Annotated in this window: 98 protein-coding genes and 1 tRNA gene (2 of these 99 only partly in view); 42 read left to right on the plus strand and 57 right to left on the minus strand. The window is 71.6% G+C overall.

What is annotated here, in order from left to right; translation table 11 throughout:
• A protein-coding gene (creD, locus tag KB893_RS11555) for a cell envelope integrity protein CreD (RefSeq protein ID WP_213173727.1) crosses the window boundary here: on the minus strand, nt 1–780 show its 5' portion. It extends 558 nt beyond the left edge of the window; the window shows 780 of its 1,338 coding nt (coding positions 1–780); it begins with the start codon at nt 778–780; its stop codon lies off the left edge, out of view.
• Nucleotides 781–1,003: 223 nt separating this feature from the next.
• On the opposite strand from creD, the gene ettA reads away from it, so the two are divergent.
• On the plus strand, nt 1,004–2,665 hold the full coding sequence (gene ettA / locus KB893_RS11560) for an energy-dependent translational throttle protein EttA (protein WP_211925921.1): 1,662 nt from the start codon (nt 1,004–1,006) through the stop codon (nt 2,663–2,665).
• Between the two features lie 79 nt (nt 2,666–2,744).
• On the opposite strand, the gene pncB is transcribed toward ettA, so the two are convergent.
• Nucleotides 2,745–3,914 carry a nicotinate phosphoribosyltransferase gene (gene pncB, locus KB893_RS11565; protein WP_211925920.1) on the minus strand — a complete coding sequence of 390 codons (1,170 nt, stop codon included), beginning with the start codon at nt 3,912–3,914 and terminating at the stop codon, nt 2,745–2,747.
• Between the two features lie 183 nt (nt 3,915–4,097).
• Between pncB and pyrF the strand changes: the two genes are divergently transcribed.
• Nucleotides 4,098–4,916, plus strand: a complete 819-nt coding sequence (pyrF, locus tag KB893_RS11570; protein WP_211925919.1) for an orotidine-5'-phosphate decarboxylase — start codon at nt 4,098–4,100, stop codon at nt 4,914–4,916.
• A gap of 80 nt (nt 4,917–4,996) precedes the next feature.
• Complete coding sequence (locus tag KB893_RS11575; RefSeq protein ID WP_211925918.1) at nt 4,997–6,010, plus strand: LacI family DNA-binding transcriptional regulator; 1,014 nt, start codon at nt 4,997–4,999, stop codon at nt 6,008–6,010.
• 43 nt (nt 6,011–6,053) lie between these two features.
• Here the strand turns inward: KB893_RS11575 and KB893_RS11580 are convergent, their stop codons facing one another.
• The 19 genes from KB893_RS11580 to xerD form a co-directional block, all read right to left on the minus strand.
• Nucleotides 6,054–6,914, minus strand: a complete 861-nt coding sequence (locus KB893_RS11580) for a glycosyltransferase family 2 protein (protein WP_211925917.1) — start codon at nt 6,912–6,914, stop codon at nt 6,054–6,056.
• A complete protein-coding gene (locus tag KB893_RS11585) occupies nt 6,898–7,755 on the minus strand; it encodes a glycosyltransferase family 2 protein (protein ID WP_338026938.1) in 858 nt (285 codons plus the stop codon). The genes KB893_RS11580 and KB893_RS11585 overlap by 17 nt, the downstream gene beginning before the upstream one ends.
• Nucleotides 7,756–7,797: 42 nt before the next feature.
• Entirely contained in the window at nt 7,798–9,978 is a 2,181-nt protein-coding gene (gspD, locus tag KB893_RS11590; RefSeq protein WP_211925916.1) for a type II secretion system secretin GspD, read from the minus strand.
• Nucleotides 9,979–9,982: 4 nt separating this feature from the next.
• Nucleotides 9,983–10,780: a hypothetical protein gene (locus tag KB893_RS11595; RefSeq protein WP_211925915.1), complete on the minus strand. Its 798-nt coding sequence runs from the start codon at nt 10,778–10,780 to the stop codon at nt 9,983–9,985.
• Nucleotides 10,770–11,387, minus strand: a complete 618-nt coding sequence (gene gspM / locus KB893_RS11600) for a type II secretion system protein GspM (protein ID WP_211925914.1) — start codon at nt 11,385–11,387, stop codon at nt 10,770–10,772. The genes KB893_RS11595 and gspM overlap by 11 nt, the downstream gene beginning before the upstream one ends.
• Nucleotides 11,374–12,525: a PilN domain-containing protein gene (locus KB893_RS11605; protein ID WP_211925913.1), complete on the minus strand. Its 1,152-nt coding sequence runs from the start codon at nt 12,523–12,525 to the stop codon at nt 11,374–11,376. The genes gspM and KB893_RS11605 overlap by 14 nt, the downstream gene beginning before the upstream one ends.
• 70 nt (nt 12,526–12,595) lie before the next feature.
• Entirely contained in the window at nt 12,596–13,471 is an 876-nt protein-coding gene (locus KB893_RS11610) for a type II secretion system minor pseudopilin (RefSeq protein WP_211925912.1), read from the minus strand.
• Nucleotides 13,468–14,115: a prepilin-type N-terminal cleavage/methylation domain-containing protein gene (locus tag KB893_RS11615; protein ID WP_211925911.1), complete on the minus strand. Its 648-nt coding sequence runs from the start codon at nt 14,113–14,115 to the stop codon at nt 13,468–13,470. Before KB893_RS11615 ends, KB893_RS11610 begins: the two co-directional genes overlap by 4 nt.
• An 8-nt stretch (nt 14,116–14,123) precedes the next feature.
• A complete protein-coding gene (locus tag KB893_RS11620) occupies nt 14,124–14,594 on the minus strand; it encodes a type II secretion system protein (RefSeq protein WP_211925910.1) in 471 nt (156 codons plus the stop codon).
• Complete coding sequence (gene xpsH / locus KB893_RS11625; protein WP_211925909.1) at nt 14,591–15,085, minus strand: type II secretion system protein XpsH; 495 nt, start codon at nt 15,083–15,085, stop codon at nt 14,591–14,593. The genes KB893_RS11620 and xpsH overlap by 4 nt, the downstream gene beginning before the upstream one ends.
• Nucleotides 15,086–15,103: 18 nt before the next feature.
• Entirely contained in the window at nt 15,104–15,526 is a 423-nt protein-coding gene (gene gspG, locus KB893_RS11630; protein ID WP_246505615.1) for a type II secretion system major pseudopilin GspG, read from the minus strand.
• Between the two features lie 5 nt (nt 15,527–15,531).
• Entirely contained in the window at nt 15,532–16,749 is a 1,218-nt protein-coding gene (locus tag KB893_RS11635; RefSeq protein WP_211925907.1) for a type II secretion system F family protein, read from the minus strand.
• A 160-nt stretch (nt 16,750–16,909) separates the two neighbouring features.
• Nucleotides 16,910–18,622, minus strand: coding sequence for a type II secretion system ATPase GspE (gspE, locus tag KB893_RS11640; RefSeq protein WP_377731263.1), 1,713 nt, complete (start codon nt 18,620–18,622; stop codon nt 16,910–16,912).
• Between the two features lie 154 nt (nt 18,623–18,776).
• Nucleotides 18,777–20,633: a S8 family peptidase gene (locus KB893_RS11645; RefSeq protein ID WP_211925905.1), complete on the minus strand. Its 1,857-nt coding sequence runs from the start codon at nt 20,631–20,633 to the stop codon at nt 18,777–18,779.
• A 112-nt stretch (nt 20,634–20,745) separates the two neighbouring features.
• Nucleotides 20,746–28,479, minus strand: coding sequence for an ESPR-type extended signal peptide-containing protein (locus KB893_RS18570; protein WP_213173728.1), 7,734 nt, complete (start codon nt 28,477–28,479; stop codon nt 20,746–20,748).
• A 341-nt stretch (nt 28,480–28,820) separates the two neighbouring features.
• Complete coding sequence (locus KB893_RS18715) at nt 28,821–29,825, minus strand: helix-turn-helix domain-containing protein (protein WP_211927223.1); 1,005 nt, start codon at nt 29,823–29,825, stop codon at nt 28,821–28,823.
• 378 nt (nt 29,826–30,203) lie between these two features.
• The gene (purL, locus tag KB893_RS11660) at nt 30,204–34,070 is read right to left on the minus strand and encodes a phosphoribosylformylglycinamidine synthase (protein WP_213173729.1); all 3,867 of its coding nucleotides are present in this window, start codon (nt 34,068–34,070) and stop codon (nt 30,204–30,206) included.
• A gap of 174 nt (nt 34,071–34,244) precedes the next feature.
• Nucleotides 34,245–35,063 carry a DsbC family protein gene (locus KB893_RS11665; protein ID WP_211927221.1) on the minus strand — a complete coding sequence of 273 codons (819 nt, stop codon included), beginning with the start codon at nt 35,061–35,063 and terminating at the stop codon, nt 34,245–34,247.
• A 106-nt stretch (nt 35,064–35,169) separates the two neighbouring features.
• A complete protein-coding gene (xerD, locus tag KB893_RS11670) occupies nt 35,170–36,147 on the minus strand; it encodes a site-specific tyrosine recombinase XerD (protein ID WP_211927220.1) in 978 nt (325 codons plus the stop codon).
• Between the two features lie 48 nt (nt 36,148–36,195).
• Here xerD and KB893_RS11675 point away from each other — a divergent pair, with 48 nt between their 5' ends.
• Entirely contained in the window at nt 36,196–36,669 is a 474-nt protein-coding gene (locus KB893_RS11675; protein ID WP_211927219.1) for an RDD family protein, read from the plus strand.
• Nucleotides 36,670–36,676: 7 nt separating this feature from the next.
• Here KB893_RS11675 and lptG read toward each other — a convergent pair whose 3' ends face one another.
• Both lptG and lptF read right to left on the minus strand, forming a co-directional pair.
• Nucleotides 36,677–37,798: an LPS export ABC transporter permease LptG gene (lptG, locus tag KB893_RS11680; RefSeq protein ID WP_211927218.1), complete on the minus strand. Its 1,122-nt coding sequence runs from the start codon at nt 37,796–37,798 to the stop codon at nt 36,677–36,679.
• A complete protein-coding gene (gene lptF / locus KB893_RS11685; protein WP_211927217.1) occupies nt 37,795–38,874 on the minus strand; it encodes an LPS export ABC transporter permease LptF in 1,080 nt (359 codons plus the stop codon). Before lptF ends, lptG begins: the two co-directional genes overlap by 4 nt.
• Before the next feature lie 154 nt (nt 38,875–39,028).
• Between lptF and KB893_RS11690 the strand changes: the two genes are divergently transcribed.
• From KB893_RS11690 to KB893_RS11700, 3 genes are all read left to right on the plus strand, one after another.
• Nucleotides 39,029–40,492 (plus strand): leucyl aminopeptidase, encoded by a 1,464-nt coding sequence (locus KB893_RS11690; RefSeq protein WP_213173730.1) that lies wholly within the window; start codon nt 39,029–39,031, stop codon nt 40,490–40,492.
• A gap of 162 nt (nt 40,493–40,654) precedes the next feature.
• Nucleotides 40,655–41,086, plus strand: coding sequence for a DNA polymerase III subunit chi (locus tag KB893_RS11695; protein ID WP_211927908.1), 432 nt, complete (start codon nt 40,655–40,657; stop codon nt 41,084–41,086).
• A 178-nt stretch (nt 41,087–41,264) separates the two neighbouring features.
• Nucleotides 41,265–44,033 carry a valine--tRNA ligase gene (locus tag KB893_RS11700; protein WP_211927907.1) on the plus strand — a complete coding sequence of 923 codons (2,769 nt, stop codon included), beginning with the start codon at nt 41,265–41,267 and terminating at the stop codon, nt 44,031–44,033.
• A gap of 244 nt (nt 44,034–44,277) precedes the next feature.
• On the opposite strand, the gene rimI is transcribed toward KB893_RS11700, so the two are convergent.
• Genes rimI through KB893_RS11715 form a run of 3 tightly spaced genes read right to left on the minus strand, consistent with a single transcriptional unit; the run spans nt 44,278 to nt 45,907 of the window.
• Nucleotides 44,278–44,760: a ribosomal protein S18-alanine N-acetyltransferase gene (gene rimI, locus KB893_RS11705; protein WP_211927124.1), complete on the minus strand. Its 483-nt coding sequence runs from the start codon at nt 44,758–44,760 to the stop codon at nt 44,278–44,280.
• Complete coding sequence (locus tag KB893_RS11710) at nt 44,757–45,110, minus strand: hypothetical protein (protein WP_338026939.1); 354 nt, start codon at nt 45,108–45,110, stop codon at nt 44,757–44,759. Before KB893_RS11710 ends, rimI begins: the two co-directional genes overlap by 4 nt.
• Nucleotides 45,107–45,907 carry a CDP-alcohol phosphatidyltransferase family protein gene (locus KB893_RS11715; protein WP_211927125.1) on the minus strand — a complete coding sequence of 267 codons (801 nt, stop codon included), beginning with the start codon at nt 45,905–45,907 and terminating at the stop codon, nt 45,107–45,109. The genes KB893_RS11710 and KB893_RS11715 overlap by 4 nt, the downstream gene beginning before the upstream one ends.
• A gap of 198 nt (nt 45,908–46,105) precedes the next feature.
• Between KB893_RS11715 and KB893_RS11720 the strand changes: the two genes are divergently transcribed.
• The 4 genes from KB893_RS11720 (at nt 46,106) to KB893_RS11735 (ending at nt 49,081) form a co-directional block, all read left to right on the plus strand.
• Nucleotides 46,106–46,516 carry a DUF4124 domain-containing protein gene (locus KB893_RS11720; protein WP_211927126.1) on the plus strand — a complete coding sequence of 137 codons (411 nt, stop codon included), beginning with the start codon at nt 46,106–46,108 and terminating at the stop codon, nt 46,514–46,516.
• A gap of 16 nt (nt 46,517–46,532) precedes the next feature.
• The gene (locus KB893_RS11725; RefSeq protein ID WP_211927127.1) at nt 46,533–46,802 is read left to right on the plus strand and encodes a DUF4124 domain-containing protein; all 270 of its coding nucleotides are present in this window, start codon (nt 46,533–46,535) and stop codon (nt 46,800–46,802) included.
• 66 nt (nt 46,803–46,868) lie between these two features.
• Nucleotides 46,869–48,578 carry a proline--tRNA ligase gene (locus KB893_RS11730; RefSeq protein WP_211927128.1) on the plus strand — a complete coding sequence of 570 codons (1,710 nt, stop codon included), beginning with the start codon at nt 46,869–46,871 and terminating at the stop codon, nt 48,576–48,578.
• 131 nt (nt 48,579–48,709) lie between these two features.
• On the plus strand, nt 48,710–49,081 hold the full coding sequence (locus KB893_RS11735) for an H-NS histone family protein (protein ID WP_211927129.1): 372 nt from the start codon (nt 48,710–48,712) through the stop codon (nt 49,079–49,081).
• A gap of 94 nt (nt 49,082–49,175) precedes the next feature.
• On the opposite strand, the gene KB893_RS11740 is transcribed toward KB893_RS11735, so the two are convergent.
• Complete coding sequence (locus KB893_RS11740; protein ID WP_211927130.1) at nt 49,176–50,453, minus strand: threonine/serine exporter family protein; 1,278 nt, start codon at nt 50,451–50,453, stop codon at nt 49,176–49,178.
• A gap of 61 nt (nt 50,454–50,514) precedes the next feature.
• On the opposite strand from KB893_RS11740, the gene KB893_RS11745 reads away from it, so the two are divergent.
• The 5 genes from KB893_RS11745 to KB893_RS11765 are packed head-to-tail and all read left to right on the plus strand — an operon-like array spanning nt 50,515 to nt 55,017.
• Nucleotides 50,515–51,477 (plus strand): DMT family transporter, encoded by a 963-nt coding sequence (locus tag KB893_RS11745; RefSeq protein ID WP_211927131.1) that lies wholly within the window; start codon nt 50,515–50,517, stop codon nt 51,475–51,477.
• A 13-nt stretch (nt 51,478–51,490) separates the two neighbouring features.
• Entirely contained in the window at nt 51,491–52,591 is a 1,101-nt protein-coding gene (locus KB893_RS11750; protein ID WP_211927132.1) for an MlaE family ABC transporter permease, read from the plus strand.
• Nucleotides 52,588–53,424, plus strand: coding sequence for an ABC transporter ATP-binding protein (locus KB893_RS11755; protein ID WP_211927133.1), 837 nt, complete (start codon nt 52,588–52,590; stop codon nt 53,422–53,424). The genes KB893_RS11750 and KB893_RS11755 overlap by 4 nt, the downstream gene beginning before the upstream one ends.
• Before the next feature lie 4 nt (nt 53,425–53,428).
• Nucleotides 53,429–54,331, plus strand: coding sequence for an MlaD family protein (locus KB893_RS11760; protein WP_211927134.1), 903 nt, complete (start codon nt 53,429–53,431; stop codon nt 54,329–54,331).
• Nucleotides 54,328–55,017, plus strand: a complete 690-nt coding sequence (locus tag KB893_RS11765; RefSeq protein ID WP_211927135.1) for an ABC-type transport auxiliary lipoprotein family protein — start codon at nt 54,328–54,330, stop codon at nt 55,015–55,017. The genes KB893_RS11760 and KB893_RS11765 overlap by 4 nt, the downstream gene beginning before the upstream one ends.
• A gap of 310 nt (nt 55,018–55,327) precedes the next feature.
• Here KB893_RS11765 and KB893_RS11770 read toward each other — a convergent pair whose 3' ends face one another.
• Together KB893_RS11770 and KB893_RS11775 are read right to left on the minus strand one after the other, a co-directional pair.
• Nucleotides 55,328–55,981, minus strand: a complete 654-nt coding sequence (locus tag KB893_RS11770) for an alpha-ketoglutarate-dependent dioxygenase AlkB family protein (protein WP_211927136.1) — start codon at nt 55,979–55,981, stop codon at nt 55,328–55,330.
• Between the two features lie 8 nt (nt 55,982–55,989).
• Nucleotides 55,990–57,342, minus strand: a complete 1,353-nt coding sequence (locus tag KB893_RS11775; RefSeq protein ID WP_246505617.1) for an amidase — start codon at nt 57,340–57,342, stop codon at nt 55,990–55,992.
• Between the two features lie 161 nt (nt 57,343–57,503).
• Between KB893_RS11775 and KB893_RS11780 the strand changes: the two genes are divergently transcribed.
• The 4 genes from KB893_RS11780 (at nt 57,504) to KB893_RS11795 (ending at nt 62,133) form a co-directional block, all read left to right on the plus strand.
• A complete protein-coding gene (locus tag KB893_RS11780) occupies nt 57,504–59,105 on the plus strand; it encodes an electron transfer flavoprotein-ubiquinone oxidoreductase (protein WP_211927004.1) in 1,602 nt (533 codons plus the stop codon).
• 148 nt (nt 59,106–59,253) lie between these two features.
• The gene (locus KB893_RS11785; protein WP_211927005.1) at nt 59,254–60,000 is read left to right on the plus strand and encodes an electron transfer flavoprotein subunit beta/FixA family protein; all 747 of its coding nucleotides are present in this window, start codon (nt 59,254–59,256) and stop codon (nt 59,998–60,000) included.
• Nucleotides 60,001–60,078: 78 nt separating this feature from the next.
• The gene (locus KB893_RS11790; RefSeq protein WP_213173732.1) at nt 60,079–61,020 is read left to right on the plus strand and encodes an electron transfer flavoprotein subunit alpha/FixB family protein; all 942 of its coding nucleotides are present in this window, start codon (nt 60,079–60,081) and stop codon (nt 61,018–61,020) included.
• Between the two features lie 15 nt (nt 61,021–61,035).
• Complete coding sequence (locus KB893_RS11795; protein WP_211927007.1) at nt 61,036–62,133, plus strand: nitroreductase family protein; 1,098 nt, start codon at nt 61,036–61,038, stop codon at nt 62,131–62,133.
• A gap of 35 nt (nt 62,134–62,168) precedes the next feature.
• On the opposite strand, the gene KB893_RS11800 is transcribed toward KB893_RS11795, so the two are convergent.
• The 4 genes from KB893_RS11800 to KB893_RS11815 all read right to left on the minus strand — a co-directional run bounded on the left by KB893_RS11800 (nt 62,169) and on the right by KB893_RS11815 (nt 65,838).
• Nucleotides 62,169–63,077: a lysylphosphatidylglycerol synthase domain-containing protein gene (locus tag KB893_RS11800; protein WP_211927008.1), complete on the minus strand. Its 909-nt coding sequence runs from the start codon at nt 63,075–63,077 to the stop codon at nt 62,169–62,171.
• Nucleotides 63,070–64,359 (minus strand): polysaccharide pyruvyl transferase family protein, encoded by a 1,290-nt coding sequence (locus KB893_RS11805; protein WP_211927009.1) that lies wholly within the window; start codon nt 64,357–64,359, stop codon nt 63,070–63,072. Before KB893_RS11805 ends, KB893_RS11800 begins: the two co-directional genes overlap by 8 nt.
• Nucleotides 64,360–64,448: 89 nt before the next feature.
• Entirely contained in the window at nt 64,449–65,075 is a 627-nt protein-coding gene (locus tag KB893_RS11810) for a CoA transferase subunit B (protein ID WP_211927010.1), read from the minus strand.
• Between the two features lie 25 nt (nt 65,076–65,100).
• A complete protein-coding gene (locus tag KB893_RS11815) occupies nt 65,101–65,838 on the minus strand; it encodes a CoA transferase subunit A (RefSeq protein WP_211927011.1) in 738 nt (245 codons plus the stop codon).
• Nucleotides 65,839–66,037: 199 nt separating this feature from the next.
• On the opposite strand from KB893_RS11815, the gene rfbB reads away from it, so the two are divergent.
• From rfbB to KB893_RS11860, 9 genes are all read left to right on the plus strand, one after another.
• Complete coding sequence (gene rfbB, locus KB893_RS11820; protein WP_211927012.1) at nt 66,038–67,099, plus strand: dTDP-glucose 4,6-dehydratase; 1,062 nt, start codon at nt 66,038–66,040, stop codon at nt 67,097–67,099.
• Nucleotides 67,100–67,101: 2 nt separating this feature from the next.
• Entirely contained in the window at nt 67,102–67,986 is an 885-nt protein-coding gene (gene rfbA / locus KB893_RS11825; RefSeq protein WP_211927013.1) for a glucose-1-phosphate thymidylyltransferase RfbA, read from the plus strand.
• The gene (gene rfbC, locus KB893_RS11830; RefSeq protein WP_211927014.1) at nt 67,983–68,543 is read left to right on the plus strand and encodes a dTDP-4-dehydrorhamnose 3,5-epimerase; all 561 of its coding nucleotides are present in this window, start codon (nt 67,983–67,985) and stop codon (nt 68,541–68,543) included. Before rfbA ends, rfbC begins: the two co-directional genes overlap by 4 nt.
• Nucleotides 68,544–68,546: 3 nt before the next feature.
• Nucleotides 68,547–69,452 (plus strand): dTDP-4-dehydrorhamnose reductase, encoded by a 906-nt coding sequence (gene rfbD / locus KB893_RS11835; protein WP_211927015.1) that lies wholly within the window; start codon nt 68,547–68,549, stop codon nt 69,450–69,452.
• Nucleotides 69,453–69,515: 63 nt separating this feature from the next.
• The gene (locus KB893_RS11840; protein WP_213173733.1) at nt 69,516–70,865 is read left to right on the plus strand and encodes a UDP-glucose dehydrogenase family protein; all 1,350 of its coding nucleotides are present in this window, start codon (nt 69,516–69,518) and stop codon (nt 70,863–70,865) included.
• Between the two features lie 21 nt (nt 70,866–70,886).
• Entirely contained in the window at nt 70,887–71,846 is a 960-nt protein-coding gene (locus KB893_RS11845; RefSeq protein ID WP_211928222.1) for a glycosyltransferase family 2 protein, read from the plus strand.
• A gap of 72 nt (nt 71,847–71,918) precedes the next feature.
• Nucleotides 71,919–73,418 carry an ArnT family glycosyltransferase gene (locus KB893_RS11850; RefSeq protein ID WP_213173734.1) on the plus strand — a complete coding sequence of 500 codons (1,500 nt, stop codon included), beginning with the start codon at nt 71,919–71,921 and terminating at the stop codon, nt 73,416–73,418.
• 31 nt (nt 73,419–73,449) lie between these two features.
• Entirely contained in the window at nt 73,450–74,097 is a 648-nt protein-coding gene (locus KB893_RS11855; RefSeq protein WP_211928117.1) for a hypothetical protein, read from the plus strand.
• Nucleotides 74,072–75,436, plus strand: coding sequence for an ArnT family glycosyltransferase (locus KB893_RS11860; RefSeq protein WP_211928116.1), 1,365 nt, complete (start codon nt 74,072–74,074; stop codon nt 75,434–75,436). The genes KB893_RS11855 and KB893_RS11860 overlap by 26 nt, the downstream gene beginning before the upstream one ends.
• Nucleotides 75,437–75,460: 24 nt before the next feature.
• Here KB893_RS11860 and KB893_RS18410 read toward each other — a convergent pair whose 3' ends face one another.
• The 6 genes from KB893_RS18410 to KB893_RS11890 form a co-directional block, all read right to left on the minus strand.
• On the minus strand, nt 75,461–79,660 hold the full coding sequence (locus KB893_RS18410; protein ID WP_246505618.1) for a glycosyltransferase: 4,200 nt from the start codon (nt 79,658–79,660) through the stop codon (nt 75,461–75,463).
• A 198-nt stretch (nt 79,661–79,858) separates the two neighbouring features.
• Nucleotides 79,859–80,638 (minus strand): sulfotransferase family protein, encoded by a 780-nt coding sequence (locus KB893_RS11870; RefSeq protein WP_211926851.1) that lies wholly within the window; start codon nt 80,636–80,638, stop codon nt 79,859–79,861.
• On the minus strand, nt 80,635–81,486 hold the full coding sequence (locus tag KB893_RS11875) for a hypothetical protein (RefSeq protein WP_211926850.1): 852 nt from the start codon (nt 81,484–81,486) through the stop codon (nt 80,635–80,637). Before KB893_RS11875 ends, KB893_RS11870 begins: the two co-directional genes overlap by 4 nt.
• Entirely contained in the window at nt 81,483–82,424 is a 942-nt protein-coding gene (locus KB893_RS11880; protein ID WP_211926849.1) for a glycosyltransferase family protein, read from the minus strand. Before KB893_RS11880 ends, KB893_RS11875 begins: the two co-directional genes overlap by 4 nt.
• Entirely contained in the window at nt 82,421–83,683 is a 1,263-nt protein-coding gene (locus KB893_RS11885; protein WP_211926848.1) for an ABC transporter ATP-binding protein, read from the minus strand. The genes KB893_RS11880 and KB893_RS11885 overlap by 4 nt, the downstream gene beginning before the upstream one ends.
• Nucleotides 83,684–83,843: 160 nt before the next feature.
• A complete protein-coding gene (locus KB893_RS11890; RefSeq protein ID WP_211926847.1) occupies nt 83,844–85,337 on the minus strand; it encodes a hypothetical protein in 1,494 nt (497 codons plus the stop codon).
• A 270-nt stretch (nt 85,338–85,607) separates the two neighbouring features.
• Here KB893_RS11890 and KB893_RS11895 point away from each other — a divergent pair, with 270 nt between their 5' ends.
• From KB893_RS11895 to KB893_RS11915, 5 genes are all read left to right on the plus strand, one after another.
• Nucleotides 85,608–86,402, plus strand: coding sequence for an ABC transporter permease (locus KB893_RS11895; protein ID WP_211926846.1), 795 nt, complete (start codon nt 85,608–85,610; stop codon nt 86,400–86,402).
• 61 nt (nt 86,403–86,463) lie between these two features.
• Nucleotides 86,464–86,826, plus strand: a complete 363-nt coding sequence (locus KB893_RS11900; RefSeq protein ID WP_211926845.1) for a cyclic di-GMP-binding domain-containing protein, MshE-related — start codon at nt 86,464–86,466, stop codon at nt 86,824–86,826.
• A 58-nt stretch (nt 86,827–86,884) separates the two neighbouring features.
• Nucleotides 86,885–87,175, plus strand: a complete 291-nt coding sequence (locus KB893_RS11905; RefSeq protein WP_211926844.1) for a hypothetical protein — start codon at nt 86,885–86,887, stop codon at nt 87,173–87,175.
• Nucleotides 87,172–87,654 (plus strand): hypothetical protein, encoded by a 483-nt coding sequence (locus tag KB893_RS11910; RefSeq protein WP_211926843.1) that lies wholly within the window; start codon nt 87,172–87,174, stop codon nt 87,652–87,654. The genes KB893_RS11905 and KB893_RS11910 overlap by 4 nt, the downstream gene beginning before the upstream one ends.
• 8 nt (nt 87,655–87,662) lie before the next feature.
• Complete coding sequence (locus KB893_RS11915; protein WP_211926842.1) at nt 87,663–89,837, plus strand: secretin N-terminal domain-containing protein; 2,175 nt, start codon at nt 87,663–87,665, stop codon at nt 89,835–89,837.
• 27 nt (nt 89,838–89,864) lie between these two features.
• On the opposite strand, the gene KB893_RS11920 is transcribed toward KB893_RS11915, so the two are convergent.
• The 5 genes from KB893_RS11920 to KB893_RS11940 all read right to left on the minus strand — a co-directional run bounded on the left by KB893_RS11920 (nt 89,865) and on the right by KB893_RS11940 (nt 94,411).
• On the minus strand, nt 89,865–91,028 hold the full coding sequence (locus tag KB893_RS11920) for a trans-sulfuration enzyme family protein (protein ID WP_213173735.1): 1,164 nt from the start codon (nt 91,026–91,028) through the stop codon (nt 89,865–89,867).
• Between the two features lie 236 nt (nt 91,029–91,264).
• Complete coding sequence (locus KB893_RS11925; RefSeq protein WP_213173736.1) at nt 91,265–92,635, minus strand: pyridoxal-phosphate dependent enzyme; 1,371 nt, start codon at nt 92,633–92,635, stop codon at nt 91,265–91,267.
• Nucleotides 92,636–92,799: 164 nt separating this feature from the next.
• Complete coding sequence (locus tag KB893_RS11930) at nt 92,800–93,018, minus strand: HP1242/YdcH family protein (protein ID WP_211928021.1); 219 nt, start codon at nt 93,016–93,018, stop codon at nt 92,800–92,802.
• Between the two features lie 341 nt (nt 93,019–93,359).
• Entirely contained in the window at nt 93,360–94,025 is a 666-nt protein-coding gene (locus KB893_RS11935; protein WP_211928020.1) for a hypothetical protein, read from the minus strand.
• Nucleotides 94,026–94,027: 2 nt separating this feature from the next.
• A complete protein-coding gene (locus KB893_RS11940; RefSeq protein ID WP_213173737.1) occupies nt 94,028–94,411 on the minus strand; it encodes a DUF4398 domain-containing protein in 384 nt (127 codons plus the stop codon).
• A 99-nt stretch (nt 94,412–94,510) separates the two neighbouring features.
• Between KB893_RS11940 and KB893_RS11945 the strand changes: the two genes are divergently transcribed.
• Nucleotides 94,511–95,635, plus strand: coding sequence for a PilT/PilU family type 4a pilus ATPase (locus tag KB893_RS11945; protein WP_211927809.1), 1,125 nt, complete (start codon nt 94,511–94,513; stop codon nt 95,633–95,635).
• Between the two features lie 21 nt (nt 95,636–95,656).
• Here the strand turns inward: KB893_RS11945 and maiA are convergent, their stop codons facing one another.
• The 6 genes from maiA to rplM form a co-directional block, all read right to left on the minus strand.
• The gene (gene maiA / locus KB893_RS11950) at nt 95,657–96,328 is read right to left on the minus strand and encodes a maleylacetoacetate isomerase (protein ID WP_338026940.1); all 672 of its coding nucleotides are present in this window, start codon (nt 96,326–96,328) and stop codon (nt 95,657–95,659) included.
• A 94-nt stretch (nt 96,329–96,422) separates the two neighbouring features.
• Nucleotides 96,423–97,403, minus strand: a complete 981-nt coding sequence (locus KB893_RS11955; protein WP_211927808.1) for a fumarylacetoacetate hydrolase family protein — start codon at nt 97,401–97,403, stop codon at nt 96,423–96,425.
• A gap of 107 nt (nt 97,404–97,510) precedes the next feature.
• A complete protein-coding gene (locus KB893_RS11960) occupies nt 97,511–100,255 on the minus strand; it encodes a tetratricopeptide repeat protein (protein WP_213173738.1) in 2,745 nt (914 codons plus the stop codon).
• A 199-nt stretch (nt 100,256–100,454) separates the two neighbouring features.
• Nucleotides 100,455–100,528: transfer RNA gene (locus KB893_RS11965), tRNA-Gln, on the minus strand.
• Between the two features lie 51 nt (nt 100,529–100,579).
• On the minus strand, nt 100,580–100,975 hold the full coding sequence (gene rpsI / locus KB893_RS11970) for a 30S ribosomal protein S9 (protein ID WP_213173739.1): 396 nt from the start codon (nt 100,973–100,975) through the stop codon (nt 100,580–100,582).
• A gap of 26 nt (nt 100,976–101,001) precedes the next feature.
• On the minus strand, nt 101,002–101,430 hold the full coding sequence (rplM, locus tag KB893_RS11975; protein ID WP_213173740.1) for a 50S ribosomal protein L13: 429 nt from the start codon (nt 101,428–101,430) through the stop codon (nt 101,002–101,004).
• 139 nt (nt 101,431–101,569) lie between these two features.
• Here rplM and KB893_RS11980 point away from each other — a divergent pair, with 139 nt between their 5' ends.
• Together KB893_RS11980 and coq7 are read left to right on the plus strand one after the other, a co-directional pair.
• Nucleotides 101,570–102,673: a (Fe-S)-binding protein gene (locus KB893_RS11980; protein WP_211928127.1), complete on the plus strand. Its 1,104-nt coding sequence runs from the start codon at nt 101,570–101,572 to the stop codon at nt 102,671–102,673.
• Nucleotides 102,670–103,314, plus strand: coding sequence for a 2-polyprenyl-3-methyl-6-methoxy-1,4-benzoquinone monooxygenase (gene coq7, locus KB893_RS11985; protein WP_211928126.1), 645 nt, complete (start codon nt 102,670–102,672; stop codon nt 103,312–103,314). The genes KB893_RS11980 and coq7 overlap by 4 nt, the downstream gene beginning before the upstream one ends.
• A gap of 13 nt (nt 103,315–103,327) precedes the next feature.
• Here coq7 and sugE read toward each other — a convergent pair whose 3' ends face one another.
• The gene (gene sugE, locus KB893_RS11990) at nt 103,328–103,645 is read right to left on the minus strand and encodes a quaternary ammonium compound efflux SMR transporter SugE (RefSeq protein ID WP_211928125.1); all 318 of its coding nucleotides are present in this window, start codon (nt 103,643–103,645) and stop codon (nt 103,328–103,330) included.
• Between the two features lie 133 nt (nt 103,646–103,778).
• The gene (gene speD / locus KB893_RS11995; protein ID WP_213173741.1) at nt 103,779–104,573 is read right to left on the minus strand and encodes an adenosylmethionine decarboxylase; all 795 of its coding nucleotides are present in this window, start codon (nt 104,571–104,573) and stop codon (nt 103,779–103,781) included.
• A 191-nt stretch (nt 104,574–104,764) separates the two neighbouring features.
• On the opposite strand from speD, the gene crp reads away from it, so the two are divergent.
• Both crp and KB893_RS12005 read left to right on the plus strand, forming a co-directional pair.
• Nucleotides 104,765–105,451: a cAMP-activated global transcriptional regulator CRP gene (gene crp / locus KB893_RS12000; protein WP_213173742.1), complete on the plus strand. Its 687-nt coding sequence runs from the start codon at nt 104,765–104,767 to the stop codon at nt 105,449–105,451.
• A 110-nt stretch (nt 105,452–105,561) separates the two neighbouring features.
• Entirely contained in the window at nt 105,562–106,308 is a 747-nt protein-coding gene (locus KB893_RS12005; protein WP_211928170.1) for a sulfite exporter TauE/SafE family protein, read from the plus strand.
• A gap of 4 nt (nt 106,309–106,312) precedes the next feature.
• Here the strand turns inward: KB893_RS12005 and KB893_RS12010 are convergent, their stop codons facing one another.
• From KB893_RS12010 to KB893_RS12025, 4 genes are read right to left on the minus strand one after another with little or no spacing between them, the layout of a single operon-like run.
• A complete protein-coding gene (locus KB893_RS12010; protein ID WP_211928169.1) occupies nt 106,313–107,038 on the minus strand; it encodes a haloacid dehalogenase-like hydrolase in 726 nt (241 codons plus the stop codon).
• A complete protein-coding gene (gene trpC / locus KB893_RS12015; protein WP_213173743.1) occupies nt 107,035–107,844 on the minus strand; it encodes an indole-3-glycerol phosphate synthase TrpC in 810 nt (269 codons plus the stop codon). The genes KB893_RS12010 and trpC overlap by 4 nt, the downstream gene beginning before the upstream one ends.
• Nucleotides 107,845–107,854: 10 nt before the next feature.
• The gene (gene trpD / locus KB893_RS12020) at nt 107,855–108,904 is read right to left on the minus strand and encodes an anthranilate phosphoribosyltransferase (RefSeq protein WP_211925999.1); all 1,050 of its coding nucleotides are present in this window, start codon (nt 108,902–108,904) and stop codon (nt 107,855–107,857) included.
• 14 nt (nt 108,905–108,918) lie between these two features.
• On the minus strand, nt 108,919–109,497 hold the full coding sequence (locus KB893_RS12025; protein ID WP_211926000.1) for an anthranilate synthase component II: 579 nt from the start codon (nt 109,495–109,497) through the stop codon (nt 108,919–108,921).
• 140 nt (nt 109,498–109,637) lie between these two features.
• On the opposite strand from KB893_RS12025, the gene KB893_RS12030 reads away from it, so the two are divergent.
• The 3 genes from KB893_RS12030 (at nt 109,638) to KB893_RS12040 (ending at nt 115,015) form a co-directional block, all read left to right on the plus strand.
• A complete protein-coding gene (locus tag KB893_RS12030; protein ID WP_211926001.1) occupies nt 109,638–110,633 on the plus strand; it encodes an alpha/beta fold hydrolase in 996 nt (331 codons plus the stop codon).
• 164 nt (nt 110,634–110,797) lie between these two features.
• A complete protein-coding gene (locus tag KB893_RS12035; RefSeq protein WP_211926002.1) occupies nt 110,798–112,741 on the plus strand; it encodes a sigma-54-dependent Fis family transcriptional regulator in 1,944 nt (647 codons plus the stop codon).
• Nucleotides 112,742–112,825: 84 nt separating this feature from the next.
• A complete protein-coding gene (locus KB893_RS12040; RefSeq protein ID WP_211926003.1) occupies nt 112,826–115,015 on the plus strand; it encodes a TonB-dependent receptor family protein in 2,190 nt (729 codons plus the stop codon).
• Nucleotides 115,016–115,239: 224 nt separating this feature from the next.
• Here the strand turns inward: KB893_RS12040 and KB893_RS12045 are convergent, their stop codons facing one another.
• Nucleotides 115,240–115,343: the 3' portion of an ATP-binding protein gene (locus KB893_RS12045; protein ID WP_211926004.1), read on the minus strand. Its footprint extends 1,933 nt past the window's final position; only the last 104 of its 2,037 coding nucleotides appear in the window; its start codon lies beyond the right edge, outside the window — the gene reads right to left on this strand; it ends in the stop codon at nt 115,240–115,242.

Here is a 115,343-nt window from a genome sequence, read left to right on the forward strand (position 1 = left end):
CCGCGAGATGCGCCATTCGGCCTCGAAGCCGGCATCGCCCACCCGCCGCGTGTCGGGCAGGTAGTTGCCGTCGAAGCTCGGGTGCGGCCAGTCGCCGCGCACGGTGACGCGGGTGTCGCTGCCGGCCGGGACGAAGCGCAGCGACTCGGTGCCGATCAGATCGGCGCTCAGCGCCATCTGCAGCCGGCCGCCGGCCAGCGCCGCCGCGGGAAGGCGCGCGTGCACGCCCTCGGCGAGCCAGGCCTGGCCGCTGCCGGGCTCGACCTGCAGGGCGCGGCCGTCGACCTCCAGGTCGATGCCGCGGATGCCGCGCGCGTCGCCCAGACCCAGCCCGAGGCGCGCGCCGGTGCGGCGGTAGCTCAGCACCTCGCCCTCGGGCGCCGGGTCGGGCGGCACCGCGAAGACCGCCTCGAGCGTCAGCGCATCGCGGTACAGCGGCACCGTGAACAGGCCGCGCCGGCGCGTCTCGGTGGTGAGCGTGCTGTCGGCGACGAGCGTCTCCGGCAGGACCAGCTCGTACACCGTCTCGCGCAGGGTGCCGCCCTCTCCAGCGTCGCGGCCGCGTCCCTCGGCATGCCTCGCACGCACCACCCGCTCGGCCTCGATCAGCAGGTAGGGACCGACCAGGCGCTGCGGCCGGCTCGAGGCGCGCGCGATCTCCGCGGCGGCCTCGGCGCCGCGCGCCTGGCGCTCGTGGACCAGGCCCCGCATCAGCAGGAGCGGAATGGCCAGGACCAGGACCAGGGCCCCGATCATCAGCAGTTTGAGCATCACGCGCATGGCGACCTCCTCGGATGGAGGGCGGCATTGCAGCGCAGCTGGCGGCCGCGTCCCGGGCGCAGGCGGGGCGCGATCCGGGCGGAATGTGGCCGATCGCGGGCGGACGCCGCGCCGCGCGGTGTCGCCACGCGGCACGATGCGCGATAATGGCCGGCCCTTCACGTCCATGGACGCCGCGCCCTGCGCGCCGGCGCTCCCTCCCTGCGCCCCGGCCGGAGACCCCATGTCGCAATACATCTACACCATGAACGGCGTGTCCAAGACGGTCCCGCCGAAGCGCCAGATCATCAAGGACATCTCGCTGTCGTTCTTCCCCGGCGCCAAGATCGGCCTGCTCGGCCTGAACGGCGCGGGCAAGTCCACCGTCCTCAAGATCATGGCCGGCGTCGACACCGACTTCTCCGGCGAGGCGCGGCCGCAGCCGGGCATCAAGGTCGGCTACCTGGAGCAGGAGCCGGCGCTGAACCCGGAGCACACCGTGCGCCAGGCGGTCGAGGAAGGCGTCGGCGAGGTGCTGAGCGCCCAGGCCGAGCTCGACAAGGTCTACGCCGCCTACGCGGAAGAGGACGCCGACTTCGACAAGCTCGCCGCCGAGCAGGCGCGCCTGGAGGCGATCCTCGCCGCCGGCGACGCGCACCTGGTCGAGCAGCAGCTCGAGGTCGCCGCCGATGCCCTGCGCCTGCCGCCCTGGGATGCGGTCGTCGGCAACCTCTCCGGCGGCGAGAAGCGTCGCGTCGCGCTGTGCCGCCTGCTGCTGTCCAAGCCGGACATGCTGCTGCTCGACGAACCGACCAACCACCTCGACGCCGAATCGGTGGAGTGGCTGGAGCAGTTCCTCGCCCGCTACACCGGCACCGTGGTGGCCGTCACCCATGACCGCTACTTCCTCGACAACGCCGCCGAGTGGATCCTTGAGCTCGACCGCGGCCGCGGCATCCCGTGGAAGGGCAACTACACCGAGTGGCTGGTGCAGAAGGAGGACCGCCTCAAGCGCGAGGAATCGCAGGAGAAGGCGCGCCAGAAGGCGATCCAGAAGGAGCTCGAGTGGGCCCGCTCCAATGCCAAGGGCGGCCGCTCCAAGGGCAAGGCGCGCCTGGCGCGCATCGAGGAGCTGCAGTCGGTCGACTACCAGCGCCGCAACGAGACCAACGAGATCTTCATCCCGCCGGGCGAGCGCCTGGGCAGCAAGGTGATGGAGTTCAAGAACGTCAGCAAGAGCTTCGGCGACCGCCTGCTGATCGACGACCTGAGCTTCGTCGCCCCGCCCGGCGCCATCGTCGGCATCATCGGCCCCAACGGCGCCGGCAAGTCGACCCTGTTCAAGATGATCACCGGCCAGGAGAAGCCCGATTCCGGCAGCATCGAGACCGGGCCGACCGTCAACATCGCCTACGTCGACCAGAGCCGTGACGCGCTCACGGGCAACCACAACGTCTTCCAGGAGGTGTCGGGCGGCTCGGACATCCTCAACATCAACGGCATCGAGATCCAGTCGCGCGCCTACATCGGCCGCTTCAACTTCAAGGGCCAGGACCAGCAGAAGCTGGTCGGCACCCTCTCCGGCGGCGAGCGCGGTCGCCTGCACCTGGCCAAGACCCTGCTGCAGGGCGGCAACGTGCTGCTGCTCGACGAGCCGTCCAACGACCTCGACATCGAGACCCTGCGCGCGCTCGAGGACGCACTGCTCGAGTTCCCCGGCAACGCCTTCGTGATCTCGCACGACCGCTGGTTCCTCGACCGCATCGCCACCCACATCCTCGCCTTCGAGGGCGACTCGCACGTGGAGTTCTTCCAGGGCAACTACCGCGAGTACGAGGAGGACAAGAAGCGCCGCCTCGGCGACGAGGCCGGTCCGCGCCGCATCCGCTACAAGGCGCTGAAGTAGGCCACGACGCGCCGTTGGTAAAACTAAGGGCGGGCGCAGCGATGCGTCCGCCCTTTTTCGTCACGGCCGCAGACGTCGATCAGCCGGCGATCCCGAACACCTGCCGCAGGTAGGCGACGTAGCCGGCGTCCTCGCACATGCTCTTGCCGGGCGAGTCGCTGAGCTTGGCCACCGGCTGGCCGTTGCAGCGGGTCATCTTGATCACCAGCGAGGGCGCCGGCACGCCGAGGTCGTTGGTGAGGTGGGTGCCGATGCCGAAGGCCACGCGGCAGCGGCCGCGGAAGTGCGCGTGCAGGCGCAGCACCTTGTCGATGTCGAGCGCATCGCTGAACACCAGGGTCTTGGTGCGCGGGTCGACGCGGTTGACCTCGAGGTGGGCGAGGATGCGCTCGCCCCAGGCGAAGGGGTCGCCCGAGTCGTGACGCATGCCGTCGAACAGCTTGCAGAAGTACATGTCGAAGTCGGCGAGGAAGGCATCGAGGCCGACCACGTCCGACAGCGCGATGCCGAGGTCGCCGCGATACTCCTGCGCCCAGTTCTCCAGGGCGACCTTCTGCGAATCGCGCAGCCGCGGTCCCAGCGCCTGGTGCGCCTGCAGCCATTCGTGCGCCATCGTGCCCAGCGGGGTCATGCCGAGCTCGCGCGCGAACATCACGTTGCTGGTGCCGACCAGGCGCGGGCCCAGCCCCTCGCGCAGCGCGCCCAGCACCTCGCGCTGCCAGTCGCCGGCATGGCGGCGGCGCGTGCCGTAGTCGGCGATCGCGATCTCGGCGGCGGGATCGGCCTCGACCAGCCGCCCGATCTTGCTCCGCAGCCGCCGCCGCCCCTCCTCCCGGTCGGCGCGGCCGCCATGGCGCGACCAGACCTCGCTGACGATCGCCAGCAGCGGCACCTCGAAGAGGATGGTGTGCAGCCACGGCCCGCGGATCACCAGGTCCAGCCCGCCGCCGTCGCCGCGCGCCAGGTGCACGTACTTGCGGTCGAGGTGGAACAGGCCGAGGAAGTCGACGAAGTCCGGACGGATGAAGCGCAGGCCGCGCAGGTAATCGAGTTCCTCGGCGCCGAAACGCAGCGCGCACAGCGCGTCGATCTCGGCGGAGATCCCGTCGATGCAGGCGCCGAGGTCGAGGCCCGGCGTGCGGCAGCGGAACCGGTACTCGACCTGCGCCGCAGGATGCTGGTGCAGCACCGCCTGCATCATCGTGAACTTGTAGAGGTCGGTGTCGAGGAGGGTCGGGATCAGGGGCATGGCCGATGGAGCGAGGGGGGTTCGGAAACGGGGACCGGGAGGGAGTCGGGTCCGATGCGAGCGACACGCGTGGTCGACGCGAGTATCGGCCATCGTGCCGCCGAGGACCGGCGTCCCGGCTCCGATTCCCGATTCCCGCCTCCGTCCCCCACACTACCCGCCTCCGACACCGCCCCACCTCCCATGTCCTTCATCGACCGCCTCCGCGCCCGCTGGCGCGATCACGACACCCTGCTCTGCGTGGGCCTCGACCCCGAGCCGGCGCGCTTTCCCGCGCACCTGCGCGACGCGCCGGACGCGGTGTTCGAGTTCTGCCGTGCGATCGTCGATGCCACCGCGGAGCTGGCCTGCGCGTTCAAGCCGCAGATCGGCCACTTCGCGGCGCTGGGTGCGGAGGAGGCGCTCGCGCGGCTGGTCGCACATATTCACCACACGCATCCTGGCGTGCCGGTGATCCTCGATTCCAAGCGCGGCGACATCGGTTCGACCGCGCGGCACTACGCCGCCGAAGCCTTCGACCGCTACGGCGCCGACGCGGTGACGGTCAACCCCTACCTCGGCCGCGACAGCGTCGAGCCGTTCCTGGAGCGCGCCGACCGCGGCGTCATCGTGCTGTGCCGCACCTCCAACCCCGGCTCCGGCGAATTCCAGGACCTCGTCGTCGAAGGCCGCCCGCTCTACCAGCACGTGGCCGACCGCGTCGCCCGCGACTGGAACGGCAACGGCAACTGCATGCTGGTGATGGGCGCGACCTGGCCCGAGGAACTGGCGCAGGTGCGCGCGCGGGTCGGCGAGCTGCCGTTCCTGGTGCCGGGCATCGGCGCCCAGGGCGGCGACGTCGACGCGGTGCTGCGCAACGCCGCCACCGCCGACGGCAGCGGGCTGGCGATCAGCTCCTCGCGCGCCATCCTCTACGCCGGCGGCGGCGCCGATTTCGCCGCGGCCGCGCGCACCGCGGCGCTGGCCCAGCGCGATCAGATCAACCGCGCCCGCGGCCGCTGAGGCCGCGCCGGCCGCGGGGATAGGACGCGCGGCGTGATCGCGGCAGAATTGCGCACCGTCAGGACTCCCGCGGATACGCCATGAGGGCACGGATCGAGGACGTGGCGGCGGCCGCGGGCGTATCCATGAAGACCGTCTCGCGCGTGCTCAACAACGAGCCGAACGTGCGCGAGGAGACCCGGCGCCGCGTGCAGGAAGTGGTCGAGCGGCTGCACTACGCGCCCAACCTGTCGGCGCGCAGCCTCGCCGCGCAGCGGTCCTACGTGGTGGCGCTGATGTACGACAACCCCTCACGCAACTACCTGATGGAGATCCAGGTCGGCGTCCTCGACGCCTGCCGCGCGCAGCACTACAACCTGGTGCTGGGGCCCACGCACTGGGGCACGGAGGGCTTCCTCGGCGAGGTGACCGGCCTGATCCGGCAGTCGCGGGTCGAGGGACTGGTGCTGACGCCGCCGCTGACCGACGACGCCGCCCTGCTGGCCACGCTCGACGGACTGGGCGTGCCGTTCGCGAGCATCTCGCCGCAGGTGCAGACCGGGCGCATCGGCGTGACCCTGGACGAGCACGCCGCCGCCGCCGAGATGGTCACCTACCTGATCTCGCTCGGGCACCGCCGCATCGGCCACATCACCGGCCACCGCAGCCACGGCGGCTGCGCCTGGCGCCACGCCGGCTACCGCGAGGCGCTGGCGCGCGCCGGGATCGAGTACGACCCGGAGCTGGTGATCGCGGGCGAGTTCGACTACGAGTCCGGCGTGCGCACCGGCGGCCGGCTCCTGGACCTGCCGGAGCGGCCGACCGCGATCTTCGCCGCCAACGACGACACCGCCGCCGGCGTGCTGCGGGCGGCGAGCCTGCGCGGGCTCGAGGTACCGCGCGACCTGTCGCTGTGCGGCTTCGACGACACGCCGATGTCGCAGCAGATCAACCCGCCGCTGACCACGGTGCGCCAGCCCAGCCGCGCGATGGGGCGGCTGGCGACGCTGGAGCTCATCAAGGCCATCCGCGGACCCGAGGCCGGGCGCATGCTGCGCGTGGACTACGCCCTGCAGCTGCGCGAATCGGCTGCGCCCTACCGCGCCCCGCGCTGACTGCCCCGCCGCCGCGGCAGCGGCAGCGGCAGCGGCCGCGAGCTCAGCCGCGCACGGCGCGCAGCAGTTGGCGGGGCAGGATCAGGCCGAAATGCCCCCAGATTGCGACGAACGCGAACGCGCGCCGCAGCGCCCCCACGCCGCGCCCCTCGAACTTCACGAAGTAGCGCCACAGCCCGCGGTGCTTGTGCCACTCCACGAACAGCGGCCGGCTGCGGCTCGACACCCCCCGCACGTGCAGCACGCGCACGTCATTGGCGACGGCGACGCGGCGGCCGGCGTCGCGCACGCGGCGGCAGAGATCGAGGTCCTCGGCGTGCAGGCGGTAGCCCTCGTCGAAGCCGCCGAGCGCCGCGTACAGCGCGCGCGGCATCAGCATCAGCGCGCCCGAGGCCGCGTCGACCGCCTGCAGCGCCGCGTCGGTGGGCGCGAGCGCCAGGGCGCGGGCGCCGCCGAGCATGGCGGCGAGCGTCGGCTCGCGCCGGCGCGCGGCGCCGTCGCGCACGCCGACCTCGTCGACCAGGTCGGCGCCGACCAGGCCCAGCCCGGGATCGGCTTCCATGTGCGCGCGCAGTCGCGACAGGGTGTCGGGCTCGAGCATGAGGTCCGGGTTGACCAGCGCGATCCACGGCGAATCGCCCATCGCCGCGCCCTGGTTGCAGGCGCTGCCGAAGCCGACGTTGGCGGTGTTGGCCCACGGCCGCAGCCGCGCGTCGTCCATGCCGACCGCGGCGACCCGGTCGCGGGTGCCGTCGTCGGAAGCGTTGTCGACCACGATCGCCGCGGCGACGTCCTCGGCGGCGAGCACGCGCCGCAGGCAGGCCTCGATGGTCGAGGCGCTGCGGTAGGTCACCACCACCACGTCGATCGCGCCGCCGGCGGCGGGGTCAGGCGAAGAGGTCACGCTGTCCTCCGGACGGCGGCCGCCGCGCCAGCGCCGCCTCCAGCGCCGCACGCGGTGCACGCAGCGGGTCGTCCATCAGGAAGCGCGCGACCGCCGCGGTCAGTCCCGGCCAGCGCGCCGCGAGGGCGGCCTGGTCGCCAGGGGCCGGGACGGCCTCGCGCGACCGCGCGACGAAGGCGTCGTCGGCGAGCACGTTGCGCCAGCCGAGGCCGGCGAGGCGCGCGCAGAGGTCGGCCAGGGCCGCCTGCAGCGAGCCGTAGCTATCGGCATCCAGACCGCCCGCCGCGGCGCAGGCCGACTGCCGCAGCAGCACCGCATGGGCGACCGCCACCGGCAGTGCGGGCCGCACCGGCGCCGTCCCGGCGGCCGCCGCGGCGAGAGCCTCGAGGTCGGCCGGCGGCGGATTGATCTCGCCGATCCGGGGCCAGGCGGCGAGTTCGCCCACGTTGCACCAGGGCGTGACCGTGGCGACCGCAGGGTCGGCGGCCAGCGCCGCGACCATCCGCGGCAGCCAGGTCCCGGCCGGACGCGCATCGGCGGCCAGCAGCAGCACGTCCTCGCCGGCGCAGGCGCGCATCGCCTCGGCGAGCAGCCGCACCGGACCGCAGGGCCGGCTGCGGCGGGTGCAGTCGGCCGCGAGTCGCGTGCGCGCCAGCCAGCGCTCGACCAGGGCCATCACGCGCGGTTCGGCGGCGGCATCGTCTACCAGCCACACCCGCGCGCCCGCCGGGAGCGTGCGTTCGAGCGCAGCCAGGCAGTCGTCGAGCGCGTCCAGGGCGTTGTCCAGCGGGATCACGACGACCGGCAGGCCGCCGCCGTCCTCGCCGCGCGCCGCGCCCACCGGCCCGTCCCGCCTGACCGCTCCCCTGCCCACGCCGCGTCCTCAGGGCTGTCGCGGCGCCGCGTCCTGCGTACGCAGCGGCTCGAGCGCGCGGAAGCGTGCGCCGTACTGGTCGGTGAAGTCGCGTGCCTCCTCGGCATTGCGCAGGACCCGGGGGGTGATGAGGATCACCACCTCCTGGCGGTCGGTGTTGCGCGTCTGCTGGCCGAACAGCGCCCCGATCACCGGGATCCGGCTCAAGCCGGGGATGCCGGAGCGCCCGCTCGCCGAGCTGTCGGAGATGAGGCCGGCGAGCATGATCGTCTCGCCGCTGCGCACCGCCGCCTCGGTCTGCAGCTGGCGGGTGTTGATCGACGGGTTGGGGTTGTCCGCGGTGACCGTGCTGTAGTCGGGCGTGGAGATCTCCTGGATGATCTCCATGAACACGGTGCCGTCGCCGCTGACGCGCGGACGCACCTTGAGGATCGTGCCGGTGTCGATGTAGTTGGTCGTGCCGAGCGCGGTGTCGCTGCCGGTGATGGTGTTGATCGAGGTGGTGATGATCGGCACCTGGTCGCCGACGTTGAGCGAGGCCTCGGCATTGTTGCGCACCGTCACCGAGGGCGTGGACAGCACCTGCACGTCGCTGACCTCGTCCAGCGCGCTGAGGATCGCCACCGAGTCGTCGCCGGCGAAGATCCAGCCGAGCCCGGAGCCGGGCGTGATGCTGCCGGCGTAGCTGCCGAGGCTGCGCCGCGAGGCGGCGAGCTGGGCCAGGCCGGGATAGTCGCTGGCGTCGAGGTTGTTGCCGACGGCGTTGTCGAAGAACCAGCTCACGCCGTAGCGCAGGTCGCCGCTCAGCGAGACCTCCACGATCTGCGCCTCGATGTGCACCTGCGCCGGCATCACGTCCAGCTGCTCGATCACCCGGCGGATCGATTCCCAGCGCGAACGGTTGGCGCGCACGATCAGCGCGTTGCTCTCCTCGACCGCGGCCACGCCCACTTCCTGGCCCTCGATCTCGAACTGCACCGATCCGCTCTGCACCCCGGCCTCGCCGCCGAAGTCCAGCGCACCGAGTTCGCTGCCTCCGCTGGACAGGCCGTCGGAGCGTCCGCTGCGGGAGCTGGTCGTGCCGGTGTCGCGCATGCTGCCGACGGTGGAGCGGGTCAGGCCCGGCGCCAGCGAGCCGCCGCCCCCGCCGGAGCCGCCGTAGACCTCGCTCAGCCGCTGGGCGAGGTCGTAGGCCTTCACGTACTTGAGCTGGTAGGTGAACAGCTCCGCGCCGCTGCCCGCGTCCATCTCGCGCAGCCAGCGCTCGATGTGGCCGAGGTAGCGCGGCTGCGGGGTGATGACCATGATCGAGTTGGTGCCCGCCAGCGGCATGAAGCGGAACATGCCGGCCACCGGCGTCTCGCTCTGCGGGCCGAAGGCCTGGTCGAGCTGCTCGACCGTCTCCTCCGCATTGGCCGAGTCGAGCGGGAAGATGCCGACCGACATGCCGGCCAGCCAGTCGACGTCGAAGATCTCGACGGTGCGCAGGTAGTTGGCCAGCTCGCTGCCGGTGCCGGCCAGGGTGATCACGTTGCGGCCGTTGTCGACGTTGATGATGGATCCGGGGCGGGTGTAGGGGGTGAGCACCTTCTCCATCTCGATCGCCGAGATGTAGCGCAGCGGCACCGCGCGCACCTCGTAGCCGCGGGCGGAGGCCGCGCTGCCGGCGCTCGGCGCGAGATTGCCGGCCACCGCCTGGTCGGCCGGCACCACGCTGTAGCGACCGTCGCTCCAGACCAGGCGCGCGTTGTTCCAGGCCAGCGCGGTCTCCAGCAGGCTGAGCGCCTGGTCGGCACCGACCGGCCGCGGCGTGGCCAGCGTCACCGTGCCCTGCACGCCCGGCGCGATCACGTAGTTCTGCTGCAGCAGGTCGCCGAGGATGGCCTTGACCACCGCGTGCACCGACTCGCCCTCGAAGTTGAAGGTCGCCTCGCCGCCGCCGCCGAAGCGCGGCGGCGGGGCCATCGCCGCGTCCCGGTCGATCAGCTGCCCGCTGCCGGGCAGCAGGCGCGCGCGCGAGGCCTCGGCCTCGCGCCGCGCCACCGGGTCGGCGTCGGTCTGGACGACGGGCGTGGGCGTGCGCTGGATGGTCGGCACCGGCGGCGTCGCGCAGCCGGCCAGCAGCGCGGCGATCGCGACGGCGGCGGTGGCGCGCGCGCGGCGCGGACGGCGAAGGGGGGGCTGGATCATTCCGTCACTCTACATTCGCGTTCGGATCGGACGCCTGCGCCTCGCGCTGCCTGCGCAGCTGCTCGCGACGTTCCTGGATGCGCCGGCGGATGCGCTCGGCCTGTTCTTCGGGCGAGGGGCCTGCATCGGCCTCGTCATTGTCTTCCTCGGACTCCGGCGCGCCGCGCCGGCCCTCCTCGGCCTCGCGCCGCGCACGTTCGAGTTCGGCGGCGCGCGCGGCGAGTTCGTCGGGGGTCAGCCCGCGCGCGCGGTCCAGGCGGTCCTCGCGCGGCGCCGCAGGTGCCTGCAGCGCCGTCGGCGGCTCCCCGCCCTGCCCGTCGTAGACCTCCAGGCGCAGCCGGCTCTCGCCCTCCGGCCCCGCCAGCACCGCCTCGCGCGGCGCGAGTTCGAGCAGGCTCCAGTCGGGCGCGCCCTCGAGCGGCTGCCCGACCGGCACCCGGAACACGCGCTTGCGGTCCTGGCGATCGCTCAGGATCGCCATGCGCAACCGCGGGGTGAGGATCACGCCGGTCAGCACCAGGTCGAGCGGCGGCGCGGCATCGCGCGGCTCGGCCGGCCCGTCCTGCGGGCGCCGGTCCGGCGAGAACAGCGGGCGCGCGGCAATCTCGGCGCGATCGACCGGCAGCGCGGTCGCCGCCGCGCCGGCCGCCGCGCGCGGCAGCGGCGGCAACAGGGCGGCGTCGTCGGGCAGCGGCGCGACCCGCGTGCCGAGCCCCGCCGCCGCCAGCAGCGCGGCCAGCAATGCCCAGGCAGCCAGCGCGGCGGCGATCCACATGCCCGGCGTCTGCAGGTCACTGCGCATCCAGCGCCTCCGTCTGGCTGCGCAGGTAGCCGTAGAGATCGAAGCTGATGTCGAGCCCGCGCGGGATCGCCTCGTTGCGCGCGGTGCGATAGGCACGCCGCGCCTGGATGGTCATGTCGTCGACGAACAGCTGCGGGCGGCCGCTCTCGAGCGCGGCGAGGATCGCGGCGAAGTCGTCGATGCCGCAGTTGAGCCGGACCTGGATCGCGACGCGCACGTAGCGCTCGTCGCCGCGCTGGGTGGCCGGGCTCGGGGTGCGGTTGATGATGTCGCAGCCCGACGGCGCCTCGTCGCGCACGATCGTGTCCAGGCGCTGCATCAGGCCGGCGGCGGCGAGCTGGCTGCTGGCCTCGGGCAGGAAGCCGGGATCGGCCTGCTCGGTGTCGCGCAGCCCCGCCAGCCGCGCCTCGATCTCCGGACGCTGGCGCACGTGCATCCGCATGCGCAGCTCCTGCTCGCGCAGGTCGGCGATCTCGCCCTCCACCGCCAGCAGCGGCGCGGTCCACCACCAGTGGACCAGCACCAGGTAGGCAAGCGCCACGGCCGCCAGCAGCAGGCCGAGCGCGAGGGCGCGCGAGCGCAGGCGGCTGCGGTCAACGCGCGGCATCGGCGGCCTCCTTCGGTGCCGCGGCGGCGGGCGTGGCCAGGCCGGCGGTGAGGGTGAAGCGCTCGCGGCCGCTGCGGGCGTCGGCCTGCACCGAGCCCGACAGCGCCGGCGCCACCAGCAGCGGCGAGTCCTGCAGTGCCGCGACCAGGGCCGAAGCCTGGTCGCTGAGCCCGATCATGCTGACCCGGTCGGCGCTGACCGTCAGCCGCTCCAGCGAGGTGCCGTCGGGGATCCGGCGGGTCAGCTCGTCGAGCAGGGCGACCATGCCAGGCCGGGTGGCGCGGCGTTCGGCGAGAAAGCTGGCGCCGCCGGAGGCGTCGTCCAGGCGCATGCGCAGCGCCTGCACCGCCTGCGCCTCGCGGCGGCGCTCGGCCACCTCCGCACGCAGTTCGTCGGCAACGGCGAGGCGGTTGTCCAGGGTCTGCCACAGGGCGAACCCGCAGGCCGCCACGGCCACGGTCGCGAGCGCCAGGCGCAGCATGCGCGCGCCGTCGCGCCGCGCGATGCGCCGCTCCGGCGGCAGCAGGTTGAGTCCGAGCGTCGCCCCGGGGCGCGCCGGGTCCTCGACGTCGACGCCGTCCAGCGTGTCCGCCAGTGGGCCCAGCGCGGCGAGTGCCGCTTCGAGGGCGTCCTGCGGCAGGACCACGAGCTCCACCTCGATCTGGCGCGCCTCCGCATCGCGGCGCAGCAGGCGGTGGTCGAACACCACCTGTTCCGCGCGGAACGGGGTCTGCCGATCGAGTTCGAACCGGAGCACGTCGTGCAGGCGTTCGGCAGCCGCCAGTGGCAGCGTCATCCGTCGCCGCAGCACCCGCGCCGCCGGCAGCGCCAGCCAGCGGCTGCGAGCACCCTGGGCCAGCGCGGCCTCCAGCGGGTCCGCGGCCGCGGCGAACTCGCCGGCAGGCACCGCGATGCAGTCGCGCGCGCCGGGCCCGCCGTCGATGCAGACCTCGACCGCATCGCCCAGCGGACGGATCCATACGCGCCCGCGGCCGCGACGCAGCAGGGTGCGCAGGCGCGCCGGCAGCAGTGCCTCGAGTTCGCCCCGCCACCACGAGAGCAAGCCCGGCAGCGCGCTCGCGCCGTAGCGTCCGCGGAGCCGCGACAGCGGCCGCGACAGGCGTTCCGGAGCCGCCATCGTCAGCAAGCGCGTCCGCGGCAGCCGCCACGTGCAGGCGCGGAACAGGAACGTCGGCAGGCGGCAAGCATCACTCGATCTCTCCCAGCCGCCAGCTCAGCGGAACGTAGACCCTGTCCCCCGGTCCACCGCCCGCGCGCACGACGGCGGCGATCACCGCCGCGGTGCCGTCGGGCATGGTGACGGAGGCATCAATACTATACGTTCCGGTCCCCAGCGCGACCGCGGCGGGATCGAGTTCCGGGTCGATCCCGGCGCCCTCTCCGCGCAGGGCCAGCTGCGCCAGGATCTGTTCCTCGTCGAGGCCCAGGGCGACGAGCACCGGGGCCTGGGCGAAGGTCGGATTCGGCACCGCCAGCCCCGAGAACACGGTGAACGCCGCGGCGCTGTCGCGGTAGAGCGCGGGCGTCATGCCGAGCACCTGCTGCAGTTCGGCGACGGTGTCGAAGGGTGCGTTCTTGGCGCCGTAGGGCCGGCCGGCGTCGGCGTAATCGGCGCTCTCCGCACCGCCGCCCGGCGGCGACAGCTCGTCGGGATCGCGCCAGTCGACGACCGCGCCGGCCAGCCGCGCGGCCGCGTCCTCGTCCAGCCCGCGCGTGGCGAAGAACTGCGCCAGCAGGGCCGGATCGGCGGCATTGAGGTCGATCTTGCCGGACTCGTCGACGATCGCCAGCTCCACCTCGACGCCGTCGAAGGGCATCCGGTAGCCGCGCCCGTCCGGATGCCAGCGCCGCAGCGGGTCGGGATCCTGCAGCCGCAGCATGGCGTAGTCGATCCCCGCCTGCGCCGCCAGCCGCGCCTGCGTGCCGCTGCGCATCGCCCGGCCCTGCAGCGCCTCGGTGCGCGAGGCCAGGCCGAAGCCGCCGACCAGCACGGTCAGCAGCGCAAGCAGCCACAGCACCAGCAGCAGCGCCGCACCGCGGACGGCCGGGCGGCGGGCGTTCACGGCTGCCCCTGCATCGAGGCCGACATCGGCAGCGCGCCGTCGCCGCGCAGCAGCATGGGGATCTCGAGATCGGGCCAGCGCTGCGCGCCGGCGAACTCCAGCCGCAGGCGCAACATCACCGGCAACTGCGCGCGCAGCTCCCAGTCGTCGTCGCTCCAGTCGGTCAGTGCGCCCTCGTCGTCGAGCCCGCGGAACTCGAAGCGCGCGTCCGCGATGCCGGCGAGCAGCACCTCGGGCGGACGCGCGTCCGGGTCCTCGACGATGCGGTCGCCCAGCAGCATGCGATGGTCGAATTCCAGCCGCAGCGCGTCGCCGTCGCGCACGATCCGCAGCCGCTGCAGCTGCGGACCGCCGCGGGCGAGGAAGCCGGGCATCGGCGCGACGAACTCCACCTCGTCGCGACTGCCGCGGAAGACCGTCGCCACGCCGGTGTCGGCATCGCGTTCGAACGGCATCGGCATCGCGCTCTGCAGCTGGCGCCGCAGGAAGCCCTGCGCCGCGCGCACGCGATCGGTGCGCGCGGCGATGTCCTCGGCGCGCTGCACCGAGCCGGTGGCGGTGCGCAGCGTGGCGTAGGCCAGCACCAGGCCCGCCGCGAGCAGGGCGGTGGCCAGCACCACCTCCAGCAGGGTGAAGCCGCGCATGCCGCGCCTCACGGCCGCAGCCCCCGCGCGGCGGCCGCCGGCGGCGGGAGTGCGTCGGCGTCGATGCCGGCGTGCAGCGTCGACAGCCGCAGGCGCTGGGCCGGGCCGCCCTCGTCCCAGTCCACCTCGAGCACGACGTGGCGCAGGCGCCCGGGCGGCGGCGCCGGCGCGTCCAGCCCGGCATCCGCCTCGGCGAGCAGCGGGTCGGCGTAGTCCTCGACGGTCAGCGTCCAGCGGTAGCGGCCGTCGCCGAACTCGCCCTGCTCGCGTCCCGGCTCGACCAGCCCTGCGGCCATGCGCGTGGCGATGAGCGATTCGCCGTACAGCGCCGCCTCGCTGGCCGCCTGCGCGGCCCGTACCTGGCGCACGCCGCCGGACAGGATCCCGATCACGATGCCGATGCCGACCGCGAGCAGGGCGAAGGCCACGATCACCTCGAGCAGCGAGTAGCCGCGCTGCCGGCGCGCGCGCGCGCTCATGCGTCGTCCCCGGCCGCGGCCGCCAGCCGGACTTCGCCGGTGAGCCAGGCGATGTCGATCCGCCAGCGCGCCTCGCCGCGCACCAGCTCGATGCGGCCGCCGGTGGCCGAGCCGTCGGGGAAGAAGCGGATCGCGGCCACGCCCTCGGTCGGCTGCACCTCGCGCGCACCGGTGGCGACGATATCGAAGCCGTCGGGAAGCTCGCCGCTGCGGCCTTCCGCGCCCTGCCAGCGGCGCGCCTGCGGATCCACGACGAAATCCTGCGCCTGGCCGCTGACGATCGCCCGCGCGCGGGCGAAGCGCAGCTGCGCGGCCACCTCCTTCACCGCCGTGCGCACGCGCATGCCGTCCAGGCCACCGGTGAGCGACACCGCGAGCGTGGTGGTGATGACCGCGACCAGCGCGATCACCACCACGATCTCGAGCAGGGTGAAGCCGCGTACGCGTTCAGCGCCGCGCGCGGGATCGGAGCTGCACAGGCGGCGCGGCATGCGTGGTGCCCGGGCCGGTCACTCGTTGCGGATGTCGGCGGCCGTGCTCTCGCCACCGGGCTTGCGGTCGGCGCCGAGACTGACGATGTCGAAGCGTCCGTTCTCGCCGGGCGTACGATATTCGAAGGGCGTGTTCCAAGGGTCCTTGAACTCGGCAGGCTTGGCGTACGGCCCGAGCCAGCCGCTGGCGTCGGACGGTGCCTCGGCGAGTTCGTCCAGCGACTGCGGCAGCCGCCCGGTGTCCATCTCGAACTGGTCGACCTTCGATGCCAGCGTGGTGATCTGGCTCTGCGCCAGGCGCACGTTGGCGCGGTCCGACCCGCCCAGGATGCGGCTGCCGGCGAAGGCGACGATGCCGCCGATCAGCACCACCACCACGATGATCTCGATCAGGCTGAAGCCCTGCTGGGCGCGGGGGGATGCGGCGTAGTGGGTTCTCATGCAACTCATCCTATCGATTGCGTCATGTCGTACAGCGGGACCAGGATCGCGAACACGACCAGCCCGACCACCAGTGCCATCACCACCGTCAGCGCCGGGACCAGCGCGGCGAGCACGCGGTTGATCGCCTGCGCGGTCTCGCGGTCGAAGGTGGTGGCGACCTTCTCCAGCATGGGCTCGAGCTCGCCGGTTTCCTCGCCGACCTGGATCATCTGGACCGCCAGGCGCGGCAGGAGTTTCGGGCGCGCCAGCGCATGCGCCAGGCCGCTGCCGGTCTTGACCTCTTCCGCGGCGGCATCCAGCGCCTGCGCCAGCGCGCGGTTGCCGACCACGTTGCGGGCGACGTTGAGCGCGGTCAGCAGCGGCACGCCGTTGCCGACCAGGGTCGCCAGCGTGTGCGCCAGGCGCGCGGTCTCCATCTTCGCCAGCAGCGGACCGACGCCGCGCAGGCCGAGCAGCCAGGTGTCGAAACGCAGGCGCCAGGCCGGGTCGCGGCGCCGGCGGTCGAACCACAGCAACGCGCCGACGATCGCCAGCAGCCCCAGCCACCACCAGCCGCGCGCGGCGTCGCCGAGCGCCAGGGTGATGCGGGTCAGCAGCGGCAGCTCGGCGCCCATGCCCTCGAACATGCCCTCGAACTGCGGCACCACGTAGGCCAGCAGCATCACCACCGACAGGCCGACCATCAGCATCAGGATGGCGGGGTAGATCAGCGCGTTGACCACGCTGCCCTTCAGCGCCTTGGTGCGCTCGAGATAGTCGGCCAGTCGCGCCAGCGTCTCGTGCAGGCTGCCGCCGGCCTCGCCGGCGCGGACCATGTTGATGTAGAGCCGCGAGAACAGGCCGTGCTGCTGCTCCAGCGCGGCCGAGAGCGTGGTGCCGCCGCGCACGCTGTCGCGCACGCGCTCGATCACCCGCCGGGCCTGCGCCGATTCGGGCAGGTCGAGAAGGATCGCCAGGGCGCGGTCGAGCGGCTGGCCGGCGCCGAGCAGGGTCGCCAGCTGCTGGGTGAACTGCAGGATCTGGTCGCCGTCGAGGGCGCGCCGGCGCAGCAGCGACGCGAGTCCGGCACCGCCCTCGAAGGCCTCCGCGCTGCGCGCCTCCATCGGGATGTGGCCGGCCTCCTGCAGGCGCGCGACCACCTCCTCGGCGCTCGCCGCCTCCATCTGCCCCTCCAGCGGCTCGCCGCCGCCGCTCAGCGCCTTGTAGCGGAACTGGGGCATGGGTCAGGAGCCGGGAATCGGGAAGCGGGAATCGGAAATGGCGGGCGCCTCGAGGCATTCGCCGCCGCGCCTCGGGCGGGCGAACGCGGGGCGCGGGCGACACCGGCCCTCGCCACCCGCCCCTTCCCGATTCCCGCTTCCCGATCCCCGCAGCTTCAAGCTAACCCTCCTGCGTCACCCGCAGGACCTCCTCGATCGTGGTGACGCCGGCCATGGCCTTGAGCAGGCCGTCCTCGTACATCGTGCGCATGCCGGCCCTGCGTGCGGCGGCCTCGATCTCGCCCATGCCGGCGTGTTGCATCACCAGCCGGCGCAGGTCGTCGTTCATGACCAGGAATTCCATGATCGTGGTCCGGCCGAGGTAGCCGGTCGGGGTCAGCGGCGAGGGCTTCGGGCGGTACAGGTGGATCGGGCCCTCCGGCTGCAGGGCGCGCAGGCCGAACTCGGCCACGACCTCCGGCGACGGCTCGTAGCGTTCGGCGTGGGCCGGCTCGATCCGGCGCACCAGGCGCTGGGCGAGGATGCCGTTCACGGTCGAGGTCAGCAGGTAGTCCTCGACACCCATGTCGAGCATGCGGGTGATGCCGCCGGCGGCGTTGTTGGTGTGCAGGGTCGAGAGCACCAGGTGGCCGGTCAGCGCCGACTGGATCGCGATGCGCGCGGTCTCCAGGTCGCGCATCTCGCCGATCATGATGACGTCCGGGTCCTGGCGCACGATCGAGCGCAGCGCATGGGCGAAGTCCAGACCGATCTGCGGCTTGGCCTGGATCTGGTTGACGCCCTCGAGCTGGTACTCGACCGGGTCCTCGACGGTGATGATCTTGACGTCGGGCGTGTTGAGCTGGGACAGCGCGGTGTAGAGCGTGGTGGTCTTGCCCGAGCCGGTCGGCCCGGTGACGAGCAGGATGCCGTGCGGCAGCTCCAGCACGCGCAGGAACTGGGCCAGGAAGGCGTCGGTGAAGCCCAGCGACTGGAAGTCGAACACGATCGATTCGCGGTCGAGCAGGCGCATGACCACGCTCTCGCCGTGCGCGGTCGGCACCGTCGACACGCGCAGGTCCAGCTCCTTGCCCTGCACGCGCACCATGATGCGACCGTCCTGCGGCAGCCGGCGCTCGGCGATGTTGAGCTTGGCCATGATCTTGATGCGCGAGATCACCGCCGCGGTCAGGTTGGCCGGCGGCGACTCGACCTCCTCGAGCACGCCGTCGATACGGTAGCGCACCTTCAGCCTGTTCTCGAAGGGCTCGATGTGGATGTCCGAGGCCCGGTTCTCCACCGCGCGCTGGATCACCAGGTTCACCAGGCGGATGACCGGCGCCTCCGAGGCGAGGTCGCGCAGGTGCTCGACGTCGTCCTCGTCGCCGCCACCCTCGTCGCCGAGATTCTCGACGATGGTGCCCATCGCCGAGCGGCCCTGGCCGTAGTAGCGCTCGGTCAGGTCGGCGATCTCGGCGCGCAGGCCGATGTGGATGCGCACCGCGCGCCCCGTGGCCAGCGCCACCGCCTCGGCCGGATACGGATCGTAGGCGTCGGCGACCAGCAGGTCGACGTGGCCCGCGTCCTCGCCGATCGGGCACACCGCATGCTGCTTGAGGAAGCGCAGCGACAGCGTCACGCCCTCGGGCGGCGCCTCCGGACAGTCGCGCGCGGCCACCATCGGCAGCTGCAGGACGCTGCTGCTGATCTCGGCGAGGTCGCGCTCGGAGATCAGTCCCAGCCGTGCGAGCAGGGACACCAGCGGCGTGCCGGCCGGCGATTCCTCGTGCAGGCGGCGCGCACGCTGCAGGTCGCCCTCCTTGAGGCGCCCACGCGCGAGCAGCTCGGCGACGATACGGGCGTCCAGGTCGGGCTCGACGGCCTCGGCGGCCACGTGCGGAACGGCGTTCAAGACGATACGCGGATGCGGCGGGGGGACGCCCGACTGTACAGGATCACCGCGACCGGCCGACGCCGCCGGCGTCGCGGAATCCGGATGCGGACGCGACCCCGGGCGGGCCGGGGTCGCGTCCTGTCCTGCACCGGCTTCAGTTGTAGCGGGCCTGCAGGTTCACGCGGGCGTACAGCGATTCGCCGACCACCTTCACGTAGTAGACGCCGGCCTCCGGATTCGCCACGCGCACCGTCTCGTTGGTGCCGGGGCGGGTCGAGGCCCAGTCGTGCTCGTCCGCGCCCGGTTCGCTGCCGCGGCTGACGTAGACCGAGACGTCGCCGGTGCCGCCGTAGGTCAGCACGTTGAGGTTGCGCATGCCGGCCGGGACCTCGATGCGGTAGAGGCCCTCGGTGCCGGCCACGCCGCTGAGGCCGGTGACGACCTGGCCGCTGGTGATCGGGGTCGAGTCGATCGGCGGCTCCTCCTCGCAGCCCGGCTCGCCCGGTTCGCAGGGCTCCTCGCCACCGCCATCCAGCGCCAGCGCCAGCGCGGCGGGGGCATCGACGATGCCGGCGCCCATGGGCTGCGACGGCGCGCTCGCGAACGCCCGCGCCGACTCCTTCAGGATCGCCTCGATCTCCGCCGGCGTCTTCGGCACCTCCACCGCGCTCTGGATCAGCGCGACGATACCGGCCACGTGCGGCGCCGCCATCGAGGTGCCGGCCATGCCGCCGTAGGTGGGATCCTCGGGCACCGTCGCGCCGCTGTTGATCGCCTGCCAGACGTAGCCGTCCGGATTGCCGTCGGTCACGCCGCCGCCCGGCGCGGAGAGATCGACCAGGTTGCCGTAGTTGGAGTAGTAGGCCTTGATCCCGGTGATGCCGGTGGCGCCGACGTTGATGACGTTGGCGCAGCTCGCCGGCGAGTGGTTCGCCGCGTCCTGGCCCTGGTTGCCGGCGGCGACGACGACCACGGTGCCGCGCGAGACGGCCCCGTTGATGGCGTCCTGGGTCAGGGTGTCGCAGGCGCCGCCGCCGCCGAGGCTCATGTTGATGACCTCGGCCGGGCTGGCGTTGGTGGGTACGCCGTCGACCTCTCCGCCCGAGGCCCAGACGATGGCGTCGGCGATGTCCGAGGTATAGCCGCCGCAGCGGCCCAGCACGCGCACCGGCAGGACCTTCGCATCGTGCGCCACGCCGGCCATGCCGGTGGCGTTGTCGGTGAGCTCGGCGACGGTGCCGGCGGTGTGCGTGCCGTGCCAGCTGCTGTCGGTGACGGGCGAGCCGGCGTAGCACTCGTTGGCGACCGGGTTCCAGTCGCCGAGGTCGGCCGCGCCCGGGACCCGCTCGTCGGAATCGCGGCGGGAGACGAAGGCATCGGTGATGAAGTCGTAGCCCTCGAGCATGTTGGCGTCCATGTCCGGATGCGCGGTGATGCCGGTGTCGAGCACGGCGACCACCACGCCCTCGCCGGTGGACGTCTCCCAGGCGGACTCGGCGCCGATGCCGCCGATCGCGTCGTGCAGGTGCCACTGGTACTGCTGGTAGTAGTTGTCGTTCGGCACCAGCATCGGGCGCACGTCCGGCAGGCGCGTGTGGGTGAGGCGGCGGTCGACCTGCACGAATTCAACCGAGGGGTCGGCGGCGATCTGGCGCAGCAGCGCCTGGGTCTGGTTCGCGTCCAGCGCGCGCGACAGGCGTACCACGTCGGCCTGCGAGGCCGTGGCGCGCAGGCGCGACGCGCTCAGCGGCAGCGCGGCTCCGCCACGGGCCACGCCGCCGGCGATGCCGGCGCGGGCCGCGGCGCCGGCGATGGTCTCAGCCACGCGGTCAGCCGCTGCGGTGCGCAGCCGCGCACTGTCGCGGTACTTCACGACCAGGCGCGCATAGCTGCCGTCGGACTGGATGCCGGCGGTATCGACCTGCCCCGCGAAGGCGGCCGGAACGGCGAGGGTGGCGCCGATGAGGGCGGAAAGGATCGAAACGCGGGTCGAGCGGTTGCGGCTTGTCACGTCGTTCTACCTCGATTGTGTCCACCGCGCCCGCCGGATTGCGGGCGCGTCCTGCCTGAGGGAGCCGGCGCCGCGGCGCCGGCCTCGGTGCGCCGCCGGTCGGCGGCGCGAATCACCAGCCGAAGCCGACACCGACGCCGGCCGAGCTCTCGTCGCCGCTGAAGGCACCACCGAAGGTCACCGTGGCGTTCTCGCCGAGCGCGCGCTGGTAGCCGACCGAAAGGGCCTGCTCGCTGCCGGAGAAGCCGGCGCCGACCGCGACCCGGTTCGGTGTGCGGATGCCGGCGGCGCTGGCGGCCATGTTCACCATGGCGGCGTTCATCGCGCCCATCTTGTCCATGCGCTGGTCCTGGTCGCGGAAGCGCTCCCGGGTCTCCTCGCGCAGGTCGTCGATCTCCGCCATCGGTACCGCGATCGCCTGGTCGGTGTAGGCGTTGGCGGAGGTCAGCGTCTGCGCATCGCCCTGGCGCACCACATCCACGCTCGCGGTGTCCGCGTCGGCCGCGGCCGGCACGCCCGCGCTCTGGCGGGTTCCGGTCGAGGCCGTCGCCGCCTCGCCGCGGATGCCCGCGGGCGTGGTGCTGGCGACGCTCTCGCCGGTGGCCGGCTCGCGCGCGGCGGCGGTCGCGGTCTCGGCGCTAGTGGCCGCGGGCTCGTCGGACCCGGCGGTCGCGGCCTCCGGCGCCTTGGCCCCGGCGGCCGTCGTGCCGTCGGTCGAGGCGACCGCGGTGTCCGCGGTCGCGGCCGAGGCACCCGACGCGATGCCGGTGCCCTTGCCCGGGGGCGGCGTGGTGCTCGAGCCGTCGGTCTCCAGCGCATCGACGCGGCCGTCGAGCGTGGTCAGGCTGCGGTCGAGGGCCCCGAGGGCATCGCCGACGTTGGAGTAGTTGCGGCCCTGGACCAGGAAGTTCGGCGGGATCAGACCGCCGGCCGCGTTGACCCCGGCGCCGCCGCCGAGGATCTGGGCGACGCTGGTCATGCTGTTGTGCAGCTGGCCACCGTTGATCGCCTCCATGCTGCCGGCCGCGACGCTGCCGCCACGTACGTTGGCGATGGTGGTGCCGCCGGCGCCTTCCAGACCGACCCGGGTCTTGTCCTCGTCGTCGTAGCTGACCGCCTGCTCGGAGACCTCGCCGATGAGGTCGGCCGTCTCGGCGAGCTGGGCCACGTTCACCGCGTCGGTGTCCGCCGTGCCGGCGGCGACGTTGGTGACCTGGCGCTCGGCGCCAGCGGCACCCACCGACACGCTGCCGACGCGGTCGGTCACCGAGCCGGCGCCCAGCGCGACGCTGTCGGCATGCACGGCGCTGGCGTTGGCGCCGACCGCCGTGCTGCCCTCCTCGCTCGCCCAGCTGTTGAAGCCGACCGAGGTGCTGACGTCGCCGTTGGCCCAGGCGCCGGCGCCGAAGGCGGAAGCGCCCTCGCCGGTGGCCTCGGTCACGATCACGCCGTCGACCGAGCCACCGACCGCGGCGCTGTAGTCGCCGCTGGCCAGGGCGCTGTCGCCGACCGCGACCGCGCTCTCGCCCGAGGCCTCGCTGAAGAAGCCGAGTGCGGCGCTGTAGGCACCGCTGGCGACGCTCTCGGCACCGATGGCGGTCGCCGCGTCCGCGCTGGCGGTCGAGAAGTAGCCCACCGCCGTCGACTCGATGCCGTCGGCCTCGCTGAGCGTTCCCGTCGCGACCGAGCCGTCTCCGATCGCGAGCGCCGCCGCGCCCGTGGCCGTGCTCTGCTCGCCGCTGGCCTCGCTCTCCGCACCGATCGCGGTGGCGTACTCGGCCACGGCCTGCGCATTGGCGCCGTAGGCCGCGGCGTTGTCCGCGATCGCCACCGCGTTGTAGCCCGCCGCGGTCGCCGCCCCGCCGACCGCGTTGGCGCCGGCGCCGTAGCTGGACGCGCCGTTGCCGATGGCATTGCTCGCTTCGCCGGCCGCGGTCGCATCGTCGCCTTCGGCGTAGGCCCCGGCGTCGCTGGCCGCGCTGCCGGTGGCGGTGAAGTAGCGGGCGGTGTTCTCGGCCACCTCGGCGACGGCATCGAGCTGCTCGAGGTTGACCGCGTCGGTCGCCTCCGTGCCCGCCGCCACGTTGGCGATCTGCCGCTCGGCACCGGCGGCACCGACCGAGACCGTGTCCGCACGATCGGCGATCGAGTTCGCGCCCAGCGCCACGCTGTTGTCCGCCGCCGCGTCCGCCAGGAAGCCCACCGCCGTCGAATCGGTCGCCTCGGCATAGCTGCCGCTGCCCACCGCCGTCGCGCCGTCCATGTCGGCATAGGCCAGGGTGCCGACCGCCGTCGACTGCACCCCCGTCGCCTCCGCCAGCGTGCCCACCGCGGTCGCGCCCAGCTCCGTCGCCAGCGCGCCGTTGCCCAGCGCGGTCGAGGCGATGCCGCTGGCCTCGGTCGCCTGCAGGATCAGGCCCGGGAAGCCGATCAGCAGGTCGCCGTAGTCGGCGATGCCGCCCACCGCCAGGCCGTAGTCGCCCGAGGTCGTGCTGCCGTAGCCGAACGCCGAGCCATAGGCGCCGGTCACGCTCGAGAACGCGCCCACGCCGGTGGCGTAGTCGGTCGCCACGTTCGCGCTGTAGCCCACCGCGGTCGACTGCACCCCGTCGGCCACCGCGCCCGCGCCGGTCGCGGTGCTGAAGGCGCCCAGTGCCTGCGCACCCGCGCCCAGCGCCGAGGCGCCGACGCCGTCGGCCGTGGTGTAGCTGTCCAGCAGCACCTCGCCGGTGGACTCGTCCTCGTAGTACAGGTGCCCGCCGACCGCGGTCGAGGCATCCTCCGAGGCCAGCGCATCCGCACCCACCGCCGTGCTGTTGGCGCCCGCGGCATTGCTGCCGCTGCCGTAGGCCGCGGCGCGATCGCCGGTGGCCGCGGCGTTGTAGCCGGTCGCGGTCGACTCCATGCCCAACGCGAAGCTGTTCACGCCGGTCGCGGTCGACCCATCGCCTTCGGCGTACGCATAGGCGCCCGTCGCCGTGCTGTCGTCGCCGGCCGCCGTGCTGTTGCTGCCGGTCGCGGTGCTGGCCACGCCTTCGGCGCTCGATGCCGCACCGGTGGCGGTGGCGTCGTCGGACACCGCCGAGGCGTTGTAGCCGGTCGCGGTGCTGTTCTCGCCCAGCGCCACCGCGCCCGAGCCGAACGCCGAGGCCTGTGCCGCCAGTGCCAGCGCGTTCGAGCCCACCGCAGTGGCGTAGTCGCCCTCCGCCGAAGCGCCGGCGCCGGCCGCCGTGGCCTCCTCGCCATCGACCCAGGCCTCGGCCTCGCCGGTCGCCTTGAAGTGGCGGGCGGTGCCTTCGGCGATGTCGCCCACCTCGGCGAGCTGGGCGAGGTTCACCGCGTCGTTGGCGTTCACGCCGTCGGCGACGTTGACGATCCGCCGCGTCGCCGGGCCGCTGACGCCATTGCCGCTGCCGACCGACACCACGGCCGCCTCGCTGGCACGCGAGCCGGAACCGAGCGCCACGCTGTCGGCGCCGTTGGCCCAGGCGCTGCGGCCGATGGCGGTGGCATTGTTGCCGTAGGCGAAGCTGTCCTGGCCGATGGCGGTCGCGCCGAGCGCGGTGGCCCAGGCGAACTGGCCGAGCGCGGTGCTCTGCGCGCCCGAGGCCAGCGAGGCCTCGCCGATCGCCGTGCTGTCGTCGGCGCTGGCCTCGGCATCCGCACCCACCGCGACGGCGTACAGGCCGGATGCGAGCGAGGAATCACCGACCGCTGTGCTCTCGCGCCCGGTCGCGGCGCTCTGGCTGCCGAGCGCGGTGGCGTAGTCACCGGTCGCGTTCGCCACCGCGCCGACGGCGGTCGAGAGTTCGCCGTCGGCATAGGCGCCGACACCCGCCGCCGTGGTGGCGAAGCCTTCCGCCTGCGCGCTGGCGCCGAGCGCCGTGCCGCCGACACCGGCGCTGGTCGCACCCGCTTCGACTGGATTGCCGTCCGCATCGACGATCAGCGGCTCGCCGTCCTCGTCCACGGCCATGCCACCGACCGCGACGCTGCCGTTGCCCAGCGCCTGCGCGCCGGCGCCGAAGGCCGCGCCCTGCAGCCCCGCCGTCGCGCCGTAGCCGGACGCGGTGGCGTAGTCGCCGACCGCGGCGGCGCCGCTGCCGTAGGCCGAAGCGCCGGTACCGATGGCGTTGGTCGCCTCGCCGGCCGCGGTGGCGTACTCGCCCTCCGCGTAGGCACCGGCATCGCTGTCCGCGCCGCCGGTAGCGGTGAAATACCTGGCGGTATTCTCCGCGACCTCGCCCACCTCGTTGAGCTGGGCGAGGTTGACCGCGTCGGTCGCCTCCGTGCCCGCCGCCACGTTGGCGATCTGCCGCTCGGCACCGGCGGCGCCGACCGAGACCGTGTCCGCACGGTCGGCGATCGAGTTCGCGCCCAGCGCCACGCTGTTGTCCGCCGCCGCATCCGCCAGGAAGCCCACCGCCGTCGAATCGGTCGCCTCGGCATAGCTGCCGCTGCCCACCGCCGTCGCGCCGTCCATGTCGGCATAGGCCAGGGTGCCGACCGCCGTCGACTGCACCCCCGTCGCCTCCGCCAGCGTGCCCACCGCGGTCGCGCCCAGCTCCGTCGCCAGCGCGCCGTTGCCCAGCGCGGTCGAGGCGATGCCGCTGGCCTCGGTCGCCTGCAGGATCAGGCCCGGGAAGCCGATCAGCAGGTCGCCGTAGTCGGCGATGCCGCCCACCGCCAGGCCGTAGTCGCCCGAGGTCGTGCTGCCGTAGCCGAACGCCGAGCCATAGGCGCCGGTCACGCTCGAGAACGCGCCCACGCCGGTGGCGTAGTCGGTCGCCACGTTCGCGCTGTAGCCCACCGCGGTCGACTGCACCCCGTCGGCCACCGCGCCCGCGCCCGTCGCGGTGCTGAAGGCGCCCAGCGCCTGCGCACCCGCGCCCAGCGCCGAGGCGCCGACGCCGTCGGCCGTGGTGTAGCTGTCCAGCAGCACCTCGCCGGTGGACTCGTCCTCGTAGTACAGATGCCCGCCGACCGCGGTCGAGGCATCCTCCGAGGCCAGCGCGTCCGCACCCACCGCCGTGCTGTTGGCGCCCGCGGCATTGCTGCCGCTGCCGTAGGCCGCGGCGCGATCGCCGGTGGCCGCGGCGTTGTAGCCGGTCGCGGTCGACTCCATGCCCACCGCGAAGCTGTTCACGCCGGTCGCGGTCGACCCATCGCCCTCTGCGTACGCATAGGCACCCGTCGCGGTGCTGTCGTCGCCGAGCGCGGCGCTGCCCTGGCCGAGCGCGGTGCTGTCGACGCCCTGGGCGTCGGCGTTGGCGCCGAACGCGGAGCTGCCGTCGGCATAGGCCGTCGAACGCGAGCCGATCGTGGTCGAGTCGACGCCGTAGGCGAGGCCGTTGCGGCCGATGGCGATGCTGCCCGCCTTGTCGGCGAGCGTGTACGGACCGATCGCGATCGCGGCGGTATCGGTCGCCAGCGCACCGTTGCCGAGGCCGATCGAGTTCACGCCGCTGGCGTAGCTGTAGTAGCCGAGCGCCGTCGCGGCATAACCGGTGGCGAAGGCCGACATGCCGATGGCGGTGCTGAGTTCGCCGGTGGCCCAGGCCTGGTAGCCCATGGCGGTGGCGCCTTCCTGCGTCGCCCAGGCCCAGTAGCCGGCGGCGGTCGCACCCTCGGCCGAGGCGTCGGCCATGCCGCCGATGCCGACGGCGTAGTCGCCGGCCGCGGCCTGGTGGCCGACCGCCACGCTTTCGGCGCCCGCGGCGGTGCTGTTGAAGCCCACCGCCGTGGCGTTGGCACCGACGGCGAAGGCGCCGCTGCCGAAGGCCGAACCGCCGTTGTCGAGTGCAGTGGCGGCCGAGCCGACCGCGGTCGCGTATTCGCCGTTGGCGTTCGCGCCGGCGCCGGCGGCGGTGGCCTCGACGTCGCCCGCGTAGGCCTCGGCCTCGCCGGTCGCCTTGAAGTGGCGGGCGGTGCCTTCGGCGATGTCGCCGACTTCGTTGAGCTGGGCGAGGTTCACCGCGTCGGTGTCCTCCGTGCCCGCCGCCACGTTGGCGATCTGCCGTTCGGCGCCGGCGGCGCCGACCGAGACCGTGTTCGCGCGGTCCGCCGTCGAGTTCGCGCCCAGCGCCACGCTGTTGTCCGCCGCCGCGTCGGCCAGGAAGCCCACCGCGGTCGAATCGGTCGCCTCGGCATAGCTGCCGCTGCCTACCGCGGTCGCGCCGTCCATGTCGGCATAGGCCAGGGTGCCGACCGCGGTCGACTGCACGCCGGTCGCCTCGGCCAGCGTGCCCACCGCCGTCGCGCCCAGCTCCGTCGCCAGCGCACCGTTGCCCAGTGCGGTCGAGGCGATGCCGCTGGCCTCGGTCGCCTGCAGGATCAGGCCCGGGAAGCCGATCAGCAGATCGCCGTAGTCGGCGATGCCGCCGACCGCCAGGCCGTAGTCGCCCGACGTCGTGCTGCCGTAGCCGAAGGCCGAGCCATAGGCGCCGGTCACGCTCGAGAACGCGCCCACGCCGGTGGCGTAGTCGGTCGCCACGTTCGCGCTGTAGCCGACCGAGGTCGACTGCAGCCCCTCGGCCACCGCGCCCGCGCCGGTCGCGGTGCTGAAGGCGCCCAGCGCCTGCGCGCCCGCGCCGAGCGCCGAGGCGCCGACACCGTCGGCGGTGGTGTAGCTGTCGAGCAGGACCTCGCCGGTCGTCTCGTCCTCGTAGTACAGGTGCCCGCCGACCGCGGTCGAGGCATCTTCGGAGGCCAGCGCGTCCGAACCCACGGCCGTGCTGTTGGCGCCCGCGGCGTTGCTGCCGCTGCCGTAGGCCGCGGCGCGATCGCCGGTGGCCGCGGCGTTGTAGCCGGTCGCGGTCGACTCCATGCCCACCGCGAAGCTGTTCACGCCGGTCGCGGTCGCACCCTCGCCTTCGGCGTACGCATACGCGCCCGTCGCGGTGCTGTCGTCGCCGGCGGCCGTGCTGTTGCTGCCGGTCGCGGTGCTGTCGTCCCCGGTCGCTTCCGCGCGCGCGCCGGTCGCCGTGCTGTTCTGGCCGTAGGCGTGGCTGTAGGCGCCGGTGGCGGTGGCCTCCTGCTCGGTGGCGCGCGCGGAGACGCCGGTCGCGGTCGAAGCGCGGCCGAAGGCCTCGGACCAGCCGCCGGTGGCGGTGGCGTACTCCGCCCGCGCCTTGCTGCCCGAGCCGGACGCGAGGCTGTCGGTCCCGGTCGCGCTGCTGTTGGCGCCGACCGCGGTCGAACGCCGGCCCGTCGAGGAGCTGCCGGGGCCAACCGCGGTGCTGTCGATGCCGGTGGCGCGGCTGTTGGCGCCGGCGGCGATCGCGTTGGCGCCGGAGACGCCGGCCCCCGCGCCGATCGCGATGCCGTTGGCGCCGTTGCTGGCGAACGCGCCGTAGCCGACGGCGATGCCGTTGGTCGCGGTGATCGAGGTCTGCCGGCCCAGCGCCACGCTGTTGTTGCCACGCGCCGAGCTGTCGGCGCCGAGCGCGGTCGCGCCGGTGGCGGTCGCGGCGGCGGCGGTGCCGACCGCGGTGGTGCGATTGCCGCTGGCGTTGCTGCCCGAACCGACCGCCGTGGCGTTGGTGCCGGAGGCGCTGGCCGTGCCTGCCACGGCGCATTCCTCCGCCGAGATCGGGAAGCCGCTGCTGGGGAACACGATGCAGTCCTCGTTGCCGCCCACCGCGGTCGACTGCGCCAGTGCGGATCCGGCCAGGCCCGCACCCGCGAAGCAGACGCCGGTCGCCAGCACCGTCAGCATCGGCGCCCCGCGCCGTCCGCTGCCCGCGCCGCCCACCGATCCGCCCCGACCGCCGCGCCGCGCGAGTTCCGATGCGACGACGATCGCGCCGAGGGAAGCGTTCCAGACCTTGCTGTAGATCGTGTTCATCGCGGCAGTACCCCTTGTTTGAGCGGTGCGTTGCGCAACGGCGGCGGGCGGGCCCGGTCGACGTGCTGCGGTGTGTTCGGCTTGTTCTTGTTCGTCGGCGCCGTCATCGCCTCGCCCGGTCGGGCGCGTGTGCGAAAAGGGACGGGGCCGCAAACGGCCGGTGAACACTGCACCTGCGGATTCCACTGGCGGTAGTCCGCCCGTGCCGCTGCGCTTGTCAGCGCGAGCCACCTGAAATCGCTTCCGTATCAGGCATTTATCGAAAATCAGGCACGGCCGAGCGACCGCCCCGGCGGGGCGGTCGCAGGCGTCTCGGAACCGCGCGGGAGCGCGGTGGACGACTAGGCGGCGGACGCACCCGTCGTGGACGGCACGTCGCTGGGACTGACCCCGAAGCGACGCTTGAACAGCTTGCTGAAGGCCGGGAGGTCGGCGAAGCCGTGCGCATAGGCGACGGCGCCGACGCGGCGCTCGCGCGAGCCGGTCTCCAGGTCCGCCCGGCAGCGCTGCAGGCGCACCTCGCGCAGATAGCCGGCGATGGTGATCTCCTCGCGGGCGAAGATGCGGTAGAGCTGGCGCCGGGAGCAGCCGATCACGTCGGCGAGCACGTCGGGCGTGAGGTCGTGGCGGCGGTGGTTGAGCTCGATGTAGCGCTTGGCTGCGGCGAGCAGCCCGTCCTGCGCATCGACCGACTCGCTCGCATCCGGCTTCAGGTGCCTGCGCAGGAGCATGAGCGCGAGGCGCGTGGTGTTCTCGAGCACGTCGGCGCAGTCGTCCACGCTCATCCCCGCGCCGTGCGAGGCCAGCATCCGCATCTGCGAGGTCAGGAACGGAGCAACGCCGCTGTTGGGTAGCATGCACACCGGCGCGCCGTGGCGGAACGGGTCCGCGCCCAGTGCCTCGGTCACCGCGCGGCGCGGCAGCTTCAGGCACAGGTCGTGGTGGGCGCTCCAGGTGGCCCGCGCCACGGCACCGGGGTCGAGCAGGTAGAGCGAGCCGGCGGTCACGGTGTCGGTGCCGCCCTGACCGCGGCGCTCCAGTCGCGCCTGCCCGGCGGACATCAGGATCAGCCGCAGCTCGTCGCCGGCCTCGGGGCTGCGGGACACCGCGCATTCGCCGCAGGACATGTCTACGAAGGAGGACGCCTCGCCGACGCAGTGGCGGAAGCGGGCGTGGAAGGTGCCGTACTGGTCCCGGCCGCGGTGCAGGTCCCAGTTGAAGTTGGTGCGGACGTGGTCGCGCCAGAAGTCGTAGCGCTCGCGCCACGGAACGAGGTCGGTCGAGAGCTCGTTGAAGACGTACGGCGCCGCGATGGAGCGTGCGCGCGGGAATGCGGTATCGATCACTGCACTACGACCCCTCTCTGCCGGGCCGCCAGGCCCGCATCGTTGCGTGATGGATCGCGACTTCTCCCCCTGTCGGAGTCGCCTTTGCCGATCGCCCGTCCTGCGGTGCGTGATCTGCCGGAGTCAAAAAGCCGGCGCACGCGCGCCAGCCAACCCGTGAACCACGTCACCAAACATGAGCGGGTTCTGAACAATTAACCCAATCCGAGGATCCATTCAAGCCTCGGTCATGTTCGCGGCGTCAATAGATTGGCGCTCGAGCGTGGCGGATGCCGGTCATAAACTGACGTTCGCCGTCAGTTTCGCGGCGTTCGCTGACGCAGCGGGACACGACTAACGATGTGAAGAAGCCCCGGCACCGCGTGCCGGGACGGTCGGTCAGCCGACCCACACCCGCGCATTGCGGAACATGCGCATCCACGGCGAATCCTCGCCCCAGCCGGCCGGATGCCAGCTCATCTGCACGCTCCGGAACACGCGCTCGGGGTGCGGCATGAGCAGGGTGGCGCGACCGTCCGCACTGGTGAGGCCGGCGATGGCGTCCGGCGATCCGTTCGGGTTCGCCGGATACGCCGCCGCCGGCGCACCGTCGGCGCCGATGTAGCGGAACGCGACCTGGGCGGCGGCGGGCGCGCCGCCCGCGCCGAAGCGGGCCTGGCCCTCGCCGTGGGCCACCGCCACCGGGATCCGCGCACCGTGCATGCCGGCGAGCAGGACCGACGGCGATTCGGCCACCTCCAGCAGCGCCAGGCGCGCCTCGTACTGCTCGCTGCGGTTGCGCACGAAGCGCGGCCAGGCGTCCGCGCCCGGGATCAGGTCCTTGAGCTGGCTGAGCATCTGGCAGCCGTTGCAGGCCCCGAGGCTGAAGGTGTCCGGCCGCGCGAAGAAGGCCGCGAAGGCGTCGCGCAGGCGCGCGTGCTCGACGATCGAGGTCGCCCAGCCGCGCCCGGCCCCGAGCACGTCGCCGTAGGAGAAGCCGCCGCAGGCGGCGAGGCCGCGGAAGTCCTCGAGGCCGATGCGGCCGGCGAGCAGGTCGCTCATGTGCACGTCGACCGCCTCGAAGCCGGCGCGGGTGAACGCCGCCGCCATCTCGACCTGGCCGTTGACGCCCTGCTCGCGCAGGATCGCCACCCGCGGCCGCGCGCCGCGCGTCACGTAGGGCGCGGCGACGTCCTCGGCGGGGTCGAAGCCCAGCACCGGCGCCAGGCCGGGGGCGTCGAAGTCCAGCCGCGCCGCGCGCTCCTCGTCCGCGCACTCCGGGTTGTCGCGCAGGCGCTGCATGGCGTGGCTCACCGACCACCAGGCGCCGAACAGCTCCTGCCAGCTCCACTCGGCCAGCACCGCACCCTCGCTCTCGACCCGCACGCGCGGGCTGCGCGTCGGTCGGCCGATGCGCTGCGCGCAGTGGGTGAGCTCGAAACGGTCGACCAGGTCGGCGAAGGCCGCGCGGTCCTCGCAGGCGATCTCCACCACCGCGCCGAGTTCCTCGGTGAACAGGGTGCGGATCGGGTCGTCGCCCCAGCCCTCGAGGTTGATGTCGAGGCCGCGGTGCGAGGCGAACGCCATCTCGCACAGTGCGGCGAAGGTGCCGCCGTCGCTGCGGTCGTGGTAGGCCCGCAGCAGGTCGTCGGCGCGCGCGGCCTGGATAAGTTCGAAGAAGTCGCGCAGGCGGCGCGGCTCGTCGAGGTCGGGCACCGGCCCGCCGAAGGCGTCGTAGCACTGCGCCAGGATCGAACCGCCGAGGCGGCGCTTGCCGGCGCCCAGGCCGATCAGCCACAGCTCGGTGCCGTCCTCGTGCTCGGCCTGCGACAGCAGCGGCGTCAGCGTGGCGCGAGCGTCCTCGATCCTGGCGAAGGCCGAGACGATCAGCGATACCGGCGCGATCGAGGCCTGCTCGCCCTCGTCCGTCTTCCAGCGCGCCTGCATGGACAGCGAGTCCTTGCCGACCGGGATCGCGAGATCGAGCGCCGGACACAGCTCCATGCCCACCGCGCGCACCGCCTCGAACAGCGCGGCGTCCTCGCCCGGGGTGCCGGCCGAGGCCATCCAGTTGGCCGAGAGCTTGATGTCGGCCAGTTGCGCCACCGGCGCCGCCGCGAGGTTGGTGAGCGCCTCGCCCACCGCCATGCGCGCCGATGCCGCGGCGTCGATCAGGGCCAGCGGCGTACGCTCGCCGATCGCCATCGCCTCGCCGGCGTAACCGTCGAAATCGGCCAGGGTGACGGCGCAGTCGGCCACCGGCAGCTGCCACGGGCCGACCATCTGGTCGCGCGCGTTGAGCCCGCCGACGGTGCGGTCGCCGATGGTGACCAGGAAGCTCTTGGACGCGACGGTCGGGTGCGCGAGCACGCGCAGGCCGGCCTCGCGCAGGTCCAGCGTGGTGCTGTCGAGCCGGCTCCAGCGCGGCGCGTCGGCGCGCTCGGCCTCGCGGTGCATCTTCGGCGGCTTGCCGAAGATCACGTCCATCGGGATGTCGATGGCGCGCTCGCCGCCGGGACCGTCCTCCAGGACCAGATGCTCCTCGGCGGTGGCGCGGCCGACGACGGCGAAGATGCAGCGCTCGCGGCGGCAGATCGCCTCGAACTCCGCGACCCGGTCCGCGGCCACGCCGAGCGCGTAGCGCTCCTGCGACTCGTTGCACCACAGCTGCATCGGCGACAGCGACGGATCGTCGCTGGGGATGCGGCGCAGGTCGACGACGCCGCCGACGCCGGAATCGTGCAGCAGCTCGGGAATCGCGTTGGACAGGCCGCCGGCGCCGACGTCGTGCGCGGCGACGATCGGGTTGCCCTCGCCCATCGCCGCGCAGCGGTCGATGACTTCCTGGCAGCGGCGCTGCATCTCCGGGTTGTCGCGCTGCACCGAGGCGAAGTCCAGCGCCTCCGAGCTCTGCCCCGAGGCCACCGAGCTCGCCGCGCCGCCGCCCAGCCCGATCAGCATCGCCGGGCCGCCCAGCACCACCACCGCGTCGCCGTCGGCGAGCGCGAGCTTGCGGACCTGGCCGCGGTCGATCGCGCCGATGCCGCCGGCGAGCATGATCGGCTTGTCGTAGCCGCGGCTCAGACCCGGCGTCGGCGTGGCGATCTCGAAGCTGCGGAAGTAGCCGGCGAGCGCCGGCCGCCCGAACTCGTTGTTGAACGCGGCCGCGCCGATCGGGCCCTCGAGCATGATCTCCAGCGCCGGCGCGATGCGCGGGTTGAGCGGGCGCTCGCCCTCCCACGGCTGGGCGAGGCCGGGGATGCGCAGGTGCGAGACCGAGAAGCCGGTGAGCCCGGCCTTGGGCTTGCCGCCGCGGCCGGTGGCGCCCTCGTCGCGGATCTCGCCGCCGGCGCCGGTGGCGGCACCGGGGAACGGCGAGATGGCGGTCGGATGGTTGTGCGTCTCGACCTTGATCGCGAAGGCCGACGGCACGACGTCCTCGGCGCGGTAGACGCCGTCGCCGTCGGGCCGGAAGCGGCGCGCCGGATGTCCCTCGATCACCGCCGCGTTGTCGGCGTAGGCGGTCAGCGTGCCCTGCGGCGCGTGCGCGTGGGTGTTGCGGATCATCGCGAACAGCGAGCGCTCCTGCGGCTCGCCGTCGAGCGTCCAGCTGGCGTTGAAGATCTTGTGCCGGCAGTGCTCGGAGTTGGCCTGCGCGAACATCATCAGTTCGGCGTCGCTGGGCTCGCGCTCGAGCGCGGCGTAGCGGCTGCGCAGGTAGTCGATCTCGTCGGCCGACAGGGCCAGGCCGAGGCGGGCGTTGGCCGCTTCCAGATCGGCCAGCGCGACGCGCTCGGTCGCGCCCGGCGCCGGCGTGGCGAACAGCGCCGCGGCGGCCTCGAGGTCCTGCAGCAGCGACTGCGTCATCGGGTCGTGCAGGGCGCGCGCCAGCTGCGGATGCGCCGCCGGATCGCCCGCGGGCAGCCCCTCGATGTCCAGGCGCAGGCCGCGCTCGACGCGGCGGATGCCGACGCCGCAGCCGCGCAGGATCTCGGTCGCCTTGCTCGCCCACGGCGAGACGGTGCCCAGGCGCGGGACCACGTAGACGCTGCGCGCGTCGCCAGCGGCCGCCGGGCTGGCCGCGCCCGCATCGAGGATCCGCGCCAGCGCACTGCGGTCGACGGCCTCGGCCTCGGCGCCGGGATCGACCAGGTAGACGTGGGCGGCGTTGCGCAGCCGGATGCCCGGCGCGATGCGGCTCAGGCGGGACTGCAGGCGGGCGGTCTGATGCGGCGAAAGGGCGTCGGGCCCCTCGAGGACGAGCATGTCCGAGCGTCGTGTGGCGGCGGGGGCGGCATTGTAGCGGGTGGGGTCGGATGAAGCGGGATCAGGGATTCGGGAACTGCAGGCGGAATCCGCGGGAGCAAGCCGCTCCCGCGCCCGACCCTCATCGACCTCCGGGTCCCGGGTCCCGATTCCCGAGCCCCGGATCCCGACTACTCACCCCTTCCCCGCCAGCTGGTCCAGCCGCTGCCGCATCTGCGCCGCAGGCAGGTAGCCGCCGAGCTGGCGGCCGTCCTCGTTGAACACCGCCGGCGTGCCCTCGATGCCCATGCGCTGGCCGGCCTCGAAGTCGGCGGCCACCGGGTTGTCGCAGCTGCGGCCGGGCACCGACCTGCCGGCCTTGGCGTCGGTGAGCGCCTGGCGGCGATCGTCGGCGCACCAGACGCTGACGGCCTTGCGGTAGGCGCTGCCGTCGAGGCCGGAGCGCGGGAAGAACAGGTATTCCACGGCGATGCCGCGGGCGTTGTAGTCCTCGATCTCGCTGTGCAGCTTCTGGCAGTAGCCGCACTCGATGTCGGTGAACACGGTGACGGTGTAGTCGGGGTTCTCCGGCGCGAACACGATGCGCTGGCTGCGGTCCATGGTCGCCAGCACGTCGCGGCGGATGTCGGCCTTGCTCGCCTCGGTGAGGTCGCGCTTGTTCTCGACGTCGAGCACATTGCCCTGCACCAGGTACCTGCCGTCGTTGGAGACGTAGAGCAGCTGGCCGGCGACGAGCACCTCCTGGTAGCCCGGCAACGGCGCGTCGGAGACGCGATCGACCGGCACCTGCGGGATCAGCTCCTCGACCACGCGTCGCGCGGTGGCCGCGGCGTCGGACTCCTGCGCGCCACCGGCCGAGGCCGAGGGCGACGCGGCCGGGGCGGTCGCGGGGTCGCGACCGACGGCCGTGCCGGCGGCGTCGCGATCGCCTTCGGCGGCACAGGCGGCGAGACTGAAGGCGCCGATCAGGGCGACTGCGGCGATACGACTCATGCGTGGACCTCTGCTGGACGGGCTGGACGCCGGGGAACCTGCTGTGACCGTCGCCCCGGGCGACGGTTCCCGCGATTCTAGCCGCAGGCCCGCCCGCCCCCGCCGCTCATCCGCGCGGGTGGTGCAGCGCGTGCAGGCGCTGCAGGCGTGCGCGTGCGACATCGGTGTAGATCTGCGTGGTCGACAGGCTGGCGTGGCCCAGCAGCATCTGCAGCGCGCGCAGGTCGGCACCGTGGTTGAGCAGATGCGTGGCGAAGCTGTGGCGCAGGCCGTGCGGGCTGATCCGCTTCGGATCGATGCCGGCGACGACCGCCGCGGCCTTGACCAGCTGCCAGAAGCGCTGGCGGGTGAGCGCGGCGCCGCGGGCGTCGACGAACAGCCATTCGCTGCTGGCGCCACGCGTCCCGCCTGCGGCCAGCAGCTGCGGGCGCGCCCCGCCGAGGTAGCGCTGCAGCCAGTCCTGCGCATCCTCGCCCATCGGCAGCAGGCGATCCTTGCTGCCCTTGCCGGTGACGCGCAGCGCGCCCTGGCGCAGGTTCACCCCGGTCACCGGCAGTGCGACCAGCTCGCTCACGCGCAGCCCGGTGGCGTACATCAGTTCGAGCATCGCGCGGTCGCGCACGCCGGCAGGCGTGGCCGGGTCCGGCGCCTGGAGCAGGCGCAGCACCTCGGATTCGGACAGCGCCTTGGGCAGCGGGCGCCCGAGCCTCGGCCCCGGCAGCTCGGCGACCGGGTCGCGTGCGATCGCGCCGCGTCGCAGCTGCCAGACATAGAAGGCGCGCAGGCTCGACAGCAGGCGCGCGTCGCTGCGCGGGCTGTAGCCCTGGCGGCTGCGCTCGGCGAAGACGCCGAGCAGCAGCGGCGCATCGTGGCCGAGCAGGCCCGGGTGCCGCCGGGCCAGGCCTTCGAGATCGCGGCGGTAGCTCGCCAGGGTCTGCCGGGCCAGCCCGGACTCGGCCCAGGCCGCCTCGAGGAACGCGGCGATCGCATCGGCGTCGGCCTGCGCCAGCGGCGGCAGCGCCATGCTGCGCGCGCGCCGCTCGGCGGGCGTGGCGGTGCGCGGGGCGGCGGACGGGGCGGACATGCGCAGCAAGCTTAGGGACGTCCCTGGCGAGCCGCTATCCTTGTGCGGATGCATGCCCCCGTCTCCCCCGCCGCCCGCCCGGCCCACCTCCTGCTGCGCCTGTGTGCGCTGGTCTACGACCTGCTGCCGGTGCTCGCGCTGTGGTTCGTGGTGAGCCTGATCGTCTACGCCGCCCACGGCGCGGAACCGGTGGAATCCGACAGCCTCGGCGGGTGGATCGAGCTGGCGCTGCTGGTCGCGGTCACCGGCCTCTACGCGGTCGAATCCTGGCGTCGCGGCGGCCAGACCCTGGGCATGCGCGCCTGGCGCCTGCGCGTGGTCGCCGCCGACGGCCGCCCGGCCACGCGCCGGGCGCTGTGGATCCGCTACGGAGTGGCGATCGTCTCCCTCGGCGCCGGCGGTCTCGGGCTGCTGTGGTCGCTGTTCGAGCGGGAGCGTCGCACCTGGCACGACCTCGCCAGCCGCACGGTGATGGTGCGCCTGCCTCCGCCACCCAGGCGCGACAAGGCACGCCGGCCCTGAGCCCGGATCAAGCCTGGCGCCGGTACTGCCAGACCGCGACGCCGCCCAGGACCAGCGGCGTGACCAGGCTCGCCAGGCGCAGGTCGACGTCGTAGGCCTCGGCGAGCTGGGTCACGATCCGCTGCACCAGGAAGAAGCCCAGGCCGAACACGATTCCCAGGAACAGGCGCTTGCCGAAGCCGCCGCTGCGCAGCTGGCCGAAGGCGAAGGGCATCGCCGCCAGGCACAGCGCCAGCACGTTGAGCGGATAGAACCAGCGCGCCCAGTAGAAGGCCTCGTACTCGCCAGCGTAGAGGCTGTTGGCGCGCATGTAGTCGATGGTCTGGCTGAGCTGCGCGGTGGACAGGTAGCGCGGGCGGGTCATGCTGGACGCCAGCGACTCGCCGTCCAGCGAGGTTTCCCAGGGCACCTCGGCGTGGATCTCGACCCTGGCCTCGCGCGGCGTGAAGTGGATCCGGCGCACGTCCTCCAGCACCGAACGGTCGTCCGGCCGCAGCTCGGCGCTGCGCGCGCGGGTGAGCGTGGCGAGCCGGCCGTCGGCGTCGAACTCGTACAGGCGCACGTCGGCCAGCTCGACGAAGCTGTCCTGCCCGGCCTCGCGCCGCGAGCCGGCGCGGACGTTGACGAAGACCTCGCCGTCGCGCGCCCACAGCCCGGAGAAACGCGACAGGATGCTGTCGCCGCTCTTGGCCGAGGCCGCCAGCGAGGTCGCCCGCGCCTCGCCGCTGGGCCCGAGCGTCTCGCCGTTGACGATCATGACCGCGGTCAGCGCCACCAGCGCCAGCACCGCGCCCATGCAGATGCGCAGGCGCGAGATGCCGGCGGCCCGCAGCGCGGTCAGTTCGGAGGTGGAGGCCAGCCCGCCCAGGGCGAGGATGGAGCCCACCACCGCCGCCGACGGGAACAGGTCGTAGAGCCGGCGCGGCACCGTGAAGAGCACGTTGAGCAGGGCCAGGCCGAAGGTGTAGCCGCCGCCGAGGTCGCCGAGCTCCTGCACGACCGCGCCGATCAGGTCGAAGCCCAGCAGCACCGCCCAGGCCATCAGCACCGAGGCCAGCACCGCGCGGGCGACGTAGCGGTCGTGGATGCGCGGGCGCAGCGCCTGCCAGCCGCGGGCGAGCGCGCTCATGCCGGCCTCCGCGCACGCGGCATGCGCCCGTCGCGGGCGAACAGCCACAGCGCGATCGCGAACATCGGCAGGTGCAGCCACCACAGGCCGAGCCACGCCGGCAGCGCCCCCGCACCGAGCCAGGAGCGGCCGATGAACAGCGAGAAGACGTAGACCAGGTACCCCGAGAACGCCAGCAGCAGCGCGCCGTAGCGCGGCTGTCGCGGCTGCTGGCGCGACAGCGGGATCGCCGCCAGCGCCAGCACCATGGTCAGCAGGGGCAGGCCGATGCGCCAGTGCAGCTCGGCCAGCGCCGGGCGGTCGCCGCGCTCGATCAGCGCCGGCGTCGACAGCAGCAGCGGGTCCTCGTCGCCGATGGTCTCGGCGCGGTCCGGCAGCTGCGCCTCGTTGCGCTCGAAGCGCATCAGGCGGAAGTCGGCGCCGTCGACCGGCCCCTCGACGCGGAAGCCGTCGCGCAGCTCCAGGTAGCGCTCGGTGCTGCCGTCGAAGAACAGCTCGCCCGACTGCGCGGTGGTGATGTCGATGCGGCCCTCGTCGTCCTCGGTCTGCATGAACAGGCGCTGGAAGCGCGACCCGGCCGCGCTCATCTCGTCGACATAGATCACGCCGCCGCCGGGCAGCTCGACGAAGCGCCGCGAATCCAGTCCCGCCACCAGCAGCGAACGGTTGGCGCGGTCGATCATGCGCTGCCCCGCGCGCTCGGCCGCCGGCGCGCCCCACAGCGACAGCGCGGCGACGACCAGCACCACCGGCACCGCGAACAGCGCCAGCGGCCGCAGCAGGCGCTGCGGCCCGTAGCCGAAGGAGCTCATCACCGCCATCTCCGAATCGCGGTAGAGGCGCCCGATCGCCATCAGCAGGCCGAGGAACAGGGCCAGCGGCAGCACCATCGGCAGGTACTGGACCAGGCGCAGGCCGAGCTGCGACAGCAGCAGCGTGGCCGGAAGCTTGCCGCGGGCGATCTCGGAGACCAGGTCCGCGAACACGCCGCTCAGGCTCACCAGGAGCAGCACCACGAGGGTGGCGGCGGCGGTTTCTGCGAATTCGCGGAGGAGGTATCGCTCGAGACGGTGCATTCGCAGACGGCAGTGGCGGCTTTCGTTAGACTTGCGGGCTTTCTGCCGGTCCATGGCAGCCCGCTGCGCGCGCTCGCCTGATCGCCTGACGGCGGACCGGGTTCCAAATGCTCCGGACCAGCGTCCGGCGCGCAATCATACGGAATCACGACTGATGGCCCTGCAATTCGAACTGAATCGAACCGCTTCCGCCGATGCGGAGACCGACTGCCTGATCGTGGGCGTGTTCGCCGATGCCCCGCTCGCGGGCGTCGCCCAGGAGATCGACGGAGAAGGCCGCCTGGCGGCGCTGGTCGAGCGCGGCGACGTCTCCGGCAAGGCCGGGCGCACCAGCCTGATCCCCGACTTCCCCGGCATCCGCGCCGCGCGCCTGCTGGTGGTGGGCCTGGGCGAGCGCGGCAAGTTCGGCGCGTCGGCCTTCCAGAAGGCGGTCGCCGCCGCGGTGCGCGCGCTCAAGGGCAGCCCGGCGCGCAGCGCGCTGCTGACCCTGAGCGCGCTCGAGGTGAACGGCCGCGACGCGGCCTGGGCGCTGCGCAACGCGATCGCCGCCGCCGACCACGCCGCCTACCGCTACACCGCCACGATCACGCGCAAGGACGACGGCGTCCGGCTCGAGCGCCTCGCGCTCGCCGGCGACGACGAGGCCGCGCTGGTGCAGGGCGTGGCGCTGGCGGCCGGCGTGGAGTTCGCGCGCGAGCTCGGCAACCTGCCGCCGAACATCTGCAACCCCGGCTACATCGCCGAGCGCGCACGCCAGTTCGCGACCGAGACCGACGGCGTCGAGGCCGAGGTGCTCGAGCGCGCGGACATGGAGGCGCTGGGGATGGGCTCGCTGCTGTCGGTGGCGCGCGGTTCGGCCAACCCGCCGCGGCTGGTGGTCCTGAAGTACTCCGGCGGCGGCGACGCCAGGCCGTTCGTGCTGGTCGGCAAGGGCATCACCTTCGATTCCGGCGGCATCAACCTCAAGGTCCAGGGCGGCATCGAGGACATGAAGTTCGACATGTGCGGCGGGGCCACGGTGCTGGGCACCCTGGTCGCGGCCGCGCGCATGCGCCTGCCGGTGAACCTGGTGGCGATCGTGCCGGCGGTCGAGAACATGGTCGACGCCGACAGCTACCGTCCCTCGGACATCCTCACCAGCATGTCGGGCAAGACCATCGAGGTCGGCAACACCGACGCCGAAGGCCGCCTCATCCTGTGCGACGCGCTGACCTACGCGCAGCGCTTCGAGCCGCAGGCGCTGGTCGACGTGGCCACCCTCACCGGCGCCTGCATGGTCGCACTGGGCAAGGTCGTCTCCGGCCTGATGACCCGGCACGACGACCTCGCCGACGAGCTGCTGGCCGCGGGCGAGACCAGCTACGACCGCGCCTGGCGCCTGCCGCTGCACGCCGAGTACGAGGCGCTGCTGGAGTCGACCTACGCCGATGTCTACAACATCGGCGGCCGCTGGGGCGGCGCCATCACCGCCGGCTGCTTCCTCGGCCGCTTCACCGAGGGCCAGCGCTGGGCGCACATCGACATCGCCGGCACCGGCTCCGAGGACGGCCGCAAGGGCATGGCCACCGGGCGCCCGGTGGGGCTGCTGGTGCAGTGGTTGATGGATCGGGCCGGGTGAGGGATGAAGCGGGAAGAGGGAATGGGGATTCGGGAATGGTGAATCCGCCATCCGTCCGTCCAGCGCACGCAGGCGATCGCGCCCGGCAGGATGCAACGAGCGCCAGCGCCTGCTGACACCACCCTTCCCTCTTCCCGAGTCCCGCTTCCCGGCGTCTCCCCCATGCCAAGAGCCGACTTCTACCTCATCGCCAAGCCGCGCTTCCGCGACGATCCGCTGCGGCTGGTCTGCGAGCTGGCGCGCCGTGCGCACGACACCGGTTCGCCGACGCTGATCCTCGCGCGCGACCGGGCGCAGGCCGAGGCGCTCGACGATGCGCTGTGGGCCTTCGACGCCGAGGCCTACATCCCCCACCAGATCGCCGGCGAGGAGGATCCCGACGAGGACGAGATCACCCCGGTGGTGATCGCGCCGCCGGAGATCGACGTGCCCGACCGGCCGATGGTGATCAACCTGCGCGACGACGCCTTCGCCGGCCAGTGCGACCGCGTGCTCGAGGTCGTCCCCGCCGACCCCGCCGCCCGCGAGCCCCTGCGCGAGCGCTGGCGGCAGTACAAGGCGCGCGGGTTCGAGACGAACAAGCACGACATGTAGGTGGGGCGGGAAGAGGGGGTGAGAAGCGGGAGTGTCGGGACCCGAAGGGTGCGATGGCCGGAGCGGCTTCTCCCTCCCCCTTGATCCACCGCTTCCGCGTCGCCTGCTTCCGTCTCGACCTCCCACAGGTCCCTCTTCCCGCCCCTCACTCCCCCATTCCCGCTTCACCTCAAAGCCCATGGACAAGAGCTACGACCCCCAGACCTTCGAGACCCGCCGCTATGCGGAATGGGAGTCGTCCGGTGCGTTCGCGCCGCGTGGCGAGGGGCCGGCGTTCACCGTGCTGCTGCCGCCGCCGAACGTCACCGGCACGCTGCACATGGGGCATGCGTTCCAGCACACGATCATGGACGCGCTGGTGCGCTACCACCGCATGCGCGGGCACGACACGCTGTGGCAGGTCGGCTCCGACCACGCCGGCATCGCCACCGAGATGGTGGTCGGGCGCAACCTCGCGCGCGAGAACCTGACCCGCGACGGCCTCGGCCGCGACGCCTTCATCGGCAAGGTGTGGGAGTGGAAGCAGCACTCCGGCGACACCATCGAGCGACAGATGCGCCGCCTCGGCGCGTCGGGGGACTGGTCGCGCAGCGTGTTCACCATGGACCCGATGCCGTCGCAGGCGGTGGTCGAGGCCTTCGTGCGCCTGCACGAGGAGGGCCTGATCTACCGCGGCCAGCGCCTGGTCAACTGGGACCCGGTGCTGAAGACCGCGATCTCCGACCTCGAGGTGGTGAGCGAGGAGGAGAAGGGCTTCCTGTGGTCGATCCGCTACGACGTGATCGATCCCGCGCCCGGCGCGCCCGACCACCTGATCGTCGCCACCACCCGCCCGGAGACCATGCTCGGCGACGTCGCCGTCGCGGTGCACCCCGAGGACGAGCGCTACGCGGCGCTGGTCGGCAAGCACCTGCGCCTGCCGCTGTCGGACCGCGCGATCCCGGTGATCGTCGACGACTACGTCGAGCGCGAGTTCGGCACCGGCTGCGTCAAGATCACCCCGGCGCACGACTTCAACGACTACGCCATCGGCCAGCGCCACGGCCTCGAGTCGATCAACGTATTCACTCCGACCGCGACGATCAACGACAACGCGCCGGCCCGCTACCGCGGCCTCGACCGCTACGACGCGCGCAAGCGCATCCTTGCCGACCTCGAGGCGGAAGGCCGCCTGGTCGAGACCAGGCCGCACGTGCTGCAGGTGCCGCGCGGCGACCGCACCGGCCAGGTGATCGAGCCCTACCTGACCGACCAGTGGTTCGTGCGCATGGACACGCTGGGCGCGCGCGGGCTGGAGCTGGTGGAGACCGGCAAGGTGAGGTTCGTCCCGGAGAACTGGATCAACACCTACCGGCACTGGATGGGCAACATCCAGGACTGGTGCATCAGCCGCCAGCTCTGGTGGGGCCACCGCATCCCGGCGTGGTACGACGAGGCTGGCCGCGTCTACGTCGGCCGCGACGAGGCCGAGGTGCGCGCCCGCCACGGCATCGCCGAGGGCATCGCCCTGCGCCAGGACGCCGACGTGCTGGAGACCTGGTTCTCCTCGGCGCTGTGGCCGTTCTCCACCCTCGGCTGGCCGGACCCGGCGGCGATGGCCGAGCGCGGCTTCGAGCGCTACCTGCCCTCCTCGGTGCTGGTGACCGGCTTCGACATCATCTTCTTCTGGGTCGCCCGGATGATCATGATGACCGACCACTTCACCGGCCAGGTGCCGTTCGAGAAGGTCTACATCACCGGCCTGGTGCGCGACCGCGACGGCCAGAAGATGTCCAAGTCCAAGGGCAACGTGCTCGATCCGATCGACCTGATCGACGGCATCAGCGCCGACGCCCTGGTGGCCAAGCGCACCGACGGCCTGATGCAGCCGCAGATGGCGGCGAAGATCGAGAAGGCCACGCGCAAGGAGTTCCCCGACGGCATTCCCGCCTTCGGCGCCGATGCGCTGCGCCTGACCTTCGCCTCGCTGGCCAGCCACGGCCGCGACATCAAGTTCGACCTCGGCCGCGCGGAAGGCTTCAAGAACTTCTGCAACAAGCTGTGGAACGCGGCGCGCTTCGTGTTGATGCACAGCGAGGGCAGGGCCTTCGCCGGCGCGCCGACGCCCGCCACCGACGCCGAGCGCTGGATCCTCGCGCGCCTGGCCAAGGCCGCCGACGCGGCCGCCGGACACGTCGCCGACTACCGCTTCGACCTGCTCACCCAGACCGTCTACGACTTCACCTGGAACGAGTTCTGCGACTGGTTCGTGGAGCTGGCCAAGCCCGCGCTGCAGGGCGTCGACGCCGCGGCCGCCGACAGCACGCGGCACACGCTGCTGCACGTGCTCGAGGCCACCCTGCGCCTGCTGCATCCGCTGATCCCGTTCGTCACCGAGGAGATCTGGCAGCAGGTCGCGCCCAGGCTCGCGCTGGACGCGCGAAGCGTCAGCCTGCGCCCCTACCCGCAGGCCGCCGACTTCGCCCGGGACGCCGCCGTCGAGGCCGACATCGAATGGCTGAAGGCCGCGGTGACCGGCCTGCGCAAGGTCCGCAGCGACCTCGGCGTCGCGCCGACCAGGCCGCTGCCGCTGCTGCTGTCCGGCGGCGACGCCGGCGACCGCGCACGCACGGCCAAGTTCGCCGCGCAGCTCGCCTTCCTCGCCCGCACCGAGTCGCAGACCTGGCTGGAGGGCGCCGAGGCGCCGGCCTCGGCCGCGGCCCTGGTCGGCGAACTCAGGCTGCTGATCCCGCTCGCGGGCCTCATCGACCTCGACGCCGAACGCGTGCGCCTGGGCAAGGAGATCAAGCGGGTCGAGGGCGAGATCGCCAAGTGCAACGCCAAGCTCGGCAGCGAGACCTTCGTCGGCAAGGCGCCGGCGGCGGTGGTCGAGCAGGAACGCGCGCGCCTGGCCGACTGGAGCACCCAGCTCGACGGCCTGCGCGGACAGCTGCAGCGGCTGGGCTGAGCGGCCGGAGCGGACGGGTCCGCGAACGGGGAACGGGGAACGGGGAACGGGGAACGGGGAACGGGGAACGGGGAACGGGATGGTGACGCCTTTTCCCGGTAGGAGCGGCTTCAGCCGCGACCGGCGCCGACCCGGGCCTGGCCTCGTCGGGGCTGAGCCCCTCCCGCGGGGCGCGGTCACGGCCGAGCCTCCCTCGCCGCCCGCGGTCGCGGCTGAAGCCGCTCCTACGCGTCGCTGCCCGGGCTCAGGCTTCCGGCGGCAGCAGTTCGAAGGCCAGCACCAGCGCGTCCTCGCGGCCGCCCGGCGCCGGGTAGTAGCCGCGGCGGCGGCCGATCTCGTTGAAGCCGGTGTCGTGGTACAGCGCGATCGCGTGCGGGTTCGAGGGCCGCACCTCGAGGAAGATCCGCTCCGCGCGCAGGCCGCGGGCGACGTCGATCATCCGCATCAGCAGCCGCCGGCCGAGCCCGCGCGACTGCACCTCCGGTGCCACGCACAGGTTCAGCAGGTGCGCCTCGCCGGCGGCGACGCTCAGCACCGAATAGCCGATCACGTGGCGGTCGCGCTCCAGCACCCAGCAGGCGTAGCCGCTGCGCAGGCAGTCGCGGAAGATCCCCAGCGTCCACGGGAACGGGTAGGCGCGCTGCTCGATCGCGTTGACCGTCGCCAGGTCGCCCTCTCGCATCGGGCGCAGCGCGACCGCGTCGGCATCCGATGCGAGCGCGCTCATGGCCGCGCGCGGCTCCCGCGCAGGCGCCGCAGTGCCGGCCACAGCGCGCGCTTGCCGGCCGCGGTGCGCAGCACCGCCGCAGGCGGCAGCAGGATCGGGAACTCCTCGCGCAGCGAGCCGGCTGCCGGCGCCGTGCCGATCGCCCGCCACAGCGCGTCGGCCAGGCGCGGCGGCAGCGGGTCGCCCTGCGGCGGCGCCACGGCGGGACGCGCAGGCTCCGGCGCGGGCCCCGGCGCGGGCTCCGCGGCGGGCCGCGCCGCGGGCGCCTCCGGCTCGGACCCCGCCAGCTCGAACAGGGTGTAGCCCATCGCCTCCAGCGCACCGCGCTGGCTGTCGCTCCACGCGCTCACGGCATCTGCTCCGGCGGTGTGCCGTCGCTGCCGATCGGCGTGCCGCGGCGCCGCCGCCACAGCGCGTGGATCGGGCCCGAGAGCGCGTAGGTGACAGCGATCGCCAGCAGCACGCGCGGCAGGTCGATCACCAGGATCACGATCACCAGCAGCACCACCAGCAGCACCACGAACGGCACCCGGTCGCCGCGCGGCGCGGCCTTGAAGCTCACGTAGCGCAGCCGGCTCACCATCAGCAGCCCCGCGACCGCGGTCACCGCGAGCGCCAGCCAGCGCAGTTCCGGCCCGCTGGTGCCGAGCTTGCCGTCGGAGAAGGCCCACACGAAGGACATCATCAGCCCCGCCGCGGCCGGGCTTGCGAGGCCGACGAACCAGCGCTTGTCGACCGCGGCCACCTGGGTGTTGAAGCGCGCCAGCCGCAGCGCCGCGCAGGCGGCGTACAGGAACGCCGCCGCCCAGCCGAGGCGTCCGGCCAGCGGCCCCAGCTCCGCCAGCGACGACAGCGACCAGTGGTACATCACCAGGGCCGGCGCCATGCCGAAGCTGACCAGGTCCGCCAGCGAGTCGTACTGCACGCCGAACTCGCTGCTGGTGCCGGTCAGCCGCGCGACGCGGCCGTCGATGCCGTCCATCAGCCCGGCGATGAAGACCGCGATGCTGGCGTGGACGAAATCGCCATTGGCCGCCGAGATGATCGCGTAGAACCCGGCGAACAGGCCGCCGGTGGTGAACAGGTTCGGCAGCAGGTAGACGCTGCGGCGCCGGCTGGGGGTGGTTTCGGATGCGGGCTCGGTCATGGCTTTCCGGTCATGGCTCGTGGCCGGGCGCCGGCCGCGGACGAGGCGGCGGCGCGGGCGTGCAGTGTACGTCGCCGCGGGCGCGGCTTCCGCCGTCGCCGTCGGCGGCGTGCACGCATCGCACATCCCGCGGCATTCGCTTGCGCGGCGTCGGGCCGGGTGCTACGAAGTGCCACCCCCCACATGCGGAACCCTCCCGTGCGCGTCAACCGCTCCGTCGCCCTCCTCCTCGCCTGCGCCCTGCCCGCCGTGGCCATCGCGCAGGATCGCGTCTACACCTGGGTCGACGACAGCGGCGTCCGCCACTATTCCGAGGCGCCGCCGAGCTCCGGCAAGTACGAGGAGCGCACCTTCACCCAGAGCGGCGCGTCGAGCTCGGTGGCCGCGGCCACGCCCACCGCCGGCGCGGCCGCGACCGCGACCGCCGCATCCGGCGGCAACGAGAACTGCACCAAGGCGCAGGCCAACGTCGAGCTGCTGAGCCGCGGCGTCTCCGTGGTCATGGACCGGGACGGCGACGGCCAGCCGGACGAGCCGCTGAGCGACCTCGAGAAGGCCAACCAGCTCGAACTGGCCAACGCCCAGGTCAAGGCCTACTGCGGCGGCTGAGGCCGGATCCACGGCCGTGCGCGCGCTCTGGGCCATCGTCGGCGGCGTCGCCCTCGGCGCGGGCCTCGCCTGGTGGCTGGCACGCGAGGCGCCGGACGCGCAGCGACCGCGCACGGACGCACCGCCGCAGGCCGAGGTCATCTACCGCTGGGTCGACGCCGAGGGCGTCACCCAGGTCGGTCGCGACCCGCCTCCGGGCAGCGGCGCCGAGCGCATCGACATCCCGGACCAGCGCAATATCGTGCCCGCCACGCCGGGCGCCGACGCGCCCGATAATCCCGGCTGATCCGCATCGCGGCGCCGCCCCGGGCGCGGCTACAATCGACCGCTTCCCCGCCGAACCGGTCCCACGATGCGCCTGTCGCAGTTCCACCTCAGCACCTCGAAGGAAACCCCCGCCGACGCCGAAGTCGTCAGCCACCAGCTGATGCTGCGCGCCGGGATGATCCGCAAGCTCGCCGCCGGCATCTATACCTGGACGCCGCTGGGCCTGCGCGTGCTGCGCAAGGTGGAGACGGCGGTGCGCGAGGAAATGCAGGCCGCCGGCGCGATCGAGATGCTGATGCCCTCGGTGCAGCCGAAGGAGCTGTGGGAGGAAACCGGGCGCTGGGAGAAGTTCGGCGGCCAGCTGCTGAAGATCAAGGACCGCAAGGACGCCTGGTACGCCTACGGCCCCACCCACGAGGAGGTGGTCACCGATTTCGCGCGCAACGAGCTGTCGAGCTACCGGCAGCTGCCGCTGACCGTATTCCAGATCCAGACCAAGTTCCGCGACGAGATCCGCCCGCGCTTCGGGGTGATGCGCGCGCGCGAGTTCCTGATGAAGGACGCCTATTCCTTCCATCTCGACGCGCAGGACCTCGACCGCCAGTACCACGAGATCTACCGCGCCTACGAGCGCATATTCACCCGCCTCGGCCTGCGTTTCCGCGCCGTGTTCGCCGATACCGGCGCCATCGGCGGCTCGGCCAGCCACGAATTCCACGTGCTGGCCGACTCCGGCGAGGACGCCATCGCCTGGTCGGACGGCTCCGCCTATGCCGCCAACGTGGAACTCGCCGAGGCGCTGGCGCCCGCCGCACCGCGCCCGGCGCCCGCCGAGGCGATGCGTGAGGTCGAGACGCCGACGCAGAAAACCTGCGAGGACGTCGCCGCGCTGCTGGATATTCCGCTCGCGCGTACGGTCAGGACCCTCGCCCTGGTCGGCGCCGACGGCTTCGTGGTCGCGCTGGCGCGCGGCGACCATGCCGTCAACACGATCAAGCTGGCCAAGGTCGCGGGCCTGGCCGAATACCGGATGGCGACCGAGGCGGAAATCGCCGCCCACCTCGGCAGCGAGCCCGGTTTCCTCGGACCGGTCGGCCCGAAGGCGGCGGTGCGGGTGGTCGCGGACCGAGCGGTCGCGGCGATGGCGGACTTCGTGGTCGGCGCCAACCGACCCGGCTACCACCTGACCGGCGTGAACTGGGGCCGGGACCTGCCGGAACCCGACGTGGTCGCCGACCTGCGCAACGCGGAAGCCGGCGATCCCTCCCCGGACGGCCGGGGCACGCTCGCCATCGCCCGCGGCATCGAGGTCGGCCACGTGTTCCAGCTCGGTCCGAAGTATGCCGAGGCCATGGGCGCGACCGTGCTCGACGAGCAGGGCAAGGCCCGCGTCATGCACATGGGCTGCTACGGCATCGGCGTGTCGCGCATCGTCGCCGCGGCGATCGAACAGAATTCCGACGCCGCCGGCATCGTCTGGCCGGAGCCGATGGCGCCGTGGCGGGTTGCGGTTTGCGTGATCAATCCGAAGAACGACCCGGCCGTGGCCGAGGCCGCCGCGGCGCTGCATGCGGAACTCAGCGCCGCCGGCGTGGACAGCGTCCTCGACGACCGCGGCCTGCGCCCCGGCCAGATGTTCGCCGATATCGAACTGATCGGCATCCCGCACCGGGTGGTGGTTTCCGCCCGTGGCCTCGAGGCCGGCACCTTCGAATATCGAAGCCGCACCGCCGCCGAGAGCGAGGCGCTGGACCGGGACGCCCTGCTGGCGCGGCTGGGCATCGGCGCGGCCTGAAACCGCCGGAATCTACCGCGCCGCCCCGCCGGATTATCGCCGGCGATGGCACGGGGCTTTTCCTCGCGCGCCGAATCGTTAGACTACGCGGCGGCGCAAGCCCCTCGTCCCCAGTTTCCAAGAGAATAACGATGGCGATCGATATCCAGACGCTCAGCACCAAGGAACTCAGCGACCTCATCAGCCAGGCCAACAGGCGCAAGAAGATCCTGGCCAAGCGCAAGCCGATCGCGACGGTGCGCCGCCAGGTCGAGAAGGTCGCCCGCGACGGCGGCTATACCCTCGCCGAGCTGTTCGGCAGCAGCGCCGAGGCCGCGCCGCGCAAGCGCGCCACCGGCAAGAAGACGGCGGCGACCAAGAAGAGCGGCGGCAAGGTCCCGCCGAAGTACCGCAACCCGGCCAACGCCGAGGAGACCTGGACCGGCCGCGGCAAGCAGCCGCGCTGGCTGGCCGCGGAAGTGGCCAACGGCAGGAAGGTCGAGGATTTCCTGATCCAGTCCTGACGCCAGGCTTCCGGGCGAGGGAGCGCCGTGCCACCAGAAACGCCGGCCCCGGGGCCGGCGTTTTTCCTTGCCCGCACCGGGGCGGGGCAACCCGTCAGAGATTGCGGCGGGCGGGGATCATCAGGTTGCCCAGCATCAGCCCGCCCATCAGCGCCACCAGCGCGTTCAGCAGCGCCACCGCGGTGTCCATCCCGAGGGTCAGGTCGTTGTCGAGCACGAAGGCGAGCGAGCGGAAACTGGTGCTGCCGGGCACCAGCAGGATGATGCCGGGCACCCGGATCAGCGCGCCCGGGCGGTTGAACCAGCGCGCGTAGACGTTGCTCACCACGGTCACCGCGATCGCCGCGAGGAATACGCCGAAGGCGAAGCCCTGCAGCGAGGTCTCCAGCACCGAGCCGACGCCGCGGGTGACGCCGTAGCCGAGCGCGACGGCGAAGATCACCAGCGGCCAGTCGCGCCGCGCCGCCTTGAACAGCACCGCGAACGCGATCGCGCCGGCGCCCAGCGCCGCCCATTCGGTCCAGGCCGGTACCGTCTCCGGCGGCGCCGGGACGGGTTCCCAGCCGACCAGGCGGGCGGTCTGCACCGCGGCCACCGTGCCGAAGCCGAGCTTGAGCAGGGTCGTCATCGCGCCGGCGAAGCGCGCCGTGCCCGAGATCAGGTTGTTGCTGGTGAGCTCGGCCACGGCGTTGGTCAGCATCATGCCGGGCATCAGCACGATCAGCGACGCGACGATGACCGTGGTCAGGGACAGCGGCAGCACCGTCGCCAGCAGCATCGCCAGCACCGCGGCGACCAAGGCCGCCAGCGCATCCAGGCTCTCCGACAGCCGCGGACGGCTGGCGCCGAGAACGTAGAGCGTGCCGATCACCGTGCCGATGGCGCCGGCGACCGCCAGATCCACCCAGCTCGCGCGCAGCAGTCCGGCCACCGAGGCGGCGGCCAGACCGAAGCAGCTGGCCGAGAGCATCTGCTCGCGCCAGCGCGGCGGCGCGTCCAGCGCCCGCAGGGCGGCGACGCCGGTCGGAAGGTCGATGCGGTCGGCGAGCACGTCCTCGGCGATGGCGTCGACCGCGCACAGCTTGCTCAGGTCGACCTCGCCCGGCTCCATGCGCAGCACGCGGGTGTTCTCCGGCCCGCCCTCGGGCCCGAGGTTGCCGCCGAAGCTCACGATGATGCCGGTGGGATTGGCCCACACCTCGCAGCGCAGGCCCATCATCCGCGCCACCAGGATCACCGCGGCTTCCAGGCGCGGGGTGGTGGTGCCGTAGGCGTGCAGGCGCCGGGCCAGGTCGATGACGAACTCGCTGCGCGCGGTGAAGCTGTAGTCGGTCAGGGCCAAGGCGGGTTCCGGCGAGGCGGGTGCGTGCATGGTAGCGGCGCGCTCCGTGCGCGGCGCCCTAGACTCGCCGGTTTCCACTACGCACGATCCCATGACGATCGGACTCGGCGAACTGCTGTCGCTCGGCTCGGCGCTGGCCTGGGCGGTGGGCGTGGTGATGTACCGGCAGCTCGGCGCGCACCTGCCGCCGGTCACCCTCAACGTGCTCAAGAACGGGCTGGTGCTGCTGGCTGTCGGCCTGCTGGTGCTGGCCGTGCACGGCCCGGCACCGCCGGCGATGGACGCGCGCGAGGTCGTCGTCGTGCTCGTCAGCGGCATCCTCGGCATCGCCCTCGCCGACACGCTCTACTTCCATGCGCTCAACCGCCTGGGCGCCGGGCGCATGGGCATCATCGGCAACGCCTACAGCCCCTGCGTGCTGATCCTCGGCATGCTGGTGCTCGACGAGCGCCTGGGCGCGCTGCAGTGGCTGGGCTTCCTGCTGGTCAGCGCGGGCGTGGCGGTGATCGCCCTGCCCGCCCGCGCCCGAGCGCGGGCGACGCAGGCGCTGGTCGCCGAGGATCTGGCCGGGGTCGCCGCCGGCGCGTCGGTGTCGCGGCCGCGGCCGCAGGGCGAACCCGGCGGCGGCGGCGCCGGCGCGGTCTTCGGCGGCATCGCCGCGATGGCGCTGATGGCGGTCGCCATCGTGATGGTCAAGCCCGTGCTCGAGAGCCAGTCGGTGCTGTGGGTGACCTGGCTGCGCCTGCTCGGCGGCGTCGGCGGCCTGGCACTGGTGATGACGCTGCGCGGCCAGGCGGCGCGGCTGCGGCCGCCGCCGGGCCTGCCGTGGCGTCGCCTGTTCGTGGCCGCGCTCGTCGGGCAGTGCCTGTCGATGCTGCTGTGGCTGGGCGGCTTCAAGTACGCCAAGGCCGCGGTGGCGGCGGTGCTCAACGAGACCAGCTCGGTCTTCATCCTGCTGCTGGCGGCGGTCTGGCTCGGCGAACGCCTCGGCCGGCGCGCCTTCGCCGGCATCGCGCTGACCCTCGCAGGCGTGGTCTTCATGCTGTTGGGCTAAGCTTTCGCGATACATGGCCGCGCCCCGCATCGACATCGACGACAGCAGCCGCACCCTGCGCGCGAGCGGCGAATGGACCCTCGCCCACGCCGGCGCCATCCTCGACCTCGTGCGCGGCGCGCCCGACAGCGCCTCCGTCCTCGACGCGCGCGGCATCGAGCGGCTCGATTCCGCCGGCGTGCTGCTGCTGTCGCGCTACGCCGACCGCCTCGGGCTGGAGATGGATGCGGTCCCGGTGCGCGAGGAGCAGCGTGCGCTGGTGTGCGCGGTGGAGCGGGTCAGCGACGACCGCCCGCCGCGCAAGCGAGACCTCGGCTTCATCGCCATGGTCGGCCGCATCGGCATGGCCACGCGCAAGACCTACGGCGCCCTGCACGACCTGCTCGGCTTCTTCGGCGAATCGCTGCGCGCGCTGGCGCGCCTGGCGACCGCGCCGCAGCGCCTGCGCCTGACCTCGACCGTGCACCACATGGAGCAGGTCGGCATCGATGCGATGCCGCTGGTGGCGCTGCTGAACTTCATGGTCGGCGCGGTGGTCGCCTTCCTCGGCGCCAGCACGCTGCGCAACTTCGGCGCGGAGATGTTCACCGTCGACCTGGTGACCTTCGCGTTCCTGCGCGAGTTCGCGGTGCTGCTGACCTCGATCATCCTCGCCGGCCGCACCGCGAGCGCCTTCACCGCGCAGATCGGCGCGATGAAGAGCCGCGAGGAGATCGACGCGATCCGCACCCTCGGCCTCGATCCGGTCGAATTGCTGGTGCTGCCGCGCATGCTCGCGCTGATGATCATGCTGCCGCTGCTGACCTTCATCGGCATGGTCGCCGGCCTGCTCGGCGGCGCGGTGGTGGGCTCGGGCGCGCTCGGCATCCCCTTCGGCCTCTACTTCCAGCGCACCTACGAGATCATCCTGGTGCAGGACTTCTGGGCCGGCATGGTCAAGGCGCCGGTGTTCGCGGTGGTGATCGCCCTGATCGGCTGCCTGGAGGGCATGAAGGTCACCGGCACCGCGCAGTCGGTCGGCGAGCGCACCACCTCGAGCGTGGTGCAGACGCTGTCGCTGGTGATCCTGCTCGACGCGGGCGCGGCGCTGTTCTTCCAGGAGATCGGCTTTTGAACGCGGCTCCGGAGCATGACGATCTCGCGATTTGCATCCGCGGCCTGCGCAACCAGTTCGGCAGCCAGGTCGTGCACGAGGATCTCGACCTCGACGTCCGCCGCGGCGAGATCGTCGGCGTGGTCGGCGGCTCGGGCACCGGCAAGTCGGTGCTGATGCGCACCATCCTCGGCCTGCGCCGGCCGCAGGCGGGCGCGATCGAGGTGCTGGGCCGGGATGCCATCGGCGGCAGCCGGCGCGAACGGCGCGAGATCGAGCGCAGCACCGGGGTGCTGTTCCAGGACGGCGCCCTGTTCTCCTCGCTGACGGTCAGCGAGAACGTGCAGGTGCCGCTGAAGGAACAGCACGGGGATCTTCCGGCGCGCCTGCTGTGCGAGCTCGCCCTGCTCAAGATCAAGCTCGCCGGCCTGCCGGCGAACGCGGCCGACAAGCTCCCGGGCGAACTCTCCGGCGGCATGCGCAAGCGCGCGGGGCTGGCGCGGGCGCTGGCGCTCGACCCGCCGCTGCTGTTCCTGGACGAGCCCACCGCCGGCCTGGACCCGATCGGCGCGGCCGCGTTCGACCGCCTGATCCGCACGCTGCAGGAGGCGCTCGGGCTGACCGTGTTCCTGATCACCCACGACCTCGACACCCTCTATGCGATCTGCGACCGCATCGCCGTGCTCGCCGACCGCCGCGTGCTGACCGTCGCACCGGTCGCCGAGGTCGAGCGCTTCGACCACCCCTGGGTGCGCGACTACTTCCACGGCCCGCGCGCGCGCGCGGCCCAGGACGCGCACGCCCGCAACCTGCGGGCGGACAACACCCGGTTCACGACGACGACCGAAGGATAGTCGGATGGAAACCAAGGCCAACAACGTGCTCGTCGGCGCCTTCACCCTGGGCGTGGCCGCGTTCCTGGTGATCTTCGCGCTGTGGGCGGCGAAGTACTCCTCGGACCGCAGCTGGAACGAGTACGACGTGGTGTTCACCGAGGCCGTCACCGGCCTCACCGTCGGCGCCACCGTGCAGTACAACGGCATCAGCGTCGGTTCGGTCAGCAACCTGCGCCTGGATCCGCGCGACGCGCGCCGCGTGGTCGCGCGGATCCGCGTGCAGGCCGAGGCGCCGGTCAAGGAGGACACGCGCGCGCGGCTGGCGCTGACCGGCGTCACCGGCACCGCCATCATCCAGCTCTCCGGCGGCGCGCCGGAGAGTCCGCGCCTGGTGGCCACCGACGACGACCCGGTGCCGGTGATCCCGACCGCGCCCTCCGCCCTGCAGAACATCACCGAGACCGCCGGCGTCATCGCCGAGCGCCTGGACAAATTGCTGTCCGACGAGAACATCGCCCACATCGCCAAGGCGCTGGACGACGTGCAGAAGGTCACCGGCTCCATCGCCGACCAGCGCGAGGACATCGCCGAGCTCATCACCAATGCGCGCCAGGTCACCGCGGCGCTGGAGAACACGGTCAACCGCGTCGATGCCACGGTGGAGAACGACGTGCCGCGCCTGGTCGCAAGCCTGGAGCGCTCGCTCGACCAGCTCGACGCCTTCACCCGCAACGCCAACGCCCTGGTCGAGGAGAACCGCGACCCGATCGCGCGCTTCAGCCACGAGGGCCTGAGCCAGGTCGGCCCCACCCTCTCGCAGCTGCGCGCGACCCTGCGCGACATCGACCGCGTCACCACCCGGCTGCGCGACAACCCGTCCGGCTACCTGCTCGGCCGCGACCGCGCCAAGGAGTTCGAACCGTGACCCGATCCGCCCGTGCCTTCCGCAGCGCCCTCCTCGCCCTGGCCGCGGCCGCGGCGCTCGCCGGCTGCGGCAGCCTGCTCGGCGCCCGCGGCGACGCGCCGACGGTCCTGGCGCCCGAGATCCGGGTGCGCACCGATCCGGCCTGGCCGCAGGTCGAGTGGCAGCTGGCGATCGCCACCCCGCAGTCGAGCGAGTCGCTGGCCACCTCGCGCATCGCCGTGCAGCCGCAGCCGGGCACGCTCGAGGTCTACGCCGGCGCGCTGTGGCTGGATACCGCGCCGGAGCTGGTGCAGAACGCGCTGATCCGCGGCTTCGAGGACAGCGGCAGGATCCTGGCGGTCAGCGGCTTCGGCGGCGGCGTGCGCGGCGATTTCGCCCTGCTGCTCGACCTGCGCCACTTCGAATCGGTCTACCGCGACGGCACGCCCGAGGCCACCGTGGAGCTGCGCGCGCGCCTGGTGCACTTCCGCGGCAACCGCGTGGTCGCCGCGCGCACCTTCCGCAACGCGGTCCCGGCGCAGGGCGTGGAGGTCGCCCGCGTCAGCGACGCCTTCGGCCAGGCGCTGTCGGCCACGGTCACCGAGGTGGTCGGCTGGACCCTCGTCGAGGGCCAGCAGGCGGTCGCCGCGCTCGAGGCCAGCGATGGCCGGGCCACCCGCACGCCGCCGCCTCCGCGGCCCCTGTAGGACGCGCCCCCGGGCGATGTCCCTGCGGTCGGGGCTTCAGCCCCGACCTCCGCGATCAGGCCCAGCGCCGTGCCGAGGAGGCGCTCGCCGCAGGAGCGGCTTCAGCTGCGACAGGTACGTGGCTTCGGGGCTTCCTGACCCTCTGTGGGAAGGGCTTCAGCCCCGACGGCGGCACCCTCGTCCCCGCGCTTGTCGGGGCTGAAGCCCCTCGCGCAGGCGGCGTGCACGCCGGCGACGTTGCCCGTAGGAGCGGCTTCAGCCGCGACCCGGCTCCACTTCTCCACCGCGCCCGTCGCGGCTGAAGCCGCTCCTACGGGCGTTGTGCGACCCCGCCTTCGTCGGCTCGGACGGGCCTGCCGTCCCGCCGCTCCTGCCCCGCCTCCGCCCGTACGCGGCGGAAGGTGAGGTTGATCCGCGGCCCGACCGGGCGCGCGGTGCGCGGCAGGGCGTGGCGGTAGTGCGCCTGCGTGGCGCCGCGCATGAGCAGCAGGCTGCCGTGCGGCAGGTCGATCGGCACGGCGCGCGCGCCCGCGACGCGGCGCTTGAACTGGAAGCGGCGAGCCGCGCCCAGGCTGAGCGATGCGATCACCGGCGCCGGGCCGAGTTCCGGCTCGTCGTCGGCGTGCCAGCCCATCGCATCGCGGCCGTCGCGGTAGAGGTTGGCGAGAACGGAATCGAACGCGGCGCCGGCCGCGGCCTCCACGCGTGGCCGCAGCGCCGCCAGCGCTTCCGGCCACGGCCGCGGCTCGAAACGCGTGCGCGAATAGGTGTAGGCGGCACCCGGCTCGCCGATCCAGGAGGAACGGCGCGGCGCGTCCACCTCGCGTCCGAACAGGCGGATGCGATGGGTCTCCCAGTCGACCTCGGCGAGCAGCCGCGCGAACAGCGCGTCGGCCTCGCGACGCGGCAGCCACGCCGGATCGAGCGCCACCTCGGCACCGGCCAGCGGCAGGCGCTCGAACATCGGGCGGCTCAGCCGGCCTCGGCGCCCAGCACCGCCTGCAGGATCTCGCCGAGTTCGATCAGGCGCAGGTCGCTGCCGCGCGGGCCGACCAGCTGCAGGCCGAGCCCGCCGGGCAGCGGCAGGCTCAGCGCGGGGCAGCCGGCGAGGCTGGCCAGTGCGGTGAAGTCGGCGAGGTTGCCCGGCTCATCGTCGCCGGCAGCGGGCGGCGCGCCCGGCGCGACCGGCAGCAGCAGCACGTCGATGTCGGCGAAGCGCGCGCGGAACTCGACGACGTGTTCGTCCAGGCGCCGGTCGGCGCGCACGTAGTCGGCCGCGGTGCGGGTCTCGGCGTAGGCCAGCAGCCCACGCAGGCGCTCCGACCCTTCGGCCAGCGCCTGCCCCTGGGCAGCGAGGATCTCCGCCTCCATCAGCAGCAGCGCGGCGTGGCGGCTGGTCGAGATGTCGAGCGCGTTCATATCGAGCGTCGCCTCCCGTGCCTGGCCCAGCACCGGCCCGGCGCGTTCCACCGCGGCGCGGAAGGCATCCACCACCTGCGGCGAGGCGCCGAGCCCGCGCAGGCCGGAGACGAGCCCTACCTTGAGCCGGCCCGGCTCCCAGTCCGGCGTGGCGAACGGCACCCGCCGCGCCCGCGTGTACGGATCGCCCGGGTCGTAGCCGGCCATCACCTTCAGCAGCAGGGCGGCGTCGGCGACGCTGCGGGTGATCGTGCCCGGGCAGTCGAGCCGGCGCAGCGCCGGCGCCATGCCGCGGCAGGAGATCTCGCCGAAGGTCGGCTTGAGTCCGACCAGACCGCAGAAGGTCGCCGGCAGGCGCACCGAACCGACGGTATCGGACCCGACCGCGGCGATGGCGTGCCCCGCCGCCACCGCGGCCGCGGCGCCCGAGGAGGACCCACCGCTGGCGCAGCCGGGCAGGTGCGGGTTGCCGACGTCGCCGTAGTGCGGATTGCGCCCGCTGGTGCCGAGCGCGGCCTCGTCCATGTTGGTCTTGCCAAGCAGCACCGCGCCGGCACCGCGCAGGCGCGCGGCCACCGCGGAATCGTCGAACGCGATCAGCCCGTCGCGCAGCGGCAGGCCCTGGCTGGTGGGCATGCCCTCGGCGTCGAAGTTGTCGTTGAGCGCCAGCGGCACCCCGTCGAGCCGGCCGATCGCGCCACCGGCGGCGCGGCGCGCGTCCGACGCGCGCGCGGCGGCGCGCGCGCCGTCGGCATCGACGTGGATCCAGGCATTGAGATGCGCGTCGCGCGCGATCGCGGCGAGGCAGGCTTCGGTCAGCGCCTGGCTCGTGGTCTCGCCGAGGGCGAGTGCGCGCAGCACGCGCGGCAGGTCGGCGTTGCGGAGGGCGTCGATGGCATCGTTCATGGGGCGTCCGGCACTGCTGTAGAGCGCCGCGGCGACGCGACGTTGCAGCCATCGCATCGACGCGGGACCCACGATGATGCCATTTGCCGCGTTGCCGGCAAAACCCGAGAATGCCGCCAGCCAGCGACGAGCCATACGCCGCACGCCAGGAGAGAGGGACGATGAGCGAACGCGAATTCATGGAATACGACGTGGTGACCGTGGGCGCAGGCCCGGCCGGTCTCGCGTTCGCCATCCACCTGAAGCAGACCAGGCCCGAGCTGTCGGTGTGCGTGATCGAGAAGTCCTCGACCATCGGCGCGCAGGTGCTGTCGGGCGCGGTGATCGAACCGCAGCCGCTCGACGAGCTGCTCCCCGGCTGGCGCGACGCGCCGCCGCCGGTGTGCGTGCCGGCCACCGAGGACGAGTTCTGGTTCCTCACCAGGACCGGCGGGCGCAAGGCGCCGGTGGTGCCGCCGCAGATGCGCAACCACGGCAACTTCATCGTCTCGCTCGGGGCGATGTGCGCCTGGCTGGCGCCGCAGGCCGAGGCGCTCGGCGTCGAGATCTATCCCGGCTTCGCCGCGGCCGAACCCTTCTTCAACGACGACGGCTCGGTCGGCGGCGTGCGCATCGGCGACATGGGCGTGGCCCGCGACGCCACGCACAAGCCGACCTACACCCAGGGCATCGACATCCGCGCCAAGGTGACCGTGCTCGCCGAGGGTGCACGCGGGCACCTCACCAAGCAGCTGATCAAGCGCTTCGACCTGGACGCGCTCTCGGATCCGCAGGCCTACTCCATCGGCATCAAGGAGCTCTGGCAGCTGCCCGAGGGCCGGGTGTCGCCGGGGAAGATCGTGCACTCGCTCGGCTGGCCGATGGACCCGTCGACCTACGGCGGCAGCTTCCTGTACCACCTCGACAACAACCAGGTGGCGCTGGGCCTGGTCGCCGGGCTCGACTACCGCGACCCGATGTTCCGGCCGTACGAGGCCTTCCAGCAGTGGAAGCACCATCCGACGGTCAAGCCGCTGCTCGAGGGCGGCACCATCCTCTCCGCGGGCGCGCGCGCCATCGTCACCGGTGGCTGGCAGTCGCTGCCGAAGTGCGAGATGCCCGGCGCGATCCTGATCGGCGACACCGCCGGCCTGCTCAACGTGCCCAAGATCAAGGGCACCCACCAGGCGATCCGCTCCGGCATGCTCGCCGCGCGGCACCTCGCCGGCACGCTCTCTCCGGAAGGCTGGGACGCCGCGCTGCGCGGCTCGGAGGTGATGCGCGAGCTCAGGACGGTCCGCAACATCAAGCCCGGCTTCAAGAAGGGCCTGTGGATGGGCCTGGCCAACGCCGGCTGGGAGACCCTGACCGGCGGCAGGTCGCCGTGGACGCTGAAGGTCAAGGCCGACTGGACCAGCCTCGACAAGCTCGACGGCCACGAGGCGCCGAAGCGCGACTACGTGCAGCGCACCCTGCCCCCGCGCGACCGCCTGGCCGGCGTCTACTTCGCCGCCACCGAGCACGACGAGGACCAGCCGGTCCACCTCAGGGTGCGCGACACCAGCATCTGCGTCGACCGCTGCACCGAGGAATACGGCAACCCCTGCGAGCGCTTCTGCCCGGCCGGTGTCTACGAGATGGTCGAGGACGAGGGCGGTCGCCGCCTGCAGATCAACGCCGCCAACTGCGTGCACTGCAAGACCTGCGACATCAAGGACCCCTACGCGATCATCGACTGGGTCACGCCCGAGGGCGGATCGGGGCCGAACTACCAGAACCTCTAGTCCCCGGCGCGCGGGCTCCGCGCGGCCTCCTGCCGCCACCGGTTCCGTCATCCGGAATCAAACGCGCGTTTGGAGCGCCCCCGGGCTGCGGGTACAATTCCGCCTCTTATGGCCCGACCGCGGGCCGCTGCTCGGGACGACGAACACGATGAAGATCCTGGTCGGATACAAGCGGGTGGTGGACTACAACGTCCGCATCCAGGTCAAGCCGGACGGCTCCGGCGTGGTGACCGACGGCGTCAAGCTGTCCGCCAATCCCTTCGACGAGATCGCCCTGGAAGAGGCGCTGCGGCTGCGCGAGAAGGGCGTGGCCGAGGAGGTCGTGGTGGTGACGATGGGCCCGGCCGATGCGCAGGCCCACATCCGCAACGGCCTGGCGATGGGCGCCAACCGCGCGATCCACGTGGTCACCGATGCGCCGCTGCAGCCGCTGACCGCGGCGCGCGCCTTCCTCAAGCTCGTCGAGAAGGAACAGCCGGGCCTGGTGATCCTCGGCAAGCAGGCCATCGACGACGACGCCAACCAGACCGGGCAGATGCTGGCCACGCTGTGGGGCCGCCCGCAGGCGACCTTCGCCTCCAAGCTGGAGGTCTCGGGCGACACGGCCACGGTGACCCGCGAGGTCGACGCCGGCCTGGAAACGCTGGAGATCGACCTGCCGGCGGTGGTCACCACCGACCTGCGCCTCAACGAGCCGCGCTTCATCAAGCTGCCGGACATCATGAAGGCCAAGTCCAAGCCGATCGAGAGCATTCCCTTCGCCGACCTCGGCGTCGCCGTCGGCGGCGAGCAGACGCTGTCGACCTTCGCTCCGCCGGAGGCGCGCAAGAAGGGCGTCATGGTCAAGGACGTCGCCGAACTGGTCGAACAGCTCAAGGCCAACGGCCTGGCCTGACACCGCAGCCGCCGCGTGCGGCCGCGCCCGTCCCCTGATTCCGCCGCAGCGCCCCGCGCGCGGCCCGAGGAGAACGCAATGTCCAAGGTCCTGATCGTCGCCGAACACCTCGGCGGACAGCTCAACCCCGCCACCGCCAAGGTCGTCGCCGCGGCCCGGGCGATTTCGCCCGAGGCCATCGACGTGGCCGTGCTGGCCGCCGACCCGGCCGCCGTCGCCGCCGAGGCCGCGCGGATCGAGGGCGTGAGCCGCGTGCTGGCGGTGGCCAATCCCGCCAACGAGCACCCCGTCGCGCAGGTCTACGCGCCGCAGGTCGCGAAGCTGGCCGAAGGCTACAGCCATGTCTTCGGCCCCTCGACCACCTTCGGCAAGGACCTGATGCCGGCGGTCGCCGCGCTGCTGGGCACCGGCCAGGTCAGCGACCTGATGAGCGTCGAAGGCCCGAGCCGGTTCACCCGCCCGATGTACGCGGGCAACGCCATCGTCACCGTCGAGGTACCGGCCGACGAGACCGTCGTGGCCACCGTGCGCGTCGCCTCCTGGCAGGCCGCGGCCGGCGGTGGCAGCGCCGCGGTGGAGAACGTCGCCGTCGACGCGACGCTGCCGACCCACACCCGCTACAAGGACCTCTCGCAGGCCAAGAGCGACCGTCCGGACCTGCAGAGCGCGCAGCGCGTGGTCTCCGGCGGCCGCGGCGTCGGCTCGGCCGAGAACTTCGAGATCATCTACAAGCTCGCCGACAGGCTCGGCGCCGCGGTCGGCGCCTCGCGCGCCGCGGTCGACGCCGGCTACGTGCCGAACGAGATGCAGGTCGGCCAGACCGGCAAGATCATCGCCCCCGAGCTCTACGTCGCCGTCGGCATCTCCGGCGCGATCCAGCACCTCACCGGCATCAAGGACGCCCGCACCATCGTCGCCATCAACAAGGACCCCGAGGCCCCGATCTTCGAGATCGCCGACATCGGCCTGGTCGGCGACCTGTTCAAGGTGCTGCCGGAACTCGAAGCCGCGCTCTCCTAGGACCCCCCAGAACCGATGATCAGCCAGCTCAAGAACCTCGCCAAGCGCCTGCTGGCGATCGTCTGGATCCGGAAGCTCTACGAGGCCACGATGCGGGGAGCCGCCGAATTCTTCGGCGCGCACCGCGTGCTTTCGATCCCCTACAGCATCCTTACCTTTCCGACCTTCAATCGCGAGCAGTTCGCCGTGCTGCGGGGGCGGCGCGACTACTACCGCAACCTCGGCCGGCAGCGCCGCACCTACACGGAGCTGCGACGCAACATCCATCGCCTCGAGAAGGGCATCTCGATGCAGCCCCGGCGCAGCGTGTTCGCGCTCGACTACCTCATCGAGACCATCGAGTTCTACGAGGCTGCCGTCAGACACCATACCGACGGCTGCATCGAACACGAGGAGCTGGACTGGGGTTTCGCCGTGCTGACGGAGTACTTCTCCCTGGTCGACGAGGGCAATCCGGTGGTGACGGAAGCCAAGCGCCGCTTCGTCGCCACGAGGGCGCGCTTCGACCCCGGCAGCAGCAGGGCGAGGCCGTATCGTCGTGCCGAAGGGACGACCAGCGCCGCGACCTACCAGGACCTGCTCGACCTCGCGCTCCAGCGGCGCTCGGTGCGCTGGTTCAAGCCGGATGCGGTCCCGCGCGACCTCGTCGACAAGGCCCTGCTCGTCGGACGGCAGTCCCCGACTGCCTGCAACCGGCTGCCCTACGAGTTCCGGATCTTCGATGACCCGGCCATGGTGAAGACGGTCGCGGCGGTGCCGTTCGGCTCTGCCGGCTATTCGCACCAGATCCCGACCATCGCTGTGGTGGTGGGCCGCCTGAGTCACTACTTCAGCCCACGCGACCGCCACGTCATCTACGTCGATGCGTCGCTGGCTGCGATGGGATTCATGTACGCGCTGGAAACCCTGGGCCTGTCCTCGAGCGTGATCAACTGGCCCGACTTCGAGCCCCTCGAGGCGAAGATGCAGCGCACGCTCGGGCTCGACTACGACGAGCGGGTGATCATGCTCATCGCGATCGGCTACGCCGATCCCGAAGGCCTGATCCCGTTCTCGCAGAAGAAGCCGCTGGACGTCCTGCGCCGCTACAACGAACTCGCCCCGCGCGACTGAGCCTGGCGGTGGCGGGGCGTACGCCGCCTCGGACCTCAGGCGGCGCTGCCCCTGCGACGCGCACGCCATGCCAGGATGGGTTCCTGCAGCGCGACCAGCACGAGTTCGACGAGCAGGTAGATCAGCCTCGCCACGACCGTGACCGCCAGCGCCTCGCCCGCGCCGGTGTACGGCAGCAGCCCCAGGGTCAGGATTCCGTCGCGGATACCGAGCCCCGCAGGAGCGAAGGGGACGAGGAAGCCCACGGCATAGGCGGCAGCGAACAGCCCCGTCGAGAACAGCGGACCCGCTGCCATCCCGCATGCGCGCACCAGGACCCAGAACGCCAGGCCGAGCAACAACCAGATGCCGGCCTGGACCAGGACGACCCGCGGCGTCGGAATGGCGCTGCGCGCGTAGCGAAGCAGCGCGTCCCGCTTCCACAGCAGGAGCGCGACGACGCCCACCGCCGCCAGTGCGGCGCCGCCGAACAGCCACCAGCGCAGCATGGCGTTGAGGCTGCCTTCGATGGCGGCGAGGGCGGCCGGACCACAGAGAAGCAGGCCTACGAGCGCCGCCGCACCGATCACCCACAGGCTCTCGGTGACGAGGCTGTCGCGGATCTGCGCGTAGCCTGCGCCACGGCTGCGATAGGCCGCCGCACGGCCGACGAACTGCCAGATCGAGCCGGGCAGGTACTTGCCCATCTGGCTGAGGTTGTAGAGCTTGGCCGCGGTCGCATAGTCGAGCGTGATGCCGCTGCGTGCTGCGGCGATGCGCGCGTTCTCGCCCAGCAGCAGCTTGGCCGCGACGGTCAGCAGCGCACTCGCCGCAAGCATCCACGCCGGGATGCGGTGCAGCATCTCGACGATGTCCTGGCGGGAACGCCAGATCAGCGCTCCAGCCGCGAGCGCGACGCAGGCGACCCATGCCCACTTGGCGATCGTGCCGAGGCGCTCACGCAAGGCCGCCGCTCCCGAAGCCCGGCTCCAGAAGTGCCACCACCGGCCGCTCGGCGCTGGCCTTGACCTCCGGCAGGCGCTCCAGGATCTGCGCGCGCATCGCCTGGCGCGACTGGAAGATGGCGTCGACGCGCTCGCGCAGGGCAGGGCCGCTGAGCTGCTTGTAGTCCATGACGTTGCCCTCGAGACCGAAGCGCGCCATGACCTCGGCGTACTTGTGGCTCCAGCCCAGGACCGCTGCGGGCACGCCCAGTGCGAGCGCACCGACCATGGCATGGAAGCGCGACACCAGGACCACGTCCATCTCCGCGATGAGCCGCTTGATGGCGGCGGCATTCATGTCGAGGTCGAAGGCCAGCGGCGTCACGGGCAGGGAAGTCCCGGCTGCGGCGAGGATGCGTCGGATCAGCGGCAGGTCGTTGTTGCGCTCGGCCTCTCCGGCCGCGTCACGGGTCGCGTTCGGGAACAGCACCACGAGGTAGCCGCTGCCGCTGAGATCGGCCACCAGGCGCGCGAGGATGTCCTCGTAGGCACCGCCCTCCTTGCGCGCCTTCACCGCCACCACCGAACTGGGGCACAGGCCGACGACGCCGGTCACACCAGAGACGCCGCGCGCCGAGGCAAGCGCGGCGAAGCGCGCATCGAGGGCGCCCCCCTCCTCCTGCGTCAGGCTGTAGCCGTTCTTGTGGTTGAAGGCGATGTCGTCGGCCTGGATGAAGCGCACTCCCGGAAAGGCTGCCTGCTCCAGGTGCTCACGGGTGCGTCCACCGCGCGCCCAGATCATCGCGCACATGGGCAGCACCACGCGCGCCGCCAGCCGGTTGAGCGGGCGCTCGAACGGCCCCACCGCCTGCGGCATCTTGACCACGGGCGTACCGAGCAGCCACGCCGGCAGCAGGGTGAGCACGTTGAACGGGAGGAACTTCTCGCGGCCGTCGATGAAGGCGACGCCGGCAAGGTCGACCAGCGCCCGCGACTCGCCGAGGCCGCGGACCGCGGCAGGAGCCATACGCAGCACCCGCCGGCCGAACACGAGCCGCAGCAGCCCGAAGACCAGCGACCACGGCAGCAGCCAGGCCACCAGGGCCATCGGCGTGGAGCTGTGCAGGGTCAGCGCCGGATCCTGGACGAGCTGCCGGTCGGCCTCCGGGTAATAGGTGAAGACGTGGAATCGCAGGTCCGGCTGCGCTTCGCGCAGGCGGCCGACGACGGTTTCGAGCATGGCTTCGGCGCCGCGGTTGCCGTGGCAGGTCGCGGCGATGATGGAGTAGGCGTTGGACGGCACGGGGGGATTCGCTCCTGCTGCGGAAGCCGGAGCGGCCGTCCGCGAAGGCGCGAAGTCTAGCAACGCCCGCCGTCGACGGGCCCGCCGGCTCAGGAAACGGTGACGCCGGTCTTCTCCCGCAGCTCGTCCGCACCGACTTCGGGCGCCAGTTCGACGAGCTTCAGGCCGTCTGGGGTGACGTCGAGCACGGCCAGGTCGGTGATGATGCGGTCGACCACGCCGAGACCCGTCAGCGGCAGCGTGCACTCGGGCAGGATCTTGTGCTCGCCGTTCCTGGCGACGTGCTCCATCAGCACCACCACGCGCTTGACGCCGGCGACCAGGTCCATCGCCCCGCCCATGCCCTTGACCATCTTGCCGGGCACCATCCAGTTGGCGAGGTCGCCCTTCTCGGTCACCTGCATGGCGCCGAGGATGGCCAGGTCGATGTGGCCGCCGCGGATCATCGCGAAGGAGTCGTCGCTGCCGAAGTAGGCCGCGCCCCTGCGCGCGGTGACGGTCTGCTTGCCGGCGTTGATGAGGTCGGCGTCGACCTCCTCCTCGGCCGGGAACGGGCCGATGCCGAGCAGGCCGTTCTCCGACTGCAGCCAGACGTCGACGCCGTCGGGGATGTGGTTGGCCACCAGGGTCGGCAGGCCGATGCCGAGGTTGACGTAGGCGCCGTCGGTGAGTTCCTGCGCGGCGCGCTGCGCCATCTGGTCACGGGTCCAGGGCATGTCGTGATCTCCGGGTACGGCGCGCTCAGGCGCGCACGATGCGCTGCTCGATGCGCTTCTCAGGGGTCGGGTTGAGGACGATGCGGTCGACGTAGATGCCCGGCAGGTGCACCGCGTCGGGTTCGATCTGGCCGATCTCGACCAACTCCTCGACCTCGGCGATGCAGACCCTGCCGGCCATCGCGCAGGCGGGATTGAAGTTGCGCGCGGTCTTGCGGAACACCAGGTTGCCGGCGCGGTCCGCCTTCCAGGCCTTGACCAGGGCCACGTCGGCCTTCAGCGCGGTCTCCATGACGTAGTGCTTGCCGTCGAACTCGCGCGTCTCCTTGCCCTCGGCCACGATCGTGCCGTAGCCGGTCGCGGTGAAGAAGGCGGGGATGCCCGCACCGCCGGCGCGCAGGCGCTCGGCCAGGGTGCCCTGCGGGTTGAACTCGAGCTCGAGCTCGCCCGACAGGTACTGGCGCTCGAACTCCTTGTTCTCGCCCACGTAGGACGAAATCATCTTGCGGATCTGGCGCGTGGCCAGCAGCAGGCCGAGGCCGAAGCCGTCGACGCCGGCGTTGTTGGAGATGACCGTCAGCCCCTTGACCCCGCTGTCGCGCAGCGCCTCGATCAGCGCCTCGGGAATGCCGCAGAGGCCGAAGCCGCCGACGGCGAGGGTCTGGCCGTCGGCGACCACGCCTGCGAGGGCCGAGGCCGCGTCCGCCGCGAGTTTGCCCGTGCCGCCATCCTGCAGCGTCGCCGCCGCCTCGCCCTGTGCCATCGCCGTACGCTCCGGAATCGAAGAAGCCGGATTCTAGCGGGCGATACCTCGGGGACGCAGGCGGACCTTCGGGCAATTGCTCCCGCAACGGCGCAGGCAGCGCCGCGGCGGCAGCCGCGGCGGCGGGAAGCCGCTAGAATGTGCGGTCGCGTCGGCCGCCGGCCTCCCCCTCCCAAACGCGCTAAGGATCCCGCAACGCATGTCCCCACAGACCTGGCTCGTCACCGGCGGCGCCGGCTTCATCGGCGGCAATTTCGTGCTCGACGCGGTCGCCGCCGGGGTGCGCGTGGTCAACCTGGACCTGCTGACCTACGCTGGCAACCTCGACACCCTGGCCAGCCTCGAGGGCAATCCGGATCACGTCTTCGTGCAGGGGGACATCGGCGACCGCGCCCTGGTCCAGCGCCTCCTGGCCGAACACCGGCCGGACGCGGTGCTCAACTTCGCCGCCGAGAGCCACGTCGACCGTTCCATCGACGGCCCCGCCGCTTTCGTGCAGACCAATGTCGTCGGCACCCTCGGCCTGCTGGAGAGCGTGCGCGACTACTGGCGCAACCTCGACGGCGCGCGCAGGGACGCCTTCCGCTTCCTGCACGTCTCCACCGACGAGGTCTACGGCACGCTGGGCGAGGAGGGCAAGTTCACCGAATCCACGCCGTACGCGCCCAATTCGCCCTACTCGGCCTCCAAGGCGGCGTCCGACCACCTCGTCCGCGCGTTCCACCACACCTATGGGCTGCCGACGCTCACCACCAACTGCTCCAACAACTACGGGCCCTACCACTTCCCCGAGAAGCTGATCCCGCTGGTGATCGCCAAGGCGGTCGCGGGCGAGGCGCTGCCGGTCTACGGCGACGGCCGGAACGTGCGCGACTGGCTCTACGTCAAGGACCATTGTGCGGCGATCCGGCGCGTGCTCGAGGCCGGCCGCGTCGGCGAGACCTACAACGTCGGCGGCAACGCCGAGCGCGAGAACATCGTGGTGGTCGAGACGATCTGCCGCCTGCTCGACGAGCGCCGCCCGCGCGCCGACGGCCAGCCGCGCGCCTCGCAGATCACCTTCGTCCGCGACCGCCCCGGCCACGACCGCCGCTACGCCATCGATGCGAGCAAGCTGCAGGACGAACTCGGCTGGAGTCCCTCGGTGACCTTCGAGGAAGGCATCACCCGCACGGTGGACTGGTATCTCGCCAACACCGCCTGGACCCAGCGCATCCTCGACGGCGCCTACCGTCTCGAACGTCTCGGGCAGGAGGCCTGACCATGGCTCGCAAGGGCATCATCCTCGCCGGCGGCTCCGGCACCCGGCTGTATCCGATCACCCAGGGCATCAGCAAGCAGCTGCTGCCGGTGTACGACAAGCCGATGATCTACTACCCCCTCGGCGTGCTGATGCTCGCCGGGATCCGGGAGATCCTGATCATCACCACGCCGCACGAGCAGGAAATGTTCGTGCGCCTGCTCGGCAACGGCTCGCAATGGGGCCTGCGGATCGAGTACGCGGTGCAGCCGAGCCCGGATGGCCTGGCCCAGGCCTTCCTGATCGGCCGCGACTTCCTCGCCGGCAGCCCGAGCTGCCTGGTGCTGGGCGACAACATCTTCTACGGGCACGGCCTGACCGAGCTCCTCAAGCGTGCCGACGCACGCGAGACCGGCGCCACGGTCTTCGGCTACTACGTCAGCGATCCCGAGCGCTACGGCGTCGCCGAGTTCGACGCGGGCGGCAAGGTCGTGGACATCGAGGAGAAGCCGGCGAAGCCCCGCTCCAACTACGCCGTGACCGGGCTCTACTTCTACGACGGCCAGGTCTGCGACCTCGCGGCCTCGCTGAAGCCCTCGCCGCGCGGGGAGCTCGAGATCACCGACCTCAACAAGCTCTACCTCGCCCGTGGCAGCTTGCACATGGAGGCGATGGGACGTGGCTACGCCTGGCTCGACACCGGCACGCACCAGTCGCTGCTGCAGGCGGCGACGTTCATCGAGACCATCGAGCAGCGCCAGGGCCTGCGCGTGTGCTGCCCGGAGGAGATCGCCTGGCAGCAGGGCTGGATCGACGACGCCCAGCTCGAGCGCCTCGCCGCGCCGCTGAAGAAGAACGGTTACGGCCAGTACCTGTCGAACCTGATCGTGCGCGGGGCGGTGCGATGAACGTCGTCGAGACCGCCTTGCCCGGCTGCCTGATCGTCGAGCCCAGGGTCTTCGGCGACGCCCGCGGCTTCTTCCTGGAAAGCTGGAACCGCGAGCGCTATGCCCCGCACGGGATCGGGCCCGACTTCGTGCAGTCCAACCTGTCGCGCTCGGCGCGAGGCGTGCTGCGCGGCCTGCATTACCAGTGGCCCAACCCGCAGGGCAAGCTGGTCAGCGTGCTCGAGGGCGAGGTGTTCGACGTGGCGGTGGACATCCGCCGCGGCTCGCCAACCTTCGGCCGCTGGGCAGGCGTCATGCTGTCGGCCGAGAACAAGCGCCAGTTCTGGATCCCCGAGGGCTTCGCCCACGGCTTCGTCGCGCTGAGCGAGCACGCGCTGTTCGCCTACATGTGCACCGCACCCTACGACGCCACCGCCGATGCCAACGTGGCCTGGAACGACGGCGCCATCGGCATCGACTGGCCGGTGAGCGACCCGGTGCTGTCGGCGAAGGATGCCGCCGCCCCGCTGCTTGCCGACATCCCGGAATCGCGGCTGCCGACGTTCCCGGGAGCCTGAGCGATGCGCATCCTCCTGATCGGCGCCAACGGCCAGGTCGGCTACTGCCTGCACCGCAGCCTCGTGGGCCTCGGCGAGATCATCCCCACCACCCGCAGCGGCCGCCTGCCCGGCGGCGCCCCCTGCGAGGTCGCGGACCTGGATCGTCCGGAGACGCTCGCAACGCTGGTCGAACGCGTGGCGCCGGACCTGATCGTCAATGCCGCGGCCTATACCGCGGTCGACAAGGCCGAATCCGATCGCGACGCGGCCTTCCGTGCCAATGCGGAATCGGTCGGCGCGCTCGCCGCGGCCTGCGCCGCACGCGGCGCGCGCCTGGTCCACTACTCCACCGACTACGTGTTCCCCGGCGATGCGCAGAGGCCCTGGCGCGAGGAAGACCCCACCGGGCCGCTCGGCGTCTACGGCGCGAGCAAGCTCGCCGGCGAGGAGGCGGTGCGCGCCTCCGGCTGCCGCCACATGATCTTCCGCACCGCATGGGTCTACGGGCCGCGCGGCGGCAACTTCCTGCGCACGATGCTGCGGGTCGGGGCACAGCGCGACGAGCTGCGGGTCGTGGCCGACCAGGTCGGCTCGCCGACTCCCGCGCCGTGGATCGCGCAGGCCACCGCGCTGTGCCTGGCCAAGACCGCCACCGACGCGCGTAGCGGTACCTGGAACATGGTGGCCGGGGGCGAGGCGTCCTGGCACGGCTTCGCCGCGGCGATCTTCGAGACCGCAGTGGAAGCCGGTCTGCTCGAGGCGGCTCCACGTGTGGCACCGATCGTCACCGCAGACTACCCGACGCCCGCCCGGCGGCCCGCGTATTCGCGACTGGATACGCAGCGGCTTCACGACGACTTCGGGATACGCATGCCCGACTGGCGCCTTGGCCTGCGGCAGGTGATCGAGGACCTGTTGCCGCCGTAGGCAGCGCCCGATCGTTCCGGCCTCCCGCGCGGGCGGCGGCCGCCCCTTCAACAAGGACCTTCAGTGAAGACAACGATTTTCGGAACCGGCTATGTCGGCCTCGTCACCGGCGCCTGCCTCGCCCAGGCCGGCAACACCGTCACCTGCGTCGACATCGACCAGGCCAAGATCGAGGGCCTCAACAACGGCGTGATCCCGATCTACGAGCCGGGGCTCGAGGACCTTGTCGTTGACAACCACAAGGCCGGGCGGCTGCGCTTCACCACGTCGGCCGCGGAAGGCGTTGCCGGTGCCGCGGTGATCTTCATCGCGGTCGGCACGCCCCCCGACGAGGACGGCGCGGCGGATCTCGGATACGTGCTGGCGGTCGCGCGCGGAATCGGTGCGCAGCTCAGCGCCCCGGCGGTCGTCGTCAACAAGTCCACCGTGCCTGTCGGCACCGTCGAGAAGGTGCGCACGGCGATCCAGGGCGTACTCGACGAACGTGGCGTGCAGATCGACTTCGACGTGGTCTCCAACCCGGAATTCCTGAAGGAGGGCGCGGCGGTGGAAGACTGCATGCGTCCGGACCGCATCGTCATCGGCGCGCGCAAGCCGGAGTCGATCGCCACGATGCGCAAGCTGTACGGCCCGTTCAACCGCCAGCAGGACCGCATCGTGGTGATGGATCCGCCGTCGGCGGAGCTGACCAAGTACGCGGCCAACGCCATGCTCGCGACCAAGATCTCCTTCATGAACGAGATCGCCAACATCGCCGAATGCGTCGGCGCCGACATCGAGATGGTGCGCAAGGGCATCGGCTCGGACCCGCGCATCGGCTATCACTTCATCTATCCCGGCGCGGGCTACGGCGGCTCCTGCTTCCCGAAGGACGTCAAGGCCCTGGTGCGCACCGCGGCGCAGGCGGGCCACGAGGCCGAGCTCCTGCAGACGGTCGAGGCGGTGAACGCCCGCCAGAAGGGCAAGCTCTTCCAGCGGATCTCCGACTACTTCGACGGCGCGCTCGCCGGCAAGACGATCGCGCTGTGGGGACTCGCCTTCAAGCCGCGCACCGACGACATGCGCGAGGCGCCGAGCGTGGAACTGCTTCGTGCGCTCTGGGCAGCGGGCGCCACGGCGCGGGCATTCGATCCGGAGGCCATGCGCGAGGCACGTCGCATGTTCGGCGAGCGCGATGACCTGGTGCTCTGCGACAGCGCCAACGATGCCCTGACCGGCGCCGACGCCCTGGTCCTGGTGACCGAGTGGAAGGCATTCTGGAGCCCCGATTTCGCCCTGATCCGCGAGCGGCTGTCGACGCCGGTGATCTTCGACGGACGCAACATCTACGATCCCGCGCTGGTCGAGGACTGCGGCATCCAGTACTACGGCATCGGCCGCGGCCGCTCCGTCGCGACGCCACCCGCCGCCTGACCTGCACAGCGAACGACTGCAATGAAACTGATCATCCAGATTCCCTGCCTCAACGAAGCGGCCACCCTCGGCGTCACGCTCGACGCGCTGCCGCGCGAGGTTCCCGGCTTCGACACGGTCGAGTGGCTCGTGATCGACGACGGTTCGAGCGACGGGACGGCCGAGCTCGCCAAGGAGCTGGGGGTAGACCACGTGGTCCGCCACACCGTCAACCGCGGGCTGGCGACGGCCTTCATGACCGGAATGGACGCCTGCCTGCGGCTGGGGGCGGACGTCATCGTCAACACCGATGCCGACAACCAGTACCAGGCCGACGACATCCCCCTGCTGACCGCGCCGGTGGTGGCCGGACAGGCCGACATGGTCATCGGCGCGCGCCCGATCGACGACACCGAGCACTTCTCCTTCATCAAGAAGAAGCTGCAGCGGCTCGGCAGCTGGGCCGTGCGCATGGCGAGCAAGACCGACGTCGCCGACGCGCCCAGCGGTTTCCGCGCCATCTCGCGCGAAGCCGCGATGCGCCTGCATGTCTTCAATCCGTACACCTACACGCTCGAGACCATCATCCAGGCCGGCCAGAGCAACCTGCGCGTCGCGTCGGTGCCGGTGCGCACCAACGGCGACCTCCGCCCGTCGCGTCTGGTGAAGAGCATCTCGAGCTACGTCCGGCGCTCGCTGGTCACGATCTTCCGCGTGTTCGTGACCTATCGCCCGCTGTTCGTGTTCTTCTGGATCGCAGTGCTGCTCGGCGTGCCCGGGCTGCTGATCGGCCTCAGGTTCCTGTACTTCTATCTCAGCGGCGACGGCAGCGGCCACATCCAGTCGCTGATCCTGTCGTCGCTGGCGCTCACCCTCGCCGCGCTGGCGGTGATGTGCGGCCTGCTCGCCGACATCATCGCCACCAATCGCAAGCTGATGGAGCGCATCCATCTGCGTGCGCTGCAGGCTGCGCTCGGCGAGGGCCGCAACGAAGCCCGCTGAAGCCGGGCTCGACGCAGGCTCGAACGGTGGGAACCGCCCCGCGCGGATTGACTCGATTCAGAAAGGGCGACGATGAGCCAGGATGTTGCGGCCAATGCAGATCGGGGACGTCGGCGTCTCGGCAGCTATCTGCTGTTCCTCGCATGCGCGCTGTTCCTTCAGTTCGCCGCGATCGGCATTGCGATAACGCCGCTCTGGGACACGCCGGATGAAGTCGGGCACATGTCCTATGTCATCGACCTGTCGAAGGGCGATCTGCCCGAGCTGGGTCCGAGCCAGATCGATGCGGAGGTTCTGGACTCGTGGAGACCCGATCTCCAGTCGCGTCAGCAGCGAAACTGGATCGCCCAGCACCCGCCGCTTTACTACATGGTCGCGGCCGCCGTCTACAGCGGCGCACGTGCGGCGGGCCTGGGGTTCGAGGACCGGGTCCGTGCCACCCGCTTGACCACCGCGGCGTTCTCCGCCTGCGCGATCGTCGCCCTGATCCTGGCACTCGCGGAAGCGACATGCCGCCCGCTGCTCGCCATCGCCACCGGTCTGGCCCTCGCCGCGACGCCGATGTACTGGCACATGGCCAGTGGCGTCTCCCACGACTCGGCGACGCTGTTCTTCAGCGCGCTCGCACTGCTGTTCCTGGTGCGCTTCCTGCAGCGCGGGAAGCTCGCCTGGGCATGCGCTGCAGGATTCGCGATGGGCGCATGCGCGCTGGTCAAGGCCACGGGCCTGGTCGTGCTGGTCGCGATCTGCGCCGGCACCTGCTACTGGATCCTGCGGCGGCCATGGCCCTTCCGCAGACGTCTGACGGCGCTCGCCGGAACGGCACTGGCATTCGGGGTCCTGCCCGCACTGTGGAGCGGATTCAACCTGTTTCGTTATGGCGTGGCCTTCCCCGATGTCCGGATGCTGACGCCACCCGGCCCCGAAGTCCCGGTGGAAGGCTTCTGGACCTACGTTTCGACCCACCCGGTCTGGCAGCACACGCTCATCAATTTCTACGGCCTGTTCGGCTGGCAGGGACGCGGCGCCACCGGCAACAGCTGGTTCCAGATGTCGGTAAACGCGCTCAAGCTGTTCTCGATTCCTCTGGTAACCGCGCTGGTGCTCTCGATCTCGCGCGGAAACGCCGAATTTCCGCGGCGCATCGAGACCCGGGACATGATCCCGCTGGGATTGCTGGCCGGGGCGGTCTGGTTCGCGGTACTGGCGCACCCCGCGTCGTACGTCCCCATGCTGTGCATCGCGATCCTCGGGGTCTTCCTGCTGCAGGTCGTGCGCAATCTCCCTGCCCTTGCGGCAGACCACGCGCCGCGATACCTGCAGCTGCTGGCGGCGGCGACCTTCGTGTTCTTCTCGCTGGTGTTCGTCGTCAAACTCTGGTCCATCTTCAACGGCCAGATGCGCGCGACGCATGGACGCTACTTCTATCCGGTCCTTCCCTTCGCCCTTCTGGTCCTGGCCATGGAAATGCCCCGGCGGCTCGACAAGGCGGCGGTCGCGGTCGCCCTGCTGCTCCTGCTCGCCTCAGGCGGGTATCTCTACTACGTCGTGGGGCAGTTCTATGTGGTCTGAGCGATCCCGTCTGGCGCGCCTGCTGCGCGGAATGCTGATCCTCGTTGCGACCTGCGCCATTGCAGTCGGCATGCTCGCCGTGCCGCGATTCATGTCCAGCGGACGTGGAAGCGCATCGGCGCAGATCGACGTGCGCCCCCACCCCAACCTCAGCCGCGGCGTCCGCATGTCGCAGGTGATCCCACCCATGGAGCGTGGAAGTCCCGGTGCTGGAGCGGACGACTGCATCTCGATCCTGTTCGCCACCCACGGCCGCAGGAACAGCGCGATGCTCGAGGTTGCATTCGAGAACGCGCGTGGCCGCCGCAGCACCTGGCTCGTCGATTCATCGGAGCTGGATGACAACAGCTTCCGCCCCTTCTGCCCCGATGCAGGCGGCGTCGCACACGGAGGGCGCCTGACGATCACCTCGCGTTCGGGCGGCACCGGAGATTCCCCCACCGTCTGGATGACCAAGGACGATCGCCTAGGTCGACTGGACGGCCCCCTTGGCGCCCAGGGATACGCGGTGCGCCTCCGCCTCGAGAATGGCGCCGTCAACACGCTCGGCCGGGCGATCGATGCCTCCTCGGGTGGCTTCGTCCTCTACAGCCTCCTGAGTGGCCTCATTGCCGGGATCACGATCCTGATGGCCGCATCCCGCCGGGTCCGCGATGCCGGCGGCCCTACAGCCGCATGACCGCCTGCTCACCGGCGCATCTGCAGCGCAAGCCATCGACCGGATGACCATGGATCACCTATCGCAAGCCATCTCCGACAGCCGTCTCGGGAGGCTGGGCTTCGCCTTCGTGCTTGCCCTGATGTTCTACAGCTGCGCGCACGTCTACATCTACGGGACCCGACTCAACGAGCCGCCGGAAGAACTTCCCCACTTGACCTATCTGCAGGAGATCGCGAACGAGGGCCGGACGATCCCCGACTACCGTGCGTCGAAGATCATCCGCGACGGGCGGGGCAACTACATGGGCCATCCGCCGCTGTACTACTCCATCGGCGGCCTCGTGGGGCGCGCGCTCGACTGGGATGCGGAACGCGACTACAGGAAGTTCCGCGAGATCAGCGCGCTGATGGTCTCGATGGGCGTCCTCTTCTGGGCACTCATCGCGCTGCGCCTCGGCTTCCCGCCCCTGTGGGCGGCCGTGCTGGTGGGCGCGAGCGCCGCCGTGCCGATGCTTCCCTACCTGGCCGGCAGCATCAACAACGACAGTCTCGCCTACCTCGCGGTCGCCGTCTTCGTCTACGGCCTGGTCATGATCGACCCGTCCCGACCCAGCCGCTTGGCCTATGCGATCGCCTGCACCGGCATGGCGGTGGGCCTGCTGACGAAGGGCACGGTTGGGCTGTTCCTGGCGGCCTTCGCATGCGCATGGCTGCTGCTCGAGGGGGCGCGTGGCCGCAACCATCTGAAGAAGCCTGCCTTTTTCGTCCCGGCGGGCGTAGCGATCGCCCTCGTCGCCAGCTATTACCTGTACGCGCTGTTCGCATACGGGTCGTTCTTCCCGAAGACGGCCGCCCTCTATGCGAACCGGCCTCCGCCCGAGAGTCACTACGATTTTGCGCACTTCGTCTGGCGCTTCGTCGTCATCATCGTCAAGCGGCTGCCGGTGATCCTGGCCCACAAGAGCCTGGAGCCCCTGAAGGACAGCTTCAAGTACATCTTCTACCTGATGCTCCTGATGCCGGTGCTCAATGTCGTGGTCGCCCGTCTCATCGCCAGGAAAGCCTTCGGCCCGTTGACGTCCACGCAGCTCGCGTTCGGTCTCGCCCTGCTGATCACGGTGCTCGCGCACCTCGCGTACACGTGGCAGGCCCATGTGAGCCATGGCGCGATGGCGGGCCTGCAGCCGCGCTACTACAGCTTCCTGGTACCCGCGGTGTTCCTGTTCGCGTTCGCGGGCGCGCGGCCGCACCTGACCCGGGCGCTGTTCTTCGTGTTCGCCTGCTGCGCGGTGATCCTGGTCACTTCCATTCCCAATCTTGCGACGCGCGAGCACATCCAGCGCTACGAGCGGCGCTGACGGCCATCCCGATGCGGAACGTCCTCAGCGCGGCGGGAAGGCGAGGTCGAACGCAGCGCCGGTCAGGGTCAGGTTCGGGTTGTAGCAGGGATCGTTGACCAGCACCTCGCCCCAGCGCTCGCGCATCCGCTCGACCTCGCCGCGGAAGCGCGCCTGCTTTTCCGGCGTGTCCTCGTAGCCCCGCGATGCCGACTCGTGGTGGTAAAGCTCGGCGTAAGGCGTCCACAGGTTGCGGTAGCCGGCCACGCGGATGCGCAGGCAGAAGTCGATGTCGTTGAAGGCCACCGAGAGCGTCTCGTCGAGCCCGCCGACTTCCTCGAACACCTCGCGCCGCACCACCAGGCATGCCGCGGTGACGGCCGACATCTCCTGCGCCAGCAGCGCACGACCGCACTGGCCATGGCTACCGCGGGGCTGGGTGGTGTAGACGTGCCCGGCTACGCCGCCCATGCCGAGCACCACGCCTGCATGCTGGATGGTGTCGTCGGGGTAGTACAGCATCGCCCCGACCGCCCCGATCTCCGGACGCACCGCCTGCGCGACCATCGTGCGCAGCCAGCTGCCCTCGATCACCTCGATGTCGTTGTTCACCAGCCCCACGATGGCGCCCGTCGCATGCCGCGCGGCGTGGTTGTTGATGGCGGAATAGTTGAACGGAGCATCGTAACGGACGACACGGACGCGCCCGTCCGCCTCCAGCTCGGCGAAATAATCCAGCGTCGCCTGCTCCGCCGACTGGTTGTCGACGACGATGATCTCGAGATCCGGATAGTCGGTCTTGGCCAGGATGCTGCCGACACTCATGCGCAGCAGCTCGACCTTGTCGCGCGTCGGGATGATCAGGCTCACCCGTGGCAGCGGTCCGACCGCCTCGCGATGCACGTTGAGGTGACCGTGGGGATTGATCTCGATCCGCGCCCGCTGCCCGCGCCGCTGCAGGTGCTCGTCCACCGCCCGCAGCCCCGCATGGCCGGCATAGTCCTTCTGGTCAACGCCCATCGCCGTGGAGCCCTGGATCGCGCGCCAGTGGTACAGGACCTTGGAGACGTGGCCGATCTCGTGCGGCGCCAGCCGCTCGACGCAGCGCAGCGCCAGATCCCAGTCCTGGCTGCCCTCGAAGCCCCTGCGGAAGCCGCCCACCCCGCGCACCAGCGCCGTCTCGTACACGCCCAGGTGGCAGATGCAGTTCTGCGACAGGAACAGCTCGTAGTTCCAGTCCGGTTTGAAGTAGGGCGCGAAGCGTCGGCCCTTCTCGTCGATCTTGTCCTCGTCCGAGTACAGCAGCCGCCACTCCGGATGCGCGTCGATCGCCTTGACCATCTCCAGCAGCGAGTGCGGCCGCAGCTCGTCGTCGTGGTCGAGCAGCGCGATGTAGTCTCCCTTCGCCATCTCCAGCGCCGTGTTGGACGCCTCGGAGATGTGGCCGTTGCTGCTGCGCACCTGCACCCGGATGCGCCGGTCGCGCGACGCGTACTCCTCGAGCACCCGCCTCACGTGTCGGGACGGAGAGGCGTCATCGGCGATGCACAGCTCCCAGTGCGGATAGACCTGCTCGAGCACGCTGTCGAGGCAGCGGCGCAGCCACTTCTCGGGCGTCTGGTAGACCGGCAGCAGGATCGAGACGAGCGGCGTGCGTTCGAGCTGGGCGAGCTGCGTGCGCGCCGCTTCGAGGTCAGCGGGCCGCAGGGTGTCGTAGCTTCGCACCCAGGCGCCGTAGTCGTCCGCCGCCGGCTGCCGCGCCTGCACGTAGCGGGCGTAGGCCAGTTCGCCGCCCTGGCGCAAGCGTCCCGCCGCGGCTTCGGTCGCAAAGGCGCGCAGGATGCCCGCGGAGCGTCGCCAGGTCCGCTCCGGACCGGCCGCCCACAGCGCCATCCGCAGCAGCGCGTCGGCGCGACCGATCCTGCGCAGCGCGACACCCTGCAGACGGAAGCGCAGCGGGATGACACTGGGATCGAAGCGCAGATGCGCCGCGGCAAACTTGAGCCGGACGATCGCACGGAGGCGCCCGCGCGCATCCGGCGCCGGCAGGAAGACGCGCTCCAGCTCGGAGATGCCTGAGCCGTAGTCGGGATAGAGGCAGGGCGAAAGGACCTCTCCCTCGATGCAGTCGAAGTCGGCTTCGAACAGATACCAGCCGCCTTCGAACGCCGCTCCCTGCGAGAGCAGGAACTGCGGATCGTCGCTGGTGGCGCTCCAGACCCCGGCGCCGCTGCAGTCCAGGTTGGCGAGAGGGGATACCTCGACCGCCGATGCGGACCGCGCTCCGCTGCCGGGGCGACCGAGCAGGCGGCCGAGCCAATACCCAGGCGAACGCCGACGCGCCCACTGCAGGAGGAGGGCCTGCTGCGCCGCCAGCTGCGCCACGCTCCGTTCGTGCGCATCCAGGCGCGCATGCAGGGCGATCTCGCGGCCATGGAGCAATGCGCGCAGGTGCTCCAGCCCCGCGCCTGAAGACTGATCGACGCGCGCAATGGCCTGCTGCTGGACGGCCACCGCGTCGGCGATCGCAGCGCCCACCGCCGCCTGGCCCTGCGCCATCAGCGCGCCCAAGTGCGCGATGCCGGCAGCCGTCGTCTCTCCGTTGCGGGCGAAGGCCTGCTGCTGTGCTGCGGCGACATCGGCGATGGATGAGCCGACGGCGGCCTGTCCGGCATCGAACGCCGAGCGAAGGTGGCCGAGCGCCGCACCGAGATCGTTGAGCCCGTCGACGACCGCACCCGCATGTCTCCGCTGCACGTCGGACAGCCGTTCCTGCAGCTGTCCGACCACCTGCGACGCGATCGACTCCTTCCGGAACCGCATCGACACCCGCACCGGGCCGCGCAGTATCCCGGCTTCGGTACGCGCGAGATCCACCTCGAAGAAGGGGTCATGCCCCGCGGCCGCCAGACGCACGGGCGCGCGTTCTCCAGGCGGCAGCGGTATCTCGCTGGCGTGCGTTACCGCATGCGCCAGATCGACCACCTGCCCGTCGATCTCCAGCGCCTCCACCGCGAAGACGCCTGGCGCATCCTCCGGATCGATGCGCAGGAAGGATGCGCGCGCGTCCGCCGGCAGCTCGAAATCGGCGACGAGCATGCCTTCCTCGTGCTCCGGCATGGTCACCACGGCCCGCGCTTCGACGTAAGCCGCCTCCGCGGTCCGGAAGTAGAGCTTGGACTCGCCCGGCAAGGGCGCCAGCGCCGCCCCGCTCCACAGCTCGCGCAACGCGACGAGCTGGCGCGACATCTCGACGCTCGCCCGGTCGAGGCCGAGCTGCCGACGCTCGGCTTCGATCCGCAGGGGCAGCTCCAGGCGCACGCTGTCGCCGATCGCATCGAGGTAGAGGGAGGCGGCCGCGTCCACGCGCTCGGCGAGGGCGTCGAACGCCGCGTCCTCGACCGTCGCGCCCGCCGCGCAGCGCAGCGTCAGGCGGTACAGCTCCATCGCAAGGGAGCCGAAGGCCGAGTCGGCATCGATGTCCCCGGCTGCCCTGTGATTGCGCAGGCCGGCATCGAGGAAACGATCGATCTCACCCGCCTGCTCCTGCGAAGGCGCAAGCGCCAGATCGAAGCTCGCGGCCAGGCGCCGGAGTTCGCCGCGCCAGTCTTCCAGCAGCGTCGCATAGGCCATGAACACCCGGGCCGGGCCTCGCGTGGCACGCTCGGCATCGAGCAGGTAGCGGATCCAGAGCAGGTGCGCGCGCGCGGCCGAAAGCCCGTCGCGGCGCTGCAGCGATGCGGCGACCTCGCCCGGATGACGGATCATGAGCACCGGTGCCAGCGTGCCGCCGATGTCCCGGGCGACCTCCTGCCACAGCGGCACGACGCGACTGCTGCGCGGATCCTTGACCGCGGCGAGCGGCGTCGCGTCGAACAGGTGCGCGACTGCGGCCGCCAGGCGCGATCGCGCCTCCTCGGCCGCTTCCGAGACCAGCCACGCGGCGGGAAGCGGCCGCGGATCGTGCCAGGCGTGCTGCATCGCCTCGAACAGCCGCTCCTGCGCCTCGACGACGCGCAGGTTCTCGAAGAAGCCCTTCAGGTTGTCCTGCGTCGGCGGCAGCAGTTCCTCGCCGAGTTCGACGCCGGTCTTGCCGAGCACGCCGGTCAGCGCGGACGTTCCGCTGCGGTGCATGCCCAGGACAAGGATGAGGCGCCGCGCTCCGGCCTCGATCGCAGGCGAGGGCGGGCCACCATGCTCCGGACTCGACCGTCCCTGCTCGTTCGGCTCGTTCGGCTCGGTCATCGCAGGTCCGCCGGGAGAGCCTGCCGCAGGCTCGCCGACTGAAAGGGCTGGCGTGGACGGGGGGCCAGCGAATGCTCGGAGTTCGGAATCATGACCGACGGGTGACAGCGGGGCGCAAAAGTATAGCCGGCCCCCAGCAACAGGCCGGCCCCCGGATACGCTGAAGCCGCCCGGAGCGTCGCGGATATCAGCCGGAGTTCAGCCCCCGGAGTCGGTCCCGTCGAAGCGGATCCCATAGCGGCGGCGCAGCTGCTCCAGTTCTCCCCGGAAACCGGCAGCGAGAATGCGCCATGCGAGCGAATCCGACGAAATCGGTGCATACCCTCCTTCGAAGATGCGCCTCGGAGCACCCTCCAGGGGATGTGCGGGCAGCCTCAGGAACCGATGGACCTGGTCGAGCATCGCGATCGGCGACGAGGCCAGATCCTCGTTCCGAAGCACCAGCACCTGCTCGCGCGGGAATAGCGCGTGCAGCGCATCCAGCTGCCGCACATAACTGCCGCGCGCGCGGTAGCTGTAGCGTCGCAGCGGCGAGTCCTCGGAAAAATCGTCCTCGTGCCCGCGCAGGCGCCAACGCTCCAGCAGCATCGCCGGCCAGAACGGCCACCGGTCCCAGCCGCGCCCGCGCTCCATGTGATAGTGCGACACCGCACGCTCCACCGGATGCCGCAGGATCACGATCCAGCGCATCGCCGGGTTGTAGCGCGCGATGCGATCCAGGAACCGCCGATGGAAGACGTAGATCGGCGTCGCGTCGCCGCACAGGGCGCCGCGCGGCGCGCCGGCGAAGTGCGGCGCGTAGAGGCGGTCGACGGCGGCCTGCGACAGGCTCTCGTCGAAGTCGGGCATGTCGAAGACGTGCGCTTCCTTCGTCGCCGGCAGCGCCACCCCGGGGTGGGCCGAGAGATAGGTCGCCAACGCGGTGGTGCCGCCCTTCTGCACGCCACCGATGACGAAGCGCACCCGGGGCTCGCTCATCCGCCGCCTTCCCCGCCCCGCATGGCCGCGGCGACACCTGCGATGTCCTTCTCGCGATAGAAGTCGCGCCAGGCGCCATGGTCGCTGCGGAGGGCTCGGGCGAGACTGGCGACCCCGGCAGGATCGTAGAGCGGGCTCGCGTTGCGCGGTCGGAGAGGGCGCGGCACGAGATCCACGCCGCAGGCCTGGCCGAGCGCGGCGCCGCCGCTCTCGACCACGGCCTCGTAACGGAGGATGCGCGACTCCGGAAGATGCCGGCGGAAGCGGCCGAACAGCCAGTCGAGGAGGCGCAGCTGCCTGCGCAGGAGGTCGGGCTCCGCGTCCAGGTCGGCGGCCAGCCCGGGATCCAGGCGCTCTCCCGCAGGCAGTCGTCCGGATGCCACGGGAAGGGCCACGGAGTTCCAGGACGCCAGCACCGACAGCGGATTGCGCACCACCGCCAGCGTCTCGAAGCGCTCGGCGAGCTCCGGAAGCAGGGCCGTAAATGCCGCGTTGTGCTTGATGACCAGGGTGAACCCCCGGGACAACCGTTTGCCGGCGCTGATCTCGCCGTCCACCGCCTGCAGGACCCGCACGCCATCCGCACCGCGCTCGCTGCCGAACGGATTGTCCGGCACGCTGCCGCCGATGTGGCGGGAGCGCGCCTGTCCGGTGGCGAGCAGGGACGCGCGCTGCTGCGCGAAGAAGTCCTCCACCGCGGCCAGCGCACCGGGCCGGTCGTCGGCCGTCAGCGCGCGGACATCCATGGGCTCGAACAGCGCCACGCAGTCCGGCGCTTCGCCGAGCAGGCGGCAGCACAGCGTGGTCCCGGCCCGCGGGACACCGGTCAGCGCAAGGTTCCGGTTCACCGCACTCCCTCCCGGACCTGTTCGAGGACGGCAGCGAACGCGGCGCGCTCCTCCGGCAGATCGAAGCCGGCGGCCACCTCGGCGCCACGTGCCACCAGCCGTTCGCGCAGGGCCTCGTCGTCCAGCCGCGCCAGCGCAACGACGATCGCTTCGCTCTCCATCGCGGGCATCAGGCAGGTCTCCTCGTGCCGCGCATAGGCACCGGCGCCGGCGAACGCCGGCAGCACCAGCGGGCGCCGCATCGCCAGTGCCTCCAGGCCCGGTAGATAAAAGCCCTCCGCCGCGTGCGGAAGAAGGATGGCCCGGTCCGCAGCGGCCATCCGCACCAGGTAGGCATCGCGCCGGGCCCGTCGCTCCACAAGGTCCACCCTCCAGCCCTGCCGCGCCAGCGCTCTGGCGATCTCGCGGCCGAGATCGGGCTGCTTGAGCGCGTCGACGAAGATGCGTCGTCCTTCCGTCGGCGGCCGATGGCGGTTGGCGAATGCGGCGACCTCGGCCAGATCGACGGCAGCCGGGATGGTGAATAGCGGCCCCTGCGTGCGCCCGATCCCGACGAGCGCGGCAAAGACGGGCTCGCTGACGCAGATGCGCGTCGCGCGGCGCGACAGGAAGGCGAACCGCGGATCGGCCGGCTCCGCGTGGCGGACGTGCTGGATGAGGTTGACCACCTCGCAGGCATCCAACGCGTCCGGCGGCACCGCCCGCCAGTCCAGCCCCGCGAGGAACAGGACATCGCCCGGCTGCGGCGCGAATACCGGCTCGATCCGCTCCGGCACGTCGTGCCAGGGATTTTCCGGCCCCGTCAGCGAGCCTGCCGCGAAATGGACCCGGGCGTCCCACCCCAGCGCGAGCGCGTGGCGGAAGTAGTCGGAGACCTTGCCGTGCCCTCCGGTGTAGCCGCCGAAGTCGCGATGGAACCAGAGACGCGGCCCGCTCACGCGCCGACCTTGATGTCCATCGGCAGCGGGAACAGGCCGGTGAACCGCGCCCGGCTGTCGTCGATCACGTCGAAGGAAAGCCAGTCCTCCTGGCGCGACAGCACCGTACTGGTCTCGATGCTGGGCGCGTCGACGATGCGGGTGCGCACCCGGTACACGCCCTGCTGGAAGGTCGCCGCCAGCGAGATGGCGACCGGCAGCACGCGCGCCTCGGCAACCCGCGGCAGCGCGATCCGGCGGCCGCCGAGCTGCAGGCCGCGGCCGTCCAGCACGTCGAAGATCAGGCAGGGATGCGCCACCTCTGGCGGCAGGCGGACCTCGAAGGCGACATCGATCCGCTCGCCGTAGCGCAGCTCCAGGTGCTGCGCGCCGCCATTGAGCGAGGCCTTGACCACGCACGCATCCTCCAGCCCATAGCCGCCCTCGATGCGGCGCAGGCGCCCGGCGCGCGCATCCTGCTGCGCGGCGAGGGCGCGCTGGTGGGTGCGGTGCAGGTACTCGGTGATGACCTCGTCCGGCAGCCCTTCCATCACCACGCGGCCGGCCTCGAGCAGCATGGCGCGGTGGCAGAAGGCCTTGACCGCGTTCAGGTCGTGGCCGACGAAGAGCAGCGTGGTGCCGCGGGCGAGGATCTGGTCGATGCGCGTCATCGCCTTGGCCTGGAAGGCGGCATCGCCCACCGCCAGCGCCTCGTCGACGATCAGGATGTCGGGGTCGGTATGCACCTGCACCGCGAAGGCCAGGCGCAGGGCCATGCCCGAACTGTAGGCCTTGACCGGCTCATCGATGAAGTCGCCGATGTCGGCGAAGGCGATGATGTCGTCGGCGCGCTCGCGGATCTGCGCCGACGTCAGGCCGAGGATGGCCGCGTTGATGCGCAGGTTCTCGCGGCCGGTGAGTTCGGGGTTGAAGCCGGATCCCAGCTCCAGCAGCGCGGCGACGCGGCCGTCGACGTGGACGGAGCCGGAGGTCGGCTGCAGCACGCCGGCGACGATCTGCAGCAGGGTGCTCTTGCCGCTGCCGTTGTGGCCGATGATGCCCAGCGCCTCGCCGCGCGGCAGGGTGAAGCTCACCCCGTGCAGGGCCTCGTGCACGTGCAGCCTGGCCGCGGCCGCGGCCTGCAGGCGGCGCGCCAGCGGCGGCAGCCCGCGGACGAGATGCGCGAGGCGGTAGAGGAACGGTACCCAGAGCCGGCTCGCCGGCGTCGCCCACAGGCGATAGGTCTTGCTGACGGCGTTGACGTGGAGCGCGGGGGGCAAGGCTCAGGACTCGGGCGCGGGGGGCGCAATGATGCCACCGCTACCTAGGCCATAGGCAGCACCGCCTGAGCGAAAAAAGCGGGCGGTCTCGCGACCGCCCGCTCGGACACAGCTTCACCAAGCCGGCACCAGATCACCCGGTGCCGACTGGGGCGAGGTCTTAGTTCGGCTGGTTGAAGAAGTACTCGAAGTAGCGGTCCTGGTTCGTGACGCGCTTGTCCGAGGTCAGGTTCGTCACCGTGCCGTCTTCGAGGTTCCGGTTCAGGGCCGAACCGACGAAGTTCACGCACTCGGCGTTCGCGGTGACGTACCAGCGGCCGGCGCCGTCGCCGAACGCACCCGTGGCCTTCGAGGAGCCGTTCTCGAGGTCGTTCGAGTTCAGCGTCTGCGAAGCACCCGGAGCCAGAGTGAAGGCGACCGACGAATCACCGGCCATACCCGAATCGTCGCGGCCGACCAGGGTCACCGGGCAGTCGACGCTCGAGTTGTTGGTGAAGCGGACGAACGACTCGGCGCGCGGGTTGGAAGCCGGGTTGACGTTCTGGAACTCGAGCACCGTGCCGTTGTAGCGCAGCGGCAGCAGCGTGCCGGTTTCGGAGGCCGGGTCGATGACGTCCTCGTCGGCGAAGTCGATCGACGCGATCGCCGACAGCGCCTGCGCCTGGATCTGGGTCTCGCCGTCGGCGATGAGGCAGACGTAACCGGTACCGCCGGTCGGGCTGAAGGCGCCGGAGCTGAAGGTGATGGTCTGACCATCGATCTCGCCTTCGGCCTCTTCGGTGGTGCAGTCATCGTCCGACGCCAGGATGGCGGAGAACGGGCTGAGGTCGGTACCCTCGACGCTCACCTCGAACGTGTCGCCCTCAGCGAACACGAACTCGCCGTCGACCTCATTGGCGCCGCCGGAGCCCAGCGCCAGGACCGGCTCGCCGTCGACCTGGGTGATGCCGAAGGTCACCGCGCCGGCATTGAAGGTCAGGCTGTTGCACTCGCCGACGACGCCATTCTCGGAGAACGACGTGTTCGGGCCAGCCTCGCCGCAGGGCGAGACGTTGATGCGGCTGGCGACGTCACCCGCCGACGCGTCGAACGAGATGGTGGTGCCCTCGACCGTATCGACCAGAACGCTGGCGGTCGTGCGCAGGATCACCTGTGCGGTGTTGGAGTCGAACAGCTCGACCACCACCGAGGCGCTGCCGCCGTCCTCGAGACCGTCGAGATTTGCGAGAGGGATTCCGTCCCACACGAGGAGCGAGCCGATGCCGATGTCCTGCTCGGTCGCCTCGGGATCCGGGGTGACGGAGAACACAGCCACCGACTGCTGGGCGGCGTTCACCGGACCCTGAACGGTGTAACCGGTCAGAGCCGCGCCGGGGGCCGGAGCGTCCAGGCCTTCACCGAAGGTCACGCCATCCTGCAGGATCAGGCGGACGCCGAAACCGGTGGTACGGCCGATGATGTTGTCGGCAGCCTGGGTGCTGAGGGTGAAGCCGGCAGGCGAGGTGATGGTGCCGTCGGCCGCGCCGAAGAGGTTGCTGGCGTAGGTGTAGCTGACCTCGTCCGCGTAACCGGCGGAAGCCGCCATCGCGGCGGTCGGCATCGTCAGGGCCGCGGCCACGGCCAGAGCGACGGTGCGCTTGTTGAACTTCGACATGTCGATTCAACTCCAGATTGAGGTGTTGTTACGTCCGTGCAGTAGCAGCCCGCCACCGCCACCCCGGTACCAGAGCGGACGAGGTGGAGAGCGGTCGACTGTCGAGGTGCCCCCCGTCATGCCCCGCCAGACGGGCTACCGCGCGCGCATTAATCAGCGCTAACTACCCCGTCAATCGAGGCGGGATGAAATTGCGTGGGGCATCCCCCACCTCCTGCTCGGCAGTCCTGCCCGCTAGACTGCGCAGCCCCCCCTGAGCCGAGGCCTCTCGTGTCGATCGCCGCTCCGCTCCACGCCCTGGCGCTGTGGCGCACCCTGGTCCGCCAGGACCTGGCGGTGCGCTACCGCGGCACCCTCCTGGGCCGGCTCTGGCCGCTGCTGCTGCCGGCGATCATGCTGGGCGTCTACGGCTTCGTCTTCGGCGCGGTGTTCAAGGCGCGCTGGCCGGGACTGGCGGAGGGCGACAAGCTCGGCTTCGCGCTCAACCTGTTCGCCGGCCTGCTGGTCCACGCGATGCTGGTGGAGACCGTGGGCCAGGCGCCGACCGCGCTGCTGCGCAACGCCAACTTCGTGCGCAAGCTGGTGTTTCCGCTGCCGGTGCTGGTCGGGGTGCCGCTGGGCGGGGCGCTGGTGACCGGCGGCATCGGGCTGGCGCTGGTGGTCGTGGCCAACGCGATCTGGGGCAGCGGCCTGCACCTGTCCGCGCTCGCCGCGCCGCTGGTCCTGCTGCCCTACCTGGGCGTGCTGTTCGGACTGTCGCTGGCCTTCGCCGCGCTGGGAGTCTACGTGCGCGATCTCGGCCAGATCGCCGCGGCGCTGATGACGCTGGCCCTGTTCACCTCGACCGTGCTGTTCCCGCGCGAGATGGTGCCCGACGCGCTGGTGCACGTGGTGGTGCTGAACCCCATCAGCTTCCCGGTCGACTCGCTGCGCCAGGCGGTGCTGCTGGGCGTGTGGCCGGACTGGTCGGACCTGATCGGCTATTCCGTGGTGGCCTGGCTGGCGGTGGCCGTCGGCTGGCGCTGCTTCGACCGGCTGCGGCCGGGCTTCGCGGACGTGCTGTGACGCGGCCTCGCGCCGCCGCGACAGCAGGCACAATCGCGGTCCGCCCGCGCTGAAGCCATCCATGGCCACTCCCCTGCCCGCACCCGAACCGACCCCGCGCCTGGGCGACCTGCTGCTGGGCCGCGGTCTGGTCCGCGAGGCCGACCTCGAGCGCGCGCTCGAGCTGCAGCCGCGCGTGGGCGGTCGGATCGGCAGCCTGCTGATCCGCATCGGCGCGCTGTCGGAAAACCAGCTCCTCGACGCGCTGGCGGAACAGCTCGAACTGCCCCTGCTCGGCCGCGAGGTGAACCTCCCGGTGGATCCCGGCGAGTGGGGCCTGCCGGATGTGGAGGGGCTCGACCCGGACTGGATGCTCGACCAGCAGGCCATCCCCTGGCGCGAGGACGAGGCGGTGTGGTGCGCCGCGCGCGACCCCCGACCATGATCACGTCCGGGTCCTGGCGCAGGATCGAGCGCAGTCCCCCGGTCTCGCGCAGGCCGCGGTGCAGAGCTGGCTCCGGGACATCACGCAGGCCTACGGCTCCGACGTCCGCATCGCGACCGAGCCGCCCGTCGATGTCGATGGCATGGAGGGCCTGGTCCGCATTTCGGCCACGCTGAGCGGCGGCATCGATGCGCGCAGGGCGCTGCAGATCATCGGCCGGATCGAAGGCAGCGCCAATTTCGTCGTGGTGCGTGCAGTACAGATCCGCAGCGACCTCAATCCCAACGCCACGATCACCCTCAGCGCCCTCTATCGCATCCGCGCATCCGACGGAGCAGCGCCGCCGTGAGCACACGCAGCATTGTCATCCTCGTCGCCATCTGCGTCCTGTCGTTCGTCGCGGGCATCTGGACCACGGGGGGACGTGCAGTACCGGCCCGCGGCGTGGATGAGGCGCCGTGGACGCTGCCTGGCGACGAGGTGCTCGCCGCGATCGACGCCGAGGCCTTCCTCGCAACCAGCCGCGCGATCCGCTGGACCGGTTCGCGCAGGAGCGACGATGCGGACGTCGGGCCCACGGAGACGAAATGGCGGCTGCTTGCGATCGTTCGCGATCCGGCTCCCGTGGCCGTCGTCGACATGGCGGGTCGGCTTGCGCGGATGCGCGAGGGCGATGTCCTGCCTTCCGGCGAGCAGCTCACCTCGATCGAAGATGGAGCCGTGGTGGTCACCACCGACGGCTGCGAGACCCGATGGCGCCTGTACCAGGCGGCACCCGAACGCGATGGCGCATGCCACACCAACGCAGCAGACGACAGCGAACGATGACCCCTTCCATGAGCACCGCCCGCCTCCGGACCTTCGCTCTCTCGTGCATCCTGGTACTGCTCGCCGGATGCGCATCGACGAACGAGCCGGTGAAGCTGGATCCGCCCCTCCCGGTCTCGCCGAGGCGGATCATCGATCCGTCCGAGCTCCAGCTGAGCGGTGGAGTCACGCCACGACAGGGGCTGCAGGAGACGTCCACGCCAACCAGCCCGACCTCGCCGACGTCGGCGAGCGGCATGGATGCGCGCGATGAGACGCCGCCGCTGACGGGTCCGCTGATCACCCTCAATATCGACGGCATGCCAGTGCCTGCCTTCGTCAACGAGGTGTTCGGCAACCTCCTGCAGCTGAACTTCAGGATGGCGCAGAACGTCTCCTCGCTTGACGAGCTGGTGACCCTGCGCACGACGCAGCCGCAGCCGCCGCGCGAGATCTATCGGATCGCCCGTCAGGTGCTGGCGGAGTACGGCGTGGAAGTCGTCCTGGCGGGCGACCTCGTCGAGCTGAGGGTCGCGGAAAAGGGTACGAGCCTGGAGCCGCCATTGATCGTCAGCGGCCGTGCGCTGCCCGACGTGCCGGTGAGCCACCGTCCCGTATATCAACTCGTCGATCTCGAGGTCATCCGGGCCGGCGAGGCGGCCCGCTGGATCAATTCGATATTCCAGAAGCAGGTCACGGTCGAAGAGAACACGCTGCGCAACGCGGTGCTCATCAGCGGCCGCCCCAGCGATGTACGCCAGGCCATCGATGCGTTGCGGGTGATCGACAGGCCCGCCATGCGCGGGCGAATCAGCACGCGCCTGGAGCCTGCGTTCATCAGCGCCACCGAACTTGCAACCCGGCTGGTCCAGGTCCTCAACGTCCAGGGCTACGGTGCCAGCGACAACCTCGCGGCTGCCTCCAGCGTCATCGTCATCCCGGTTCCCTCGGTCAACGCGGTGCTGGTGTTCGCGGCCTCGCGCGACTCGCTCAACTTCACCGTGCAATGGGCGCGCGACCTGGACCGCCCGAGCCAGACCGACGGCAGCAACGCCATCTTCTATTATCCGGTGCAGAACACGCAGGCATCGGATCTTGCGCGCGTCCTCGGGGGACAGGTTTCAGGCGGCTCCCGCCGTGCATCGCAGCCGGCGGACGTCGCCTCGGGTACCCCGACCAATGCAGAACGCGCAGTCGGCACCACCTCGCCCTCGGTGAGCACCGGCACCATCGTCGTCGACGAACCGCGCAACGCGCTCATCTTCCAGGGAGAAGCGCGGGAGTGGGAACGCCTGCTGCCGCTGATCCGGCAGATGGACACGGCGCCGCGCCAGGTCCTGATCGAGGTGACCATTGCGGAAGTCACGCTCGACGACAACGACGACTTCGGCGTCGCCTGGTTCGCCAAGGCCGGGTTCGGCCGGTTCGACGGACGGCTGACCTCCGGATCGCTGACTCCATCGGACGACGCGCCCAGCGGCGGGTTGAGCTACCTGATCGACGTCGCCGGCCAGAACCGGGCGGCGCTGCGCGCGTTCGCACAGGATTCCCGCGTCAGCATCCTCTCCACTCCGAGGATCCTGGTGAAAAGCGGGGACGAGGCCAATATCGATGTCGGCACCGAGGTTCCGACGATCACCGCACAGACGACCTCCGACCAGACCACCGGCGGGACCTCGAACCTGCTGCAGTCCATCCAATACCGCAAGACCGGCATCATCCTCAACGTCAAGCCCACCGTCTATTCGAACGATCGCGTGGATCTCGAGCTCAGCCAGGAGGTGAGCGAGGCGTTGCCCCTGGGTGCGGACGAGAGCGGCGTCAACTCCCCTTCGATCTTCAACCGTACGGTGAACACTTCGCTGACGCTGCGCGACGGCGGATCGGTGGTGCTGGGCGGATTGATGTCGAGCCGGCAGACCAACTCGGACACCGGGGTTCCACTGCTGAAGGACGTGCCCGTGCTCGGCAACCTGTTCAAGTCGCAGTCGCGCCGCAACAACAAGACCGAGCTCGTGGTGATGATCGTGCCCTACATCATCGAGTCGGCCGATCGCGCCCGCGAAGTCTCGCAGCTGATCGGCGAGCAGCTGGAGCTGCTCGAGATGCCGGCGTCGCTGGAGGTGCCCGAGCGCGTCGATGCGCCCGCGCCCGTCGTGGTGCCGCAGGGCGAGATCCCGCCAGCTCCGGCCGTCGCCGACTGAATCCCGCAGGACGCGCTGGCCGAAGTCTCAGCCTGCCAGCGCGGCCTGCAGTTCTGCCCACAGATCGGCGACATCCTCGACGCCCACGCTCAGCCGCACCAGCGCGTCGCTGATGCCGAGCTGGGCGCGGCGCTCGGCCGGCACGGAGGCGTGGGTCATGACGGCGGGGTGGTTGACGAGGCTCTCGACGCCGCCGAGCGACTCGGCCAGGGCGAACAGGTGGCAGCCGGCCAGCATCTTCTTGGCGCCCTCGTAGCCGCCCTTGACCACGATGCTGACGATGCCGCCGAAGCCGCCCGTCATCTGTCGCTTCGCAAGCGCGTGCTGCGGGTGCGAGGCGAGGCCGGGGTAGATCACGCGCTCGATTGCGGGATGCGATTCGAGCCACTGCGCCAGCTCGAGCGCATTGGCGCAGTGCGCCTTCATGCGCAGGTGCAGGGTCTTCAGCCCGCGCAGGGCGAGGAAGCTGTCGAAGGGACCCTGCACGCCGCCGACGGAGTTCTGCAGGAAGGCCATCTGTTCGGCGAGCTCGCTGCTGTCGCCGACCACCGCCATGCCGCCGACGATGTCGGAATGGCCGTTGAGGTACTTGGTCGCCGAATGCACCACCAGGTGGGCACCCAGCTCCAGCGGGCGCTGCAGCATCGGCGTGGCGAAGGTGTTGTCGACTACCACGATCAGCCCGCGGCGGCGCGCGCGCTCGGCGATGGCGGCGATGTCTACCAGCTTGAGCATCGGGTTGGTCGGCGTCTCGATCCACACCATCCGCGTCTCCGCACGGATCGCGGCCTCGAACGCATCGGCATCGGCCAGGTCGACGTAGCTGAAGTCGAGATGCGCGGTGCGGCGACGCACGCGCTCGAACAGCCGGTAGCTGCCGCCGTAGAGATCGTCCATCGCGATGACGTGGCTGCCGGCGTCGAGCAGCTCGAGGATGGTCGAGCTGGCGGCCAGCCCGGAGGCGAACGCGAAGCCGCGGGTCCCGCCTTCCAGGTCGGCCACGCACCGCTCGTAGGCGAAGCGCGTCGGGTTGTGCGAGCGCGAGTACTCGAAGCCCTGGTGCTCGCCGGGCGACGCCTGCACGTAGGTCGAGGTGGCGTAGATCGGCGTCATCACTGCGCCGGTGCTGGGGTCGGGGCGCTGGCCCGCATGGATGGCGCGGGTCCCGAGACGGTGTTCGGCTTCACTCATGGTGGATTCGCAAGGCTCTGGAGGTGGCCCGCGCGGCGCCGGCGGCACACATTCGGTGGATGCTGCGCCCGATCGTCGCTGCTGCGGAGCGAACGGCATAATTTAGCACTTCGCCCCCGCGCACGCCCCGTGCGGGCGGCCCGAGTTCATGCACGATGAAGCTGCCGCGGCGTCAGCCGCGGGCCCGGCTCACCGCGCGTCAGCCACGACCAAGCGGGCGGGCGGAGGAGGATCCCCTACCCCGCCCTGCGCCGCAGGTAGTTCAGCAGGTCGATGCGGGTGATCAGGCCGAGGAAGCGGTCGCCGTCGGTGACGATGGCGACCTGGCCGCGGTCGAACACCGGCAGCAGGGCCTCGACCGGCGCCTTGACGTCGAGCATGTCGAGCTTGGACACCATGGCGGTCGAGACCGGCTCGCGGAAGCGGGCCTCGTCGCCGTAGACGTGCAGCAGGATGTCGGACTCGTCGACGATGCCGACGATGCGCTCGCCGTCCATCACCGGCAGCTGGCTGACGTCGTAGAGCTTCATGCGCTGGTAGGCGACGGTCAGCGCGTCGGTCGCCGCCACGACCACGGTGTCCTTCTGGCTGTAGGGCCTGAGGATGAGGTCGCGCAGGTCGCCGTAGGTCTCGCGCTCGATGAAGCCGTTGTCCAGCATCCAGTAGTCGTTGTACATCTTCGACAGGTACTTGTTGCCGGTGTCGCAGACGAAGGCCAGCACCTTCTTGGGCGTGGTCTGCGCGCGGCAGTAGCGCAGCGCCGCGGCGACGATGGTCCCCGACGACGAGCCGCCCAGCACGCCTTCGCGCTTCAGCAGCTCGCGCGCGGTGAAGAAGCTTTCCTGGTCGCTGATGGCATAGGCCTTTCCGACCCGGCTGAAGTCCGAGATCGAGGGCAGGAAGTCCTCGCCGATGCCCTCCACCATCCAGCTCGCCGACTTGTCCGACAGCGTGCCCTCGTTGATGTATTCGGTGAGGATCGAACCGACCGGGTCGGCAAGCACCAGCTCGACGTGCGGCGCGGCCTTGGCGAAGTGGCGCGACAGCCCGGTCATCGTGCCCGAGGAACCGCAGCCGAAGACCACCGCATCGAGGCCGTCGGTCATCTGGCGCAGGATCTCCGGCCCGGTGACCTCCTCGTGCGCGCGCGGGTTGTCCGGATTGCCGAACTGGTTGATGAAGTAGGCGTCGGGGATCTCGCCGGCGATGCGCGCGGCCAGGTCCTGGTAGTACTCGGGGTGGCCCTTGCCGACGTCGGAACGGGTCAGCACCACCTCGGCGCCCATCGCCTTGAGGTTGAAGATCTTCTCCCGGCTCATCTTGTCCGGGACGACCAGCACCAGGCGATAGCCCTTCTGCTGCGCGACCAGTGCAAGCCCGAGGCCGGTATTGCCGGCGGTACCCTCGACCAGGGTGGAGCCGGGCCGGATCTTCCCCGCGGCCTCGGCCGCCTCGATCATCGACAGGCCGATGCGGTCCTTGATCGAGCCACCGGGGTTGGCGCTCTCGAGCTTCAGATAGAGCTCGCACATGCCGGTGTCGAGCCGCTGGGCCTTGACGATCGGCGTGTCGCCGATCAGTTCGAGAACGCTCTGGTGGACCGCCATGAACCGCCTGCCTGCTGAAGGAAGCACCGGCGCGCGGAGCTGGGATGTCTCGGCGCCGGAGGACTGCGCAGTTTAGCAAAGGCCCGCGAGGGACCTGCGAAAACGCGAACGGCGGCGGCCGGGGGGAGGCCGCCGCCGCGTATCGACGTGGGGAAGGGATGGAATCAGTGCGTGCGTGCTTCGTAGCGCTGGCTGAGCCGGTCCTTGGCCTGCAGCTTCTCCTTCTTCAGGCGCGCCAGCGTCATGTCGTCCACAGGGCGTACCCCGAGCTCGGCATCGATGACCCGCTGGTCGAGGTCGCGATGCTTCAGGTAGAGCGAGCGCAGCTCGCTGTCGTCGTTGAGGATGGCGTCCAACTCGGCCGGAGACTGCCCTTCGAACATGGATGACCTCCTTGGGTTGTGCTGGAAACACGAACGCCCCGGCCGTCACGGCACGGGGCGCTGTTCGTCTACGCGGGGAAATACCCGACCGTTGCGGGGCCTTCCTGTCTGCATGCAGGCACGCGGCCTGATCGTGGGACGGTGGCTTCGGTGGCTCGAATGCTCATCGGCACAGGCTCGGGATCGGGCCCAGGCGACCGCCTGGAATTCGACCCTACTCCCGCCCGGAAGGCCTGGGCAAGCCACGGCGACGAACGGATTCAGACCCCGTGGAGCTTCGGCACAATCTCGTTAAATGCAGCTAAATCAATGCGTTACACATGAGCAATTCACGCCGCGGCTCACGGCTCCGACGACGGCGGCGGCTCTTCATCGACGGACGGAGCGTCGTCGACCGGCTGCGCCAGCGAGGCTGCCAGCTCGGCCTCCTTGCGTGCGAGTTCGGCCTCGCGCTGCCGCGCCTGCGCAAGACGCCGCGCCTGCGCGGCCTCGGCCGAGGCGGCCTGCGCGCGCAGGGTGGCGTCGTCCAGTGCGGACTGGCCTTCCAGCGCCATCTGCCGCAGGCGCTCGGCCTCCTCCTGCTGCGCGAGGCTCTGCAACCGGAGCTGCTCGATCTCGCGCCGCGCGCGCTCCGCTTCCGCGCGCGTGGCCTGCAGCACGATGCGGTCGTGCTCGCGCTCCAGCTGCATCAGCTGGGCCTGCGCCAGTTCCGCCTGCGCGGCGACCTGTGCGGCCTCGACGCGGCGCCGCGCCACATAGAGCGCGTGCTCGCGCGAGCGGTCGTCGGCCGCGTCCAGCGCCGTCAGCGCCTCGCGCGCGCGGTAGCGCTCGATGGCGGCGTAGTCTCCGAGCGAAGGATCCTGGTCCAGGGCCTGGAGCTGCACGCGCAGCTCGGCGGGTCCGGCCGGCGCCGCCTCCACGACCGGAGCGACGCCCTGCGCTCTCGCGCCCGGCGCCACCGACAGCACCAGCAGACCGGCGGCGATCGCCGCGATGCCGATACGCATGTTCACTCCCCCAGTTCGTTCAGACGGGCGCGCAGCCGCGCGTTCTCGGCGCTCTCCGCACGCACCTTCGCGCTCGCCACCGCGAGCCGCCCGCGTGCCACGGCGAGTTCCGCCGCGGCCTCGGCCTCGCGGGCGAGCTGCCCGGCCTCGACGTAGTCGCCGGACGCGTTCGCGCTCTGCGCCGCCGAGAGCCGCTCGCGCGCATCGGCGATGACCTCCGGCGCATGCTGGTCGGCATCGGCGCGACTCGCCGCGAGCACGGCCGCCTCGGCGGCACCGAGCTCCGCCGTCGGCGGCGGAACGGTGGCGCAGGAAGCGAGCAGCAGTGCACACAACCCGGCCGCAAGCCCCGCCAGCCGATGGATTTTTAAGGTCGGAACTGTCATAAGAATCGCCGGTGTCCGCGTGTCGAGACCGCGGCTATTGTGTGAATCCCGCCGTGCCCTTGCAATGAAGGTATACGGCGGCTCAAGGGGATCGTGCGCATGGACATCGGCTACTTCCTGAAGCTGATGACGGAAAAGAACGCCTCGGACATGTTCCTGTCCACCGGCGCTCCGGTTTACATCAAGGTCGAAGGCAAGCTCTACCCGCTGGGCAGCACCGGGCTGCCGCCGGGCATGGTCAAGAAGATCGCCTATTCGCTGATGGACGAGGGCCAGGTGCCCGTGTTCGAGCGCGATCTCGAGTTCAACATGGCCATCGCGGTCAAGGACGCCGGCCGCTTCCGCGTCAACGTGTTCAAGCAGCGCGGTGAGGTCGGCATGGTGATCCGCGCGATCAAGTACGAGATCCCCTCGATCGAGCAGCTCAAGCTGCCGGAGATCCTGAAGGACATCGTCGACGAACCGCGTGGCCTGGTCCTGGTGGTCGGCTCCACCGGTTCCGGCAAGTCGACGACGCTGGCGTCGATGATCGACCACCGCAACGCGACCAAGACCGGGCACATCCTCACCATCGAGGACCCGATCGAATACCTGCACCGGCACAAGAAGTCGCTGGTCAACCAGCGCGAGGTCGGCCTCGACACCCATGCCTTCCACAACGCGCTGAAGAACGCGATGCGCGAGGCGCCCGACGTCATCCTGATCGGCGAGATCCTGGACGCCACGACGATGGAGTCGGCGATCTCCTTCGCCGAGACCGGGCACCTGTGCCTGGCCACGCTGCACTCCAACAACGCCGACCAGACGCTGGAGCGCATCCTCAACTTCTTCCCGGAATCGGCGCACAAGAACGTACTGATGAACCTGGCGCTGAACCTGCGCGCGGTGATCAGCCTGCGCCTGGTCGAGGGCATCAGCGGCAAGCGCCTGCCGGCCACCGAGATCCTGATCAACACCCCGCTGATCCGCGACCTGATCCGCCGCGGTCAGATCCACGAGGTCAAGGAGGCGATGGACAAGTCGCTGCAGGAAGGCATGCACACCTTCGACCAGTCGCTCTACCGCCTCTACAAGGACGGCAAGATCGAGCTGGAGGAGGCGCTGCGCAAGGCCGACTCGCGCGACGGGCTGGCGCTGAAGATCCGCCTCACCGAGGGTGGCTCCGGCGAAGAGGATCCCTACGCCGACACCTTCGGCAACTCCGACAACTCGCTGCAGTACTGATCTCGATCGGCGCGCTTCGGCTCAGGCGGCCGGCGCGTCCGGCTGCGCCTCGGGCCGCGCCGCGGCGAACTCGGGCAGCGCCATGCAGTTGGCCTCGATGCGCGCGACGTTCGGGAACGGCGCGAGGTCGACGCCGAAGCGGCGCGCGTTGTAGACCTGCGGGACCAGACAGCAGTCGGCCAGGCCCGGCGCCTCGCCGTCGCAGAAGCGGCCGGTGGAAGGATGGTCGGCGAGCAGCGCCTCCAGCGCGGCGAAGCCCTCGAGCAGCCAGTGCCGGATCCACAGCTCGCGCTCGGCCTGCGGCACCGACCACTCGCCTTCCAGGAACTGCAGCACGCGCAGGTTGTTGAGCGGATGCATGTCGCTGGCGACGAGCTGCGCCAGCGCGCGCACGCGCGCCCGGTCGCGGCTGCGCGCGGGCAGCAGCGGCGGCGCGGGCCAGGTCTCGTCGATGTATTCGATGATCGCCAGCGACTGCCGGAACACGCGCTCGCCGTGCAGCAGCGTCGGCACCACCCCCTGCGGGTTGATCCCGCGGTAGGCCGGCGCATGCTGCTGCCCGCCGTCGCGGACCAGGTGCACCGGCTCGATGGCGTACTCGAGCCCCTTGAGGTTGAGCGCGATGCGGACGCGGTAGGCGGCGCTGGAGCGCCAGTACGAGTACAGCGTCAGGGGCGCGGCAGCGGCATTCACGTCGGTCTCGGCTCCGGTTCCGGCACATGCCGGCGAACCCTCGACGGTAGCGGCTGGACGCAGCCGCGGGAAGGCCGCATCCCGGCCCGGAGGATCAGGCGCGCACGATCTGCTGATCGATGGCGCCGAAGATGCTGGCGCCGGCGTCGTCGAGCATCTCGATGCGCACGCGGTCGCCGAAGGCCAGGAACGGGGTCTGCGGCGCGCCCTGCTCGAGCGTCTCGACGGTGCGCTTCTCGGCGAAGCACGAGGCGCCGAGTGCGGTGTCCTGGTTGGCGACCGTGCCGGAGCCGACCAGGGTGCCCGCGGAGAGCGGACGCGTCTTGGCCGCGTGCGCGACGAGCTGGGCGAAGTCGAACTGCATGTCGACGCCGGCCTCCGGCGCACCGAACCACTCGCCGTTGACGTGGGTCAGCATCGCGCGGTGCAGCTTGCAGCCGCGCCAGGCGTCGCCCAGTTCGTCCGGGGTCACGAACACCGGCGACAGCGCCGAGCGCGGCTTGGACTGCAGGAAGCCAAAGCCCTTGGCCAGCTCGGCCGGGATCAGGTTGCGCAGCGACACGTCGTTGACCAGGCCGACCAGCTGGATGTGGCCGCTGGCGCGCTCCGGCGACACGCCCATCGGCACGTCGTCGGTGACGACCAGGACCTCGGCCTCGAGATCGATGCCGTAGCCGGCATCCGCGACCAGCACCGGATCGCGCGGGGCGATGAAGCCGGCGCTGGTCGCCTGGTACATCAGCGGATCGGTGTAGAAGCTCTCCGGCACCTCGGCGCCGCGGGCGCGGCGCACGCGCTCCACGTGCGGCAGGTAGGCGCTGCCGTCGACGAACTCGTAGGCGCGTGGCAGCGGCGCGGCAAGCGCCTCCATGTCGAGGTCGAAGGCATCCTCGGCCTCGCCCGCCACCAGCCGCTCGTAGAGCGTGTTGAGACGCGGCGCGAGGTTGGACCAGTTCTCCAGCGCGCGCTGCAGCGTGTCGGCGATGCCGGTCGCGCGCACGGCGCGCGCGAGATCGCGGCTGACCACCACCAGGGTGCCATCGCGGCCGCCTTCCTTCAGGGAACCCAGCTTCATTCGCTCAAGACCTCCATGACGATGTGCGGAGGCCGGATCAGGACGCCCGGACCGCACCGGGCCGGCGATTGTAGCCATACCGCGCCGCGGCGTGCCGCAATGCGGCCTCAGCCCGACGCGAGCCCGGTGCGACGCTCCAGGCCCTGCAGGTCCGCCAGGGCCGGCGTCTGCGGCAGGAGCAGGCGGCGCAGCACCGGCGCGGCCCGCTCGATCTCCATGCGTGCGTCGTCGATCCGCGCCGCGGCCAGCAGCGCCCTGGCGTAGTCCAGCCGCCACTGCGCCGTGCGCACGTGCATTTCGCCGAGGTCCTGCGCGGCAGTGGCCACCACCGCGCGCCACTGCGCCACGGCATCGGCGGTTGCGCCGTCGCGCGCGCTGGCCAGTTGCGCGGCCACGACGTCGCGACGCAGCCGCAGCGGCGCGCTCTCCGCCAGGACGGGGCTCGCCGCGAGACCGGCGAGCGCGCGCTCCGCGGCATCGGGATGCGCGTCGAGCAGTTCGAGTTCGGCGAGGCTGATGCGGGTGATGACCGTGTCCGGGTTGTCCTCGCCGTGGAGCGCGAGCCAGTCGTCCAGCGCGGCCTCCAGCATCGGCCGCGCCTGCGCGACCCGTGCGGTGCGCATCAGCAGGCGGGCGAGGTTCGCCCGTGCCCGGACCACCGCCGGCGCCGTCTCCTCGAGGTGGCGGCGACGCAGTTCGAGCGAACGCCGGTAGCCCTCTTCCGCACCCGCCAGGTCGCCGCGCATCTCCAGCAGGCTCGCGAGGTTGTTCGCGAACACCGCCTGGTCGAGGGTATCGGCGCCGTTGACCGCGGCGTCCATCGCGATCGCCGCGCGGTACTCCTGCTCGGACGCGTCGTAGTCGCCCTCGTCCTGCAGCACGCTGGCCAGCTCGCCGTGCAGGTCTGCCGCGCGGCTGCTGTCGGCGCCGTGCACGCGCTCGGTGATGGTCAGGCACTCGCGCAGGATGTCGCCGGCCTCGGCATAGCGGCCCTGGCGGGCGAGCGTGACACCGAGACCGCGCAGGCCGTTGGCGTATTCGTAGCTCAGCGTGCCGGCGGCGGCGCGCTTGATCGCCAGGGCCTCGCGGTACAGCGCTTCGGCCTCGGCGAGGCGGCCTCGGCGCGAGGCGAGCTGGCCGAGGTTGTGCAGCGTCGCGGAAGTCTCCAGACCACGCGGACCGATCACCTCGCGGCGCAGTGCCAGCGCACTCTCGAGTGCCGCCTGCGCGGCATCAAGGTCGCCCGAGGACTGGTACGCAAGTCCGAGCGTGTTGAGGGATTCGGCATGCAGCGCGGGATCCCGATCGCCGCGCAGACGGTCTGCATGCTCCGCCGCGGCGACCGCATCCGCGCCGTGCCCTGCGTTGGCCAGCATCACCGCCTGATGGCTCAGCGCCTCGGCCGCGATCAGCCGGGCCTCGCGGCTACCGTCGCGGGCCACCTCGGCCGCTTCCCGGAACAGGCCGTTGGCGCGCTCGGTCTCGCCCAGGTTGTTGTAGGCCTCGGCAAGTGTATCGAGCAGGCGTGCGCGCAGCAGCGGGTCCGACACGAGCTCCCGCCCGATCCGGATCGACGCCTGGTCGAGGACGTCGCGCGCCTCGATCCGCTCGGCGCCCGCGGCGCCACGACCGCGCGGATCGGCCGCCTCGAAGGCGGCGACGAGGAAGTCGCTCACCTCCTGCGCGACGCGCGCCTCGGCTTCCGCCCGCGCGCGCTCGGCGTCGAGACGCCAGACGAAGGTCCCCACGAGGGCGACGAAGACGGCCGCCGCGGCCGCGCCGCGCCAGCGCCGCCGCAGCGAGCGGCGCATTCGGTATCCCGGCGTCGCCGGACGCGCGCGCACCGGCAGGTGCCGGCGGTGGCGTTCGAGGTCGGCAGCGAAGGCCTCGACGCTGGGATAGCGATCCTCGGCCTCGGGCCGGCAGGCGCGCGCGCAGATCGCATCGAGGTCGCCGCGCAGGCGGCGCTTCAGGCGTCCATCCTCTGCCAGCGCGCTCGGTGCCGGCACGGCGTTCCCGTCCGGATGCGCCCTGCGTCCGGCCAGCAGCTCGACCAGGATCACGCCGAGGCTGTAGACGTCGCTGGCGGCCTGCGGCCGATGTCCGGCCCGCTGCTCCGGACTGGCGTAGCCCGGGGTGCCGTAGCCACCCGCTCCCGACGCGTCGTCCTGCATGCGGGCGATGCCGAAATCCAGCAGCACCGGCTCGCCGTCCTCGCGCACCAGGATGTTGCTGGGCTTGAGGTCGCAGTGCACGACCAGGCGCTGGTGCGCGGCCTGCACCGCGCGGCAGATGCGCAGCATCATGTCCACGCAGGCGTCCAGCGGACGCGCCGCCTGTCCGCGCCAGGCATCGAGCGTGCGACCGGCGATGTACTCCATGACCAGGTAGGGCTGCCCGGCGGGCGTGGTGCCGCCGTCGTAGAGACGGGCGATGTTGGGATGCTGCAGGTCGGCCAGGATCTGCCGCTCGCCCGCGAGCCGCTCCGACGCGCCGGGGCTGGCGATGCCGCGCAGCAGCTTGATCGCGACGCGGTGCCGGTAGAGGCGGTCGTCGCGCTCGGCGACGAAGACCGTGCCCATCCCGCCGGCACCGAGCCGCTCGACCAGGCGCCAGACGCCGAGCCGGTCGCCGACCGCGAGCTCGGTCTCCGGAAGGCTCGCCATCAGCTCCCCCAGCGGGGCCACCGCACGCTGCAGGCTGACGGTCTGCGCCTCCAGCAGTTCGAGCACCCGCGCCGCCACCTGCGGATCGGCGTCGAGCTCGGCCAGCCGCGCCCGCCACGCCGAAGGCGGCAGGTCGCAGAGCGCCTCGAACAGGTCGCGTACCGTGTTCGGGGCCGCCGCGCTCATCGCCGCGGTCCCGGTACGTGCGTGCAGATTCCCGCGCCCGCCCACCCGCGGTCGCACCGCGGCTGCGACATGACGATCATCGGGCCCTCCCCAAGGCGCGCGCTGACGAAGTTCCTGTTTAGCGCAGGAAGCGGGCGGCTGTCTGCGCCGGCCGTTGCACAAAAAAAGGCCTCCGATCGCTCGGAGGCCTTTTCGAACGTGGCAGGGGAACTAGGATTCGAACCTAGATTGACGGAGTCAGAGTCCGTTGTCCTACCATTAGACGATTCCCCTACTGGAAAACCTTGGCGCCGGCGCTCTGACCCTGCCGGCGCTGCAGCGCGATCAGCGCTTGGAGAACTGGGTCGCGCGACGTGCCTTGTGCAGACCGACCTTCTTGCGCTCCACCTCACGGGCGTCGCGGGTCATGTAGCCGGCGCGGCGCAGATCGGACTTGAGCGTGTCATTGTACTCGACCAGCGCGCGGGCGATACCCAGGCGGATGGCGCCGGCCTGGCCGGTGCTGCCGCCGCCGGCGACGGTGACGTTGATGTCGAACTTGTCGCTCATCTCGGTCAGCTCGAGCGGCTGGCGCACGATCATGCGCGCGGTCTCGCGACCGAAGAACTGGTCGAGCGGGCGCTGGTTGACGGTGATCTTGCCTTCGCCGCCGGCCTTGATGAAGACGCGGGCGGTGGAGGACTTGCGACGGCCGGTGCCGTAGAACTGCTGGGTTGCCATGTCGTAGAGAACCTGATCGCTATCGCTTAGATGTCCAGCGCCTGCGGCTGCTGGGCGGCATGCGGATGCTCGGAACCGCCGTAGACCTTGAGCTTGCGGTACATCGCACGGCCGAGCGGGTTCTTGGGCAGCATACCCTTGACCGCGATCTCGATCACGCGCTCCGGGTGCTTGTCCAGCGCCTGCTGCAGCGACTCGGTCTTGAGGTTGCCGATGTAGCCGGTGAAGCGGTGGTACTTCTTGTCCTGCAGCTTGTTGCCGGTCACGTGGATCTTGTCCGCGTTGATCACGACGATGTAGTCGCCGGTGTCGACGTGCGGGGTGTAGACCGGCTTGTGCTTGCCGCGCAGACGGCGTGCCAGCTCCGAGGCCAGACGGCCGAGCGTCTTGCCGGAGGCGTCGACCAGGTACCAGTCGCGCTGCACGGTTTCCGACTTGGCGGTGAAAGTCTTCATGACGGTTCCAACAACGTAGAAGTGGGACGCGGGACAGCAAAGAAGCGGAATGATAGCCGGCACGGCCGGTCGTCCGCAAGTCACCGAGCCGGCAATGTTAGCATCCGCGCCGATGGAAATGCACGCGCCTGCAGCCACGATGCCCGTCGATCCGCTGCAGGCCCTGGCGGCGCAGTGCGTACAGTGCGGGCTGTGCCTGCCGCACTGCCCCACCTATGCGCTGGAGCGGACCGAGGCGGAAGGCCCGCGCGGCCGCATCGCCTACGTGCGCGGCCTGGCGTCCGGCGATCTGGCGCCCACGGTCGCGGGCGACCGCCATCTCGACCACTGCCTCGGCTGCCGACGCTGCGAGACCGCCTGCCCCGCGGGGGTGCGCTTCGGCGCGCTGCTGCTGGCCGCGCGCAGCCGGCAGCGCCAACGCCGGGCGCCGCCCTGGCGCCAGCGCCTGCTCGAGGCGATGGCCGCGCGACCGCGATGGCTCGGCGGCCTGATGCGGCTGTACCGGCGCGTGGCGCCGCTGTTGCCGCGCCGGGCGCGACCGCTGCCGGTCCCGCCGCCGGCGCCGCGCGGGACCGACTGGCCGCGTGGCGGCGGGCACGCGATCTTCCTCGGCTGCGTCGCCCGTACCTACGACGGCGAGGTCGCCGACGCCCTGCGCCTGCTGGCCGCCCGCGCCGGGCTGGCGCTCGGCCGTCCACAGGCACAGACCTGCTGCGGCGCGCTGCACGCCCATGCCGGCGACGACGCCACGGCGGCGCGCCTGGCCGCGACCAACCGCGCCGCCTTCGCCGGCTGCGGCGAGATCCTCACCACCGCGAGCGGCTGCCATGAAGCCGTGGCGGCGGCGCTCGGCCCGGGCCGCACGAGCGATGCGCTGGTGTTCCTCGCGCGGCACGCCGACGCCCTGCGGTTCCGTCCCGCCGCCACGCGCGTGGCGCTGCACCTGCCCTGCACCCAGCACCGGCTCGCCGGCAGCGTCGCCGCCACCCGCACGCTCCTGGCACGCGTGCCCGACCTCGAGGTCGTGGACCTGCCGCAGGGCTGCTGCGGTGCCGCCGGCAGCGCCATGCTGCTGCGGCCCGAGCGCGCCGCCGACCTGCGCGCGCCGCTCCTCCACGGCCTCGCCGCATCCGGGGCGACTACACTGTTGAGCGCCAACATCGGCTGCCGGCTGCACCTGGCCAATGCGGCGGACGTGCCGGTCCGGCATCCCATCGCCTTCCTCGCCGAGCACCTGCAATGAGCACAGCACGCCACTACAGCCTGCCCGACCGCCTGATCATCGCCTGCGAGGACGCGGTCGGCGCCGTGTTCGGCCGCCCGCAGGCGCAGCGCGCGTTCCCGGGCGTCGACGAGGCCGACGTCGTACTGGAGGATGCCGAACGCCGCCACGCCGCCGGCCTGATGCGGATCAACCACACCGGCGAGGTCTGCGCGCAGGCCCTCTACCTGGGCCAGGCCGCGGTGGCGCGGGATGCGGCCACGGCCGCGCACCTGCGCGAGGCGGCGGGCGAGGAGACCGACCACCTGGCCTGGTGCACGCAGCGGCTGGAGGAACTCGACGACCGCCCGAGCCTGCTCAACCCGCTGTGGTATGCGGGCAGCTTCGCCATCGGCGCACTCGCCGGCATCCGCGGCGACGGCTACAACCTGGGCTTCGTGGTGGAGACCGAGCGCCAGGTCGAGGCGCATCTCGACGAGCACCTGGAGACCCTGCCGCCGGCCGACGCGCGCTCGCGCGCCGTGCTGCGGGTGATGAAGGACGACGAGGCGCGCCATGCCGACAACGCCGAGGCCGCCGGCGCGCGGCGCCTGCCGTTCCCGATCCCGCGCCTGATGCGGCTGACCAGCTCGGTGATGAAGGCGGTCGCCTACCGGATCTGAGCCGGCGGCGCGCTCAGGCGGACACCAGCTTCAGCCCGAGCACGCCGGCCACGATCAGCCCGATGCACAGCAGGCGCGCGGGGCTCGCGCTCTCGCCCAGCAGCACGATGCCGAGGATGGCGGTGCCGGCCGCGCCGATCCCCGTCCACACTGCGTAACCGGTGCCGATCGGGATCTGCCTCAGCGCCTGCGCCAGGCACCACAGGCTGACGCCCATCGCCGCCAGGGTGGCGAGGCTCGGCCACAGCCGGCTGAAGCCCTCGGTGTACTTGAGGCCGATGGCCCAGGCGATCTCGAACACGCCCGCGACCGCCAGGTAGACCCATGCCATGTCGTCGTCTCCCGTGCGCAGCGCCGGCGGCCGCCGGCGATGAAAACGACGACGGCCCGGCGGATGCGCCGGGCCGTCGTCGGCCGTGTCTCGCGCGGCCTGCGGGCCGCGGACGGGTCGTCCCGCCGTCGGATCAGTCGACCAGATTGCGGCCGTGGAACAGCTCCTCGATCTCGCGGCGCAGCTGCATCTCGATGCGCGAGCGTTCCTTGAACGACAGGTTGCGCGCCTTCTCCTCGAACAGGTAGGTGTCCAGGTCGAAGTCCTTCACGTGCATCTTCGTGTGGAACATATTCTCCTGGTACACGTTGACGTCGATGGACTCGTAGCGCGAGCGGATCGACTTCGACAGGTAGTCCTGGATCGAATTGATCTTGTGGTCGATGTAGTGCTTCTTGCCCTTCACGTCGCGGGTGAAGCCACGGACCCGGTAGTCCATGATCACGATGTCGGACTCGAAGCTCTCGATCAGGTAGTTCAGCGCCTTCAGCGGCGAAATCACGCCGCAGGTGGCGACGTCGATGTCGGCCCGGAACGTGGCGATGCCGTTGTGCGGGTGCGTCTCCGGGTAGGTGTGCACGGTGATGTGCGACTTGTCCATGTGCGCGACCACGGCATCGGAGATCAGCTCGCGGCCGGCCTGCTTCTTGTCGATGACCGGCTCCTCGGAGATGAGGATGGTCACCGAGGCGCCCTGCGGCTCGTAGTCCTGACGCGCGATGTTGAGGATGTTGGCGCCGATGATGTCGGCCACGTCGGTGAGGATCTGCGTGAGCCGGTCGGCGTCGTAGGCCTCGTCGATGTAGTCGATGTAGCGGTCGCGCTGCTCCTCCGACACTGCATAGCAGACGTCGTAGATGTTGAAGCTCAGCGCCTTGGTGAGGTTGTTGAAGCCCTGCAGGCGCAGGCGTGGGAGCGGCTTGACCACGGCGGGAAATCTCCTCGGCGCGACGGACGGAAAATCGGGGCCGGACATTATCGGGCAAAACGCAGGCCCCGTGAAACCGGCCCGCGAAAGCCCGTTCATCACCGTACGCGGCCGTGAACGCGCTCGATGTGAATTGCGGTAGCACGTCACAGACGCCTATCCTTCCATGAGCCCCCCAACGACGGATCCCGATGTCCATCATCGCGCTCCCCCAGCCCGCGCGTTTCGGGACCCAGGCAGGCCTGGCACCGGACGCCGCCACCATCGAGCGGCTGCTCAGCCAGTGCCATCGTCGGCGCTATCCCAACCGCACGGAGGTGTTCCGCCCGGGCGACCCGGCCGGCACGCTCTACTACGTGATCCAGGGCAGCCTCAGCATCATTTCCGAGGAACCGGACGGCCGCGAGCTGGTGCTGAGCTACGTCAATACCGGGGATTTCGTGGGCGAGATGGGCCTGTTCGTGGAGGCCGAGCAGCGCGAGGTCCTGCTGCGCACGCGCTCGCCCTGCGAGCTGGCCGAGATCGACTGCGACCGCCTGCTGCGCCTGTTCACCGGACCGCTCGCCGCGGACGCGCCAAAGCTGCTGTATTCGATCGGCTCGCAGATCTCCAAGCGCCTGCTCGACACCAGCCGCAAGGCCAGCCGCCTGGCCTTCCTCGACGTCAGCGGGCGGATCATGCGCACCCTGCTCGACCTGTGCCAGGAACCGGATGCGATGAGCCACCCGCAGGGCACCCAGATCCGCGTCTCGCGCCAGGAGCTGGCGCGCATCGTCGGCTGCTCGCGCGAGATGGCCGGCCGCGTGCTCAAGCAGTTGCAGGCCGACGACAAGCTGCACGCACACGGCAAGACCGTCGTCGTCTACGGCACCCGCTGAGCGACGACGCCAGCGTCGCACGGGCGGCGTCGCAGCGTCCCGGCGCCGCCTCTGCCACCGGCGCACGCGGCCTGATCTACTCGCGCCCTCTCCCGCCCCTGCGAGCGCGCATGGATCTCGGTCCGGATTTCTGGCTCTTCGTCGCCGTCGGCCTCGGTGCGCAGCTGGTCGACGGCGCGCTGGGCATGGCCTACGGCCTGCTGTCGTCCTCGATCCTGCTCGCCATGGGCTATCCGCCCGCCACCGTGAGCGCGGCCGTGCATACCGCCGAGGTCGGCACCACCGGCGTGTCCGGCGGCGCGCACGCCCTGCTCGGGAACGTCGACCGGCGGCTCCTGGTACGGCTGGCGATCCCCGGCGTCGTCGGCGGCGTGCTCGGCGCCTTCGTGCTCACCCGCCTGCCCGCGGACCTGATCAAGCCGGTGGTGCAGGGCTACCTGCTGGTGCTGGCGATCCTGATCCTGGTCCGCGCCTTCGGCCGGCGCGTACCCAGCCGGCGCATCCGCCACGTGCCCGTGCTCGGCTTCTTCGCCGGCCTGCTCGACGCCAGCGGCGGTGGCGGCTGGGGGCCACTGGCGACCTCGACCCTGCTGGCGCAGGGCGGCACCGCCCGCACCACGATCGGTTCGGTCAATGCCGCCGAGTTCGTGGTGACGCTGGCGATCTCGGTGACGTTCCTGCTGAGCATCGGCCTGCAGCACCTGGAGATCGTGCTCGGCCTGCTGCTTGGGGGCGTGGTCGCCGCGCCGCTGTCGGCGTTCCTGGTGCGGCTGGTGCCCGAGCGCGCGGTGCTGTTCGCGGTGGGCTTCCTGGTGCTCGGGCTCGGCGTCCACGCGCTGTGGGGCCAGTTCACCTGAGCCCTCAGCGGCGCGCACCCCAGTCGCGGATCTCGACGTCGGCGCCGAGCGCCCTGCGGAAGGCGTCCTCGCTGCCCGCCTTGGGATTGACCACCACCGGCCGCGCGGCGGTGCGCAGCAGCGGCATGTCGGCGGTGCTGTCGGAATAGGCGGCGACGATGGCGCCGCCGAAGCCCGCCTCGGTCAGCATGATCAGCTTGTTGCCGGCGTGGCAGTGGCGCGTGGCCATCACCGCACCGAACCGCGGCCCGACCTCGGTACCCAGCACCGGCACGTCCTCGTCGATCGCGAACTTCAGGATCGCGCGCGCCAGCTCCGGCGGCGCCCCGGTCACCACCACCACCCGGTCGCCGGCCGCACGATGCGCGTGCAGGGCCTCCACGGCGGCGGGCAGCAGGCGTTCGCGCAGCAGGTCGCGGTGCGCGAGGACGTAGCGGTCGATCAGCTCGTCGAGGTCGCGCCGCCGGTGCAGGCCGATCGTGGCCAGCCACAGGTAGACGGAGATCGGAATGCGGCGCAGGTGCACGATCAGGAACAGCCACGCGATGAAGGGCGACACGGCTAGCGCGGCGCACCAGCGCCAGGCGTGGCGCTTCAGCAGCCAGGTGACGAGGTGGGTGCCGGAGTCGCCGTCGTAGAGCGTGTGGTCGAAGTCGAACACCACCAGCGGCGCGCCCGGCTCCGGCGGACGCCCGGCGAACGCCTCGCGGCGGGTCTCGTTGCCGCTCATGAGCCGAACAGGCGCGCCAGCTCCGCGCCCGGCTCCTTCGCCCGCATGAAGGCCTCGCCGACGAGGAAGGCGTGCACGCCGGCCGCGCGCATCCGCGCCACGTCGTCGGCGCCGTGGATCCCGCTCTCGGTCACCAGCAGGCGGTCCGGCGGCACCGCCTGCTTCAGCGCCAGCGTGGTCTCGAGCGAGACCTCGAAGGTCCGCAGGTTGCGGTTGTTGACGCCGATCAGGGCCGCCGGGGTCTGGATCGCGACCTCGAGCTCGTCCAGGTCGTGGACCTCCACCAGCACGTCCATGCCGAGGTCCATCGCCAGGTGCGTGTACTCGGCCATCTGGTCCTCCGACAGCGCCGCGGCGATCAGCAGGATGCAGTCGGCGCCGAGCATGCGCGCCTCGTAGACCTGCCAGGCGTCGACGATGAAATCCTTGCGCAGCACCGGCAGCGCGCAGGCCTCGCGCGCCTCGCGCAGGTAGGCGTTGGAGCCCTGGAAGAAGTCGACGTCGGTCAGCACCGACAGGCAGGCCGCGCCGCCGGCTGCGTAGCTGCGGGCGATCTCCGCCGGGCGGAAGTCGGGCCGGATCACGCCCTTCGACGGACTGGCCTTCTTGACCTCGGCGATCACCGCCGGCCGGCCGGCGGCGACCTTCGCCTGCAGCGCCGCGGCGAAGCCGCGCGTGGCCGGCATGCGCGCCGCACGCGCGGCGAGGTCGCGCTGCGGCAGCACCTGGCTGCGCTTCTCGACCTCGGCCTGCTTGCGCTCGAGGATGGTCTGGAGGATGTCGGACTGCTGCGGAACGGATGCCATGGGATGTCCTTCAGCCGCCGCCGACCGGCTGGCCGGCGATCTGGCGGGTGATGCCGACGAATTCGTCGAGCCTGGCGCGGGCGGCGCCGCCGGTCATCGCCGCGCGCGCGCGCCCGATGCCGTCGGCGATGCTGGCGGCCACGCCGGAGACGTACAGGGCGGCGCCGGCGTTGAGCGCGACGATCTCGCGCGGCAGCCCGGGGCGGCCGTCGATCGCCTCGAGCAGCATCGCGCGCGAGGTGGCCGGATCCTCCACCCTCAGGTTGCGGCTGGCGGCCATGGCGATGCCGAAGTCCTCGGGATGGATCTCGTACTCGCGCACCTCGCCGTCGCGCAGCTCGCCCACCAGGGTCGCCGCGCCGAGCGAGATCTCGTCCATGCCGTCGCGGCCCCAGACCACCATCGCCCGCTCCGCGCCCAGGCGCTGCAGCACGCGCACCTGGATGCCGACCAGGTCGGGGTGGAACACGCCCATCAGCACGTTCGGCGCCCCGGCCGGATTCGTCAGCGGCCCGAGGATGTTGAACAGCGTGCGCACTCCCATCTCGCGGCGCACCGCGGCGACGTTCTTCATCGCCGGGTGGTGCAGCGGCGCGTACATGAAGCCGATGCCGCACTCGGCCAGCGACTGCGCGACCTGCGCCGGAGTGAGTTCGATCGCGGCGCCGAGCGCCTCCAGCACGTCGGCGCTGCCCGAGCTCGAACTGACCGAACGGTTGCCGTGCTTGGCCACGCGCGCGCCGGCCGCGGCGGCCACGAACAGGCTGGCGGTGGAGATGTTGAAGGTGTGCGCGCCGTCGCCGCCGGTGCCGACGATGTCGACCAGGTGGCGGGTGTCGGCGACCTCGACCTTCGCCGCGAACTCGCGCATCACCTGCGCGGCGCCGGCGATCTCGCCCACCGTCTCCTTCTTGACCCGCAGCCCGGCCAGGATCGCCGCCTGCATGGTCGGCGAGACCTCGCCGCGCATGATCTGGCGGAACAGCGCGACCATCTCGTCGTGGAAGATCTCGCGGTGCTCGATCGTGCGCTGGAGGGCCTGCTGCGGGGTGATGGGCATGGCGGCGCGGGACATCAGCGGGAGAGGAAAGTCTTCAGCATGGCGTGCCCGTGCTGGGTGAGGATCGACTCGGGGTGGAACTGCACGCCCTCCAGCGGCCACTCGCGGTGGCGCAGGCCCATGATCGCCTCGAAGCCGCCGGCCGCGTCCTCGCTCCAGGCGGTGACCTCGAGGCAGTCGGGCAAGCCGTCGCGTTCGACCACCAGCGAGTGGTAGCGGGTCGCGGTGAAGGCGTCGGGCAGGTCGCGGAACACGCCCTGGCCCTGGTGCCGGATCGGCGAGGTCTTGCCGTGCATGATGTTGGCCGCGCGTACCACCCGGCCGCCGCAGGCCTGGCCCAGCGCCTGGTGGCCGAGGCAGACGCCGAGGATCGGCGTGGTCGGCGCCAGTTCGCGGATCACCTCGAGCGACACGCCGGCCTCGTTGGGCGTGCACGGACCGGGCGAGATCACGATCCGCTCCGGCGCCAGCGCGCGGATGGCGTCGACGTCGAGCGCGTCGTTGCGCTCCACCCGGACCTCGGCGCCGAGCGCCTGCAGGTACTGCACGAGGTTCCAGGTAAAGCTGTCGTAGTTGTCGATCATCAGCAGCATGCGCTGCCCGTCCGGCGAGGGGAGGAGATGCCGCGGCGCGCGCGGGGAGCCGCGCAGGATACCGCAGCGCGCGGATCGCGATCCCGCGTCGACACCGGGCGCACTAGCATGTCGCGCTGCCGCCCGCTCACGGATCCCGAATGCGTCCTTCCCTCTTCGCCGCCGCCGCGCTCGCGGTCCTTCCCGCCACCGCAGCGCTTGCGCAGGTCACGGGCGCGGCCTTCGCCCTGCCGGAGGCGAAGACCTTCCGCTTCGAATCGCAGCAGCAGACGCTGTCGATGCAGTACGTCGACCTCCCCGCCGAGCGGCCCAACGGGCACACTGCGGTGCTGCTGCACGGCAAGAACTTCTGCTCCGGCTACTGGCGCGGCACGGCCAGGGTCCTGCACGAGCGCGGCTGGCGCGTGGTGATCCCGGAGCAGATCGGCTTCTGCGGCTCCGACATGCCGCGTCGCTACCAGTACAGCTTCCACCAGCTCGCCGAGAACACCCGCGACCTACTGGAGCAGCTCGACCTGGCGCGTACCACCGTCATCGCGCACTCGATGGGCGGCATGCTCGGCACCCGCTATGCGCTGATGTACCCCGGCGCGGTCGAGCGCCTGGTCCTGGTCAACCCGATCGGCCTGGAGGACTGGAAGGCCAAGGGCGTGCCCTATGTCGACATCGACGCGCAGTACGCCAGGGAGCGGGCCATGGACGCCGAGCGCATCGAGGCCTACCAGAAGCAGTCCTACTACGACGGCAGGTGGAACGCGGACTATGCGCGCTGGGCGCGCGAGCTGGCGCGGATCTACCAGGGGCCGCGCGGCGACCGCTTCGCCTGGAGCATGGCCCGCACCAGCGACATGGTCTACACCCAGCCGGTGGTGCACGAGTTCCCGCGGCTGCAGGTGCCGACGGCGCTGATCATCGGCCAGCGCGACCGCACCGCCATCGGCAGGGACGCCGCGCCGCCGGCGGTGGCGCAGACGCTGGGCGACTATCCCGCGCTCGGCCGCGCCGCGGCCGGTGCGATCCCGGGGGCGACCCTGATCGAGCTCGACGGGCTGGGCCACCTGCCGCACATCGAGGCGCCGGAGCGGTTCGAGGCGGCGCTGCTCGAGGCGCTCGACGGGGACGCCGACGCGGGCTGACCTTGCCGTCGCGGCGCGCGGCCGGTGCCGCCGCGCCGGTGGGCATGGGAAAATGCTGCACCGCAGTTTGCACCGCGTTCACGTCCCGGCGCACTGTCGACGCTCCCGATGGTCATCCCGCCGCAGGCGCCCCCCGCGCCCCCGCACCGGGACGGAGACGCCGCATGACCGCGATGCACGCACCGTATTCGCGCCGGATGCTGGGCCTGATCCGCGAGCGTACCGGCAGCTCCAACCTGCCGACGCACGTCGCCCGGTCCTGGTCGCGCTGCCTGGAGGATTTCGGCCTGGAACCGGGCGGGCGCCGCGCCGCCGCCGTGCTCGAGGCCGCGGCGGTCCGCGCCCGCCAGGAGCGCTTCGGCGCCCTGCTCGATGTCGCGCGGGCCGAGATGGAAAGCCTCTACGAGCAGATCGCCGGCTCCGGCTACGCCGTGATCCTGAGCGACGCCGACGCGACCATCCTCGCCACCCTCACCGACCCCGCGCTCAAGCGCGAGTTCCTGCACGCCGGCCTGTGGGACGGCGCGCTCTGGGACGAGCGCCACGAGGGCACCAACGGCCTCGGCACCTGCGTCGCCGAGGGCAAGCCCGTCATCGTCCACCGCGGCGAGCACTTCCACGACTGGAACGTGCACCTGACCTGCGCTGGCGCGCCGATCCTCGGCGTCGACGGCCGCGTCATGGCGGTGCTCGACGCCTCCTCCGCCAACGCCACCGGCTATGCCGAGCACCAGCGCCACACCATGGCCCTGGTCAAGATGTCGGCGGACCTGATCGCGCGCTGCCACTTCATGCGCTCGCAGCCGGACGCCTGGATCATGCGCCTGCACAGCCGGCCCGAGTTCGTCGGCCTGCTGCACGAGGCGCTGATCGCGGTCGACGAGCGCGGCGTCGTCTGCGCCGTCAACGACAGCGCCCTGCTGCAGCTGGGCGTGTCGTCGCGCTCCTGCATCGTCGGGCGGCCGATCGAGACGGTGTTCCCGTTCCGGCTGGAGGCGATGGCGCGGCGTGCGGCGACCGCGCCGAGCACGCTGTGGCCGGTGCGCGACCTCGCCCATGGCCGCCGCTTCTTCGCCAAGGTGCGTGGGCCGCTGCGCGAGGAGCCCATGCGTTCGGCCGGGGCGGTACGCGCCGGCTGCCGGACCGGCGCGCCTCCGGTCCCGGCGCCGCACGAGCCGGTGCATGTCGACGCGGATCCCAAGGTCCGCGATGCCATGCACCGCGGCCGGCAGCTCTTCGCCCGGCGCATCCCGATCCTGCTGCAGGGCGCCACCGGCACCGGCAAGGAGGCCTTCGCCAAGGCCCTGCACCGCAGCAGCGCCTGGGCCGACAAGCCCTTCGTGGCGGTGAACTGCGCCGCCATCCCCGAGGCGCTGATCGAGAGCGAGCTGTTCGGCTACCAGCGCGGTGCCTTCACCGACGCCGCGCGCGAGGGGCGTCCGGGCCGCATCCAGCAGTCGAGCGGCGGCACCCTGTTCCTCGACGAGATCGGCGACATGCCGCTGATGCTGCAGACCCGGCTGCTGCGCGTGCTCGAGGAGCACGAGGTGGTCCCGCTCGGCGGCGACCGCGCACAGCTGGTCGATCTGCACGTGATCAGCGCCAGCCACCAGGACCTGCTGCGCATGGTCGAGGCCGGCACCTTCCGCGAGGATCTCTACTACCGCCTCAACGGCATCACCCTGCGCCTGCCGGCCCTGCGCGAGCGTGCCGACAAGCGCGAGCTGATCCAGGCCCTGCTGCGCGAGGAATGCCCGGAGGACGAGCCGGTGGTACTGAGCCGCCAGGCGATGGACCTGCTGCTGGCCTACGGCTGGCCCGGCAACGTGCGCCAGCTGCGCAACGCCCTGCGCATGGCCGCTGCGCTGTGCGCGGACGGGCTGATCACGCCGAGCAACCTGCCGCAGGAGATCGTCGATGCCGCCGGCGCGACGTCGGAGCCGGCGGGCGGCGACGCCAGCCCGCTCAACCTCGCCGAGCGCGACGCCCTGCTGCGCGAACTCGAGCGCATGCGCTGGAACATCAGCCACACTGCGGAGGCGCTGGGCGTCAGCCGCAACACGCTGTACCGCAAGATCCGCAAGCACGACATCGCGCTCCCCGACTGACGGGCCGCCGGTTCCGGCACAATGTCCGGTCCCCTAAGGCCTGGCGTGCGCGGCGTGCACGGCAGGCGCCGTACGAGGACCGCCATGAGCCCGACCCCCGACCACGCGTGCCGCCCGGCCGCGACCCCGCGCACCGCCCCGCCCCACGCATCCTGCCTCCTGCTGGCGGCGGTGGCCGTCACGCCGGTCGCCGCGCAGACCGGGCCGCTTCCGCCCGCAGGCGGAGCGACCCCGACGCGGCTGGCCACCGTGGTGGTTCCCGGCACGACGCGGCAGGCCGATGCCTTCGACGTGCCGGCTTCGGTCGACAGCGAGGATGCGCGCCGGCTCGACAGCCTCAACGTCAACATCTCCGACGCGCTGACCACGGTCCCGGGCCTGGTCGCGCGCAACCGCCAGAACTACGCCCAGGACGAGCAGCTCTCGATCCGCGGCTTCGGCGCGCGTTCGACCTTCGGCATCCGCGGGGTGCGCCTGTACTTCGACGGCATCCCGGCGACGATGCCGGACGGCCAGGGCCAGGTCTCGCACGTGAACCTGGAGACCGCCGAGCGCATCGAGGTGCTGCGCGGGCCCTTCTCCGCGCTGTATGGCAATTCCTCGGGCGGCGTGGTGCAGGTGTTCACCGCCGACGGCACCGAGCCCACCGAGCTGCGCGCGGGCATCGCCGGCGGCGGCAACGGCACGCTGCGGGCGAACCTCGGCGCCCGCGGGATCGAGGGGCCGTTCGACTACAACGTCGGCTTCACCCACTTCCAGACCGACGGCGAGCGCGACCACAGCGCCGCGCAGCGCGAGTCGGGCAACGGCAAGCTGCGCTGGACCGGCGACTCCGGCGCCTCGCTCAGCCTGGTGGTCAACACCGTCAACATCCCCGGCGCGCAGGATCCGCTGGGCCTGACCCGCGAGGATTTCGAGGCCGATCCGACGCAGGTGGCGGCACCCGCCGAGACCTTCGATACGCGCAAGTCGGTGTCGCAGCAGCAGGCCGGCCTGGTCTGGGAACAGCCGCTGGGCGGCGGCCATTCGCTGCGCGCGATGGGCTACTACGGCCAGCGCGACGTGCTGCAGTACCTCTCGATCCCGGTGTTCGTGCAGACCGCCAGCCCGCTGCAGGCCGGCGCGGTGATCGACCTGCAGAACGAGTACGGCGGTGGCGACGCGCGCTGGATGTGGGACGGCGAGCTGGCCGGCGGCGCCCTGTCGCTGACCGCCGGCGTCTCGCGCGACCGCCAGCGCCAGCACCGCTACGGCTACGAGAACTTCGTCGGCGACACGCTCGGCGTGCGCGGTGCGCTGCGGCGCGACCAGGTCGACCGCGTCGACAGCGACGATGTCTACGCGCAGGCGAGCTGGACCTTCCATCCGGACTGGACGCTCACCGCCGGCGCCCGCCGCAGCGAGATCGGCTTCGACTCCCGCGACCGCTACGTCACCGCCGACAACCCCGACGACAGCGGCCGCGCCGAGTACGCCCAGACCTCGCCCGTCGCCGGCCTGCTGTGGCGGGTGACTCCTGCGGCGAACGTCTATGCGGCCTGGGGCCGCGGCTTCGAGACGCCGACCTTCTCCGAGCTCGGCTATCGCTTCGACGGCAGCGCCGGCCTCGCCTTCGACCTGGTGCCCGCGCGCAGCCGCAACAGCGAGCTCGGCCTGAAGCTGCGCCCGCGCGACGGCGTCGCGGTCGACCTCGCCCTGTTCCACACCGAAACCCGCGACGAGCTGGCGGTGGCGACCAACAACGGCGGGCGCACGACCTACCAGAACATCGACCGGTCGCGCCGCCGCGGCGCCGAGGCCGCGGTGGATCTCGATCTCGCCCCGGCCTGGCGCCTGCGCACGGCGCTGACCTGGATGCAGGCGACCTTCGAGTCGCCCTTCCTGACCTGCGGCGGCTCGGGCTGCACCGAGCCCGACACGCCGGTCGCGGCCGGTTCGCCGATCCCCGGCGTTCCCCGCCGCACCGCTTCGACGGTGCTGGCCTGGGAGCCGGCGGAGACCGGCTGGCGGGCGAGCGCCTACGGCCGCTACGTCGACGACGTGCCGACCGACGACCTCGGCCGCGACGCCGCCGACGCCTATACCGTGTTCGACCTCTCCGCCGGCTACGTGTTCGACGCCGGACGCAGCCGCATCGCCACCTTCGCCCGCGTCGACAACGTCTTCGACCGCCAGTACGCGGGCTCGGTGATCGTCAACGACGGCAACGGCCGCTACTTCGAGCCCGGCCTCGGCCGCACCCTGACGGTGGGCGCGGACCTGCGCTGGCGCTGACGGAGCCGCCGCAGCCGCAGGTGCTTCGGTCGTCGGCCCTGTGGGAGGGGCTTCAGCCCCGGCACACGCCCCCCAGGCTCCAGGGCGTGCCGGAGCCGAGGAACGAGTTGTAGGAGCGGCTTCAGCCGCGACCTCACGCCGCACGACATCCGTCGGGGCTGAAGCCTCTCCCACGGGTCGCGGCTGAAGCCGCTCCTACGGGGACGCGGCCGCGAGGGACGGCCCTAGCGCCTGCGCTCCGTCATCGGCCGCAGCAGCATCGAGACCGCGACGCCGCTGCCGTCGGCGAGATCGCGGGCCTCGGCGTGGCCGCGGTGCAGTTCGCAGA

Source organism: Coralloluteibacterium stylophorae (genome assembly GCF_018122625.2).
Classification (GTDB): domain Bacteria; phylum Pseudomonadota; class Gammaproteobacteria; order Xanthomonadales; family Xanthomonadaceae; genus Coralloluteibacterium; species Coralloluteibacterium stylophorae.

Bases quoted from the DNA above. Each gene is read 5' to 3' on its own strand.
- ettA (WP_211925921.1), top strand. From the start codon at position 1,004: ATGTCGCAATACATCTACACCATGAACGGCGTGTCCAAGACGGTCCCG.
- pncB (WP_211925920.1), bottom strand. From the start codon at position 3,914: ATGCCCCTGATCCCGACCCTCCTCGACACCGACCTCTACAAGTTCACG.
- pyrF (WP_211925919.1), top strand. From the start codon at position 4,098: ATGTCCTTCATCGACCGCCTCCGCGCCCGCTGGCGCGATCACGACACC.
- KB893_RS11575 (WP_211925918.1), top strand. From the start codon at position 4,997: ATGAGGGCACGGATCGAGGACGTGGCGGCGGCCGCGGGCGTATCCATG.
- gspD (WP_211925916.1), bottom strand. From the start codon at position 9,978: ATGATCCAGCCCCCCCTTCGCCGTCCGCGCCGCGCGCGCGCCACCGCC.
- KB893_RS11595 (WP_211925915.1), bottom strand. From the start codon at position 10,780: ATGCGCAGTGACCTGCAGACGCCGGGCATGTGGATCGCCGCCGCGCTG.
- gspM (WP_211925914.1), bottom strand. From the start codon at position 11,387: ATGCCGCGCGTTGACCGCAGCCGCCTGCGCTCGCGCGCCCTCGCGCTC.
- KB893_RS11605 (WP_211925913.1), bottom strand. From the start codon at position 12,525: ATGGCGGCTCCGGAACGCCTGTCGCGGCCGCTGTCGCGGCTCCGCGGA.
- KB893_RS11615 (WP_211925911.1), bottom strand. From the start codon at position 14,115: ATGCGCGGCTTCACCCTGCTGGAGGTGGTGCTGGCCACCGCCCTGCTC.
- KB893_RS11620 (WP_211925910.1), bottom strand. From the start codon at position 14,594: ATGAGCGCGCGCGCGCGCCGGCAGCGCGGCTACTCGCTGCTCGAGGTG.
- xpsH (WP_211925909.1), bottom strand. From the start codon at position 15,085: ATGCCGCGCCGCCTGTGCAGCTCCGATCCCGCGCGCGGCGCTGAACGC.
- gspG (WP_246505615.1), bottom strand. From the start codon at position 15,526: ATGAGAACCCACTACGCCGCATCCCCCCGCGCCCAGCAGGGCTTCAGC.
- KB893_RS11635 (WP_211925907.1), bottom strand. From the start codon at position 16,749: ATGCCCCAGTTCCGCTACAAGGCGCTGAGCGGCGGCGGCGAGCCGCTG.
- KB893_RS18570 (WP_213173728.1), bottom strand. From the start codon at position 28,479: ATGAACACGATCTACAGCAAGGTCTGGAACGCTTCCCTCGGCGCGATC.
- purL (WP_213173729.1), bottom strand. From the start codon at position 34,070: ATGCTCGTCCTCGAGGGGCCCGACGCCCTTTCGCCGCATCAGACCGCC.
- KB893_RS11665 (WP_211927221.1), bottom strand. From the start codon at position 35,063: ATGAGTCGTATCGCCGCAGTCGCCCTGATCGGCGCCTTCAGTCTCGCC.
- xerD (WP_211927220.1), bottom strand. From the start codon at position 36,147: ATGTCCGCCCCGTCCGCCGCCCCGCGCACCGCCACGCCCGCCGAGCGG.
- KB893_RS11675 (WP_211927219.1), top strand. From the start codon at position 36,196: ATGCATGCCCCCGTCTCCCCCGCCGCCCGCCCGGCCCACCTCCTGCTG.
- lptG (WP_211927218.1), bottom strand. From the start codon at position 37,798: ATGAGCGCGCTCGCCCGCGGCTGGCAGGCGCTGCGCCCGCGCATCCAC.
- lptF (WP_211927217.1), bottom strand. From the start codon at position 38,874: ATGCACCGTCTCGAGCGATACCTCCTCCGCGAATTCGCAGAAACCGCC.
- KB893_RS11690 (WP_213173730.1), top strand. From the start codon at position 39,029: ATGGCCCTGCAATTCGAACTGAATCGAACCGCTTCCGCCGATGCGGAG.
- KB893_RS11695 (WP_211927908.1), top strand. From the start codon at position 40,655: ATGCCAAGAGCCGACTTCTACCTCATCGCCAAGCCGCGCTTCCGCGAC.
- KB893_RS11700 (WP_211927907.1), top strand. From the start codon at position 41,265: ATGGACAAGAGCTACGACCCCCAGACCTTCGAGACCCGCCGCTATGCG.
- rimI (WP_211927124.1), bottom strand. From the start codon at position 44,760: ATGAGCGCGCTCGCATCGGATGCCGACGCGGTCGCGCTGCGCCCGATG.
- KB893_RS11715 (WP_211927125.1), bottom strand. From the start codon at position 45,907: ATGACCGAGCCCGCATCCGAAACCACCCCCAGCCGGCGCCGCAGCGTC.
- KB893_RS11730 (WP_211927128.1), top strand. From the start codon at position 46,869: ATGCGCCTGTCGCAGTTCCACCTCAGCACCTCGAAGGAAACCCCCGCC.
- KB893_RS11735 (WP_211927129.1), top strand. From the start codon at position 48,710: ATGGCGATCGATATCCAGACGCTCAGCACCAAGGAACTCAGCGACCTC.
- KB893_RS11740 (WP_211927130.1), bottom strand. From the start codon at position 50,453: ATGCACGCACCCGCCTCGCCGGAACCCGCCTTGGCCCTGACCGACTAC.
- KB893_RS11745 (WP_211927131.1), top strand. From the start codon at position 50,515: ATGACGATCGGACTCGGCGAACTGCTGTCGCTCGGCTCGGCGCTGGCC.
- KB893_RS11750 (WP_211927132.1), top strand. From the start codon at position 51,491: ATGGCCGCGCCCCGCATCGACATCGACGACAGCAGCCGCACCCTGCGC.
- KB893_RS11760 (WP_211927134.1), top strand. From the start codon at position 53,429: ATGGAAACCAAGGCCAACAACGTGCTCGTCGGCGCCTTCACCCTGGGC.
- KB893_RS11770 (WP_211927136.1), bottom strand. From the start codon at position 55,981: ATGTTCGAGCGCCTGCCGCTGGCCGGTGCCGAGGTGGCGCTCGATCCG.
- KB893_RS11775 (WP_246505617.1), bottom strand. From the start codon at position 57,342: ATGAACGATGCCATCGACGCCCTCCGCAACGCCGACCTGCCGCGCGTG.
- KB893_RS11780 (WP_211927004.1), top strand. From the start codon at position 57,504: ATGAGCGAACGCGAATTCATGGAATACGACGTGGTGACCGTGGGCGCA.
- KB893_RS11785 (WP_211927005.1), top strand. From the start codon at position 59,254: ATGAAGATCCTGGTCGGATACAAGCGGGTGGTGGACTACAACGTCCGC.
- KB893_RS11790 (WP_213173732.1), top strand. From the start codon at position 60,079: ATGTCCAAGGTCCTGATCGTCGCCGAACACCTCGGCGGACAGCTCAAC.
- KB893_RS11795 (WP_211927007.1), top strand. From the start codon at position 61,036: ATGATCAGCCAGCTCAAGAACCTCGCCAAGCGCCTGCTGGCGATCGTC.
- KB893_RS11810 (WP_211927010.1), bottom strand. From the start codon at position 65,075: ATGCCCTGGACCCGTGACCAGATGGCGCAGCGCGCCGCGCAGGAACTC.
- KB893_RS11815 (WP_211927011.1), bottom strand. From the start codon at position 65,838: ATGGCACAGGGCGAGGCGGCGGCGACGCTGCAGGATGGCGGCACGGGC.
- rfbB (WP_211927012.1), top strand. From the start codon at position 66,038: ATGTCCCCACAGACCTGGCTCGTCACCGGCGGCGCCGGCTTCATCGGC.
- rfbA (WP_211927013.1), top strand. From the start codon at position 67,102: ATGGCTCGCAAGGGCATCATCCTCGCCGGCGGCTCCGGCACCCGGCTG.
- rfbC (WP_211927014.1), top strand. From the start codon at position 67,983: ATGAACGTCGTCGAGACCGCCTTGCCCGGCTGCCTGATCGTCGAGCCC.
- rfbD (WP_211927015.1), top strand. From the start codon at position 68,547: ATGCGCATCCTCCTGATCGGCGCCAACGGCCAGGTCGGCTACTGCCTG.
- KB893_RS11845 (WP_211928222.1), top strand. From the start codon at position 70,887: ATGAAACTGATCATCCAGATTCCCTGCCTCAACGAAGCGGCCACCCTC.
- KB893_RS11850 (WP_213173734.1), top strand. From the start codon at position 71,919: ATGAGCCAGGATGTTGCGGCCAATGCAGATCGGGGACGTCGGCGTCTC.
- KB893_RS11855 (WP_211928117.1), top strand. From the start codon at position 73,450: ATGCTGATCCTCGTTGCGACCTGCGCCATTGCAGTCGGCATGCTCGCC.
- KB893_RS11860 (WP_211928116.1), top strand. From the start codon at position 74,072: ATGCCGGCGGCCCTACAGCCGCATGACCGCCTGCTCACCGGCGCATCT.
- KB893_RS18410 (WP_246505618.1), bottom strand. From the start codon at position 79,660: ATGACCGAGCCGAACGAGCCGAACGAGCAGGGACGGTCGAGTCCGGAG.
- KB893_RS11870 (WP_211926851.1), bottom strand. From the start codon at position 80,638: ATGAGCGAGCCCCGGGTGCGCTTCGTCATCGGTGGCGTGCAGAAGGGC.
- KB893_RS11890 (WP_211926847.1), bottom strand. From the start codon at position 85,337: ATGTCGAAGTTCAACAAGCGCACCGTCGCTCTGGCCGTGGCCGCGGCC.
- KB893_RS11900 (WP_211926845.1), top strand. From the start codon at position 86,464: ATGGCCACTCCCCTGCCCGCACCCGAACCGACCCCGCGCCTGGGCGAC.
- KB893_RS11915 (WP_211926842.1), top strand. From the start codon at position 87,663: ATGAGCACCGCCCGCCTCCGGACCTTCGCTCTCTCGTGCATCCTGGTA.
- KB893_RS11920 (WP_213173735.1), bottom strand. From the start codon at position 91,028: ATGAGTGAAGCCGAACACCGTCTCGGGACCCGCGCCATCCATGCGGGC.
- KB893_RS11925 (WP_213173736.1), bottom strand. From the start codon at position 92,635: ATGGCGGTCCACCAGAGCGTTCTCGAACTGATCGGCGACACGCCGATC.
- KB893_RS11930 (WP_211928021.1), bottom strand. From the start codon at position 93,018: ATGTTCGAAGGGCAGTCTCCGGCCGAGTTGGACGCCATCCTCAACGAC.
- KB893_RS11935 (WP_211928020.1), bottom strand. From the start codon at position 94,025: ATGCGTATCGGCATCGCGGCGATCGCCGCCGGTCTGCTGGTGCTGTCG.
- KB893_RS11940 (WP_213173737.1), bottom strand. From the start codon at position 94,411: ATGACAGTTCCGACCTTAAAAATCCATCGGCTGGCGGGGCTTGCGGCC.
- KB893_RS11945 (WP_211927809.1), top strand. From the start codon at position 94,511: ATGGACATCGGCTACTTCCTGAAGCTGATGACGGAAAAGAACGCCTCG.
- KB893_RS11955 (WP_211927808.1), bottom strand. From the start codon at position 97,403: ATGAAGCTGGGTTCCCTGAAGGAAGGCGGCCGCGATGGCACCCTGGTG.
- KB893_RS11960 (WP_213173738.1), bottom strand. From the start codon at position 100,255: ATGAGCGCGGCGGCCCCGAACACGGTACGCGACCTGTTCGAGGCGCTC.
- rpsI (WP_213173739.1), bottom strand. From the start codon at position 100,975: ATGGCAACCCAGCAGTTCTACGGCACCGGCCGTCGCAAGTCCTCCACC.
- rplM (WP_213173740.1), bottom strand. From the start codon at position 101,430: ATGAAGACTTTCACCGCCAAGTCGGAAACCGTGCAGCGCGACTGGTAC.
- KB893_RS11980 (WP_211928127.1), top strand. From the start codon at position 101,570: ATGCCCGTCGATCCGCTGCAGGCCCTGGCGGCGCAGTGCGTACAGTGC.
- coq7 (WP_211928126.1), top strand. From the start codon at position 102,670: ATGAGCACAGCACGCCACTACAGCCTGCCCGACCGCCTGATCATCGCC.
- sugE (WP_211928125.1), bottom strand. From the start codon at position 103,645: ATGGCATGGGTCTACCTGGCGGTCGCGGGCGTGTTCGAGATCGCCTGG.
- crp (WP_213173742.1), top strand. From the start codon at position 104,765: ATGTCCATCATCGCGCTCCCCCAGCCCGCGCGTTTCGGGACCCAGGCA.
- KB893_RS12005 (WP_211928170.1), top strand. From the start codon at position 105,562: ATGGATCTCGGTCCGGATTTCTGGCTCTTCGTCGCCGTCGGCCTCGGT.
- KB893_RS12010 (WP_211928169.1), bottom strand. From the start codon at position 107,038: ATGAGCGGCAACGAGACCCGCCGCGAGGCGTTCGCCGGGCGTCCGCCG.
- trpC (WP_213173743.1), bottom strand. From the start codon at position 107,844: ATGGCATCCGTTCCGCAGCAGTCCGACATCCTCCAGACCATCCTCGAG.
- trpD (WP_211925999.1), bottom strand. From the start codon at position 108,904: ATGCCCATCACCCCGCAGCAGGCCCTCCAGCGCACGATCGAGCACCGC.
- KB893_RS12025 (WP_211926000.1), bottom strand. From the start codon at position 109,497: ATGCTGCTGATGATCGACAACTACGACAGCTTTACCTGGAACCTCGTG.
- KB893_RS12030 (WP_211926001.1), top strand. From the start codon at position 109,638: ATGCGTCCTTCCCTCTTCGCCGCCGCCGCGCTCGCGGTCCTTCCCGCC.
- KB893_RS12035 (WP_211926002.1), top strand. From the start codon at position 110,798: ATGACCGCGATGCACGCACCGTATTCGCGCCGGATGCTGGGCCTGATC.
- KB893_RS12040 (WP_211926003.1), top strand. From the start codon at position 112,826: ATGAGCCCGACCCCCGACCACGCGTGCCGCCCGGCCGCGACCCCGCGC.